Below are 114,307 nucleotides of genomic sequence, written 5' to 3'. Positions count from 1 at the left end.
TACACGCACCACAATGTGTTCGACCACAAGCCAGGCAAGGATGTCTACTGGTGCACCGCCGACGTCGGTTGGGTTACCGGCCACTCGTACATCGTCTACGGTCCGCTCTCGAACCGCGCGACGCAGGTCGTCTACGAGGGCACCCCGAATTCCCCTGACGAGCACCGGCATTGGAATGTCATCGAGAAGTACAAGGTCTCGATCTACTACACCTCCCCCACTCTCGTGCGTACATTCATGAAGTGGGGCAAAGAGATTCCCGAGGCACACGACCTGACGTCGATCCGGCTGCTCGGCTCCGTCGGTGAACCGATCAACCCGGAGGCGTGGCGTTGGTTCCGCGACGTCGTAGGCGGCGGTACCGCACCCATCGTCGACACCTGGTGGCAGACCGAAACAGGTGCGATCATGATTTCACCGCTTCCCGGCGTGACATCCACCAAGCCCGGCTCCGCGATGGCCCCGCTTCCGGGGATCTCCGCCAAGATCGTCGACGACGACGCAAAGCCACTGGGCAATGGCGGCAACGGATATCTGATCCTCGACGAGCCGTGGCCGGCGATGCTCCGCGGCATCTGGGGTGACATGGAGCGATACAAGGACACGTACTGGTCCCGCTATGCCGAAGAAGGCTGGTACTTCGCGGGCGACGGCGCCAAGTTCGACGAGGACGGCGCATTGTGGGTTCTCGGACGCGTCGACGATGTCATGAACGTCTCGGGCCACCGGATCTCCACCTCCGAGGTGGAATCAGCGCTCGTGAGCCATCACGGCGTCGCCGAGGCGGCAGTTGTCGGTGCTGCCGACGAGACCACCGGTCAGGGCATCGTCGCGTTCGTGATCCTGCGCGCAGGCATCGAGAACACCGGTGACGACCTGATCGCGGAGCTCAAAGCTCAGGTATCGAAGGAGATTTCGCCGATTGCTCGCCCCCGCGAGATCTCGATCGTTCCCGAACTCCCCAAGACTCGCTCCGGCAAGATCATGCGACGCTTGCTGCGCGATGTCGCCGAAGGCCGCGAACTGGGTGACGTCTCGACTCTCGTCGATCCGAAGGTCTTCGATTCGATCAAGAAGGGTCGCTAGCGACCGGTGAATGGGCATACTTCCTTCGAGGGATGTATGCCCATTCACGGCTAGTCCGTCAGTGACTGATCGCGGGTTTCCTTCATCAGGATCAACGCGATCAACGTCAGCACCGCGGCGACCGCAAGGTAGACCCCGACCCATCCGACGCCATAGCTGCTCACCAGCCAGGTCGCGATGAACGGCGCCACTGCCGCACCGAGGATCGACGCGGTGTTGTACGAGATTCCCGAGCCCGTGTAGCGCACGTTGGTCGGGAAGAGTTCGGGCAGCACGGCACTCATCGGACCGAAGGTCAGACCCATCAATCCGAGTCCGATGCACATGAACACGAGCATCCGACCGGCTGTCGCGCTTTCCGGTGCGGCGAACCAGTGGAACGACAGACCGAACGCAATGATCGCAATCGTGACGATGATGAGGGTCGGGCGCCGACCGTATTTGTCGGCGAGCAAACCTGCCACCGGAATCAGTGCCGCGAAGAAGAGCACTGCGATCAGCTGAAGTTCGAGGAAATCGGTGTACGCGATGGTGATCTTCGGGCCACCTGCGTCGGAGACTTTGCCGGTGCCGTAACTGACCACCCAGGTCGTCATGATGTAGAAGAGCGTGTAAGTGGCGAGCATGATGAACGTGCCGAGGATCAGCTGGCGCCAGCTCGTACGGAAGACCTGGGCGAGTGGAGTCTTCACCTTCTGCCCACGCGCGACGGCCAACTTGAACACCGGCGTCTCTTCCAGTTTGAGTCGCACGTACAGACCGATGATGACGATGACGGCGCTCAGCAGGAACGGCACACGCCATCCCCACGTGAGGAATGCGTGGTCCGTTGCGGAGTTTGCGGAGTCGTAGCCGGTGATGACGACCAACAGCAGAAAGATCCCGTTGGCGAAGAAGAAACCGATCGGCGCACCCAATTGCGGATACATCGCGGCCCAGGCTCGCTTGCCGGGCTTGGCTGTTTCGGTCGCGAGCAATGCTGCGCCGCTCCACTCGCCGCCGAGTCCCACACCCTGCGTGAACCGCATGATCGCGAGCAGTGCGGGCGCCCACAGGCCTGCCGCTGCATAGGTGGGCAGCAATCCGATCGCGAAGGTCGCCGCGCCCATCGTCAGCAGTGAACCCACGAGCGTCGCTTTACGCCCGATGCGATCGCCGAAATGGCCGAACAGAACCGATCCGACGGGGCGTGCGACGAAAGCGAGTCCGAACGTCGCGAACGATGCCAGCAGCGCGGTCGTCTCGTTGCCCGCGGGGAAGAACAGCTTGGGGAAGACCAATACTGCGGCAGTCGCGTAGATGTAGAAGTCGAAGAATTCGATCGACGTGCCGACCATGGATGCGACGACGATACGAGACCGTGGTACCTCCGGGGCAGCAGCGGTGCCGTCGCTTGGGACGGCCGAGGTAGTGCTCACGGTTAGGACTCCTGAAGAGGGGGGTATGTAGAACGCAAATTACCTGATGAAAACCTGAGAATTACAGTCGATGCCCGAATACACCGACGAAGCATTCACCGTTAATCTGAGAGCGCCATCACAGGGCGAGCTCCGACTGTGAGGCAGAGTGCGTCGGGTCGGCACTAGTGTTAACCGAAGAATGCAGTCGAGACGGCGTCGCAAGGCGACATCTCGGAATCAATCAGCACCAGCAAGTGGAGGGGTCGAGAAGTTGAGCGTGACCAATCGCGGTAATGGCAGTGCTTATCCGGACGGGGTGCCGAACACGATTTCGTCCATTCCACTGACGGAAGTAGACCACCGCGCACCAGGTACCGGCAGCATCGGGAACCTTGTCAAGGATGCGACGACGCAGGTGTCGACGCTGGTCCGCGCCGAGGTCGCACTGGCCAAGGCCGAGGTCACGGGCGAGATCAAGAAGGGCCTACAGGGCAGCCTCTTCTTCATCCTTGCTCTGGCAGTCGTCGTCTTCAGCGCATTTTTCTTCTTCTTCTTCTTGGCCGAGACACTCGATATCTGGTTGCCGCGGTGGGCCGCCTTCCTCATCGTGTTCGTTTTCATGCTGCTCGTGGCTGCCCTGCTCGGGTTCCTCGGCTACCGGCGCGTCAAGAAGCTCCGTAAGCCGGAGAAGACGATCGAATCGCTCAAGCAGGCCTCGACTGTCCTGCCGCACCAGCACGGGTCGACACCGGCAATTCCCGGGTACAAGCAATAGCGACGTCGGTAGCGGGGCAAGAAAGAATGACTCGGCCTGATCCGTCCACTGTTCGGTTCGCCGGTCCGTGGACACACCGCGACATTCATGCCAACGGCATCCGGTTCCACGTCGTCGAGACCGACGACGCGCCTGCCGATGCCCCGCTCGTAGTTCTACTGCACGGCTTCGCAGATTTCTGGTGGTCGTGGCGTCACCAATTGACCTCGCTGACCGAGGCAGGGTTCCGCGCTGTGGCTGTCGACCTCCGTGGATACGGAGACACCGACAAGCCACCGCGTGGATACGACGGGTGGACGCTGGCCGGCGATGTCGTCGGCTTGATCCGAGCGCTGGGATACGGCGAGGCGACTCTCGTCGGGCACGCCGATGGCGGTCTGGTGTGCTGGGCTACTGCCGCGCTGCATCCCCGAATGGTCCGGTCGATCGGGTTGGTCGGGTCCCCGCATCCCATCGCGTTGCGCCGGGCAGTCCTGCGCAACAAGGCCCAACGAGCTGCACTGCTCCCGCAGTTCTTGCGATACCAGGTGCCGCTGGTGCCCGAACGCACGCTGACCAAACACAACGGCGCCGCCGTCGAGCAACTCCTCCGAGCGCGGTCGGGAGCCGGCTGGCAGGACTCGGACGAGTTCGTCGAGGCAGCGACGCAGATGCGCTCGGCGATGTGTATTCCAGGAGCGGCACACAGCGCCTTGGAGTACCAACGATGGGCATTTCGAAGTCAATTTCGTTCCGACGGACGGAAGTTCATGCAAGCCATGGACACCCGGTTGCGTATTCCGGTATTCCAGATCAGAGGCGAACTCGATCCGTACGTGCTACCTCGATCGGTAGCCACCGAGACCCGCTGGGCTCCTGATCAGCGCTTACACACCGTGCTCGGGGCCGGTCATTACGCGCATCAGGAAGCTCCTGCCGAAGTCACCGCACAGTTGTTGGCCTTGTTGGCGCTCTAGGTTCGACGCGTACCCCGCATCCGACCTAGAGAATGCAGTTGCCTGTTCCGACTGCGACCGGGCTCTCGAGGCTCTGCTCGAGCTCGTCGGATACTTCGGGTGCGGTGAGCACGAATCCGGTGTCGGGATCGTCGACGGCAGCACCGAAGACCAGCCCGAGGACCTGTCCGTCTTCCGCGACGAGTGGACCACCCGAATTGCCCTGCCGCACGCTGCCTCGCACGGTGTAGACCTGGCGTTGAACCGTTCCGGTTCGGTAGATATCCGGGCCCTTCAAGTTCAAAGTTTCTCTGATGCGGGCGGCGCTTGCCGTGTACGGCCCGCCGCCCGGGTATCCCAGGACCAGTGCACTGTCTCCGGCGACGGCCGGGTCGGGCGCGAAGTTCAACACCGGAGCGCGAAGACCCGGTACCCGCAGGATCGCCACATCTTCCTGGGGATCGAAGAGCACGACGTCGGCGTCGAACACCGTGCCCACCGAGTCGACGGTGACGCCTTCGGTGCCGGCGACGACATGCGCGTTGGTCATCACAAGCTCGGGGGCTACGACGAATCCGGAGCCCTCCAACGCCTTCTGACAGCTCGGAGCCAGGCCGCTGACCTTGAGGACGCTGGCGCGCAACTGATCCACCAGGGGGTTCGCCTGCAGCGCCGGGTCCGGGTCGGCTACTTCCGCTACCGGGGTTTTGCCGAACGGTCCGATGACGTCGGGAAGACCCGAGGTGTCGAGCAGCGCCGAGAATTCCTTGGGTACTTCACGAAGCCACTGTGGGGCCACTTCGTCGACCTTGCCCAACACCTTGGAGCCACGAACCGCGCCGGCAACTTCGGGCTGCGAGGAGGACGTCAACGGGATAGCGAGCAACCATGCGGCAGCGAGAACGGCCATGGCTTGCAGGCCGGCGCCGACGACGCTGTCGACCGAGCGAGCGCCGCGCGAATGAATTCCACTGCGCAACGCACGGCCGAGCACCATTCCCGATACCTCACCGACGATCACCAACACCACGATCAGCGCGATTCCGACGAATACTCGCATGCGAGCGCCGTCGACGTGCAACAGAACATGCGGCGCGATCAGAATCCCCGCGACGGCACCGAGCACGACACCGAGAAATGCCAACGCCGACGCCACTGCACCTTGTCGCCATCCCGACATCGCTGCCAGCAGCGCCACCGCGAGGACGACGAGATCTACCCATCCGGACCCGCTCACTGATCGAGCCCCGCTCCTACAGCCGCCAAGCTGGCCTCCAGATCACGAATGTCGCCGGTGTCCCACTCCGTCTCCCAGCCGGACACTGCGAGCAGGCCCGCCAGAATACCGCCGGTGAATCCCCACACCAGCATTCCGTCGACGGCGAATGCCGGACCCTGATAGCCCGCCGGGTGGCGGACCTGGAAACGGTTGTCGGGATCGAGTAGTGCGCGGATCGGTACCCGAACCACTCGGGCGGACTCGCCGGTGTCGACAACGCGGACTTCGCTCGGCCTTCGCCAGTAAGCAAGCACTGGGACGACGTCGAATCGTGACGGCGGGACGTAGATGCCCGGCATCGTCGCGAGCGGTTGCACACCTGCAGGATCCAAACCGGTTTCTTCTTCGGCTTCACGCAGAGCTGTTGCGACCGGTGACATGTCGCCGGGGTCCGTGGCGCCACCGGGGAACGCGATCTGTCCGCTGTGCTGGCGCAGCGTCGACGCGCGCTGGGTCAGCAGCACATCCGCGTCGGCGGGGAGTCCGCCCCGCGAGGTGTGGTCCGGCTCGGGCGAGCCACCGAACAGTACGAGGACCGATGCCGGACGCGTCGACTCACCGGCCGCGGCAGTGCGCTGCAATACCGGGTTGATGCCTGTCGTGTCCAGCAATCCGCGTTCACCGCCGACCGCCTCGACGACACCGCGAAGCCACTCCGGGGCGCTCATCGCGCGAGTCCGAGATCGTTCTCGACTGCATCTGCTATCTCTTCGACACTTCGAAACGGTTGCGGCAGCACCTTGGCGACATTGCCATCCGCGTCGATCAGAATCGATACCGGGAGGACGGGGGGAGCGCCGACGGCTGCTGCTATGCGGCCGGCTTCGTCCTGGACACCGGGCAGCGATACGCCGTAGTCGGCGAGCTTGGCGAGGCCGTTGCCTTCGTTGCGGTCCTGGTGCACGGTCAGCACGGTCAGGCGGTCGGCCACACTGTCGGCGTACTGCTGAAGATAAGGGAGTTCCTCAGCGCACGGCCCACACCAGTACGCCCACAGATTGATCAAGGCGGGCTTACCTGCCAGTGCTTGGCCGACGTCGATGCTGCTGCCGTCCGAGACACACTCGAGCACGATCCCCGTCAACGGGCCTGCCGGTGCGGGTGATCCTGGATCGGGAGTCGGGCAGGGCTCCAACTGTGCCCGTTCGCGAAGCGAGGCGAGGCCTTCGATGGAATCGACGGAACCACCAGATGAGCCCGCGGTGGGCCCTTGGCCCGTAGCGAGGCCACCGATCGGCGGTTGCAAACCCGGGTTCGTATCGCGCGGCCACAGGGCATAGATCATCCCGACGACGACGATCAGTGCCAGCAGCGACCAGCGCAGTGCAGATTTGTTCACGGTGTGATTCCGGCGAGCGCGAGGAGATGTTCGGTCTCCGGACCCTTGACCAGAGCCGCGGCCTGCGTCTTGTCCACCGGACCGATTCCGTAGGACGGGCAGTCCTTGGCCAGAATGCACACCCCGCAGGCCGGCTTCCGGGCGTGGCAAACGCGGCGTCCATGAAAGATCACCCGGTGCGAGAGCAAAGTCCATTCCTTGCGCTCGATGAGTTCACCGACGGCGTGTTCGATCTTGACCGGGTCTTCCAAGTCAGTCCATTGCCAGCGTCGAACGAGTCGAGCGAAGTGGGTATCGACGGTGATGCCGGGGACGTCGAATGCGTTTCCGAGGACCACATTGGCCGTCTTACGACCGATGCCGGGAAGGGTCACCAGGTCCTTCAGATTGGCAGGCACTTCCCCGTCGAATCGCTCGAGCAGTGCGGCTCCGAGGCCGATCAGTGAGTTCGTCTTGTTGCGGTAGAAGCCGGTAGTGCGGATGTACTCCTCCAATTCCGTTCTGTCCGCTTCGGCGTAGTCGCGCGCAGTGCGATATCTCACGAATAAAGCAGGCGTGACGAGATTTACGCGCTTGTCGGTGCACTGGGCCGACAGGATCGTAGCCACGGCAAGTTCGAGGGGGGTCGTGAAGTCGAGTTCGCAGTACACATGCGGAAACGCCCTCCCCAGCTCCCGATTCATCCGGCGGGCGCGCCTGACGAGCCCAAGTCTTGTCTCTTCGCGTTTACGCACGTCGAAGGCCTTCGAGGCTGTCGAATCCACTCCACAACTGTACGGACAAGAATCGGCATCTAATTCGCCCTGTGTTCTTATCGAGACTTTTTCGGTGTTAACTTCCCCGTATGCATGGACTCGCCGTAGTGCTTTTTCCAGTACTCCTAATGCTCTTCTCGCTCGCTATGGAGCGCGTCGAAGGCAAGCTGAGCAAGCTGGCGGTTCGTGAGCACGACGTCGAGGAGTTTCTCGATCAGGCCAGTAGTTCCGAGGTGGCAACGCTCGCAAACGACGGCTTCCCCAACGCTCTCGCCAAACTCAACAACCGCAAGAGCCGCCCCCATGTGGTGAAGGATGCCGGCGCATTGGTGGACCAGCGCGCAAGCTGAGCGGTACGTAACGTCCGGCATGCCCGTTTCGAGATGAAGATCCGGTGAACTACCCCTGGTCCGTTCATTCTCTTCGAGGGTTCCGTGGCGCCGATCACTCGATATCGGACTCGGCGAAGTAGACTTCACCGAGATTCTTGTCATGTTCAATTATTGGTGTGGCGTTGCTGGCCTTCGGGTACGCAACCTGCGCCGTGTAAAAACGCCTTGTCGATCCGGAAACCTGTATCGACGACATCCCAAAAGGAGCGCAAGTGGACGACGTCCTGGCACGGGCCGGCATCTTCCAAGGAGTCGAACCCTCTGCGGTAGCAGCGCTGACCAAGCAGTTGCAGCCAGTCGATTTCCCCCGAGGACACGTGGTCTTCAACGAGGGCGAGCCTGGTGATCGGCTGTACATCATCGTTTCCGGCAAGATCAAGCTCGGCCGCCGCTCCCCGGACGGCCGCGAGAACCTGCTGACCATCATGGGTCCGTCGGACATGTTCGGTGAGCTCTCGATCTTCGACCCTGGCCCGCGTACGTCCACGGCGACGACGGTCACCGAAGTCCGTGCCGTCAGCATGGACCGCGACGCTCTGAAAGCGTGGATCGATCAGCGTCCGGAGATTGCCGAGCAGCTTCTTCGCGTGCTGGCCCGTCGACTCCGTCGCACCAACAACAACCTCGCGGACCTCATCTTCACCGATGTGCCCGGACGCGTCGCCAAAGCGCTACTTCAGCTCGCTCAGCGATTCGGAACCCAGGAAGCCGGGTCTCTTCGTGTCACCCATGACCTGACGCAGGAAGAGATCGCCCAGCTCGTCGGCGCCTCACGTGAGACCGTCAACAAGGCATTGGCCGATTTCGCGCACCGCGGATGGCTGCGCCTCGAAGGCAAGAGCGTGCTGATCTCGGACTCCGAGCGCCTCGCTCGCCGAGCACGCTAGAACCGCACAGCTCGCTGGAAAATCTGCTAGCTATCGCGTAGGTACGCCAGCTGTGTTTTGACGGACATGCGGGCGGCAGGCCACAGCTTCTTGTCCACGTCCGAGTAGACATGCTTGACCACCTGCATCGGCTTCGCATCGGCACCAAGTTCGTGCAGTGCTGCACGAACTTGGTCCAGCCGTTCGAGTCTGTGCTTTCGGTAGAACCTCACTGCCTCGGGGAAGTCGGCGATCTCGGCGCCGTGCCCAGGCAGGGCTACCTTGCCCTCACCCACTTCTTCGAGACGGTCGAGCGAGGCCAGGTAGTCGGCGAGGGTGCCGTCTTTCGGATCGAGCACCGTAGTTCCGCGTCCCAGAATGGTGTCACCGGTCAGGACCGCGTCATCGAGGACGAAGCACAACGAATCGGCTGTGTGCCCCGGTGTCGCCAGCACCGAGATGGACAGGCCGGCCGCGACGATCACCTCTCCGTCGGTCAACGGAGAGGTGTCGCCATGGACGTACTTGGACTCGAAGGCTCGGATCGGCGCGCCACTCTTCCGGTGAAACCTCTTCAGCCCTGCCGTGTGGTCCCGATGCCGGTGCGTGACAAGCGCGAGAACCACGTTGCCCGCCCCGGCAACCGCGTCGAGATGCTCGGAGTCCTTCGGACCGGGGTCGACGACGACGCAGTCCCGGCTGCCAGGCGCGCGGAGAATCCACGTATTGGTGCCATCGAGCGTCATCTTGCCCGGATTGTCGGCGAGCAACACAGCAGCTGTGTCGGTCACCTGTCGTAGCTTTCCGTAGGCGGGGTGAGCAAGGGTCATAGACGTACCTTAGGACGAAGAGATGAAGTGGCACGAGGATCTTTGCCTCGCGGCGTCTAGGCCTCGGGTGTGAGCTCGACGATGAGCTCGACCTCGACTGCTGCACCCAGAGGCAACTCGGCTACACCGACCGCAGAGCGCGCATGCACGCCTGCATCCCCGAAGATTTCACCGAGCAGGTTCGACGCCCCGTTCATTACCGGAGGTTGGCCGGTGAAGCCCGCCGCCGACGCAACGAAGCCGACAACTTTGACTACGCGCGCGATGCGATCGATCCCGACGAGCGAGTGGATCGCTGCCAGCGCGTTGAGTGCGCACGTCCGCGCTGCTGCTGTGGCGTCCTCCGGAGAGACCTCCGCACCGACCTTGCCGATGCAGGTCAGCTTGCCGTCTACCATCGGGAGCTGACCGGAGGTGTAGACGTACATTCCCGTCCGAACCGCCGGCACGTACGCGGCCAACGGCGGGACGACGGCGGGCAGTTCGATGCCCAGTTCGGCCAGTCTCGCGGACCAGTCGGCCATACCGATCAGGCCTTCGGGCGCTTGAAGTACGCCACGAGCGAGTCCCCGCCATTGGGACCCGACATGATGGTCACGAGCTCCCAGCCCTCGGAACCGTAGTTGTCCAGAATCTGCTTCGTGGCGTGAATCAGAACCGGTGCGGTGAAGTATTCCCAGATAATCTTTTCGCTCATACCGACGAGCCTAGTCGGCATCGAGGATGCGGTGGTGCCCCATCCGGCATAGGTGACGGACCACGTCACAGCCGGAGACGGTGGGCTCGGCCGTGTTCTCGGGAGCCAATGAGTGATTCCTCTATATGGTCGTGCTGTGGGAACTTCCAGTTTGTCAGCTTGGCCGGACAAGGCCGCGGCCGCTCGCTTGCACTTCGTGTCCGGCAAAGGCGGCACCGGTAAGTCGACGGTGGCCGCCGCTCTTGCACTGTCACTCGCAGCGGGCGGTCGACGCGTACTGCTGGTGGAGGTCGAGGGTAGGCAGGGCATCGCACAACTCTTCGACGTGCCCCCGCTACCGCCCGTCGAAACCCGCGTCGCTTCGGCTGAAGGAGGCGGTGAGGTCTTCGCCCTCGCCATCGACATCGAGACGGCATTTCTCGAATATCTCGACATGTTCTACAACCTCGGCTTCGCCGGCCGAGCGATGCGCAAGATCGGCGCCATAGAGTTCGCGACGACCATCGCACCCGGTCTACGTGACGTTCTCCTCACCGGCAAGGTGAAGGAGTGCGTAGTCAGAACGGACAGGGCCGGAAACCGCGCGTACGACGAGGTCGTCGTCGATTCACCGCCGACCGGGCGCATCGGCAATTTTCTCGACGTGACCAAAGCGATGGCAGATTTGGCCAAGGGCGGCCCGGTCCGATCGCAGAGCGAAGGCGTTGTCCGCCTGCTGCATTCGGCAGAGACCGTCGTCCATCTCGTGACACTGCTCGAGGCTCTTCCGGTGCAGGAAACTGCCGATGCCGTCCGGGAACTCGAGGCCGCAGATCTGAGACTGGGAACCGTCATCGTCAACCGAACGGAGCCGACCTTCCTTCCGCCGGAAGCACTCGCGGACGCAGCCGATGGCGTCATCGACGCCGAGCTGATCCAGCAGGGACTGAAGCGATCTGGAATAGCATTGTCCGACAGTGACTTTGCCGGGCTTCTCACGGAAACGATCGAACATGCTTCGACCCTTGCGGCGCAGGTGGAGAGCGGAAGCCAACTCGACGAGCTGGACACGGCACGAATGCATCTGCCGATGCTCGGCGGGGGAATCGACCTCGGCGGACTGTACGAACTAGCAGCCAAGCTCACAGAACAGGGTGTCAAATGAGCTCTCCCGCAACGGATGTCCTCGACGTCTCCAGAATCCTCCTCGAGAACTCCTCACGCATCGTGGTGGTGTGTGGCGCCGGCGGAGTCGGCAAGACGACCACGGCAGCAGCGATGGCCCTTCGCGCGGCCGAGCAGGGCAGGAAGGTCGTGGTGCTCACCATCGATCCAGCCAAACGACTCGCGCAGGCCCTCGGTGTCGGCGAACTCGACAACACTCCGCAGCCGGTAACACTCGCGGCGGGCGCCACGGGCGAACTGCACGCAATGATGCTGAATATGCGTCGAACATTCGACGAGATGGTCATCGAGCACTCGACGCCGGAAAAAGCGGAACAGGTGTTGGCCAACCCTTTCTACCAAACTGTCGCATCCTCGTTCTCCGGCACGCAGGAATACATGGCGATGGAGAAACTAGGGCAGCTCGCGGCCGATTCGACGTGGGATCTCATCGTCGTCGACACTCCGCCGTCGCGCAACGCTCTCGACTTCCTCGACGCCCCGCAGCGCCTCGGATCGTTCCTGGACGGTCGATTCATCCGCCTACTGATGGCGCCCGGTCGAGGATTGACGAGGATCGTCACCAGCGCGATGGGTTTGGCGTTGAGAGGAGTCTCGACGGTCATCGGGAGCCAGATGCTCAACGATGCGTCGGCGTTCGTTCAATCACTGGATTCGATGTTCGGCGGATTCAGGGAACGCGCGACACTCACCTACCAATTGCTGCGTGAGAGCGGGACAAGCTTCGTGGTCGTCGCTGTGGCCGAGCCCGACGCGTTGCGTGAGGCTGCGTTCTTCGTGGATCGCCTCAGCAGCGAGGGAATGCCGTTGGCGGGGCTGATCCTCAATCGAACCCATCCGACCCTGTCGGCGTTGCCCGCCGATCATGCCGCCACGGCCGCCGACCAGCTGGACGATGACGACGACGCCTCAGCTGTTCTGACCGCTGCAGTGCTGCGAATCCACGCGGCTCGCGCGGTGACCGCCACGCGCGAGCTCCGACTGCTCCGCCGCTTCACAGCGGCTCATCCCCGGGTCCCCATCGTCGGGGTCCCGTCCCTGCCCTTCGAAGTCTCGGACCTTCATGCCCTACGCGCTGTGGCCGACCAACTCACCGGAACCACGTAGCGCACAACACGACGAGAGAGCCGCCTCAGATGGCTGCTTGTGTCTGTCGTTGACTTTCGAAGAACTCGGACCACGAGTCGACCTCGGGATGCTGCTTGAGCAGCGCGCGTCGCTGACGCTCCGTCATCCCGCCCCACACCCCGAACTCGACGCGATTGTCCAGCGCATCTGCGCCGCACTGCATCAACACTGGGCAGTGCCTGCATATCGTTGCGGCCTTGCGCTGCGCTGCCCCCCTCACGAATAGCTGGTCCGGGTCCATGCCCGAGCACCTTGCCTGCGCCACCCACGCAATACGCGCTTCGGCTTCTTCCACATCGAGCCGCGTCGGCGCTGCTGTCATGTTCATGTGCGGATCCCCTTTGCAGTTCGAACATCCTCGCTGGACGTTCCACAAGCTCTTTCGACCTCGAACTTCACCTCGAAGCACATCGACCTAGGAGCTGCCCCACATTCATATACAAGTGTTATGTGAATCACACCGTGCTCACAATTTAGGTAAAATGCGCCACGAACGCAAGACGGGCGGGGGAACTTTCTGGTACGCCCGTCTCTACCTGCGGCTCAGCGAAAACCCGAAGAGCCGCGGCGCAGATCGAAGCCCGCGAACGGGCACAAGTCGAGCCCGCAGATCCGTGTCCACTGGGAGAGCCGGCGTCGTCCACGTACGCTGTGCCTGTGTCAGTTGGAAAAACCGTGGCGAAGCTCGCCGGATGTTCAGCCCTTGCGGGTGCGTTGTTGGCCGGCGTCATGTTTCCGCTGGCAGGCGGGTTCGGATACGCATCCAACCGTGCGGCCGATACCGTCGACAATGTTTCGGCCGAATTGGTCGAGGGGTCCGTCCCTGCGGTCTCGACGATGGTCGACAGTGCAGGCAACCCCATTGCGTGGTTGTACGAGCAGCGCAGATTCGAAGTGCCGAGCGAGAAGATCTCGAACGAGATGAAACTCGCTATCGTCTCGATCGAGGACAAACGGTTCGCCGAACACAAGGGCGTCGACTGGCAGGGAACGCTGCGCGCGTTTCTGACCAACACGAGCAGCGGTCAGGTCGAGCAGGGCGCGTCGACTCTGGATCAGCAGTACGTCAAGAACTATCACCTGCTCGTCGTGGCCAAGACCGACGCCGAGCGTCGGGCAGCTATCGAGACGACGCCCGCTCGCAAGATCCGCGAGATCCGGATGGCGCTCACCCTCGACAAAGAGCTGACGAAGGACGAGATCCTCACCCGCTATCTGAACCTCGTCCCGTTCGGTAACTCGTCGTTCGGGATTCAGGACGCCGCACAGACCTATTTCGGCATCGACGCCAGCGAGCTCGACGCCAGGCAGTCGGCCATGCTCGCGGGCATGGTGCAGTCGAGTTCGGCGCTCAATCCGTATACCAACGAGCAGGGCGTCCTCGATCGGCGCAACACCGTCCTGGACACGATGATCCAGAACATCCCAGAACGCGCCACGGAGTTCCAGGCCGCGAGGACCGAGCCGCTCGGTGTGCTCCCCGAACCGCAAATCCTCCCCCGCGGGTGCATTGCTGCCGGCGACCGCGGGTTCTTCTGCGACTACGCGCTGCAATATCTTGCCAATGCAGGTATCAGCCGAGAGCAGATCGACCAGGGTGGATATTTGATCAAGACCACCCTCGATCCCGTCGTGCAGAACTCGACCAAAGCCTCGCTGGTGGCCAATACCAGACCGACCCTCGACGGTGTCGCGACCGTCATGAATGTCATCGCACCCGGCCAGGATGCCCATCGCATCCTGGCAATGGGCAGCAGCCGAACGTACGGTCTCGATTCCGGCGCAGACGAAACGGTGCAGCCGCAGCCGTATTCGCTCGTCGGACACGGCGCAGGATCCATCTTCAAGGTGTTCACGACAGCCGCCGCCATGGAGCGCGGCCTCGGCACCAGCGCAACCCTGCAGGTTCCCAGACGCGCCGAGGTCCGAGGCATGGGCGACGGCGGCGCAAAGGGTTGCCCCGCAAACACGTATTGCGTCGAGAACGTCGGTGACTACCCTGCGTCACTCTCGGTTACCGATGCACTGGCGAAGTCTCCGAACACGGCGTTCGTCAAGTTGATCGAGTCCGTCGGAGTGACGCCGACGGTCGACATGGCGGTGCGCCTGGGCCTACGGTCCTACGCTGCACCGAGCACATCCGGCTTCGACGAGCGGAGTATGGCCGACTTCCAGAAAAACCAGAATCTCGGCTCCTTCACGCTCGGACCCACCTGGGTCAATCCACTCGAGTTGTCGAATGTGGCGGCAACCCTCGCGTCTTCGGGCAAGTGGTGCCCACCGACACCGATCGATTCGGTGTTCGACCGTAAGGGCAAGCAAGTACCTGTGACGCAGCAGGCATGTGAGCAGGTCGTCGAGCCCGGCTTGGCCAACACCCTGTCCAATGCGATGAGCAAGGACGACCAGCCCGGTGGCACATCCGCATCCGCTGCAGGATCGGTGGGTTGGACCTTGCCGATGTCCGGGAAGACGGGCACAACCGAGTCGCACATGTCCTCGGGCTTCATCGGTTACACCAACAATTACGCCGCCGCGGTATACACCTACGGAGACTCCCCGAGCCCCGGTGAAATCTGCTCGTTCCCGTTGCGCCCGTGTGGCGACGGAAACCTGTTCGGCGGCAACGAGCCGGCTCGTACCTGGTACGAGGCCGTCAACCCGGTCGCCAACAATTTCGGACCGGTCTCGCTGCCTGCCGTCGACCAGAAATACGTTCGTGGATCCGCCAACGGTCAGGTTCCCGACGTGACCGGCTCGACCCAGTCGTCCGCGACCGCGACCCTGCAGGCCGCAGGTTTTCAGGTAACCGTTGTAAGCACGTCCGACACTGCGGCACGAGGAACGGTCACCGGAATGTCTCCTTCGGGGTCGGCTGTACCGGGTGCGATGATCACGATCTACGTGAGCGACGGATCCGTTCGACAGGCGCCACCGGCTCCTGCCGTTCCGTCGCTTCCCAACATCGAGATACCCCCGATCCCGCCCATCGAGATTCCGGCCATACCCGGGATCACGGTCCCACGCTAGGTCGGAATCCATCGCACGAAGTACGCCCACGGCGTGGGTGTACTTCGTGCGGCTTCCCAGCGATCGAGATTACAAGCGGTCCTTGACCGCCTTGGAGATCCGAGTTCCGTCGGCCTTCCCCTTGGCGAGTTCGGTCGCGACTTTCATGACCTGACCCATCTGCCGAATCCCGGGACGCTCGCCCAATTGCTCGGCGACCTGAGCAAGAGCGGTGTCCGCAATATCGGCCAGTTCGGCGTCGGTCAATGGCGTCGGCAGGTATTCGTCGATGATCTGCGCCTCGGCATGTTCGGTCGCCGCTAACTCACCTCGGCCGTTCTGGGTGTAGATCTCTGCGGATTCACCGCGCTTCTTCGATTCCTTGGCAAGAATCTTGATTACCTGGTCGTCGGTGAGATCGTGGGCTTGTTTGCCGGATACTTCCTCGGTTTGAATCGCGGCAAGGAGCATGCGGATGGTCGCGGTTCGAAGTTTGTCTCTGGCCTTCATGGAGGTGGTCAGGTCGGTTCGCAGCTGGGACTTCAGTTCGGACATGTATCAGAACGCTACGCGGGCACTGCCGTGGCCCGCACGTCGATTGCACCACCTGACGTATCGTGGAAGACGTGTCCGTGAAAATCACTACATCGGCCCGACTCCTCGCAGCAGCAGAACGTACTCGCGCCGCTGCCTCGGAGGCCCCCATCAGAAGCGCAGCGATTGCGACAGCCGGCGCGGCGGCACTGGGTATCGGTTATGCGACTCTCGTCGAACGTAATGCCTTCACATTGCGGGAGACGTCGATGGCAGTGCTGGAACCTGGTTCGTCTTCGCTTCGGGTGCTGCACATCAGCGATCTGCACATGATGCCCGGCCAGCGTTCGAAGCAGAATTGGCTCCGCGAACTCGACAGCCTGGAACCGGATCTGGTGGTCAACACCGGGGACAACCTGTCGCATCAACGCTCGGTGCCTGCCGTCGTTCAAGCTCTCGGTCCCTTGTTGTCCCGGCCCGGGCTGTTCGTCTTCGGCAGCAACGACTACTTTGCGCCCAAGCCGAAGAATCCACTGCTGTACTTCAAGAAAGAGCACAAGAAGGTACTCGGTGAAGCATTGCCGTGGCGTGATCTGCGGGCAGCCTTCTCCGAACGCGGTTGGCACGACGTGACGCATGTGCGCAGAGAACTCGAAGTCGCGGGCGTACGCATCGCCTCGGCCGGGGTCGACGACCCTCATCTGAAGCGCGACAGGTACGACACCATCGCCGGCCAACCGAATCCCCTCGCTGACCTTCGGCTGGGAATCACGCACTCCCCCGAGCCACGCGTGCTGGATCGTTTCGCCGACGACGGGTACGACTTGGTCCTTGCCGGACACACGCACGGCGGGCAGATCTGCCTACCGTTCTACGGTGCCCTCGTCACCAACTGCGAGCTCGATCGGTCTCGGGTGAAGGGTCCGTCGAAATGGGGCGCACATACCCAGCTGCACGTCTCGGCGGGTGTCGGCACGTCTCCCTATGCCCCGGCCCGGTTCTGCTGCAGGCCCGAGGCGACACTGCTGACGCTGACCCCTGCCCCGCGTCAAGGACCTCGCGAAGGGTCGAACGAGGGCGTTTCGCGTTCAGAGGCAGTCGTAAGCTAGACTCTCCGAGGCGGTACACGGGGTGTGGCGCAGCTTGGTAGCGCGCTTCGTTCGGGACGAAGAGGTCGTGGGTTCGAATCCCGCCACCCCGACAAAGTATCGGCGAATCACAAAAGTCCTGGCCTTTCCACAAGGCCAGGACTTTTGCGTTCTCGACTCAGTTCGCAGCAGCGCGCAGCTTCTCCAACAGCGGACCTGCGGCCTCGGCGAGGAATCGTTCCTGGGTTTCGTCGCCTACCTGCACCAGTGCGATGTCGGTGAAACCCGCCTCCCAGTACGGTTTGACGGACTCGACGATCGCATCGAGGTCCGGTCCGCAAGGAATTGTTTCGGCCACATCTTCTTTGCGAACGAATTGCGTCGCTCCAGCGAACCCGGCCGTTGTCGGGAGGTCCGCATTGACCGCCCAGCCGCCGGCGAACCAGCGAAAGCGGTCGTGCGCGCGGTCGATTGCCGCATCCTTGTCCGGATCCCAGGAGATCGGAATCTGACCGATGGTGCGTGAGCGTCCCGAGTGCTTCTCGGTCCATTGCTTCACCAGGCCGCCATTGGGTTCGACGGCGATCAAATGGTCACCGTAGGGAGCGAATCTCTCGATGGACTTTTCTCCCGAAACGGCGATTCCGATCGGTATGCCGCCGTCGGGCATATCCCAGATCTTGGCGGAGTCGACTCGAAAGTGCTTACCCTCGTAGGTGATCAACTTGCCTGTGTGAAGTTGCGCGATGATCTCCAACGCTTCGACGAACATGTCCTGACGCTTGTCGATCGATGGCCATCCCTGACCGACGACGTGCTCGTTGAGATTCTCCCCGCTGCCGAGTCCGAGCGTGAATCTGCCGTCGGCGAGTATTTGCATGGTCGCGGCTTTCTGTGCGACGACGGCAGGGTGGTAGCGAATGATCGGACACGTCACGTAGGTCATGATCTCGACGCGCTGGGTCGCGTGCGCGACGGCGCCGAGTGTGGTCCAGACATAAGGCGCGTGGCCCATCGAGGACAGCCAGGGCGAGTAGTGGTCGCTGGCGACCTCGAAGTCGAAGCCGACTTTCTCGGCGCCGACCGCATACTTCACAAGTTCTTTGGGACCGCTCTGCTCGGTCATCAATGTGTAGCCGAAGTTGGTCATCGGTTTCTCCTAGATGGTTGCGCAGTCGTGACTCCGGAAGACTGACCCAGAATTTCTATATCGCCCAGCACTTTTCATCGCTCCCCTATCGTTTCGTGGTGGCATCGAGCGAGCGTGCGATGGTCAGTGCCGCGTTCACGAGCGCCAGATGACTCAATCCCTGCGGGAAGTTACCCAGGAAGGAGCCATCCGATGCGTCGATCATTTCGCTGTACTGGCCGACGTCGTTGGACATGGAAACCAGCTCGTCCATCAGGTCCATCGCTTCGTCGTCACGGCCGACGCGGGAGAGTGCGGACACTCTCCAGAAGGCGCAGGCAACGAACGTTGCTTCTTCTGCGTCGACCCCGGTGTAGCGGTAGAGCAGTGGTCCGGCGCCGAGTTCGGCACCGAGTGCATCGATGGTCGAGGACATGCGTTCTCCGCGATCGAAGTTCATCTCCGCCGCCAGCAGTACCGACGCATCGAGCCCTTCTGCGCCTGGATAAGCCATGTAGGACTGCCGCTCGTCCGACCAGCATTTCTCTTCGATGTACGCCCTGATTCGCTCTCGCTCGGCTCTCCACCTGTCGGGGATGCCGGGGATCTGGCCGTCCTCGGCGAGGTAGACAGCGCAGTCGAGTGCCTGCCAGCATCCGAGCTTCGAGCTCGTGAAATGCTGCTCGTCCTCGAGTTCCCAGATTCCCGCATCTCGCTGCTGCCAGGAATCGCACGTTTGGTCTGCGATCGTCGCGAGGAGTCGACCAGTGGAAGCATCGAGCACATTGCCTGCATCGACGTACAACCGAATAATCGAGAAGAGATCTCCGAAGATGCTCAGCTGCAGTTGATCTGCTGCCCGATTACCGTTCACGACGGGCCCGATGCCACGCCAACCCGGCACGTCGGGTTGTTCGGTTCCGCCAGGTAATTCACCACCGAGGGTGTAGAAGACATTGACCAGGGGACCGTTTGCCCGGATGACTTTCAGTAGCCACGCAACGGCGGCGTGTACTTCTTCGCGCAGCCCGAACCGAATCAAAGCTCTGAGTGTGTATGCGGTGTCACGAACCCACGCGTAGCGGTAGTCCCAGTTCTTACCTCCCGCAGGATTCTCCGGCAACGACGTGGTTGCTGCGGCAGCAATGGCACCGGAAGGGCTATGAATCAACAACTTCAGCGCGAGTGCACTCCGAGCCACGTGTGCCGCCCATGGGCCGTCGAACTGGAATTTTTCGGTCCACGCACGCCAGTTCGCGATGGTTCTGTCGACACCTTCGTCGACCTCCCGTGGGTCCGGGATGTGCAGTGGTTCGTTTTCGGTGCCGGCCAGTCCTACGAGGTGCCGCGATCCAGCACTCGTGGTGAAGACGCCGTGGATGTTCTGTTCTTCGACGGTCACGTCGTCGGCCTCGAGGGTTCGTACGGCCAGCGTCACTCCGTCGACACGAAGAACGGTCCCGTGGGAAGTGTCGTAGGCCCATGGCGATGCTTTGCCCATCATCGTTCCCGGCGCGACCCGCCACTCCATGTCGACCACACCTTCGACACCGTCTATTCGACGGGCCAGTTCCAGCCACGGCAATCGACCCGCCACTCCGGTGTTGAGTGAATCGGTTTCTCGCACCGACCCGGTTGCGGTTCGGTAGGTGGAGGTCGAAACGTTTGTGCCTTCGACGAATTCACGTTCGACTGTAAACGGCTCAGCCGGTGACAGTTCGAATCTTCCGCCATGCTCGGCATCGAGAAGTGCCGCAAACGTCGGCGGCGAATCGAGATTGGGAATGGGCAACCAATCGATCCGGCCGTCCATTGCGATCAGGGCTACCGTTCGCCCGTCGCCGATGGCGGCATAGTTCTCGATTGCGGTGTATCCGTGCTCACGACTCATGGTGCGGTCAGCCTTGCCTCGAAGAACGCCTTGGACCAGGCGTCGACGTGGATGTAGTTCGAGTCGACGAGTGTGCCGTCGATGTCGAACAGCACCGCAGTTGAACCTTGGCCACTCGAAGGTTCGCTCATGCCACCGTCGTACCCGACGCCTACGGCCACGAAACACGGAAGAGGGCCCCTCGGCATGCGAGGGGCCCTCTTTCGTAGCGTTGGGGCGTTTAGCCGACCTGTGCCTGCCACATCCAGTGGAGCTGCTCGAGTCGTGCGGTGATCGCGATCAGCAGATCCTGGGTGACCGGGTCGGCCGCCTCGGTGTCGGCGATGCGACCGCGCAGGCGATCGATCACAGCGGTGAGGTTATCCACCACTGCGGCGATGACCTGCTCGTCCTTGGTCCAGCCGTCACCGATTCCTTTGGTCCCCGCCGTCGCCGAAACCGTGGCAGAGCGGCCGTCCGGGCTGACCCCGATCGCGGTGGCGCGCTCGGCCGACGAATCGGTGAACTCGCGCGCTGCGGCCACGAGTTCGTCCAGAGCGAGGTGGACCGAACGGAAGTTCTTTCCGATGACGTTCCAGTGGGCCTGCTTGGCGATCAAGGACAAGTCGATCAGGTCCACGACGGTGCCCTGTAGCGCGTCGCCTGCGATCTTCTGCTGTCCGGCGTCGAGTGAACTGGTAATGGGGTTGCTCATGATGTGCCTCCTTTATGAGATTCGGCGGGAAAGAACGACCGTTGGGACGCTCGAACGTTCAGTCGGGTGACTAGACCTTTGCGGCCTCGTCGCCAGGAGCGGTCGGTGACTGGCTCGTCGTCGGCTCGGTGTCGGACTGACCTGCACGGACGCCTTCTTCGACCTTCTTGCCGAGTTCTGGGTCCACGTTCGACCAGTACTGGAAGACTCGAACCAGGACTTCCTCGGTCACGCCGTTGAGCGCATGTCCGACGATGTTTCCTACCAAGCGCTCCCGCGCCGCATCATCCATGACCTCGCGGTACAGCGTCCCTGGCTGAACGAAGTCACCGTCCTCGGGATGCTCGATATAACCGGTGCGCACGAACCGTGGCTCGAAGTCCCACGATCCGTCGTCGCCGTACGTATTCGTGTCTGCCTTCGGTCCGCCGTACGAGTTCGGTGCGTACACAGGTGTGTCGGCGGAATTGAACGAGTACCGCATCGACCCGTCCTTGGAGTACGAATTGACCGGAACCTTCGGTGCATTGACGGGCAGCTGCGCGTAGTTGGCGCCGATCCGGTAGCGGTGTGCATCGGCGTAGGAGAAGACCCGGCCGAGCAGCATCTTGTCCGGGCTGAACCCGATGCCGGGAACGATGTTCGACGGCTCGAAGGAGCTCTGCTCGATCTGAGCGTGGAAGTTCTCCGGGTTGCGATCGAGAGTCATCTTGCCGACCTCGATCAGCGGGTAATCCTTCTGCGACCAGATCTTGGTGAGGTCGAACGGGTTGAACTTGTAGTCTTCTGCCTCGTTGTACGGCATGATCTGCACCTTGAGCGTCCAGCTGGGGAAGTCACCCTTCTTGATGGAGCCGAACAGATCCTGACGGTGATGATCGGGCGAGGTTCCGGCAAGTTCGTCAGCCTTGGCCTGCGTCAAGAATTCGATGCCCTGGTCGGTCTTGAAGTGGAACTTCACCCAGTTGCGCTCACCGGCCTCGTTGATCAGCTGATAGGTGTGCGAACCGAATCCGTCCATGTGGCGGAAAGACTTCGGGATACCGCGGTCTCCCATGAGCCACGTAACCTGATGCGCGGTCTCGGGAGAGAGTGTCCAGAAATCCCACTGCATATTGTTGTCGCGCAATCCGGAGTCCGGCATGCGCTTCTGGCTCCGAATGAAGTCCTGGAACTTCATCGGGTCCCTCATGAAGAAGACCGGGGTGTTGTTGCCCACGAGGTCCCAGTTGCCTTCCTCGGTATAGAACTTGAGCGAGAATCCCCGCGGATCGCGCCAGGTGTCAGGGCTACCCTGCTCGCCCGCCACCGTGGAGAAGCGTGCCAACATTTCGGTCTTGGCGCCGGGCTGGAGAACCTTGGCCTTCGTGAATTTGCTTATGTCACCGGTGATTTCGAGTTCACCGAATGCACCTGCTCCCTTGGCGTGGACGACACGCTCCGGGACACGTTCGCGGTTGAACTGCGCCATCTTCTCGATGAGGTAATGGTCATGTAGCAGGATCGGACCCTGCGTGCCTGCAGTGAGCGAATGCTCGTCGCTGGCTACCGGAATTCCAGCGTTACTGGTGGTCGGCTTGGTCATATGCGCAGCCTCCTAAGTTGATGGGTGGTCGCCTGCCGAGGGGCTGACTCGGAAGGCTTGGTTCGACGCCGCCTGCGTTGGGATGGCGTTTCGAGCGGATGCAGCCGAAGGTTGCGTGTTCGAAACCACATGCGAATCGTGTGTCGATGCGCAGTCGGAGCAGAGCCCCCAGAACACGATTTCGGCTTCCTCGACGACGAATCCATGAGACTCCGACGGCTCGAGGCATGGCGGTCGACCGACGACGCAATCGACGTCGACCACTGTTGTGCATACGCGGCAGACCAGGTGATGGTGATTGTCGCCGGTTCTGCTTTCGTACAGCGCAGACGAACCTGCGGGTTCGATCCGCCGGAGAAGTCCGGCACCCACGCAGGCACGAAGAACGTCGTACACCGCCTGCGTGGACACCGAGCCGATGCGGGATCGCACCACTGCTGCTACCTCATCTGCATCCGAATGCGGTTGGGCTGCAACCGCATTCAGAACCGCCACTCGTGGCGCCGTGACTCGCAGACCCACCGAGCGCAATTGCGCGGTGGGTTCGAGAGTTGCGTCGTTCAGTGGCATGCATTCGAGTATGCCCCTTTTCTGGAATTAGTCAAGAAAAGGGAGGCTAACTACACCTGAACACCGCTGAGCAGGGACGACGGCCCGGTCTCCATACGGCCGGAGACGATCTGCAACCCAAAATGGGTGCCGGGGGAAACCCACTCGCCCAAACTCGGACCCGACGCATCGACCTGGACCCGCGCCAGCCGAGCCTTACCCGTCAACCGCGCAGTCGCCAGAAGCGAACCCTCCTCCGACGGCTGTGCGAACCCGAGCGCGCCCTTGATGGGGAAGCTCGGACCGATACCTTTCGCCGATGTGCGCACAGACCAACCGTCTCCCGACGACCCTTCACCTGACACCCCTGCACCCGATACCGAAGCGTCGGCAAGTACGTCGCCGCCGAAGTCCGCGAGAACTTTGGGTAGATGCCAATGGGTACGGCCACCGTGCACCGACGTCTCGGAGTCCACGGCGATGAACGGAACCGATATTCGTGGCATCGGACCCATTCCACGGCCCGGGCGCCGCAACACCGGACTGGCGAGAACCTCGCGGTACGGCCCGACCGGTGAGTTCAGGTAGTCGATGGCCATCACCACCGTGATCGGAATCGTCCGACTACTCAGTAGCGCACGCCCGGCGGGCCGAGCCCGATGCCACCAGATGGTGGCTTTCACTTCGGCGGGCCACGGCGGCGGCGGACTTTCCGGCCACTCGGTTCTCGCCGATTGGGATTCGGTCACGCTCCACATGTCGTACCTCCGAGAGCTTCGACCGAAACGACGGTCAACGGCAATCGCAGTGCGCCAGGAGCAGCGGCAGGTACAACCGGGTTTCTCGGTGACGTCGGGAGGACCTCGCGGTATCCGCTTCCCAGTTCTGGACGTCGGTCCGGCTCGCCTTTGTTCGGCCACAACGCCATAGCTCGTTCGGCCTGGGCAGTAATGGTGAGCGACGGGTTGACACCGAGGTTCGCGCTGACGGCCGACCCGTCCACGACGTGGAGACCAACGTGTCCGTAGACACGGTGATAGGCGTCGACGACGCCCGTGTCGGCCGAGTCTCCGATAGCGCATCCGCCGAGAAAGTGGGCAGTCATCGGGATGTTGACGATCTCGGCCATCGACCCGCCCGGGTCGCCGCCGATCTTGTCTGCAAGCAGCCTGATTGCCTCGTGCCCCTGCGGGATCCACTGCGGTGGCGGATCGCCGGCGCCGGGCCTGCTCGTGAGCCGTCTGCCGAAGAAACCCTTCGCCGATCCCAGCTCGAGCGAGTTGTCGTCGGTCTGCATCACCAGCGCGATCACCGTCCGCTCCGACCAGTGGCGGACCGAAAGGCTGCGGAACGCCGCTCCCGGATGGCGTAGCGCCACGCCGAGCGTTTTCAGAATACGAGGCGTTCTACCTCCGCCGTCGCTGAGCACGGTCTGCAACAGCCCGATCGCGTTGCTGCCCTTGCCATATCGAACAGGTTCGATATGCGTGTGGTCATCGGGATGGAACGAGGAGGTGATCGCGACGCCTTCGGTGTAGTCGACCTCGCGGCCACGTGCGGTCGCGGCAAGCACGGCCTCGGAATTGGTCCGCACCAGTGAGCCGATCCTGTTCGACAGATTCGGCAGTCCAGCAGTGTCCTTCATCGCCAACATCAGCTTTTGGGTCCCGTAGGTACCGGCTGCGAAGACCACTTGGTCGGCCGTCAGCACGGTGACGGTTCGGCGAAGCTTGCCACCGGTCCTGCGTGTGGAAACCTCGTATCCGCCGCCTGCCGCGGGCCGCACGGCCGTGACCGTCGTCAGCGGAAGTACCTGTGCACCAGCTTTTTCTGCTAGGTACAGGTAGTTCTTGACAAGAGTGTTCTTGGCCCCGACCCGGCAACCCGTCATGCACGATCCGCACTCGGTACATCCGGTGCGCGTTGGCCCGACGCCACCGAAGAACGGATCCTCCGACTCCTGCCCTGGCGCTCCGAAGAAGACACCGACCGGCGTGCTGGTGAAGGTGTCACCGACTCCCATGTCCTCGGCCACTTCCTTCATGACTTTGTCGGAGGGAGTGATGGTCGGGTTCGTCTCCACGCCCAACATCCGTTTGGCCTGGTCGTAGTACGGCGCGAGTTCCCGATGCCAGTCGGTGATGTGCCCCCATTGCGGATCCTCGAAGAATCGGCGCGGGGGTTGGTACAGAGTGTTGGCATAGTTGAGTGAGCCGCCGCCCACACCTGCGCCCGCCATCACGAGGACATCGGGAAGTAAATGGATTCTTTGCACGCCGTAGCAACCTATAGCGGGCGCCCACAAGTACTTTCGAAGCCGCCAACTGGTCTTCGGTAGTTCGTCGTCGGTGAAGCGTCGGCCGGATTCGAGTACTCCGACGCGGTATCCCTTCTCCACTGCGCGCAAGGCCGCCACGCTACCGCCGAACCCTGATCCGATGACGAGGACGTCGAAATCACTCATACCCGAACACCTTTCCGTGCTGCCGTACTCACATAGTCCGCAGTGTCGAAGGTCCGAGTCGAGTTTCGGAAGGTGAAGGTGTAGGTCGGCCACATCACCGGATTGCGGCCTTCCGCATCCAGATACCAACTCGAGCATCCACCCGAATTCCACACCGTTCCTGCCAACGAGTCGTGAATCCACGAATTATATTGCCGCTGAACTGCTTCGGTGACCTCGACGCTGGCGATCCCGCCCTCACGCATCTGTTCGAGTGCGGAGGCGAGGTAGTTCGCCTGCGACTCGAGCATGTACACGATCGAACTGTGACCGAGGTTCGTATTGGGCCCGTACATGAGGAACAGGTTGGGGAACCCATGCACCGTGGTGCCGCGGAATGCGTTGGGGCTGCCGTCCCAATGCTCGGCGAGGGTGCGCCCGTCGAGGCCTGTCAGAGCGTGCGATACCGGAGGCTCCGTCGGGGTGAACCCCGTGGCGAAGATGATCGTGTCCACCGGGTAATGATTTCCCGACGCGTCGAGCACGGAATCGGCGGTGATTTCGGTCAGGCCGCTGGTCACGAGGTCGACGTCGGGCCGATCGAGAGTGGAGAGCCAATCGTTGGAGAGAAGCATTCTCTTGCAGCCGATCGTGAAGTCCGGAGTCAGCGCAGCTCGGGTCAGAGGGTTCTTCACCTGCCTGCGCAGATGAGCCTTGGCCACCACCGACACCGCCGGTAGCACCCAGGGGTTGTGCGCCAGCGCGGTGACGTAGAGCTCGCGGTAACTGTATATCGTTCCACGTACTGCCTTTTGGACAGCCGGGAACTTCCGATACAGCATGCGTTCGGCTTTACCGAGGGTGCGGTCCAGCCTGGGAACTACCCACGCGGGCGTTCGCTGAAATACCGTCAGCCGTTCGACGCGGTCGACGATCTCGGGAACGAACTGGACAGCGGACGCGCCGGTACCGATGACCGCTACGCGGCGACCAGTCAGATCCTGCCCGTGATCCCACGTCGCCGAGTGGAATACCGTGCCAGTGAACTTCTCCAGACCGGGTACGTCAGGAAACTTCGGGGTCGATAATGCACCGGTGGCGGCAACGAGGACGTCGGCGTGCACGATGCCCTTGCTCGTCTCTACGATCCAGATGTTCTGCGCCGCATCCCATCGTGCCGCATCGAGCGAACAGTCGGTGATGATCCTGCGACCCAGACCCGACTTGTCGACGACGCCGCGCAGGTAGCGGTAGATCTCAGGTTGACGCGCGAAGGTGTGCGACCACTCGGGGCTCGGTGCGAAGGAAAAGGAGTACAGCGAGGTCGGGACGTCGCAGGCGCATCCCGGATAGGTATTGTCACGCCAAGTTCCGCCGATGTCGTGTGCTCGTTCGATGACGAGAACGTCGGCGTCGGGGTCGTCCTGCAGGATGCGGGAGACCGCGGCGATACCGGCGAACCCGGCTCCCACAACAAGTACGTGCACCGATTTCGGCAACGCAGATTTTTCAAGAGGAGTGGATTCCTCGGCGAGGACCGATTCGGCTTTCGTCATGACTGGATCACCTTTGCCTCCCATACCGGGAGAAGTCGGGCCCGCAACTGGGCGTCGGCGTCGGAAGTACGAAATATCGACGACACCGCCAGTCCGCGAGCGAGTTCTACGCTCAGTTCGATGGATTCGGGCGACATCGTCTTACCCATGATTGCGGTGGCCCCGCCGGCAATGGCGTCGGCGACCTTGCGTTCCAGCGGGACCATTGCCTCGTGCAATATCGGGTCGGTTCGCGCAGCCACCCACAGTTCGAGGGCGGCGTAGAACAGCGGTCCGGAGAACGCTTCGCTGAGAAGTTCGACGCCCCGGGTGCCATCGGTATTCGCCGCGAGAATTTCGGCCAGCCGCTTGTCCACCAGATGTTCGACGGCGGCGATGAACAGCGATTCTTTGGTCGGGAAGTGGTGCAATTGCGCTCCGCGGGACACGCCTGCGCGACGGGCTATCTCTTGTGTGCTGGTCTTTGCGAAACCCTTTTCGACCAGGCAGTCGATTGCCGCGTCGAGCAATTTCGTCTGTGTACCGGCAGTGCGTTGTGCCTGCGTGCGCCGCTCTTGCGGCTGAGTGCTCTGGGTCACATGAGCGACTGTAGCTTGAAATCAAGAAACAGTCCAGACTGATTTTAAGTGTGGTGAGATCGCAGCCACGCACCTGCTCGCCGAGGCGGGTGCCCACACTCACCGCTACGTCGGCATTTTTACGTGGCGCACAGAGAGCGCTTCGCGGACACTTCTCGTGAGTCTCGTCGAATCGTGGACAGAATGTGAACTGGCTCATATAGTCAGCCGGTAGTACCGAGCGATCGCTCGGTCGCTTAGGAGGAAGTATGACGCCATTCGTGGAAGGTTCTGGCGATATCCGGGTGCTCGTATTGCACGGGTGGGCGCTTGATAGTGCTGTGTGGGCCGCGGCCCGATTGGAGACGAATCTCGACCGGTTCACTTACGCTTTTGTCGACTTCCCTGGCTATGGCCCGAACCGTTCCGACGCTGACTCGCCTGCAGACGGCATCGATGGCATGGCGGCGGCGGCTCTAGCTGCGGCCGACGACCTTGGCTGGGACAAGTTCGCGATCCTTGGCCACTCGATGGGCGGCGCGACCGCCCTCCGAATCGCAACTGTGGCTTCGGATCGTGTGAGCTCAGTGGTCGCGCTCACTCCCGTCTCGCCTTTCGGCACCCCGTTCGACAAGGCAACGTATGAGGGATTCGCCTCTGCGTACTCCGATCCAGGCCCGACGTTGGGCGGACTGGCTCCGCACCTCAGTGACGCTCAGCTTCAAAACCTGGTGGCGCGTTCGCAAACGGTTCTGGACCGGGAAATGTGGGAGGCCTACTTGGCGAACTGGAGCAACGCGAGTTTTGGCAGCGAACTCCCCGGATACCACGGCCGAGTCATATTGGCCTATGGGGAAAGCGATCCATTCGTCAGCAAGGAGTACCTGCAAGAAACCGCCGACTCGCTCCCCAACGCTTCGATGGTCGCCATTGAGCACGCCGGCCACTACCCCATGGTCGAGGCGCCGGTCCAGACCGTGCGGCTCTGGGAAGACGCATTCACCGACAAGGAATGAGATCCATCATGACCAAGGTTCCGTATCGGGGCATGCCCCCCACCGTGTGGGCACCCGAAGCTCCCCAACTCATCCGCGATGCACGCATGGTGATCGTGGGCTATCAAGCCGACCGCGAAGCGCTACAGGAAATGCTTCCCCCGGGCCTGGTTCCGCACGAAAACAACACAGTTCAGATGAATATGTACGACATCGAAGCCGACCAGAGCAGCGGGTTTGGGGGGTTCTCCCTGACGTACCTGACGGTTGAAATCGACGGGCACGACAGTCTCGCAGCCGACGGCGCCATGGCGATTCCGGGCCGATACTTCGCGTATTACTGGAACAGCTCCCAGCGAGTCATCTCGTACGCGCGAGAATCCTCCGGCATCCCGGCAATGCTTGGCACACGAACCGCGGAACTGGAGGGAAGCAAGCTCACCTCCACCCTGAGCATCGACAACAGCGCAGCCATCACGGTGTCGGCAAGCGTCACCGACACGCCCGTCGGCAACCTTGGCGGGCATCTGAATTACTACAGTCACCGCCAGATCCCAGAACCGTCTGGCGGGTACGCAGCGCTGAGTCAACTTATCGAGCTTCCTCTCCCGTTCACCGTCAAACTCTTCGACGCGTCGGTCGACGACATCACGTTTACGATGCCCGACGGGCATCCCGCGGCGAAGCTCGCTCCGACCACCCCGTTGAACGTCACCTCACTCCTATACGGCGACGTGACATTCACATATTCAATGGGCCGAGTCATCCATGACTACCTAGAGGACCCTGATCCCGGAAATCTCTAGTAGAGCCTCTCGCTCCTGCTGACAGCAGACCACTTTTTTGCCCGCGTGCGTCGGCCCCAGCCCGATTGAATCCCCTCCTCACTCGAACCCAGAAGGACCTCGATGACTACGAAAACTATCGATATCCCCCACCTTGGCGGATCCACCATCGGCTACAAGTTCGGACGCGAATACGATGCGTCGCTGCCAACCATGGTCATGGCCAACTCGTTCACCACGTCCGTGGAGCTGTACCGCCCTCAATTCGCCAACGCAGAGCTCAATGCAGCTATGAACATGCTGGCCATCGAGCCCTATGGTCACGGTGCAACCCGCGCCAACTACCGTCAGTTCACCTACTGGGACAGCGCAGTCGCGAACCTGCAGGTCCTCGAGGCACTCGGCATCGAAAAATCATTCGCGCTCGGAACCTCCCAAGGAGGATGGATCGCCACGCGGATGGCGATGCTTACTCCTGATGTCATCCAGGGAATCGTTATCTTTGGCACCTCCATGGACTTCGAGAGCCAAGCGAGCATGGACAGAGGTTGCTGGAACGGGTCAGAATTCTGCAGCCCATCCATTGATGCACTATCGACGCCTGTCAGTGACGACTGGGTGGTAGGAGACGATTTCGTAAATGCCGTCCTTGGCGCCGGCTTGGGCGAAGCAGTCTCCGAGGAAGAACGCAATTTTTGGCTGCAAACCTACCGATCCAACTACACCGGGGACGAGGGCCGCCGCCGACTCCGGACGAGCACGGTCAATCTCCGCGATCGGGATGGCCTCGAGGCACGCCTCGACGAAGTGAAGTGCCCAGTGCTGTGGGTACAAGGCACTGCCGATCAGGTTTACTCCGTCGCCAACGCCGAGCATGGAATCTCACAGTTCACGCAATCTCCTTCAGCCGAACTCCAGATCGTCGACGGGGGACAACACTTCCTGACTGCATCACACCCCGATACCGCGAACACCGCCGTGGGTGCGTTCGTCGAACGGTGGACGTGAAGCCTGCATGCGGTCCCGCCGTCGACCTTCCAAAAGCAAAGCGATCCTTCCAAATCCGGAGTCGTAGCGCAGGTTGACTGGAGGTGTCGCTTGCCAGGGTGATGGGACCACCTGATTGCCAGAGGGTAGGGACCACCGTGGCGCGTTATTGAGGATGCTCGTTGTCGGTGGTGGCGCCAACTGTTCCGGGTCGGGTGCGTTGTCGGTAGGACGGGCCTTCGATGATCAGGGTGTGTGCGGTGGAGGTCAGTCGGTCAATCGCTGATTGCGCGAGGAGGGTGTCGGCGGTCATGGTCAGCCATTCGGACGGCTCGCGGTTCGAGGCCACGATAGTGGTCTTCTTCCGATGACGTTCGACGATCAGTTCGTAGAAGTCGCTGGTCTCGGTTGCATCGAGTGGCCGCAGAGCGAAGTCGTCGATGATCAGTACCTCGATGGCGGTCAGTCGTCGGATTTCGGCGTCGACGGTATTGTCGAGGCGGGCTGCGCGCAGCCGGGTGAACAGTTTGTCCGATCGCGCGAACAGGACAGTGTGCCTTCGCCGGATTGCCATGTGCCCCAATGCTGTTGCCAGATGCGTCTTACCGACACCAACCGGTCCGAGGATGATCGCGGACTGGTTCGCGTCGAGGAACCGCAGTGAGGTCAGATCCCCGAGCAGGGTCCGGTCGTACCGGAGATCGTCGTGGGTGTTCCACGCCTGGAACATCATCGCCGGATCCAAGCCGGCTTTCGTCGATCGTAATGTCGCAGAGCGCGAATCGCGGCGGTTGACTTCGTCGGCGAGGAGTACTTCGAGGAATCCGATGTGGCTGAGCTTGTGTTGTCGGGCCAGGGCTGCTCGGTCGGGCAGGGTCTCGGCGAGCGCACCGAGTTTGAGTGCTTTGAGTAGTCGGACGAGGTCTGTGCCGACCGGTTCGGTGGTGACTGTTGCAGTGCGGGTGGTGGTCATGAGTTGCCTTCCGAGGATACGGCAGCACCGTCGACGATCGACAGTGATGATGTTGTGGTGGAACGGAATTCGGATGGATCACGTGAGAAGCGGGTCGATGCCTGGCCGACGGCTTTCGGTAGCGCAGGTGCTGCTTTCTCGGTGGCTCGCTCCAACATGGACGCGATCTTGGTGACCGAGACGACGTCGAGATCCAACGAGAGCGAGCAGGCCTGTTCGACCCGCTCGGCTCCGTAACGACGCACCAGCATCTGGAGTCGGTAGACGCTGCGGATCCGAGTCCAGGGCAGGGCGTCGTCGAGGATTCGTTCGGCGTAGATCCCGATGCAGCGACCGTGCCCGGCGCAGGTTTTGATCAAGGAAGTGACATCGCGCAGGGCGTAGTCGGTCTTGTGTTCGGGCAGGTCTGAGCGGTCGGTGCTCCGCCCACCCGCGGGCTGTCGGGGGTGGATTTTCACCAGGGTGCCGCGGTGGTAGAACTTGACCAGCTCGGTGTCCGCGCGCACCGACAAGCTCGATCCGATCCATTGCTGCGGCAACGAATACAGAGATCGACCGACTTCGGCGTGGAAGTCGCGGTGGACTTTCACATCATTGAAGACCGGGATGTCGTAGACGGCCGGCACCGTCAACAACGCTGACAGTTCCGAGTCCTCGAATACTTCGCGTGGCCGTGCGCAGGTGGTGCCGTGGATGCGCATACCCGCTGTGGCGCTGCACCAACGGACGACTGCCCCTTGGGTTTCGGTGATCCTGCTGAATCATTCACCGGCCCAGAAGTTTCCGCGCACGTACTGCACTGCCCGTTCGACCCTCGGTTTATCTTTCGGTGACCGCACCCGGGCGGGATCGGTGATGAAACCGACATGAGCGCTGTAGTCGAGCCATCCATCGCTCAACCGCGGGCTGATCGGGTTCGCGGCGGTGACCACAGGTTTGAGGTTGTCGGGGATCAACACCGCGAAGACGCCGCCGAAGAACTTCCACGCGGCTTCGCATCCGGCGATCACCGCCACCAACGTCTGTGAATAGCTCAGCCACACGAACATGTGTCGGCTGTAGACCGCGGTGAAGATCAGAGCGTGCACCTTGCGGGCCCGCCCGTCGTCGGGGTCGGTCAGCATCCCCAGATATCCGAAGTCGATCTGACATTCGATCCCGGGATCTCCGTCGACAACTCGGACGGTGAGGTCTTTGCGGCCGAAAGCGCAACGCTCAGTGACGAACCGGTGCAACGTCCGATACGGCACCACGCACCCTTTACGGGTAAGGAGGACTTCGATTTTCGCGATCGTGAGAGGTTTCTGTTCACCATCACCGGCCACCCACTTGGTGATCTGGTCTTGGTGGGGAACGAGCTGTTCCCATGCCGCGCCGTGACCGTGCGGCCGGTCCGGTCTCACCACCTCGACGACCGTTCCGATCAACGTGTCGTCGATCGCGGAGGCGTCGTCCGTTCTCTCAAGCCCCGCACCTCGAGCCGCCTCGACATATCGGCGGACCGTTTTACGGTCCACACCGGCGTGCTCGGCGATCGTCCGCAGCCCCGGAGCGGGCAACCCCGCCGTCCCGAGCCACAGCCGTAACACTTCTCTGATTTCGTTCACACTGATCTCCCGAAAAGCCGTGCCGTCCGACCTCCGTGACCTCGCTGAGCTGTCACAAACGATCGAACGAGCAAACGACGAGACCACCGACACGGCGCGCCGGTGGTCCCATAACTGGCAATCCAGGTGGTCCCATCACCCTGGCAAAATCAGCTCACAGTGGTCCCATGCTCATGGCAGACGACATACGAAGTTGGAAGATATAGGCGAATGCAGTGCGGGTGTAAACGATTCCACGACCGTTGTCGCGGATCTTCTGGGCATCTGCTGCGGCCGGTGACTTGGGGATGAGGTACTCGCTGATGTCCTGTTCGTCGATGCGGTATTCGCTGTCTCGATGATGAACCGCTGCAATGGGGGTGAGGTCCGGGTCAAGAGCGGCGATACTGGCATCTCCGTGACTGGAGTTGGCAAGCAGGAGTCCGCCGGGCCGCAGATACTTGCGGCAGTGGTCCCATACGGGGCCGGCGTAGAGGGAGATGAGGAGATCGAAACTGTCGTCCTCCAATGGCAGAGCGCTGGTGTAATCGGCCGAGAGGAACGCGACCTCGTTGATACCGGCGGGCGTTGTCTTGTTGTTCAGGTCTCTCCGTATGAGGTCGGGTTCGGCGAAGAACTTTGCTGCGCGCCGGTCGGTGTCGAGGTAGGTCACCGAGGAAATCGCTGTGGAAGGCGATAGGTCGAGGTAGGACCCCGGGTAAAGCGCCCGTTCGATGGGCCATCTTTCACGGATTGTGGAGAACAAGTCGGACCTGTCGCCGATGGACTGTTGGTATGTCGTCCATGTCGGGATCGGACGTCGAGATCGCGTAGGCATCAGGCTCCAAAGCGAGGGGTCTATAGGTGATCCAGCTTCCGAGTTTATCGTTCTGGAGTCACTGGCTCGACCTTTCGTGAGTTCATTCCGCTTTCACGACTAGGCACATAGTCGGTAACGCAGCATCATCTCGTGATCCTCATGATCGAGCATGTGACAGTGCCACATGTAACCCTGCAGCTCGGTCGAGCTCGCCTGCCCACCGCCAGCCTCGTGACCTGCATGGCCGCCATCGAGCACAGGCGCAGGACCGGCAAAAGTTGCATCGGGATCGAATCCGAGCTCGTCGGCCGTGGGGAATCGCACCAGAATTCGCGTGACGGTCCCCGGATAGGTGTTGACGGTGTCCTTCGCGCCCGACTCCCATGCGGCCGGCGGAGACAGCGGCCCGGTCACATATCGCTCGACGTCGGGTGCCCACTTGACGCCGACGTCCGGACGCGGGCTGTCTCGCATGTACGCCGTCAGATCCACCGGCGCTCGGCCGAGCGTGCGAAAGTGCACCAGATGCAGGTGAATCGGGTGGGGTTCGAGGGTGGTGTTGACGATGTTCCACTGTTCGACGACGCCCTGCGTCGGCATCTCGATATCCGGGTCGCTGTAGCGAAGATTGTTGAGCGTCATCATCGGCGGTGCCAACGACAACCCTGCCGAAGGCTGATTGACGGTCACCGTCCGCTGAACCTGGGCCGTAGGAACCATCGGGAGCAATGGTGGCTGACCCTTGCCTCCGCGATACATCGTCATGACGTCACCGACATATCCTCGGCCCGATGCCACCCTGAACTGGCAGAACAACGGCATCGGCACCGCTCCCAACGATGCAGCCTGGGCGGGTGGCGGCTCGTCGTTGCGGAGCTCGACCAGTTCGCCGGGTGCCAGCGAGCCGAAATCGACCAACACATCGACCCGTTCGGCCGGCGCCAGTCGAATACTGTCGGTCTGCACCGGCGCATCGAGAAGCCCGCCGTCGTTCCCGATCACCCAGAACCGCATCCTGTTGCCGAAGAACAGATTCCACACACTGTAGGAGCCGGCATTGACGATGCGGAAGCGGTACAGCCCCCGTGCCACTTCCATCGTCGGCCAGATCTTCCCGTTGACGACGCCGACGTCTCCGGTCGCGCCACCTTCCCATTTTTCCTGGGGGACAGTGATATTGGATCTGATGCTCATACTGCCGTCAGGATTCATGATCTTTTCCTGCAGCACCAACGGCACTTCGAACTCACCGGACGGCAAACCCAGAGAGTTGTCGGCGAGGCCCGAATCGAATTGATCCCGAACCAGATTCACTCCAACCAGACCCGCATAGACATTGATGCGCGTCATCGACATCGCGTGATCGTGGTACCACAACCCGGCAGCTTCGTTGAGCCCCGGAAACCTATGAGTGAGAGATTCACCCGGACGGACGAGCATCTCGGAGTTGCCGTCACTGTCGGGTGGAGTGATACTCCCATGCAGATGCAGCGACGTCGGAGTCATGTGCCGGTCCTGCTCGCTCATCCCGTGCAGCGAAGTATCCACATCGGCCGCAAGCGGATTGCCTTCGGTGCGATTGGTGTAGTACAACGTCCACGGCTGACCCTGCACGGACTCGATGGTCGGGCCCAGATAATCCAGTTCGCCGTATCCGAAGGTCGGACCGGCCGGGAGATCAGCATGGAAAGAATGCATCGCACTCCGCGCATCGAGCGACACCTGCGAACCCCCGACAACCGGCAGCCTCGGCAACTCGTCACGAAACGGTGCAAGCGTGGGCGAATGGAACAGCAATGGGCTATGGCCGCCGAAGATATCGTCGGCAAAAGCCCGCCGAGCTACCGAACTCGACGGCAGCGCTGCACCCCCGGCAACGGCAGCAACCAGAGCGAGACTCCGAAGGACCGACCTGCGCGAAATACCGTCCACATCCACACCCTTCGCCCGTGCCGTGTCATGCCGCGGGCTACCCTCCCGCCCACCAGTGTGACCGCGCCCATACTATGTTCCTTCGTCGGCACCCGTCGATACCCCACACTCGGATCGTCCGGCACGTTCCTGCCGGTGGAGGGATTTCACAGAACATGGCATCGATTACGTTCGATCGCGCGAGCAGGCTTTTCCCGGGCTCGGATGCGCCTGCGGTGGACGCACTGGACCTCGAGATAGAGGACGGCGAGTTCCTCGTCCTCGTCGGCCCATCCGGTTGCGGCAAGTCCACCTCGCTCCGCATGCTTGCTGGTCTCGAAGAAGTGAACAGCGGACGGATCCTCATCGGAGGCAAGGACGTCACCAACGCCGAGCCGAAGGATCGTGACATCGCGATGGTGTTCCAGAACTACGCGCTCTATCCGCACATGAGCGTCGCCGAGAACATGGGCTTCGCGCTCAAGCTTGCGAAGGCGAGCAAGGAAGAGATCAACACGCGAGTGCTCGAGGCTGCGAGGCTGCTCGACCTGGAGGACTACCTCGACCGGAAGCCGAAGGCACTCTCCGGTGGTCAACGGCAGCGAGTTGCCATGGGGCGCGCCATCGTGCGTCAACCACAGGTATTTCTCATGGACGAACCCCTGTCCAACCTCGACGCGAAGTTGCGGGTACAGACACGTACCCAGATCGCACAACTGCAACGGCGGTTGGCCACCACCACGGTCTATGTGACGCACGATCAGGTGGAAGCGATGACGATGGGAGACCGCGTCGCAGTCTTGAAGGGTGGAGTGCTGCAGCAGTGCGCTTCACCGCGCGAGCTGTACCGGACCCCGGTCAACGTGTTCGTCGCGGGTTTCATGGGTTCGCCGTCGATGAATCTGTTCACGCTGCCGATTACCTACGGCGGGGTGCAGATCGGTGATCAAGTCATTCCGGTTCAGCGCGAGGCCCTTGCGGCGTCATCCGGGGCGGAGGTCGTGTTCGGGATCAGGCCCGAACACGTGCAGATCGCAGACTCGGGAGTGAAGCTCGAGATCGACATCGTCGAGGAACTCGGCTCGGAAGCGTTCGTGTTCGGTCGCGCTGATATCAATGGCCGGACGCAGACGATTGTCGCGCGCGCCGACTGGCGTGATCCACCACAGAAGGGCCAGGTCGTGCACGTCCGGTTCGACGAGGCTCATGCGCATCTGTTCGACGCATCTGGCGACGGCCACCGCCTGGGCTGAGCCCATTGCGATCCGCTTCCCGGTTGTGCTCGATCGCACAACCGGGAGGCAGATCGGGTAGATCTAGACCAGCAGCTCCGCAATCTGAATGGTGTTGAGCGCAGCACCCTTACGAAGATTATCGCTCGACACGAACAGCGCGAGTCCACGGCCTTCGGGAGCGCCCGGGTCCTGCCGGATACGCCCGACGAGGGAATCGTCCTTGCCTGCAGCCTGCAACGGCGTCGGCACATCCACCAACGTCACACCCGGTGCCGCTGAGAGAAGCTCACGAGCACGTTCCACCGAGAGCGGGTTCGCGAACTCTGCGTTGATCGACAGTGAGTGCCCAGTGAACACAGGGACGCGCACGCAGGTGCCACTGACCAGCAGGTCCGGGAGTCCGAGGATCTTCCGCGATTCGTTACGCAGCTTCTGGTCCTCGTCGGTCTCGCCTGATCCGTCGTCCACCAGCGCTCCGGCCAGCGGAAGAACATTGAACGCGATCGGCGCTACGTAGTTGTTCGGAGCCGGGAAGTCCACCGAAGATCCGTCGTGCACCAGCTTCTCGACGTCACCGATGACGGCGCGTGCCTGCGTGGCGAGTTCTTCGACGCCTGCAAGCCCACTGCCCGACACTGCCTGGTAGCTGCTGACGATGAGGCGTCGAAGGCCCGCTTCGTCGTGCAGAACCTTCAGGACGGGCATCGCGGCCATGGTGGTGCAGTTCGGGTTGGCGATGATGCCCTTCGGAGGGTTCTTCGCTTCCTCTGGGTTGACTTCGCTGACGACGAGCGGCACCTCGGGGTCCTTACGGAATGCCGAAGAGTTGTCGATGACGACTGCACCTGCTGCGGCGAACCGTGGTGCCTGCGCACGTGAGAGCGTGGCGCCGGCAGAGAACAGTGCGATGTCGATACCTGCGAGATCGGCCGTCGACGCGTCCTCCACGACGATCTCCTCCCCACGGAACGGCAGCTTCTTGCCCGCGGATCGCGCCGAGGCGAAGAACCGCACCGTGTCTGCGGGAAAGTTGCGTTCCTCCAACAAGGTTCGAATGACAGCACCGACCTGACCGGTCGCGCCCACTACTGCGACTGTTGTCATCTTTTCTACCGTCCTGTTCCGCCGTGCACGACAGCTTCTTCGTCGCTGCCAAGCTCGAAGGCAGCGTGTAGTACGCGTACAGCCTCGTCGAGTTGGGTGTCACTGACCAATACCGAGATACGGATCTCCGAGGTGCTGATCAAATCGATATTGATGCCGGCGTCGGCGAGCGCTTCACAGAACGTCGCAGTAACACCGGGGTGGGTCTTCATGCCTGCGCCGACGAGCGAGACCTTGCCGATGAGATCGTCGTAGAGCACCTGAGCGAAGCCGATCTCACCCTGCAGCTTGGTCAACATCTCCACTGCCCGCGGGCCGTCGGACTTCGGGCAGGTGAAGGTGATGTCGGTCTTGCCGGTGTCGATCTTGGATACGTTCTGCAACACCATGTCGATGTTGATCTCGGCATCGGCGACGGCGCGAAAGACCTTGGCTGCGTAGCCAGGTGCATCGGACAGACCGACGACGGTGACCTTCGCTTCACTGCGATCGTGTGCGACGCCGGTGAGAATGGCTTCTTCCACTGGAATGTCCTCCATAGATCCGGAGACGATTGTTCCGGGTTTCGTGGTGTACGACGACCGAACATGTACGGGAACGTTGTATCGACGGGCATATTCGACGCATCGCAGCATGAGCACCTTGGCGCCGCATGCCGCCATTTCGAGCATCTCTTCGAACGAGACTGCGCTCAGGTGGCGGGCGTTGGGAACGATGCGCGGATCGGCGGTGAAGATGCCGTCGACGTCGGTGTAGATCTCGCAGACGTCGGCATTCAGCGCTGCGGCGAGTGCGACGGCAGTGGTGTCGGAACCACCTCGGCCGAGTGTCGTGACGTCCTTGCTGTCCTGGCTGACGCCTTGGAATCCGGCGACGAGCACGATCGCACCTTCGTCGAGTGCGTCGCGGACACGACCTGGTGTCACGTCGATGATCTTGGCGTTGCCGTGCACGCTGGTAGTCACGACGCCCGCCTGCGATCCGGTGAAGGAACGAGCCTCGGCGCCGAGGGAGTGGATAGCCATCGCGACCAGTGCGTTGGAAATTCGCTCACCCGAGGTGAGCAGCATGTCCATTTCACGGGCGGGTGGGGCCGGGCACACCTGCTTGGCGAGGTCGAGCAGTTCGTCGGTTGTGTCGCCCATGGCGGAGACCACGACGACGACGTCGTTGCCGGCTTTCTTGGTCTCGACGATTCGTTCAGCGACGCGTCGGATACGTTCGGCGGATCCCACCGACGATCCACCGTACTTCTGGACGATGAGAGCCACGCGTGTGTACCTCCGGTGCATTTCAGTGTGTGTTTGTGGTGCATCTGGCCCCGCCACCTTACCGAGGTATGCCGTCGCCAGCAGCCTTGGGTGTTCCGGGGAGGGCCCGTCGGAGCCCTCCACCTGCGGCGACGTGGTGCGGGTGGGCTGGTCACCGGACAAGTCGTGACATTCGCGACAAATGGGGCACACACACCATTTCGACCAAGAAGACCGCACGGCGGCAAATTCCGCTTTTATCATTCGACGTATTCAGTACCGCTACCCACAAAAAGACACGCCACACCCACAAAAGGCCTAGAACATACCGGTTAGTACCGAATATCGCTTTTCATCGCACAAGAACACGTCGAGTGCAATATTATCGACGCGTCCAGCAAACCTCCGTGTGGCCTTTTCGTCGGGAGACGGTCGTATATGAATACGCTGCATTGCGCCGCACCGAGAGTGCGAAGCCGAAAACCACAGAGATCCGGCGCCACGATTCGGAGACAGCGCCTGCTGACCATGCTCGAACCGACGGGTGACCGCAGCCCCATCGCAGTGATCACGGCGCCCGCCGGTTCAGGCAAAACGACCCTGCTCGTCGATTGGGTCCATACGATCGACGCCGAAGACGACACCCTCCTAGCGTGGATCACCATCGACGAATCCGACAACGACGTGGCCGTGCTCAGAGCGTGCGTAGTCTCGGCACTCGCCCAGTGCGGATCGCCCCACCTCGCTTCTGCTGTCGGATCCCTTCCGTCCGTAACCGATCCGTCCTACTCGGAGTTCAGTGCACTGCGGGTCGAGGCCATCGAAAGCGTCGACGCACAGATCTGCCTGATATTCGACGACGCCCACCTCTTGCACAACCGTGAAGTCCTGGCACTTCTGGGAACATTTCTGCATTGGCCGCCGTGCAATCTCCGAATCATCCTCGCTGGACGATTCGAACCCCCACTCGCACTGCAGAAACCGCGACTCGACGGACTCGTCCACGATATCTCCGCAGCAGACTTGGCATTCACCACCGATGAAGCGTCGGAGATGTTCGAGCGATCCGGAATCGCCCTTGCCCGAGATGATCTGACAAAGCTCATGAAGCGAACCGAGGGGTGGGCAGCGGGCCTGAGGCTGGCTGCGATGACGCTGAGCGGTGGCGCAAATTCACCCGAACTCATCGACGGTTTCACCGGAACACAGCACACGGTCGCCGACTACCTCGTGAACGAGATCTTGGCCGGATTACCCGATGATGCTCGTACATTCCTGATCGAAACCTCCGTACCCGAATGGTTCACAACCGATCTCGCCGAGAAGTTGACCGGCGTCGGGAGTGCGCAGGCCACTATCGATCACCTGCTGGCGAAGAACTTTCTCATCGATCAGATCCCCGGATCCGAACCCACCTACCGATATCACCCGCTGATGCGTGCTTATCTTCGTGCCGAAATTTGTCGTCTCGGCGCCGGGCAGATCAGAAGCCTCGAGCGCGTCGCATCCTCGTGGTTCAACGACTATCGACAGCCACTGCAGGCTTTGCAGCACAGCGTGCACGCTGGTGATTCGAGATCGATTCTCGACATCCTCGGCACATCCGGTCTCGGACTCGTGCTTCGCGGCAATGCTTCGGAAATTCTGATCGCCATCGACGACAGCCCGTCTTCGGTACGTAAGCACGAGATCGTTCAGTTGATCAGCGCAGCAGCACTACTGGCCGCCGGGAGTGTCGCACCGGCAATCTCGACGCTGACGGCGCTACGGCGCAGGCCAGTCGACGAGCTTGCGCGCTTCGATCTCGAAATCCTGCGTCGAACTCTAGAGGTTCACGCGGCAGTGCAAGTCGGCAAGGACATCGAGGACACTTTGGGGCGCTTGCGAGAGGTGGAGCTCGGCGAATCCGGTTCGCCCGAACTCGATTCCTACGCGCTGCTGATCGCCGGACTCGCCGAGTTGCATCTCGGTCGAAACACCGAGGCGCAGCGTTGCCTCGAGGACGCAGTTGCGAACGGTCGAGCTGGAAATCTCCCGACGGTTGCCACGACCTGCCTGGTGACCTCGGCCGGGATCTGCTTTCTCACCGGAAGATTGACCGAGGCCATTGCCCGTGGCCAGCGCGCCGTCACTTACGCACGCCTGCACGCACTGACCAATACTCCGCTCTTCTCGGTCGCCGAATCGCTCGAACTTCTCGTTGCCCATATCCGGATGACTCCGACGCCCGTGGCACCGGAGGATGTGTGGTCGAGCATCGGTCGATCCGCTGATTCCGCCGTCGCGCAGTACGGCAAGCGCGCGGCTCTCGTGATGAACGGAACTGTCGAGGAGGTGTGCGCCGCTGGCCGTGAGTGGATCGAGTCGGTTCACCCGGTCATTCCTGCCTACGAGGCACTGCTGGCGCCGATGGTCCAGCGTCGATATCTGACGGCGGGCGAGACCCTCTGGGCCACCGAGCTGGTAACCGTCACGAGGCGACGGCTCGGCAAGGTCGGCGAGGTTGCCCTGTTGTCCGCCGAGATCCACCGCGTGCACGGACGCTTCGAGGCCGCAGACACCGAACTGTCGGCAATTCTCGGCGGTCAGCTTCGATGCGCCAGCTTCACGACCACCATCCGCGCCACGATCGCTGCCGCAAACGTCGCACTGGCACGACGCAATCCAGCACGCGCATTCGAGCTCGTGTGCCGCGCTCTTGCCGAGGCCGAACCCGAGGCGATACTGCTGCCGTTCGCCGAGGGTGGCGCCACCGTGCGGGATATTCTCACCCACAATCGCGGACGGTTCGGTCTTCTCGAACCATTTGCAGATCGTGCCCGCGAAGTCGTGCCGAGGCATCCTGCTGCGGCCGAGTCGAAGATGTCGGGGGCACTGACCCGCCGCGAACTGGAATTGCTCCGCGAGCTGCCGTCCTGGCGTACTGCCGAGCAAATCGCGTCCGACCACTTCGTGTCCGTCAACACCGTCAAGACGCATTTACGCGGCATCTACCGCAAGCTCGAGGTCAGATCGCGCCGCGACGCGATTGCCGCAGCGCACGAGCTCGGTCTGCTGTGATTCGCCGCTCGAAGACATGGCGCGGGTTCACCATCTGCGGGTGATGCCGCGACGGCCGGGGGCGCGGAACCTGGTAATAACGCCAGCAGCGGACCTCGAAGGAGCAGCACCATGGCTCAGCCCGCCGATACCAACACCCGCAGAGTTCGGTACGAATTCCTCGTCGAGGGTGAGCTGTCCGAACGTGCGCAGGCTGCCTTCCCGGATCTCGCCACCACCGAAGTCCCGATGCCGTTCACACGGCTGTTCGGCCCGGTGGACGACGAGACCGCCTTGCGCGGGATGCTTGCGCGTTTCGACGCGTTGGGACTGACCGTCGTCGAGTTGCGAAGACTTCCCGATTGAACTTTCCTTGCTGACCCCGGCACGAGGATTGCGCTCGCGGTAGTACACTCCTATTCATGCAGCGTGCGCTCCTCCTCGATCGCCGCGACGGGGTCTGAATCAGACTGGCTTCCCGTCGCGGGGTTTTTCGCGCCGGTCGATAACCATTTCAGCCAGTAACTTCGGAGATTGAGCCAATGTCACCAGCCGACGCATTCACCTCGAGAACGATTACCCCTCCTTCGCGGCCCGCTCCCAGCGACCAGCCGGCGTGGAACACCCAGAAGAATTCCTCGATGCCGACGTACCGGTATCTGCCGTTCGCCGAGGAGGTCGAGCCGATTACCCTCCCCGACCGCACGTGGCCGGACAAGGTGACGGACCGGACCCCGCAGTGGTGCGCGGTCGACCTGCGGGATGGCAATCAAGCGCTCATCGACCCGATGAGTCCGGCACGCAAGCGACGTATGTTCGACCTGCTGGTCCGTATGGGCTACAAGCAGATCGAGGTCGGATTCCCCTCGGCGAGCCAGACCGATTTCGACTTCGTTCGCGAGATCATCGAAGACGGTGCCATTCCCGACGATGTGACGATTCAAGTTCTGACGCAGTGCCGACCGGAGCTCATCGAGCGCACATTTCTCGCGTGCGAAGGTGCACAGAACGTCATCGTGCATTTCTACAATTCGACGTCGATTCTGCAACGTCGTGTGGTGTTTCGTGCGGAGCGCGACACGATCAAGAAGATCGCCACCGACGGTGCACGTAAATGCCTCGAGGAATCCAAGAAGTACCCGGACACCGACTGGCGATTCGAGTACTCCCCGGAGTCCTACACCGGTACCGAGCTCGCCTACGCCAAAGAGGTCTGTGACGCCGTAGTCGACGTCATCGATCCTTCACCAGCCAAGCCCATCATTCTGAATCTGCCTGCCACGGTGGAGATGGCCACGCCGAACGTGTACGCGGACTCGATCGAGTGGATGAGCCGAAATCTCGATCGCCGTGACAGCGTGATTCTGTCACTGCACCCGCACAACGATCGCGGGACCGGCGTGGCCGCTGCCGAGCTCGGCTACCAGGCAGGCGCGGACCGTATCGAAGGATGTCTCTTCGGCAACGGTGAGCGAACCGGCAACGTATGCCTGGTGACGCTGGGTCTGAACCTGTTCACCCGCGGCGTCGATCCGCAGATCGACTTCTCGAACATCGACGAGGTGCGTCGAACAGTCGAGTACTGCAACCAACTCCCCGTCCACGAGCGTCACCCGTACGGTGGAGACCTGGTGTACACGGCATTTTCAGGAAGCCACCAGGACGCCATCAACAAGGGCCTGGACGCGATGAAAGTGTCCGCTGACGAACAGGACTCGGATGTCGGCGAGATCACCTGGCAGGTCCCCTACCTGCCGATCGATCCGAAAGACGTAGGCCGCACCTACGAAGCCGTCATTCGCGTGAACTCGCAGTCCGGCAAGGGCGGCGTCGCCTACATCATGAAGTCCGATCACGGTCTCGCGCTGCCACGGCGGCTGCAGATCGAGTTCTCGCAGGCTGTTCAACGCATTACCGACGGCGAGGGCGGCGAGGTGTCCCCGAAGGAAATGTGGGATGTCTTCGCCGAGGAATACCTGAGTCCGGTGCGTCCGCTCGAGCGCATCAAGCAGCGCGTCATCGCGGCCGAGACGGACGGCGGGACCGACAACATCGTCGCGACGATTCTGCTCGACGGCGTCGAGCAGGACATCACCGGCTCCGGCAACGGGCCCCTTGCCGCATTCGTCGACGCGCTGTCGACGATCGATTACGACATCAGCGTCCTGGACTACTCCGAGCACGCGATGTCGGCTGGTGACGATGCCCAGGCGGCTGCCTACGTCGAGGCCTCGGTCACCGGTCCCTCCGGTACTGCTGTGACAGTGTGGGGTGCTGGTATCGCGACGTCGATTACAACTGCATCGTTGCGAGCGCTCGTTTCCGCGGTCAATCGCGCTCTGAAGTAACTCGCTAGAAGATCACTCGGGCCCTTCTCCGCCAACGCGGAGAGGGGCCCGTGTGGTTCCACCACCCCCGGGGATCAGGCGAGGAGCTTTGCTTTCGCTGCCGCGAACTCGTTCTCGTCGAGCACCCCTGCATCGCGCAGCGCGGCCAACTTCTGGATCTGGCCGACGAGGTCGTCCTCGGCTGGAGGTGCAGATGCGGGTGCAGCTATGGGTGGCGGTGGTGGCGGTGGTGCCTGTTGTTGCTCCTCGCGCGATTGTCTGCGGCGATTCATCGCGTTGGACGTCGCGTTCGCCGTCCCCGCGACGACAGCGGTGCGGGCTACCGTTCCGAGTAGTCCCGGTCTGCCGACGCGTCCTCGTCCGAATACCATGTATTTCTCCTATACCAGCGCTGCAGCGAGCGCGATCTCGACTGTTTCCCGTGGAATTTGAACGTGCAGTGCGACTTCGCCACCTGCCGCGCGCGATGCGTTAGCGAAGGTTCGGGCCCAGGTCTGCTCGTAGACGAGAACTGCGGCGGAAGTCCCCGGTTCGAGGGACTCACGCACGACGTCGAGATCCTCATCGCTGATCAATGCCTTGGCTTCGAGCGAGAGGATCTCGAGACCCACGTCTTCGAGCTTCTCGTCGACATCGACCTGACGGTAAGTTCCGTCCGGTCTTCGTCCGATGAACACCAGATCGAGAAGCGACACCGAGCCTTGGGCGATCGCGCTTTGTAGCGCCTCGACCACCTTGGGATTTGCCCGATCACCGGGAAATGTCATGACCAACAGGCCAACCGGCCCTATATCGAACACCGTCTCACTCATCGAAACGATATTTCCTTGCATTCATCGACGACGGCATCATCCGACACGGGTGAATTCACCTGTTTCGGATGATGATCTTGCTCGAAGGCAAGTGCGACACTGAGTCGCAAGACCCGCACCAATTTCTGTCGTCAGGAATTGCTCTTACTCGAAATGGAGTATCGAATCGTGGATTCGTTCTGGGATTTCCTCTGGCTGATCATCGTCAGCTTCGCATTCATCGCCTATCTCATGGTGCTGTTCTCGATCATCGGAGACTTGTTCAGGGATCACAAGAGCTCTGGATGGGTGAAGGCCATTTGGGTCTTCTTCCTGATCGTGGCACCGTTCATCACGGCGCTGATCTACCTGATCGCCAAGGGTGGCGATATGACCAAGCGTCAGGTGTCGGCCATGCAGCACGCGAGGGACGAACAAGAGCAGTACATCAAGCAGGTCGCTGGGCGCACCTCCGCCGAGGAGATTGCACACGCCAAGGCACTTCTCGACAGTGGAACCATCACCGATGAGGAATTCTCGCAGCTGAAGGCCAAGGCACTACAGTAGGCAGATTTCTTCGCATCTGAGCGGAAATGTATGGCACGTCATGCATTTCCGCTCACCTGCGAAGCCTCCGCACGAAAAGCCTCGATGACCGCGGCGACGGCCGGAAGCCTGTGTGCTCCCGGCCTCGTTGCGAGTTCGTAGATCCGCCCGGCCTTCACACCCTTCAACGGCAGTCGAACAAGCAGCGGATGCACCACCGCAAAACGTGGCATCAGCGCGACGCCGTGACCACGAGCTACGAGCTCCTCTGTCACCCGAAAATCATTGATGCGCTGCACGACTCGCGGTTGCACTCCGGTAGCCGCCGCGACCGACAGCAATACGTCGTCAACCGGGAAGCCACCGCGCACGCTTATCCAGCGCTCTTCCGCCAGCTGGCGCAGATCTACCGAATCCTGCCCTGCCAGTGCATGATCCGGCGGCAAAACCAGATCGATCGGTTCACGCATCAGCGGCACGACTTCGATGCGCATTGCCGCAGTCGCCGGGGCAACGTCATCACGATGAGTCAAGACGACGTCATAGTCCGCAAGAAGCGTCGGCACGGAAGATGCGGGGAGGTCCTCGTCGCTGGCGTCGACGCGGGTCCCGCTCTCGCTCAATCTGTCCAGCACACCAGGAAGCAGTAGCGCCGCGCCCGAAGGAAACAGCGCGACACGCACGCGTCCACGCGGGGAGTTGCCGTACGAGGCCATCTCTGCGGCGGCCCTGTCCAACGCTGACACGACCTCGTCAGCGCGCAGCACGAGCGCATGCCCGGCGTCGGTCAATCGCAGCCTTCGGCCGTCGGGTTCCAACAACGTCACGCCGGCTTCTTTGGCAAGCAACTTGAGCTGCTGGGACACCGCCGACGGCGTCAAGGACAGCGCCGAAGCCGCTGCCGCGACCGTCCCGCGGTCGGCCAGCTCCCGCAGGATCCGCAAGCGCTCGACATTCATGAAGCAAAGCTTAATCATTCATGTGGATTTATTAGATTGTGCTGATGTTTGCTAACGGTAACGATAGTGACCGTGAACAACCGCGATCGACTCCTCGGGCTCACCGTCGCGGTGCTCTGGGGACTCAACTTTCTTGCCATTCGGGTCGGCCTCGATCACTTCCCGCCGTTCTTCTTCGCCGGTCTTCGGTTTCTCGTGATCGCGATCCCGGTACTGCTGTTCGTTCGTCCGCCGAAGGTGCCGATCGCCTGGCTTCTGCTCTACGGGTTCGGCTTCGGATTTCTACAGTTCGCTTTTCTCTTCGCAGCGATGAATGCCGGGATGCCCACCGGGCTCGCATCACTCGTGCTGCAATCTTCGGCACCATTTACCATCGTCCTAGGTGCGCTGCTACTTCGTGAGCACGTCGGTCGCCGCCGAATAGTCGGTATCACCGTCGCCGTCGTGGGGATGGCCCTCATCGGTTGGGACCGAGCACAGGCCGCGTCGTTGCTGCCCGTCGTACTGACGTTGCTCGCCGGCCTCGGTTGGGCATTCGGCAACCTCGGCAACAGGCTTGCCAGGTCGACCGAACCGATGCGGCTGATGCTGTGGATGTGCGTGATCCCGCCGCTTCCGATGCTTGCACTCTCGGCTGCGGTAGAGGGACCATCCACGGGGTGGCGTGCCCTCGGTGACTCGTTCAGCTCGTCGGGTTGGCCGGCGCTCGCCGGTCTCACCTACATCGTGCTGCTGGGGACCATCGCCGGATCGGGCCTTTGGACGGTACTGATCAGCCGCCACCCCGCGGGTGTCATCGCACCGTTCTCCCTGCTCGTCCCCGTCGTCGGTATCGCCGGAGCGTGGATATTCCTCGACGAGGCCCCGAGCGCCTTGTCACTGGTCGGAGCAGCCGTCGTCATCGGTGGCTGCCTCGGCGGAATGACCGGAACTCGGGGAACGACCGGGGCTCGGGGAACGACCGGGGCTGTGAGCCCCGGGCGTGATCGACCTCGACTCAGGGAATCTGAACCATGTCTTCCTGACCCCAGATTGCGCGCATCGAAGTGATCTTGCCCTCGTCGTCGAACTCCATCACATCGATCGGCGAGATCTCGAGCATCTTGTCGCCGAACTTGGTTGTCAGCTTGAAGTGGAACGCAGCGGTGCTCGCCGCGATTCGAACCGTCAGTACCTCTCCGGTCTGCTCCATCGGTTCGACCACGGCATAGAACTCCCTGATCGATGCTTCGGTGGTCTTGACCTCGGTGCCGACCGGATCTTCCACCGTGGCGCCCTCGGCGTACAAAGCCAAGATGTCGTCGACAGTGCCGTGCGCGACGGCCTGAACGTATGCGTCGACCGTCTTGCGGATGACATCGGCAGTTGGAGCCATGAAAAGTAGTCCCTTCGTAGTTTTGGAACATGTTCTAGAAACCAAGATAGCGGTCCGGGGTGACTTCCGAGGAGAGTTCGTCGGCCAGTCTGTGCCAGACTCGGCGCATGGTTCGAGCGGGTGAGCGCAGAGCGGCGATAGGTGCACGCGGAAGGCTGGCACTACGAGCAGCCGACGCTGCAACGTGGGCGTCACGCAAGGCAGGCCGGGGCAAGGGATCGATGATCGGCGGCCTCGTCGCTCTCAAGATCGACCCGGACATACTGACCGGTCTCGGCTCCGGCCGTCGCACGGTCGTAGTGACGGGTACCAATGGAAAATCGACGACGACGCGAATGACGGCGGCAGCACTCGCTCCCCTCGGAGAAGTAGCCACCCAGGCCGACGGTGCCAACATGGATGCCGGAATCGTTGCGGCCCTGTTCGCCCACCTCGATGCTCCGATCGCTGCGCTGGAAGTGGACGAACTACACGTCCCCCACGTGTGCGACGCGGTATCCCCCGATGCTGTCGTACTACTGAACCTCAGCCGCGATCAGCTCGATCGCGTCGGCGAGATCAACATGATCGAGCGCAAGCTGCGCGCCGGTCTGGCACGGCACCCCGAGACCGTCGTCATCGCCAACTGTGACGACGTCCTCGTCACGTCAGCCGCGTTCGATGCCCCCAACGTCGTATGGGTGGCGGCAGGAGGCGGCTGGGCGGGAGACTCCGTCAGCTGCCCGAGGACCGGAGAACCGATCGTCTGGGACGGCGACCACTGGTACAGCACCGGCGGCGACGTCGGAAACGGCGTAGCCTTCGAGCGCCCGACACCCGACTGGTGGCTCGACGACGAAAATCTGTACGGGCCGAACAGTCTCAAGATTCCGATGACCCTGGCTCTGCCCGGTAGAGCCAACCGCGGTAACGCGGCTCAAGCCGTCGCCGCTGCCGTGACTCTCGGTGCGAGCGCGGTCGACGCCGTTGCCGCTGCGTCGGGAGTGGACGAGGTCGCCGGCCGCTACTCGACAGTCCAGTACGGACCTCATTCCGTGCGTCTGCTTCTCGCCAAGAATCCCGCGGGATGGCAGGAAGCCATGTCGATGATCGACCCCACCGTGGAGGGTCTGGTCATCGCCGTCAACGGTCAGGTTCCCGACGGGGAAGACCTCTCCTGGCTGTGGGACGTACGCTTCGAACATTTCGAGAACGTCGCCGTCGTCGCTTCCGGAGAACGCGCTACCGATCTGGGTGTGCGCCTGCTCTACGCCGGTTCCCCGCACACGACCGTGACAGATCCACTGAAGGCCATAGCATCCTGTCCGCCCGGACGCGTGGAAGTGCTGGCCAATTACACCGCGTTCCGCGACCTCGGCCGCGCGCTCGCACGCGAGGTGCACGATGTCTGAGTCCACCGTTCGGATCGGCCTCGTCCTGCCCGACGTCATGGGAACCTACGGCGACAACGGCAATGCGCTTATTCTCCGCCAGCGTCTTCGCATGCGCGGTATCGATGCCGAAGTAGTTCACATCACCCTGCAGGACCCTGTCCCCTCCTCGCTCGACGTCTACACCTTGGGCGGGGCCGAGGACTCGGCGCAACGATTGGCGACGCGTCACCTCGCCCGATATCCCGGACTGCAGAATGCGGCCGCGCGCGGCGTTCCCGTCCTCGCGATCTGCGCGGCTATTCAGGTCCTCGGGCACTGGTACGAAACGTCTTCCGGCGAGCGAGTCGACGGCGTGTCACTGTTCGACGTCACCACCAAGCCACAGGCGACGCGGTCGATCGGTGAGGTCGTCACCGAACCTTTGCTCTCCGGGCTCACTTCACATTTGACCGGCTTCGAAAACCACCGTGGTGGAACGACACTCGGCGCAGACGCGTCTGCGCTCGGGAAAGTTACGCACGGTGTCGGCAACGGCGTCGGCGATGGACGCGAAGGCGTCGTACAAGGTTCGGTGATCGGGACGTACATGCACGGACCGGTACTCGCGCGTAATCCCGAGTTGGCGGACCATCTCCTCGAACGTGCGCTCGGATCGCCGCTGGCGCCGCTCGATCTCCACGAGGTCACCCAACTGCGGAAGGAGCGGCTCAGCCGCTAGGGTGTCTCGCTCGTCCTTGCCGAGGCCTTCGGGAGCGAACGCGCTGATCAGGTCAGAGCACCCGACGTCCCGTCAACGCCCGACCCAGGGTGAGCTCGTCCGCGAACTCGAGATCCCCACCCATCGGTAGCCCCGAGGCCAAACGGGTGATCGACAGACCTGGGAAGTCACGCATCGTCCTGGCAAGATACGTCGATGTCGCTTCGCCCTCGGTGTTCGGATCCGTGGCGATGATCACCTCGGATACGTCGACGCCGTCGTCCTGGTTTCCTATTCGCACCAACAACTCTCGAATGCGAAGCTGGTCGGGGCCGATGCCGTTCAAGGGATCGAGGGCGCCCCCCAGCACATGGTAACGGCCTTTGAACTCCCGCGTTCTTTCCACTGCCTGCACATCTTTGGGCTCTTCGACAACGCAGATGATGCTGCGATCCCGTCTCGGGTCGGCACAGATTCGACACAGTTCCTTGTCGGAGACGGTGCCACACACCGTGCAGAACTGGACGCCGTCGCGGACGCGTTGGAGTGCTTTCAAGAGCCGGTCGATGTCGGGTGGTTCCACGCTCAGCAGATGAAACGCAATGCGCTGAGCACTTTTGGGTCCGACACCTGGAAGTTTTCCGAGTTCGTCGATCAGATCCTGAACAGGACCTTCGTACACGTGTCGGCCCTAGAAGCCGGGAAGGCCGAGCGAACCGCCGCCGAGGCCACCAGTGAGCGGACCGAGCTTGTCTGCCGCTACGGTCTGGGCGGATTTCGACGCGTCGGCGATCGCACCGATGATCAGATCCTGCAGTGTTTCGACGTCGTCCGGGTCGACGACCTTCGGGTCGATCGTCAGGCCGACGAGTTCGCCGGTGCCCTTCACCGTTGCCGTGACCAATCCTCCGCCCGCCTGCCCGTTCACCTCGATCTCCGCGATCTGGGCTTGTGCGGCCATCAGTTGCTGCTGCATTTGCTGCGCCTGCTGCATGATCGACGCGATGTCGGGCTGCTCACCGGGTTGCACTGTGGAGGTCCTCTCGGTTCGGTTACACATCCCAGCCTAGCCGCGCCCCACTAAGGTGGCGCGGCCCAGCATCCATACACGTGCGTGTCGCCATACGGCGTTCTATCGAACTTCGCGCTCCAGGTTTGCCAATGTCTGCGCCTGGATCTTCTTCAGTCCGAGCGGCGCGAAAGTTTTTTCGAAGAATCCGCCGATGCCGCCTGCACCTTTCCACTCGGTCGTCGTCGTTACCTCGGATCCCGTACCGGACGGGGCGATCGTCCAGGTCGTGACCATCGTGGAGTTGGCGTCCCGCTCGGTGATCTTCGATCCCGCGACCGTCACGGTGGCCAGGACGTTGCGCGAGCGCTTCGAGGTGGCCTGCAGTGTCCACTTGGCCACTGTGCCGTCACCTTGACCGCCCTCGACAACCACGTAGTCGAGATACTGCTCGGGAAGAATGCGCGGGCGCACCGTTTCGTAGTCGGAGAGCGCAGCCAATACCTTCTCGGCCCCCTGAGCGATGGTGATGGAGCTGCGTGCACTTACCTGAGCCATGTTCTGTCTCCTCCGATGAATCCATTCAGGACCGAAGCACCATTCTGCCCACCCTTGGCGCTGCGCCGGCCCAGCGGTATGCGGCGGTGTGACAGGGTTCACCAACTTTTATTTAGCCGTGCAAAAGACATGCAAGACGCATCCATTTGACCGATTAGTCCGTTTCAGACGCTGCTTTCGCGCAACGTTTACGTGAAATTTTGCGTACGAGGCCGCATTCTCGGTGGCCCTCGACCTGCAGTAGAGATAGCGTCAGTCCGTGGCTTCCGCGAACGTGCTGACGAGACGACGACCCGAACCTCGAGAGATCGGATTCGCCGCGTATCGCGCCGGAGTCTGCGCACTACTTGCAAGCTACCGAGCAATCCCCGAGGACGCGACGGTACGACTGGAGAAGAAGACCTCGAATCTCTTCCGAGCGCGAGCAGGCTCGACCGCCCCCGGACTCGACGTATCGGGGCTGACCAGTGTCATCACGGTGAACCCGATGGACCGGACAGCCGATGTGGCCGGAATGTGCACCTACGAGGATTTGGTCGACGCGACGCTGCCGTACGGCCTGGCTCCGCTCGTCGTCCCGCAGCTCAAGACCATCACACTCGGCGGTGCTGTCACCGGCCTCGGAATCGAGAGCACCTCTTTCCGCAACGGACTTCCACATGAATCCGTTCTCGAGATCGACGTCCTCACCGGAAACGGCGAGATCATCACCGCCACACCGGACGGCGAGAACGCCGAACTGTTCCGGGGTTTCCCCAACTCGTACGGCACCCTCGGATACTCGACCCGACTGAAGATTCAACTCGAACCGGTAAAGCCGTTCGTCGCTCTCCGTCACGTGCGCTTCCACGATCTCGACGTGATGCAGTCGACGATGGATACCATCGTTTCCGAGCGTGCGTACGAGGGCATCGAAGTCCACTACCTCGACGGCGTCGTGTTCTCCGCCGACGAAAGCTACCTGACGCTGGGTACCCAAACGGCCGAGCCCGGCCCGGTCAGCGAGTACCACGCCGGGCCCGACATCTTCTACCGCTCGATCCAGCACGACGGCCGCGAGCCGAAGACCGATCGAGTGACGATTCATGACTACCTGTGGCGTTGGGATACCGACTGGTTCTGGTGCTCACGTGCTTTCGGCACCCAGAACCCGAAAATACGACGTCTCTGGCCGAAGAAGTATCGACGCTCCAGCTTCTACTGGAAGCTCATCGGCCTCGACCGCAAATACGATATCGCCGATCGCCTCGAGGCCCGCAAGGGAAGACCACCGCGAGAGCGCGTCGTTCAGGACGTCGAGGTTCCCATCGAGAACACCGCCCCGTTTCTGCGCTGGTTCCTCGACGAAATCCCCATCGAGCCATTGTGGTTGTGCCCGTTGCGCCTTCGCGGTCCGGCACCTGACGGCGCCGAAGGTGCGCGACCATGGCCGTTGTATCCGCTCCAGCCCGAGAAGACCTACGTCAACATCGGCTTCTGGTCTTCGGTCCCCATCGTCCCCGGCCAACCGGAAGGCGCCACCAACCGTGCCATCGAACACAAGGTCACCGACTTCGATGGGCATAAATCGCTCTACTCGGATGCTTACTACTCCGAGGCAGAGTTTGCCGCGCTGTACGGCGGCGAGAAATTCGAAGAACTGAAGAAAAAGTACGATCCGAAGTCACGTCTGTTGGACATGTACTCGAAAGCGGTGCAAGGAAAATGACAACGTTGAAAGAATCCACCAGTAGCGACGCGAGCCGCACCCACAAGCTCACCATCTCGGAGATTCTCGAGCTGCTTTCCGACGGAAACATCCCCCTCCGTTTCAGCGCTTACGACGGCAGCGCCGCCGGACCCGAGGATGCCAGACTCGGACTCAAGCTCAAGAGTCCGCGCGGCACCACCTACTTGGCGACCGCTCCGGGTGACCTCGGTATGGCCCGCGCCTACGTATCCGGCGACCTCGAGGCGCAGGGCGTACATCCGGGAGACCCCTACGAGTTGTTGCGCGTGATGGGAGACGAGCTGCACTTCCGCAGGCCCTCCGCCCTCACACTCGCCACGATCACCCGCTCTCTGGGCTGGGACCTGTTGCGTCCCATCGCGCCGCCGCCACAGGAGGCGATTCCGCGGTGGCGTCGCATCGCGGAGGGCTTGCGGCACTCAAAGACTCGTGACGCCGAGTCGATCTCGCACCACTACGACGTGTCGAATACGTTCTACGAGTACGTACTCGGAGAATCGATGACCTACACCTGTGCCGCATACACCTCACCGGAGCAGTCCCTCGAGGATGCACAGGAGAACAAGTACCGGCTGGTGTTCGAGAAGCTCGGATTGAAGGAAGGCGACCGACTGCTCGATATCGGTTGCGGCTGGGGCTCGATGGTCCGCTATGCCGCACGACGTGGCGTCAAGGTCATCGGCGCGACTCTTTCACGCGAGCAAGCAGACTGGGCGCAGAAGGCCATCGCCGACGAAGGGCTCTCCGAACTCGCCGAGGTTCGCTTCTCCGACTACCGCGACATCGCCGAGACCGGTTTCGATGCGGTGTCTTCGATCGGCCTCACCGAGCACATCGGGGTGAGCAACTATCCAGCGTATTTCGGCTTCATCCAGTCGAAGTTGCGCGACGGTGGTCGAGTGCTCAATCACAGCATCACCCGCCCCGACAATCGAAGCCACGCCAAAGCCGGATCGTTCATCGACAGGTACGTCTTTCCGGATGGCGAGCTGACCGGCTCGGGGCGCATCATCAGCGAGATGCAGGATGTCGGCCTCGAGGTGCGGCACGAGGAGAGCCTCCGCGAGCACTATGCCCTAACGCTGGCCGCGTGGTGCCGCAATCTTGTCGACAACTGGGACGCGTGCGTCGCCGAAGCCGGTGAAGGAACCGCCCGCATCTGGGGCCTCTACATGGCCGGCTCCCGTCTTGGATTCGAACGCAATGTCGTTCAGCTGCACCAGGTCCTGGGCGTCAAGCTCGGGCCCAAGGGTGAAGCAGGGCTGCCACTGCGACCCTGGTGGGATGCCTAGGCAGCTTCCGTAGACAGGTGAGTGGAACCTCTAGACCCGAGGACTGTAGTGCTTCGGATCGTTCCGCTCACCGATCGGCGGAAGATTGCGTGCCGGGGTTTGGGGTAGTGCCGCGTCGACCGGAATACGTCCGGCCGCGCGGTCCAGGCCGGCTCGCCCTCGCGGGTGCATACGGTATCGCCGAGGTATCACGGCGAACGCCTTGTCGACCAGCTTTCCCACGACGGAGAAAATTCGTTCGTCACGCTCGGTCCAGTTGTAGCCCAGAAGATCTCGTATCGATTGGTCGTAGAGTCCGACGGTAAGCCACACGAAACCTCGCGCGACCGGTCGCCGGAGAACGCCCCAGATCGGCGCTGGAATCCACGACGCGTACGGCGGTGGCCCCAGCCCCGACAGATCCAGGACGTCGCGAGTGGCCTTGTTGTCTTCCAATACCTCGCGGCACATATACCTCCAGTACACCTGGAAGTCTTCCCATGTCTCGGGCACCGGGCGCATGCTCATCCCGTACAAGCGGTACCACTGAACATGCTCGGTGAACAGTTGGCGCTTCTGTTCTTCGTCGAGGCCACCCATGAAGTGGTCCGCCGTCAGAACGGTCCCCATGAAGAACGTTGCGTGTGCCCAGTAGAAGGTATCCGGGTCGAGCGCGTGATAGCGCCTGCCTTTGGCGTCGATACCTTTGATGTTGTCGTGATATCCGCGGATGGCCAGCGCAGTTCGTTCGGCCCGGTCGCCGTCGAAGACCACGCCGCCGATCGGATACAACGATCGGTACAAGCGCTGCCAGCGTTCGTCGAAGAAAGTCGAATGCTCCTCGACGCCCGCTCCGAGTCCGGGATGCATGTTCTGCATGGATCCGGCCCATACCCCCTGCAACATTCCGCGCCAATCGCCGAAGTACTTCCACGTCAACGATTCGGACCCCAGCGGAATCGGCCGATCCACCCCAGACTGACTACACATGTTGTCAGACTAGGATTCGACAACATCCGTGGTCAAGAGGGCAAGGAGACCGGTGAACATCGACGAACGCCGAAAACACCGATACGCGACGCTACTCGACGCCGGTGTTGCACTCCTCGGATCCCCGGGCGGACCCGCAATCAGCGTCCGTGCGGCCTGCCGGAGCGCCTCCCTGACCGAGCGATACTTCTACGAGAGCTTCACCGACCGCGACGAGTACGTCCGAGCCGTCTACGCACACGTCGGCGTTCAGGCCCATGGTGCCATCGAAACCGCCGTCGCGACCTCCACCGAGGAGGACAGGGCCGCCGCACCGGTTCGCGCCTTCGTCGAACTGGTCCTCGACAATCCCGCCGTAGGTCGAGTATTGCTGCTGGCACCACTGTCCGAGCCTGCCATCAGCCGAAGCGGAACTGCCCTCGTCCCTACCTTCGTCGACCTGGTTCGTGCGGAATTGACCGACCTCGACGCCGAAGATCAACACCTGGTCGCCATCGGTGTCGTGGGAGCGCTCACCTCGTTGTTCGTCGGATACCTCGACGGAACAGTCACCACGACACGGGAGAAGTTTCTCGCTCACTGCGTCCGCCTCGTCGCCGATGCCGGACGAACAGCCCGTCAGCACTCCGCTCGCGTGCCATGATCGGATGAGAGCAGATCACCAGAGCACCGCGTCGCACAACAAGGGAGCCGAAAGTGTCCGATCTCGAGCAGTCGTTTCAGCAGGCCCAGATCGACGTGAAGACGCTGACCTCCAAGCCCAGCAACGACGACCTTCTCAGCCTGTATTCGTTGTTCAAGCAAGGTTCGAAAGGCGATGCCGAGGGTAAGCGGCCCGGAAGACTCGACATGGTCAATCGCGCCAAATTCGACGCATGGGCGAAGCTCGAAGGAACGAGCCAGGATTCGGCGAAACAGTCTTACGTGGACCTGGTTGCCAGGATGCTCGGCAAGTAGCAGCTTCGCCCGACCCGAAAGGACCCAGCATGGAGCGTCACGAAACAGAGCTCGACATCGGCACACCGAAGACTCATGCTGCGGGCCTGACCGCCGTCGCAGTGTCGATGAAGCGCGCGCTCGGCCATATGGGCCCGGTTCGGACGGCGAAGACGCTTCTCGACCTCAATCAGGCCGAGGGCTTCGACTGCATGAGTTGCGCATGGCCGGATCCCGACCCCGGTCATCGGCACGTCGCCGAGTTCTGCGAAAACGGCGCCAAGGCGGTGGCCGAAGAAGCAACGACGACGCGTGCGACCCCTGAGTTCTTCGCCGCTCACACCATTGACGACCTGGACGGCCACACCGAACACTGGCTCGGGCAGCAGGGGCGAATCACCCATCCAATGGTGAAGTGGCCAGGCAGCCGGCATTACGAATCGATCGAGTGGGATGACGCGTTCCGGCTCATCGGCGAGGAACTTCGATCGCTCCCCGATCCCAATGAGGCAATTTTCTACACTTCGGGTCGAGCATCGAACGAATCGGCTTTCACTTACCAACTTTTCGCGCGGGCATTCGGTACCAACAATCTGCCCGACTGTTCCAACATGTGCCACGAGTCCACCTCGATCGCGTTGCAGGAGACCATCGGCATCGGTAAGGCCAGCGTGACGCTCGACGACGTATACGACGCCGAACTGATCATCCTCGCCGGCCAGAATCCGGGCACCAACCATCCCCGCATGCTGTCGGCGCTGGAGAAGGCGAAGCAGAACGGCGCGAAGATCCTTTCGATCAACCCACTGCGTGAAGCCGGTTTGGTGAACTTCAAGAACCCGCAGACCGTCCGCGGAATGGTCGGTAACGGTACGGACCTTTCCGACATGCATCTGCCGATCAAAATCAACGGAGATCTGGCGCTGTTCCAGGCGTTCGGATCGTTGCTCGTCGAATGGGATGCACTCGACCACGAATTCGTCGAGGCCCACACCGCGGGCTTCGATGCATGGCGCGAGAACGTGCGTGCTCTCGACTGGGACGTCGTCACCGAATCCACCGGATTGACAAGGGAAGTCATCACCGAGGCGGCACGTATGCTTCGTGATTCGAAGGCCACCGTCTTCTGCTGGGCCATGGGTTTGACCCAACACCGCAACGCCGTCGCCACCATCAAAGAACTCACCAATCTGGCTCTGGCACAGGGTAATATCGGCAAGGCTGGCGCCGGCCTGCTGCCCGTACGCGGACACTCCAATGTGCAGGGTGATCGCACCATGGGGATCTGGGAGCGAGTCCCGCAGCACTTCCTCGACTCCATCGAGGCAGAGTTCGGTTTCGATCCACCGCGCGAGAACGGTCTCGACACAGTCGACTCGATCCGCGCGATGCGTGACGGTAAAGCCCATTTCTTCCTCGGACTCGGCGGCAATTTCGTCCAGGCGACGCCGGACAGCGACGTCACCTTCGAGGCCATGCGCGGTATGCGCATGACCGTGCACATCTCGACGAAAATCAACCGTTCACACCTCGTCTGTGGCGAGACTGCGCTCATCCTCCCGACACTCGGCCGCACCGAGCAGGACGTGCAAGCCTCGGGCCCACAGTGGATTTCCGTCGAGGACTCCACCTGCTCGGTGCACTCTTCCCGCGGCCCGCTGAAGCCTGCCAGTGCGCACCTTCGATCCGAGGTGGCCATCCTCACCGGCATCGCCGAGGCCACCTTGGGCGACCGCCATGGCATCGACTGGAAGAGCATGCGCGAGGACTACCGAAACATCCGCACGCACATCTCTCGCGTCGTACCGGGGTGTGAAGGGTACGAGGTCAACGTTCGCAGGCCAGGCGGATTCGTTCTCCCACATCCACCGCGAGATTCGCGAACCTTCGAAACCGACTCCGGGCGAGGCGAATTCACTGCCTTGCCGATCGACGTTCTACAGGTCCCGGACGGCCACCTACTGCTCCAGACGCTACGAAGCCACGATCAGTTCAACACGACGATCTACGGCCTGAGCGATCGCTACCGAGGAATCGAAGGCGGCCGACGCGTCGTGTTCGTCCACCGCGAGGACATCGCCGCACTCGGCTGTCGGGACGGCGAGTACGTCGACCTCGTCACCAAATGGGACGACGACGACATCGAGCGGAGTGCGCCGCACTTCCGGATCGTCGAATACGACACCCCTCGCGGGTGCGCCGCGGCGTACTACCCGGAGACCAATCCGTTGGTTCCCCTGGACTCGACGGCGGTGGGAAGCAACTGTCCGACATCGAAATCGGTCGTCATCAAGCTCGTTCCTGCCGGGACTGCCGGCACCGAAGGCCACGGTCGCCAGGACGGCATGGGGTCCGACGAGGCGCACAAGTCCCATCCGCAACCGCATCATCTGAGCTAGGCGCCCGTCCTTACCTCGCCACGGTGTTCGGAGAGGCCCACAGGCCTACCCGTTCGAGATGTGCTGTCAACCGCTCGGCCCCGTCCACGAACTGGCGACACATCTGCTCACCGACCGCATCGAGGTCACCTCGCCTCAGTGCATCGATGAGGATCTCGTGGCTCAGGACGGACTCGGTGCCCCATGCCGGGTCGGACGCATAAAGTCTGGCCGGCGTGTAACGGATCGCGCCGAAGAGAAACCACGCGAGCTTCGAACCACCCGCGACTCGGTTGATGAAACGATGGAATTCGAATTCGCACGACTCGATTGCCTCGGGGTTCGCCTGCTCCACTGCCTCGCGTAGCCCAGCATTGAGGTGGGTCAGCTGTTCGATCTGAACCGCGGTGATCACTCGGGCCGCTCGACGTGCCAACTTGGTTGCGATCGTGCCCTGCAGCCAGAAGATGTCGTCGATGTCCTCCCTGGAAAGATCTCCGACGCGGTAGCCACGGTGCGGCACTTGCTCGACGAGGCCTTCTCCACGAAGGGAGACGAGCGCTTCCCGCACCGGAGTCGCGCTCACCCCGAGCTCCATCGCCGTCTCGTCGATTCGGACGAACTGTCCCGGCCGTAGGGCCCCGGACATGATCTGCCCTCGAATGTGTCCGGCAACTTCCTCCGACAGCTGTGGTCTGCGGCGGAGTTTGGATGCGACCATCAGAGTCCGTAGGTCTTGCCGATGATGTCGCGCTGCACACGAGTGCCCGCCTCGTGCCTACAGAAGGCCGCTACGGCCTGGGCGAACGACGATTGCTCCTGGGTGAAATCCGTACTCATCGCGGTGCTCCTGATCTCGATTCGTGAGGAACAGGCCCATCCGAATCACAAGGGGTTGTCGCTACCGATTGCGGCGCATAGTGTGAGCCAAACAACAGTAAATCACATCAAATATATGTGATGTGATGATGAGAGCGGGAGGATTTCGGCCGATGACGGACCAGGTCACGCAGATGAAAGTTCCAACGTTCGACAGTCTCGATCCGAGGACAGGCGATGTGTTGGCCAGCTATCCGATCGCCGACGACGCCGCAGTCCAGGCGGCCGTCGACCGCGCTCGGGCCGCTTCTCGATGGTGGGATACTCAGGGTTTCAGCGGACGTAAGAATTGGTTGCTCGAATTCAAGAACGCGATCGCCAAGGATGCGCAGAGCCTTGCCGCGGTCATCTCCGCCGAGAGCGGCAAGCCGGACGAGGATGCGATTCTCGAGGTCATGATGGCCGTCGAACACATCGATTGGGCTGCACGGAACGCCGAGAAGACGCTCGAGCAGCGCAAGGTGTCCTCGGGACTGATCAGCGCCAATCAGAAGGCCTATGTGGGCTACCGGCCGTTCGGTGTCGTCGGAGTCATCGGGCCGTGGAACTACCCGCTGTACACCCCGATGGGTTCCATCGCGTACTCACTCGCGGCCGGCAACGCGGTAGTGTTCAAACCCAGCGAGCTCACCCCGGGTGTCGGTGTGTGGCTGGCAAAGAAGTGGGAGTCCCTCGCACCGGCACAACTGGTATTTCAGACCGTCACCGGTGACGGATCGACCGGCGCAGCACTGTGTACTGCGGGAGTCGACAAGATCGCCTTCACCGGGTCCACGGCCACCGCCAAGAAGGTCATGGCCACGTGCGCACAGTCGCTGACCCCACTCGTCGCCGAATGCGGCGGCAAGGATGCAATGCTCGTCGACGTTGACGCCGATCTCGATGCAGCCGTGGAGTTTGCAGCATTCGGTGCGATGGGCAATGCAGGTCAGACGTGCGCGGGTGTCGAGCGGATCTATGTCGCAGCTCCGGTGTACGAGGACTTCGTCGACAAACTTGCTGCGGCAGTATCAGCGTTGAAGCCCGGCGGTACCGGATCCTCCTCGTACGGTCCGATGACCCTCGGTAAGCAGAGCGACATCGTCCGAGGCCAGATCGAAGATGCTCTGGCCAAAGGCGCGCGTGCTGTCGTCGGTGGCCTCGAATCGCTGCACGGCCCGTACATCGACCCTGTCATTCTCACCGACGTTCCCGAGAATTCTACTGCGATCACGGAGGAGACCTTCGGCCCTACGGTGGTCGTGAACAAGGTTCGTGATCTCGACGAGGGTATCGAACGCGCCAACGCATCGGTGTACGGACTCGGCGCCTCGGTCTTCACCAAGGACACCGAGGTCGGACGACGAGCAGCGGAAAGACTCGATTGCGGCGTCGTGACGGTCAATTCCGTCCTCGGGTTCGCCGGCATTCCTGCTTTGCCGTTCGGTGGTACCGGCGATTCCGGTTTCGGTCGCATCCATGGCGCCGACGGACTCCGCGAGTTCAGCACCGTCAAATCCCTTGCCGTACAGCAATTTGCGATACCACTGAAGCTACTCACGATGAACCGCAAGGCACGTGACATGAAGATCTCGAAACTGATGCTCAAACTGCGGCACGGGAGAGGCTGACATGGATGTCACTCCCAAGCGTGGCCGGTACGGGTGGTTGCGGCGAATAGAGGAACTCGATCCGAAAGTGGACAACCACGAGATCCATCTCATCACCGCAGGCTGCGAATTTCCATGGGACTACCAACGCGCTCTCGAATTTGCCCTGTTCCGGACATACTGTGTCCCGACCATCTCCGAACTGCTGGAGAAGACAGGCGAATTCGAGAATCGACCACAGAAGCGCTATGACGACACATCGCTCCTGATGGCGGAGATGCTCGAGCACGGCTACGACTCCGAGAGGGGACGCGAGTCACTGCGGACGATCAATCGAATGCACGGCAAGTACGACATCGACAACGACGATTTGCTCTATGTCCTGACCACATTCATCTACGAGCCGATCGATTGGATCGACCGATACGGCTGGCGTCGGCTGCACCCGAAGGAACGCCTGGCCACGTTCCACTTCTACCGCGAAGTCGGAATTCGTATGGGTATCAAGAACATTCCGGAGTCCTACACCGAATTCGCGCGATTCAAGCTCGACTACGAAGAGCGCACGTTCCGGTACACCGAGGACAACAACCGCGTCGGGAAGTACACCCTCGACTTGTTCTGCTCATGGTTTCCGACGGCACTGCATCCGGCGGTACGACAAGGTGTCTATGCGCTGATGGACGACAAGATGGCGCACGCGTTCGGCTTCCCGGCCGGCTCACCGACTCTGCGTCGCATCGCGGTAGCGAGTTTGCGCGCCAAAGCGCGCGGGGAACGATTCATGCCCAAGCGTAGGCATTCGAGAACCACCGACGATTCGAAGAACAAGACGTACCCCGGCTACCCGCGGGGCTACCGTCCGAGCCAGCTCGGCGCGCTCGCCGACCCACCGACGTGTCCGTACACACCCGAATGCAGTGTCGGTCCACGAGCGGAGCAACCCACGACACTCTGACCGGTGAAGATCGCCAGTAGCCGCCGAGTGCGGTTCGACCCCTGACAGCCGGCAGCGCGCGAAAGAGGAACCAGCAATGGACTCATCCGATCACAGCCAGGAGCCGCAACGTTCGGTTCGAAACAACTGGAACAACCAGATTCGTCGCCACGCCCTGATGAATCCGGACGGGCTCGCGCTGAGATTCCTCGGCGAATCCATTACCTGGCAAAAGCTTTCCGACCGGGTCGCGAGATTCGCCGGCGTCCTGAGTCGACGAGGTGTCGGCGCCGGGGATCGCGTCATGATCCTTATGCTCAACCGCCCCGAATACCTCGAATCGGTGCTGGCAATCAATGCGCTCGGCGCGCTGGCAGTACCCGTGAACTTCAGGATGACCGCCCCTGAGGTCGCGTTCCTGGCCGACAACAGCAGTGCGACGCTACTCGTCACCGACGAGCCACTCTCTCGACTTGCCGAAGCAGTTGTAGCACAATCGGATTCCGTGACAGCAACGATCACGGCCGGTGAGGAGTACGAGAGACTGCTCGTCGACGCCGATCACGCTGCACCCGTCGACGTCCCCGATGATGCACCGGCATTGATCATGTACACCTCCGGCACCACCGGCCGACCGAAAGGCGCTGTGCTGACCCACGCCAACATGCAGGCGCAAGCACTGACGTGCATTCGCGCACTGCAGATGCACGGAGTGGACGAAATCGGCTTCTGCGCGTCACCGATGTTTCACATCGCTGCCCTCGGCAGCTTGGCCCCGAGTCTGCTGCTAGGGGTCCCGACAGTCATCTACCCAGTCGGCGCATTCGATCCTGCAGCGCTGCTGGATGTCCTGGAATACGAGGAAGTCACCACACTGTTCCTCGTGCCCGTGCAGTGGCAAGCGATATGTGCCGAGCAATCGCGAGCGCCACGCGCGGTGAAGCTTCGCGTCATATCCTGGGGCGCTGCCCCGGCGTCGGACACCATCCTGAAGTCCATGTCGGCAACGTTCCCCGATGCACTCAACGTCGCGGTCTTCGGCCAGACCGAGATGTCACCCATCACCTGCGTTCTCGACGGAGCGGATGCACTGCGCAAGCTCGGTTCCGTCGGACGCGTCATCGCCACTGTTTCGGCCCGTGTGGTCGACGACGACATGCACGACGTCGCTCGCGGAGAGATCGGTGAGATCGTCTACCGGGGCCCTACTCTCATGCGCGAGTACTGGCAGAACCCCGACGCCACAGCCGACGCGTTCGGCGGTGGCTGGTTCCACTCCGGCGACCTGGTCCGTCAAGACGACGAAGGTTTCGTCTTCGTCGTCGACCGCAAGAAGGACATGATCATCTCCGGCGGTGAGAACATCTACTGCGCCGAGGTGGAAAACGTCCTATTCTCACATCCACGGATCCGCGAAGCTGCAGTCATCGGGCGAACCGACGAGGCCTGGGGAGAAGTACCCGTGGCCGTAGTTGCATCGACCGACGCGGTCGGGGCCCCGGATCTGACTCTGGAGGAACTCGTGGACTGGCTGGGCGAGCACCTCGCACGGTACAAACATCCGAAGGAGCTCGTGGTTGTCGACGCTCTCCCTCGCAACGCCAGCGGCAAGGTCGTCAAAGTCGCTCTCCGAAGCTCGTACTCACCCGCCGATGTGAACTGACCGGACGATGAGCCTGAGCGGCTTTACGCGCTACCGACACCGCTCGCTACTGGCGTCAGCTGGCCCGAAGTGACACAGTTGCCGAGATCCGGATCCACCCAACTGCTGGTCGGGGCGTACCCCGAAAGCGAAAGGACGTAGCCTGGCGGTGAAGGATCGGTGGCTCACTTCGAATGACACGTGTGTCGTTCGAAAAGATTGTCCGAGCCACCAGGCACGATGCAAGAGGGTCCCGACCATGTCATTGAGCGACGGGTCACCACTATCGAGGAGATAAGGCCATGGCTTTACCAGTATTGACTCCGGAACAGCGCACCGCGGCGTTGGCCAAGGCGGCCGAGGCACGTACCGCCAGGTCGAAGCTGCTGGCCGCCGTCAAGTCCGGCGAGCTGAGCGTTGCTGACGTTCTCGCAAAGGCCGAGGGCGACGAGATCGTCAAGAAGACCAAGGTCTCCGCACTGATCAAGGCACTTCCAGGTGTCGGTTCGGTGCGCGCCGCACAGCTGCTCGAGCAGCTGTCGATCGCAGACACCCGCCGTATCGGTGGACTCGGCGCCAACCAGCGTGAAGCACTGCTGGCCGCTGTCGCGTCCTGATCGAGGGGCTCTAGGCGGTACGGGTCATACCGACTGGGGTTAGCATTCCCCTATGAATGTCGAAGTGACCCTGCTGCCCGGGATCGGGGTGCGGAAGGACTTCGCCCTCGCATCTGGGCGTCGTATCGGAGTCATCACCCGCAAGGACGGCGTGAACGAGCTGATCGTTTCGCGCATGGATGATCCCGACGCGACACAGGCGTCCATCACACTGAGCAATGAGGAAGCGGCGGCGCTGGGCAATTTGCTCGGCACGCCGCAACTCATTGCTCAGCTCGGGGAAGAACACCGTGAACTTCCCGGCATCAACACACGGCAGCTCCGCATCAAAGAGGGCTCGCGATTCGACGGCCGAACTCTCGGCGACACCACGATGCGCACCAAGACAGGTGTATCCATCGTCGCGGTCATGCGCGCAGGTCAGGTCCAACCGTCACCCAATCCTGACTTCCTGATCGTCTCCGGCGATTTACTCGTTGCGGTCGGTACGGCAGAGGGACTGGATGCAGCCGCCAAGCTGCTCGGCAATGTGTGAGAACAACAATGCATAAGAACAAACAGGGCTGATTCCCTGTGGCCGAGAGCGCACTTGCGCTGACCGAACTCGGGGCAGTGTTCTTCGCACTCGGCCTCCTCGCCAGACTCGCCGGACGCATCGGCGTCTCACCGATTCCCTTCTATCTCCTCGGCGGCCTTTGCTTCGGCAACGGCGGCTTCATCACGCTCGACGGCATCGACGAGTTCAGCGAACTGGCCAGCGAGATCGGCGTAATTCTCCTGCTCTTACTGCTCGGGCTCGAGTACACCGCCACCGAGCTCGTCACCGGGCTTCGCAGGTCATGGATGGCGGGGGTCGTCGACATCGTCCTCAACTTCGCGCCGGGAGCCGTGGTCGCGCTCATGCTCGGCTGGGGTGGCGTGGGCGCCCTCGTTCTCGGCGGCGTCACATACATCTCGTCCTCGGGCATCATCGCCAAAGTTCTCACCGATCTGGGCCGTCTCGGTAACCGCGAAACACCCGTCGTCCTCTCCATTCTCGTGTTCGAGGACCTCGCAATGGCGATCTACCTTCCGATACTGACAACAGTCCTAGCCGGAGTCGGAATCTTGGGCGGCTTCGGGGCAGTTGGAATCTCACTGCTCGTCATCACCGTCGTGCTTGTGATCGCGCTCAGATACGGACGCTTCGTCTCTGCCGTCGTCGACAGCCCTGACCGCGAGGTGGTCCTACTCACGGTCCTCGGCTCCGCCTTGGTCGTAGCCGGCATAGCCTCCGAGTTACAGGTATCGGCAGCAGTCGGCGCCTTTTTGCTCGGCATCGCCATCTCCGGTTCGACCGCGGACAACGCGACCCGCATCCTCGAACCGCTACGCGACCTCTTCGCCGCCATGTTCTTCGTCGTGTTCGGCCTGAATACGGACCCCTCGACCATTCCGCCCGTCCTCGGCTGGGCCGTCGTCCTGGCCGTGGCGACCACGATCACCAAGGTCATGACGGGTGCCTGGGCCGCTGGTCGGCAAGGCATCGGTAGGCCTGGGCAGCTCCGCGCGGGTGCAGCTCTGGTCGCGCGCGGCGAGTTCTCGATAGTCATCGCGGGACTCGCTGTTGCGGCCGGCGCCGTCGACGGCGAACTGGCTGCTCTCGCGACCGCGTACGTGCTGTTGATGGCGGTACTCGGACCGGTCGCTGCACGCGTGGTCGAGCCCCTTACGAAAATGTTGATCCGGCCCCGGAGTTGAGTGCAGACCTACACACTGTGATTGGCTGATCGTCATGGCAGGTAGAGCGCGCACAACTACCGCAGCATCAGCTCTGCGTCGGCGGCCACAGCTGTCCGAGGACGTTGCGGGCCATGTGCGGCATCTCGTCATGTCCGGAGAAGTCAGCCCCGGCGACTACATCCGATTGGACGAGACGGCGGCCGAACTCGGTGTCAGCGTCACGCCGGTTCGAGAGGCTTTGCTGACGCTTCGAGGCGAGGGAATGGTCGAGCTCGTACCGCATCGCGGATACGTGGTCTCGGAACTGACTCCAGCCGACATCGTGGACATCTTTTGGCTGCAGGGCCGGATTGCCGTCGAGTTGGTTCGGCGCGCGGCACCGAAAATCGGCGAGTCGGAGATCGCCGAGCTGAGACAGTTCAATGCGTCTTTAGCCGCCGCCGTGGCAAACGGGAAGGCCGAGGAAGTCGAAATCAACGAGTTCGAGTTCCACCGAGTAATCAACAGACTGGCCGAGGCGAGCAAGTTGGCGTGGTTTCTCAACAACGCGACTCGCTACACCCCCACCCGACTCTATGCGTCGGACCCCGAATGGGGCCGCGCGGCCGTGCGCAACCACGAGCAGCTGATCGAGGCCCTGGACGCCGGCGACGTCGACGCGGCCTGCACTTTGATGCGCAAGCAATTCACCGACGGCGCCGAGCGTTTGATCGCGTACCGCGACATGTGAGTGGGGATACGTCGTGTAAGACGTGTCCCCACTCGCACGTTTGTCCTACTAGGAGCGGAGCGAGTCCGGCGCTGTGAACCGCTCGCCGTACTTGGCCGCGAGCTCGTCGGCGCGCGCAACGAAGCCCGCCTGACCACCCTTGTAGCCGACGATGTACTGGTGTACGCCGCCGGTCCAGGCTGGGTACCCGATGCCGAAGATGGACCCGATGTTGGCGTCGGCCGTGGAAGTCAGCACGCCTTCGTCGAAGCACTTCTGCGTCTCGAGTGCCTCGATGAAGAGCATGCGCTCGATGAGATCCTCGAACGGAGCTTCCGAGGTACCCGACTTGAACGCATCACGCAGTCCGGGCCACAGGCCGGTGCGCTTGCCGTCGGCGTACTCGTAGAAGCCTGCACCCTTGAGCTTGCTGGGACGCTCGAACTCGTCGACCATCTTGTTGATGACCGCACCAGCCGGATCCTCAGCAGGAGTGCCGCCTGCGGCGATCACCGAGTCCGCGGTTTCCTTGCGGATCTTCTGCATCAGCGTCAGCGTCAGCTCATCCGAGAGCTGCAGCGGCGCTGCAGGGTAGCCCGCTTGTAGACCTGCCTGCTCGATGGATGCCGGCTCGACGCCCTCGCCGAGCATCGCGATTGCCTCGTTGATGAAGGTGCCGATGACGCGCGAGGTGAAGAATCCACGGCTGTCGTTGACAACGATCGGGGTCTTCTTGATGAGCTGGACCAGGTCGAATGCCTTTGCCAGAGCAGCGTCCGACGTCTTCTCACCGCGAATGATCTCCACTAGCGGCATCTTGTCGACCGGGCTGAAGAAGTGGATCCCGATGAAGTCTTCCTGGCGCTTGATTCCCTTCGCCAGGCTCGTGATCGGCAGCGTCGAGGTGTTCGAGCCGAGCAACGACGTCGGATCGACGAGGTCCTCGATCTCCTGGAACACCTTCTGCTTGAGCTCCTCGGACTCGAAGACTGCCTCGATGACGAGATCGGCGCCTTCGACATCCTTGGCATCGGCGGTCGGGTGGATCCGAGCCAGCAGTGCGTCGGACTTCTCCTGGGTGGTCTTCCCACGCGAGAGTGCCTTGGCCTCGATGGCCTCGGAGTACGCCTTGCCCTTCTGCGCAGACTCGATGGCTATGTCCTTGAGCACGACGTCGATGCCGGCCTTTGCGCACACGTAGGCAATTCCGGCGCCCATCATGCCTGCACCGAGGACTGCGACCTTGGTGAACTTCGTCTTCTCGATACCGTCCGGACGCGACTTGCCTGCGTTGATCGCCTGAATGTCGAAGAAGAACGCCTGAATCATGTTCTTCGAGATCTGCCCGGTGACCAACTCGGTGAAGTACCGCGACTCGATGGTCGACGCGTTGTCGAAGTCGACCTGGGCCCCTTCGACTGCAGCGGCGAGGATTGCACGCGGCGCGGGCATCGGTGCACCCTTGAGCTGCTTGCGCAGGTTCGAGGGGAAGGCAGGCAGAACCGCGGCCATCGCTGGACTCGACGGTGTTCCACCTGGAATCTTGTAGCCCTTGACGTCCCAAGGAGCGACGCCGCCCTCTGGATTGGCCTTGATCCACGCCTTGGCTGCCGGTACGAGCGCGTCGATGCTGTCGACGAGTTCGTGGACGAGACCGATCTCGAGCGCCTTGTCGGGACGGAATCGGGTGCCCTGGGCGAGGACCGTCATGAAGCCGGTCTGGATGCCGAGGAGGCGGGTGATGCGTGTGACGCCACCGCCACCGGGAAGCAGTCCGAGGGAGACCTCGGGGAGGCCGAGCTGGACTCCGGATACGTTCGCCGCAATACGGTGATGCGTTGCGAGTGCGATTTCGAAACCACCGCCGAGTGCAGCACCGTTGATAGCTGCGACGACGGGGGTGCCGAGCTTCTCTATGCGGCGCAGCTGCGCTTTGAGGTTCTGGGCCTCGTCGAACACCTGCTGTGCGTCGTCGGGTCCGATCTTCATCATGTTCTTCAGGTCGCCACCGGCGAAGAAGGTCTTCTTCGCGGAGGTGATGACTACACCCGTGATCGAGTCTTTTTCGGCTTCGAGACGGTCGATGGTAGTGGCCATCGAGTCCTTGTACAGCTGGTTCATCGTGTTGGCGCCCTGGTTGGGGTCGTCCATCGTGAGCACGACGATGCCGTCGGAGTCCTGCTCCCACTTGATCATGTTGTCTTTGCTTGCTTCAGTGTTTGTCATGTCTCCGCCTCAGACTCGCTCGATGATGGTGGCAACGCCCATGCCGCCGCCGATGCACAGGGTGATGAGTGCGTAACGGCCGCCGCGGCGCTCGAGCTCGTCGAGCACAGTTCCGGTGATCATGGCTCCGGTGGCGCCCAGCGGGTGACCCATAGCGATAGCTCCGCCGTTGACGTTGAGCTTCTCGTTCGGGATGTTCAGGTCCTTCTGGAACCGCAGCACGACCGAGGCGAACGCCTCGTTCAACTCGAAGAGATCGATGTCGTCGACGGTCAGGCCTGCCGCCGCAAGAGCCTTCTTCGCTGCCGGTGTCGGTCCGGTGAGCATGATGGTGGTGTCGGCGCCGCTCGTCGCGGTTGCTACGACACGCGCTCGCGGAACGAGATTCAGGTCTTTGCCTGCCTGCTCGCTGCCGACAAGAACGAGGGCTGCACCGTCGACGATGCCGGAACTGTTACCACCGGTGTGCACGTGCTTGATCTTGTCGATCCAGTGGTACTTCTGCAGCGCGACGTCGTCGAATCCGCCCATGGCGCCAACTCCGGCGAACGCCGGGTTCAGCTTGCCGAGCGATTCGACGGTACTTCCCGGACGCATGTGCTCGTCCTGATCGAGGATGAGCAGACCATTCTGATCTGTGACGGGCACGACCGACTTGGCGAAGTATCCACCCGACCATGCTGCTGCCGCGCGCTCCTGCGACTGCACTGCGTATGCGTCGACGTCTTCGCGAGTGAAGCCCTCGATCGTCGCGATCAGGTCGGCGCCGATCCCCTGCGGGGCGAAGTAGGTGTCGTAGTTGGTTGCAGGATCCATCGCCCACGCGCCACCGTCGCTACCCATCGGAACACGAGACATCGATTCGACGCCGCCTGCGATCACGAGCTCATCCCAGCCCGAGCGCACCTTCTGTGCGGCGAGGTTGATTGCTTCGAGACCGGAAGCGCAGAACCGGTTGAGCTGGAGTCCGCCCACGGTGTCCGGCATCTTCGCGGCGAGAACGGCGGTGCGGGCAATGTCCATGCCCTGATCGCCTACCGGCGACACGACGCCCAGGATCAGGTCCGAGATGCGGTTCTCGTCCAGATCCGGGAATCGACGACGAAGTTCGTCGATCAGCCCGGTAACCAGCGAGAGCGGCTTCACGGAATGCAGCGAGCCGTTCTTCCCTTTACCGCGCGGGGTTCTGATGGCTTCGTAAATGAACGCCTCTGTAGTCACAGCGTGCAGTTCCTTCCACGTACTGATTTCGGTGGCAGCGCCGGTCAGGACGCTGCAGGACACGAGGAATACACCTCGGCTGTGTACAGACTAGAACGTGTTACCGCAGAAGCGACAGGACCTAAACGAGCATTGTCTGTGACCGAACGGGCAGTTTGGGTTTCGAAGGTGCTGGGTAGACCTACAATCGACATAGCGGGGGGATATTTGTGGAAGATCAGGAGTTGATGTCCATGGACACCCAGCAGCCCGTTGCTGTCGGCGCACATGTGAAGGTCCGTTACAGCTCCGATGCCGAGCTCTCGCGCGAGCAGTGGCCAAAAGAGTCCGGCGTAGTCAAGGAAGACTTCGGCGACCAACAAGCCTCGGTGACAGATCGTGGCTGGGCTCTCGCCCGTCGATATGCGGTCGCGCTCGACGACGGACGCCTCGTATTCGTGGATCCGGAAGATATCGAGCCGGCCTAGCTCCTTGTTGTCGAGTGCACAAGAGCGCACTCGGCGACAACTTCGCCTGAGCGGATTTCTCCGTTACGAGCAGCGCTACTCCTTCAGAGGAGTTCCGCCCAGCTGGGTTTGGATCAACTCCAGCGCCACGGTATCCGGGTCGCGCCTGATCGACGGATCCGCTGGCTCCGCGGCCGCCTTCATGAGCTCTTCCTCGTCCTCAGCGGTTTCCGGCGGTGGCGGACCTGTCGGCTCGGGGTCGTCAGGGTAGTCCGGCGCTTCAGGTGGCGGAATATCTTCGTACCCCGATCCATCCCCCGCCGACCCGAACGCATCTTCGGTCGTTCGCGCCGTCTTGTTGCTCTGGCTCGGTCGTGAGAATTTCGTCGACGGGGCTTTCGGAGCCTCGGGACCACCCTTTGATACCGTGGCCTCTTCGGTCGGTGCAGTCGCACCCACGACGCAGGTCACAGCCCAATCGACTCCGAACACATCACGCAATGCGTCGCGAATGACATCGGCGTTTCGCGGTTCCCCAAGCCTCTTGGCCAGCGGAGCCGAGTCGTGGCCGAGGGTGATCGAATCGATGTCGACGGCGCGCACCGACGCCCCGGACAACATGACCTCGACCGTACGGCTGCGCTCACGAACCTTGGTCCTGACCTCGGACCACACCGCACGTACCGCCGCCGCGTCGGGTTGATTCGACTCTGCGACGGGAGCCGGCGCGGGCTCAGGCTCAGTCACAACCGGCTCACTGACAACCGGCTCAACTACAGCTGAAGGCTCGGGCTTGGATTCAGTCTCGGGCTCTCGCTCCGGCTGAGATACAAGAGCCGGCTCGGGCACCGAAGGCGACTCGTGACTGGCGACGAGCGCAGGCTCCGCACTCGGTTCGGGCACAGCATTCGGCATTGGCTCCGCCACGTGGACCGGCTCGGGCTCAGGCTGCCGTTCCGGCTGTGGTTCCGGCTCGGGCTGTGGTTCCGGCTCGGGCTGTGGTTCCGGCTCGGGCTGTGGTTCCGGCTCCGGCGTCACGATGGGCGCCGGCACAGGCACGGTCACCGAAGGCGGGGACGTGGGCGTGGGCGTGGCAGGTGCCGCAGCGGGCGTAGGTGCAGGCACGGCTGGCGTAGGTGCCTCAGCCACGGGCCGTTGCGAGGGGCGGACGAACTTCGACGGAGTGTCCTCCACCGGGGCCGTTGGTGCCGACGCCTCGATCCGCCTAGGGGCCGCATTTTCGACGACCGCGGCCCGATCGACCGCGGCCCGATCGACCGCGGCCTGCTCACCGGCGGGAAGGGTCACGTCGAGACGCCGTTCCAGACGCTCGAGACGTTGCAGCACAGCAGATTCGGCGTCGGAAGCGGACGGCAGAAGCATGCGTGCACACATCACCTCGAGGAGAAGTCGCGGTGCCGTGGCGCCACGCATCTCCCCCAATCCGGAGTGCACGATTTCCGCGTACCGCGCCAAGGTTGCCGCGCCGATGCGCGTCGACTCGTCACGGAGTCGTTCGAGCACGTCGCCAGGCACATCGACCAGACCGCGTTCCCCGGCGTCGGGCACGGCACGCATCAGGATAAGGTCGCGCAGCCGTTCGAGGAGGTCAGCGGCGAACCTGCGGGGGTCGTGACCGGCGTCGACGACCTTGTCGATGGTGCCGAAAAGGGAGCCACCGTCGCCGGCTGCGAGAGCGTCGACTGCCTCGTCGATCAAAGCGACATCGGTGACTCCGAGCAAGGACAACGCCCGCGGGTACGTCACGCCCTCCGGACCAGCGCCCGCGAGAAGCTGATCCAACACGCTCAGCGAGTCACGCGGCGATCCACCTCCTGCCCGGATGACGAGCGGAAACACTGGATCCGCGACGATCGCGTTCTCCTGCGCACAGATCTTCTCGAGCAGTCCGCGCATGGTCGACGGGGGCAGCAACCGGAACGGGTAATGGTGCGTGCGTGACCGAATGGTCGGCAGCACCTTCTCCGGCTCGGTGGTGGCGAAAATGAAGACCAGGTGCTCCGGCGGCTCCTCGACCACCTTGAGCAGCGCGTTGAAGCCCGCCGTGGTCACCATGTGCGCCTCGTCGATGATGAAGATGACGTAGCGCGACTCGGCGGGTGCGTACACCGCTTTGTCCCGAAGATCACGAGCATCGTCGACGCCGCCGTGACTTGCTGCATCCATCTCTACGACGTCGAAGTTTCCGGGGCCACCCGGTGCGAGCGCGACACAGGAATTGCACACCCCACAAGGTGTGGAGGTAGGGCCCTCGGCGCAGTTCAACGACCGCGCGAGGATGCGTGCCGACGAAGTCTTGCCGCAGCCACGTGGGCCGGAGAAGAGGTAGGCGTGGTTGATTCGGTTGGAGTTGAGCGCCACACTCAAGGGCTCGGTGACGTGCTCCTGCCCGACAACCTCAGCGAACGTCGCAGGACGGTACTTCCGGTAGAGAGCCACGCCGAAAGGGTACCGGCGAGTGCCGACATCGGCGTCGATGGCCCAACCTCGAGTTCACAACCGCGGTGTCACGACCATCCGGATGTTCGAGATCTCGATACTCCGCCTGGTCTGCAACCGTTCCGACCAGGCATGCAACGTACCGGAATCGAGAAGGATGTCACCGATCGTGTCCTTGACGATGCCCACGCCCGCGGTAAGTACATCGACCGTCACCACGGTGCCGAGCGCGATGGCCCCAGCGAGGGCATCGGCATCTCGGGCCGGGAGGTGATGAACGGTCTTCACACGCGCAGCCAATCGGGCTACATCGACTTCGGCTGGAACACCTGTCACGAGGGCGCGCGCCAACTCCCCGACATCGGTGCGTTGCGGCAAGATGGGAACAATGCGCGGCTGTAGCGGTCGAGGTTCCATCCTGGCCACCTCTGTCGGTACGAAGTCGCCGGTGAGCACTGGGGCGTAGCCCGCGGATCGCAACGCCGCGAGCACCTTGTGCGTCGGTATCGACGGGACCAGGACTGAGTCATCGCACCTTTCGGCCTCGAACAGTGCGCGCGCATGAATCTCTGCAATGAGCGCGGCATCTCGAGACTCGATACGCCCGGACACCCCGTCGACGGTGATAGTCCCGTGCCTGCGCACGACGTCACGGATCAAGTATTCGAGTGACTGTGGCATTTCGGTCGATGCGGTTGCAGCCAAGCACTCGAGTAGTTCTTCGCCGGAGCTACCTCGATCGAGCCAGCCGCGGATCGATCGGTCGCTGAACCGCCAGGCCGACGCAGCACCGCGCGCTTCGCGGGTCGCTGCCCCCGTGAGAAGCAGCGAAACACGTTCGCTCACAGGTCCGGACACCACGGCAGTGAGATCGGGCAACAACCGCACTGCTGATTCTGCTCGGTGAACGAGCTCGTGCACCGCGGGTGCAAACACCGTCGCATCGACGGTAGTACCCAGCCTGCCGAGCAATCGTGACAGGTCTGTCGGAGCACCGTCGACGATGATCCCGAGTGCGGATGCCTCGCGCCATACGGCCGCGACATCACCGGCGTTTGCCTCGGCCGCGAACCGGGGCAGCTTCCACACCGTGTAGTCCACAGCCGAGTCGACGTCGAGAAAACCACCGTCCGGGATCGAGTCGATCATCCGTCGACGAAGCACCGCCGTCGACGGATTCGGAGCGATCGGACCGAGTATCCGAGCACGCTTGCCGTTCGCTTGCAAGGAATTCGTTGCGGCGCCCTCCGACCACCACCACGCTTCCACAAATTTGGTGTATTTCGTTGCCCGGTCCATCGATTGCCATTCGTCGTACTCGGTCGTGCATCGCAGTAGCGGGGCACGAGCTTCGACAAGACGCAGCTCGCCGGAGAGACCGAGAACCAGTTCGACGACGTCGACATCAGCACCGACGCCCTTGGCAAGCGTCCGAACCTCACGGCTCCCCACTCCCCCCGCCCTGACCGCTTTCACAGAGCCTGCATCGACTTCGACGAGCACTGCTTCGACGAGGTCGCAGAACCCGGCCACAGCAAGTTCCTGAGATTGCACATTCGCCGCGCCTCGCTCGACCAAGACTGGCTGCGACACTTCGAGGAGCGCGTGCAGACTCAGACGTTCTACGTCGTCGACGATGGAGGCGTAGCCCGCACCTACCGGCGAGCAGAGTCCGAGATCGATCAGCGATCCCACAGCTCGATCTACATCGGATGTCGTGCAATGGATCCCCTCCGCGACCGCTGCGCCGATGTCCGAACGCGACATCGATTCGCCTCCAGCGAGTATCACGAGCAATGAGAGGGCACCCACGTCGAGTTCACGCATGGCGGCATCCAACGATCGATCCCGCCGCAGGAGGTGACCGAGTGCGGCATACGTGCGTGGCGGCGGATCGAGTGCCACGTCGAGACGCTTGTGGAGAAGGGAGGCCAGCGAGGCCTCGTCGAGGCTCTGCAGCCAGTGCTCATACGTCACTTGTTCTTGGCTGCTGCCTTGGCTGCCTTCTTGAATTCACGGACCTCGAGGAGCGACTTCTCGTCGACGACATCGGCAATCGACCGCCGCGATCCCTCGTCGCCGTAAGCGCCCGCGGCCTTGCGCCACCCGTCGGGCGTCACTCCCATCTGCTTGCCCAGCAACGCGAGAAAGATGCGGGCCTTCTGATCTCCGTATCCAGGCAAAGCCTTCAGTCGCTTCAGTACTTCGGGTCCGTCAGGACTCTCGCGGCGCCAGATCTGATCCGGGTTGCCGTCGTAGTTCTCGACCAGGTATTCCGCGAGTCCTTGAATGCGTTTGGCCATCGAAGCCGGAAAGCGATGTACTGCAGGCGTGATGGCGCACACGGCCGCGAACTCCTCAGGGTCGGCCGTAGCGATGGTCTCGACGTCCAGATCGCCGAGACGGTCGACGAGCTTCTTGGGACCGGCGAATGCCGATTCCATCGGAACCTGCTGATCGAGAAGCATTCCGATCAGCAACGCGAAAGGGTCCTCGGCGAGCAGCGCATCGGCTTCGGGGTCGCCGACCAGGTGCAGAGTAGGAGACATGACTCCGATCCTCCCATGCGGCAGGAAATTCCGTTATCGGGTTCCAGCCGCGATGTCGTGGCCGCACAGTGTGGCTCGACTATGTCTCGTCGGACCGAAATTCACCTGTGACGAGAAAAATGACCCGCTTGGCAACCTCGACAGTGTGATCGGAGAACCGTTCATAGAATCGGCCGAGCAACGTGATGTCGACTGCAGCAGGAATGCCGTGCGGCCAGCCCGGCGCCGACGTCAGCGTGAACAAGCTCCGGTGGAGTTCGTCCATCGCTTCATCCTTGGTCTGCAGCTCGGCGGCCAATTCCGCGTCGCGGGAGAGCAGAACCTTGCGAGTCGAATCCGCCTGTTCGACGGCGACGCGTCCCATCTCGGCGAACACTCTCTCCACCTCGACCGGTAGTACGTGCGCCGGGTGCCTGCGCCGTGCGAGCTCGGCGACGTGGATAGCCAACCCACCCATCCGTTGGAGATCGGCGACTATGTGAAGTCCACTGACCATGATCCGCAGGTCCAGTGCGACGGGCGACTGCAGCGCGAGGACACCGAAAGCTTGGTGCTCCCAGTCGGCTGCGGCTCGGTCGATTGCTTCCCTGCCGGAGATGGTGTGTTCGGCGACCGCGAGATCAGCGGTGAGCAGGGCTCGGGTAGCCGACTCCATCGCTGCCTCAGCGAGTCCGCACATCGATGCCAGATCGGCCGCAAGGGTCCCCAACGTGACGTTGTACTGCTCACGCATAGGTCACCTATCTCCGTTGGGCTTACTCGATTGACTTCGATCGATCATGATCATCCGCCGCCGTCCCTCGCTGTGTACGTACTTCACTCTGTTACCCGAGTGTTGATCCTCCTACACTTAGGAAACCTATGGCACTTCGGTGAACATATGGAATCGTGCACACGTGACGGTACTCAAATCCATCCTGTTGTTCGGCGTCGCCGCAGTGTTGGAGATCGGCGGGGCATGGCTGGTGTGGCAGGGGGTCAAAGAGCACCGCGGTTGGATCTGGGTCGGCGCAGGTGTCGTTGCGCTCGGTGCTTACGGCTTTGTCGCGACGCTGCAGCCGGACGCCAATTTCGGCCGCATCCTCGCCGCGTACGGCGGTGTCTTCGTCGCGGGATCTCTCGCCTGGGGAATGATTGCCGACGGTTTCGAGCCGGACAGGTGGGACGTGACGGGAGCAGTACTCTGCCTTCTCGGCGTCGCCGTGATCATGTACGGCCCGCGCTGACAGTGCACGGACCGTACGAGATCACCTCAGCAATTCGACGGCGCCGGAACTCCGTAGAATCGATCCTTCATCCAGCTCTGCGCTTCGCCGAGTCCGAGTAGATCCGGAATCAGGTGTCCTGCACCAGATCCTGGAACAATGGCCGGAACCTGCGCACTACTGAGCTGAACGGTAGCGCCCTGACTGCACCAGTCAGCGGCAAGCTGCACAGCCTGGCCGTGCGGGACGATGTCATCGGAAGTGCCGGACTGGATGAGCACGGGTGCGTCCGGTGTCCGCTCGCCGATCTTGTTGGCCGCCAATATCTCTTGGGCCCTGGGTAGCCTGTCGAGAACAACCGACATCGGTTCGCCAGTGTTGGTGTACTCCTGCGTGCGATGCAACCCGACCGTCAGAATCGTGTCGCCGACACACTGATCCGCGACCTGTTTCAGCATCGCCTGGCCTGCGCCGTTGATGTTCTCGTCGAGGATCTGACGCAGATCGGGGTCGGATTCGAGCAAACCGTTGAGCGTGTACCCGATAACGCCGGTGAGGATGGTGCCGTCCACCTGTTCGAGTGTCGACTTCAGATCAGCAGGCGGAGCCCCTGCGTACGTTCCGACGATGTTCAGTTCGGGCGCGTACTCGGATGCGAGCTCTGCACCGGACGCCGCCGCGCCACCACCCTGCGAGTAGCCGTACAGCCCGACCGGTCCTTCGGTGGAAATCTTTGTGCCGGAAAGACTCTGCGCCGCCCGAGCAGCATCGAGAACAGCATGTCCTTCGGCAGCGCGGTTGACGTAAGTGTGCGCACCCGGGGTGCCGAGCCCCTCGTAGTCGGTGATGACGACGCCATACCCCTGAGACAGCAACGCGTACGCGGCGAGCACTTCGTACTCCACCATGGCGTCGAACGGCGGCGTGTAGGTGATGAGGTTGTTCAACATCTTCGATGGCGCACACTGGTCGCCCTGCCCCTGCGTACCAGGCGCGAGACTCACGAGTGGTCGCGGGCCCGGGCCGGTCCAGTCTGCTGCCGGATCGATGTAGGTGCCCGTCACTGCGATCGGATCACCGTTGGAGTCATTGCTGCGGTACATGATTCGAGTTGCCTCGCCGGGGAGTGTCCCACCGATGGTGGGCACCGAGATCGCCAAACTCGAGGGCTCGGAGCGAATGACGTCTCCGGCGTCGCCGTCGGGCAGCGGGCTCGGAGGTAGGTAGAAGTCGGACTCCACCGTCGATCCGGTCGATGAACCCGATGGCGGCTGAGCCGACGCCAAGGGCGTCATCGCTGTTGCTGCCAGCAGAACGGCTCCGACGGCCGGTCCGACTACCCGTGACGCTCGCATGCATTACCCCCATAGGTCCACTGTCGCCGCCGTTATTACTAGGCAGTAGCAACACTCGTGACGGACCATACGTGATGTACAGCACAGGCGAAAGACTGATGGTTCAACCCACCGCGCACCGGCGTGAACCTTGTGAACAATCACAAAAACCAGATCAGCGGCGACGGCGATGCATTGCAGCTTTGGCCGAGTCGAGCTCGATTCCGGTGAGTGCACGCCCCGGCAGAGCGGTCGCCGCACCGGGTTCGGATCGGAGCCCGTCGAGAACCACGGTGAAATAGCGTCGCCAATTGCCGGCGTCCACCGCGGAGGTGAATTCGGCGCCTGTGGAGACCATGCTGATCAGCGGAATGATGTCGTTGACCTCGACGTCGCCGCGGAGCTGACCCGACGCCTTCGCTCGGAGTACGATCTTCTCGACGAAGGGCTCGAGCCGTTCGCGCACCTGCGCGATCCCCGCGCAGCCCTCGTCCGTGCCGAGTACGACCTCACCGAGACCCCGGTCTGCGGACATCCCCTCGCACAATCTATCGAGGAACACCACGAGGCCTTGCCACGGGTCGGCGGTGGTCAACGCCTCCTCAGCGAACACGGTCATCTCCTCGAGCCGCTGTTCGAAGACACCATCGATGAGCTCTTCTTTGCACGAGAAGCGCCGATAGACGGTTCCGACGCCGACCTTCGCATGATCGGCGACGTCGTCGAGAGTGATGTCGATTCCGCGCAATGCGAACAGCTCGCGAGCTGCCTCGACGATGCGTTTGCGGTTTCGTTCCGCGTCGGCCCGAAGCGGCTTCTTTGCCGCTGTGTCAGCTCTCACACTCATCTGAATGTCCGTTTCACCCGATAAGCGGAGGATTGACCTCCGCTTAGCTGCTACCTTTGGTCGATAACCGGAGAGTACACCTCCGCATAGTCGACAGAAGGACGAATATGACCGCATTGTCTTCGGATAGCGTCGAGACATCGACGTCACCGGCCTCGGAAGAAACTGCTGACGCAAAATCACATCGCGTTCGCTGGCTGGTTCTCGCCACCCTTGGCCTGGCTCAGCTCATGGTCGTGCTGGACGCGACCATCGTGAACATCGCGTTGCCGGCGGCCCAGCTCGATCTCGGCTTCGACAACAGCAACCGTTCCTGGATCATCACCGCCTACGCGCTGGCCTTCGGCAGTCTCCTGCTCCTCGGCGGCCGACTCAGCGATCTGTTCGGTCGTCGCAACACCTTCCTCGTCGGGCTCGTCGGCTTCGCCCTCATGTCCGCGGTCGGGGGCGCATCGGTGAACTTCGGAATGCTCGTCGCAGCTCGCGCAGGCCAGGGCGTATTCGGTGCACTTCTCGCACCGGCGGCACTGTCGCTGCTGGCAACCACGTTCACGGATCCGAAGGAGCGAGCGAAAGCATTCGGCATCTTCGGTGCAATCGCCGGTGGCGGTGGCGCGTTGGGCCTGTTGCTCGGCGGCATACTGACCGAGTGGGCGACCTGGCGTTGGAGCCTCTACGTCAACCTGATCTTCGCCGGGGTGGCGTTCATCGCCGGATTCATCCTGCTGGCCAAGCATGCGGTCACCACCAGGCCCAAGCTCGATATTCCGGGAACAGTCACCGTCTCGGCCGCGCTGTTCGCCATCGTATACGGTTTCGCACACGCAGAATCCGACGGCTGGGGCAACACGGTCACCCTTGCGTTCCTCATCATCGGTACAGCATTGCTCGGAGTGTTCGTCGTCCTCCAGCGACGCGTCGTGCATCCTCTGCTGCCACTGCGCATCATCCTCGACCGGACACGCGCCGGGTCATTCCTCGCTGTCTTCGTCACCGGCGCAGGCATGTTCGCGGTGTTCCTCTTCCTCACCTATTACATGCAGAGCACACTCGGCTACACACCGATCACCACCGGATTCGCATTCATGCCGATGATCGGCGCGTTGATAGTGACCGCAACTGTCTCGACGGGAGTGATCCTGCCGCGATTCGGCCCCCGGGTACTGATTCCGACAGGCCTGCTGATCGCCGGGGTCGGAATGAGTCTCCTGACTCAGGTTTCACTGGACAGCACCTACCCGATGCACATCCTGCCCGGCTTGATCATCATGGGCCTCGGACTCGGCGCCTCCATGGCTCCGGCCTTTCAGAGTGCAATCTCCGGGGTGAACCTCGACGACTCGGGCGTCGCCTCCGCCACGGTCAACACTATGCAGCAGATCGGCGGCTCGATCGGTACGGCGCTGCTCAGTACCGTCGCAGCGAGCGCCGCAGCCACGTACGTCACAGACAACGTGGCGACGGCATCGAGTGCGGCGTTGCTGCAGGCCAACGCCGAACTCGCCAGCTACACAACGACGTTCTGGTGGGCAAGTGGGATCTTCGTGCTGGGCGCGGTCGTCACGGGGTTCCTGTTGCGACCGGGCCTACTCGCCGAAGCGCCAGAAGGCGCGGTAGTTATCGGTCACTGAGCGACTACGCCAGAGCTGAATGGAATACGCCCTCTCGGGCGTATTCCATTCACCTGTCGAGAAGCCTTTCGGTCGCGGCGAGCAAAACGCACGTCGCGACCCCGTCCATCGACTTCTGCAGATCATCCAAGGATGGGAAGCTAGGAGCGAGCCGGATGTTTCGGTCCTCGGGATCGTCTCCGTACGGGAATGCCGAACCCGCTCCCGTCAACGCGATGCCGGCGTTCTTCGCCAAGGCGATCGAGCGAGCTGCGGTGCCCTCGAGCACGTCGAGGGAGATGAAGTAGCCACCCTTCGGCTCCGTCCACGACGCGATCTTCGACGCCCCGAGCCGGTCTTCGAGGATCTGACCGACGAGCGCAAACTTCGGTGCAAGGAGGTCCCGATGCTTGGCCATATGGGCGCGGACACCGTCGGCGTCGCCGAAGAACCGCAAGTGCCGAAGCTGATTCAGCTTGTCCGGACCGATGCTCTTCTTACCCAAATGCTTCTGGTACCACGCGAGATTCTCGTCCGAGCTGCCGAAGAAGCTGACGCCCGCACCCGCGAACGTGATCTTCGACGTCGACGCCAGTACGAACGGGCGATTCGGGTATCCGGCTTCGGCCGCCCACCCGAGGATGTCGTGGGACGGGGCGAACTCTTCCACCAGCGGATGCACTGCGTAAGCGTTGTCCCAGAACAGACGGAAGTCCGGGGCGGCAGTCGGCATGGATGCCAACGCTCGCACTACTTCCTCGGAGTACACGGCCCCTGTGGGGTTCGAGTAATTCGGAACCGCCCACATACCCTTGATCTGCGGGTCCGACGAGACGAGCCGGGTGATCTCGTTGATGTCGGGCCCGTCGGGAAGCATCGGGACTGCGATCATGTCGATGCCGAAGCTCTCGGCGATTGCGAAGTGCCGGTCGTATCCGGGCGCCGGGCACAAGAAGCGAATATTGGGCTCGGCCGACCAAGGTCGCGGCGAATCGGGAAGACCGTGCAGCAGTGACCACACAACCAGGTCGTGCATGATTTCGAGGCTTGCATTGTTGCCGGCCAGTAGATTCTTCACCGGAATACCGAGGATCTCACCGAAGATTGCTCGTAGCTCGGGAAGACCTGCGAGGCCTCCGTAATTGCGGCAGTCGGTTCCGTTGCCGTCGCGGTAGTCCTCGCCAGGAAGCGTCAGCAGACCGGCAGCAAGATCGAGCTGTTCGGGCGACGGCTTCCCTCTGGTCAGGTCGAGTGCGAGATTCTCGTTCTCGAGCTGCTGGTACTTGGCAGACTGGCGCTCGTTCTCGGAGACGAGCTCCTCATGGCTCATCAACCCCATTTGGGTTTGCGCTGGCATGTGGAGCTTCCCTCTCGGTGTCGGGGCTCGAAATCTCGTCCCTTGAAAGTAAAGGGGACCCCGCGCACCCGGCAGAGCCCGTTGACCCTTGCTGCCTTCCGGCCCTGGGGGAGTTCACAGGATGCGCGCCGCGCGGGATCCATTGAAGAGTCTAACCACAGTGGCGGACGTGCCGGTTCGGTGGCCCTCACCGGAGGCCGTTTGGGATCTGGAGGGGGTTATCCGGTACGCTTCCACACGGAGGATTCGCCTAGTGGCCTATGGCGCTCGCCTGGAACGCGGGTTGGGTTAACGCCCTCAGGGGTTCAAATCCCCTATCCTCCGCAGAGAAGCCCCTGCAACCGTTCGGTTGCAGGGGCTTTCTTCATATCGGTGCAGGTCCGCGGAGTCCGTTTCCTACGCAATCCGATTTCGATCTCCGACGAGGGCGAATGTTGGGAGAATCGGCCACATGACCACGCCGGAATCGACCGCCGACCGCTATCGCCGCCTCGCAGGCGTACTTACTCGCCGCATCGAGGCAGTGCCGCCCGACAAGTGGGACATCGCCTCCACCTGTGCGGGATGGAGCATCCGCGACGTCGTGAAACACCTCATCGAGACCGAGAAGGGCGCACTCGAACCCGTCGGCCTCTCCATCCCCGACGGCCCATCTGTCGACGACAATCCAGCCGCCGCCTGGGCCCACACCCGCGACAGCATGCAGGGCATTCTCGACGACCCCGCCCGCGCGAACCTCGAGTACGACGGACATTTCGGGAAAACCGATCTAGCGTCGTCGATCGGGTCGTTCTACAGCCTTGACTTGATCGTTCACGCGTGGGACATCGCGCACCCGGCGGGCGTCGACGCAACCATCGCCGACCAGGACCTCGACTTCGTCGAAGCCTTCATCGAGCAGATAGGCGACAACATTCGGATGGAGGGAGTGTGTGGTCCGGCCGTCGAGGTGCCGGAGTCGGCCGATCGACAGAGAAAGGTGCTCGCCCAGTTGGGTCGCGAGGCCTGAAAGCGCCTCACCCATCGCTTGAATGAACCCTTCATACGATCAGATAGCTAGAAGGGTCCATTCAAGCCGGCGGTGGTGGTGAACACCAGGCGGCGGTGGTGGTGCACACCAACCGGCGGGGCGAACACAAGCCGGCGGGGGCGAGGGCACACTACTTCGCCGACCACCCACCATCCATGGCGTAGGACGCCCCGGTGACCATGCCCGCGTCCGCGGACGTCAGCCATCCGACCAACGAGGCAACTTCCGACGGTTCGACGAGCCGTTTGATCGCGCTCTCGGCCAGCATGACCTGTTGGAGCACCTCTTCTTCCGGAATACCATGCGCGGCAGCCTGATCGGTGACTTGTTTCTCGACCAGCGGGGTTCGGACGTAGCCCGGATTGACGCAGTTGCTTGTCACTCCATGCGGGCCACCTTCGAGCGCGGTGACTTTCGAGAGTCCTTCGAGGCCGTGTTTGGCCGTGACGTAGGCAACTTTGAATGCAGAGGCACGTAGGCCGTGCACAGAGGAAATGTTCACGATTCGGCCGAATCCACGAGAGTACATGTGCGGCAACGCGGCTCGGACGAGAAGGAAGGGCGCTTCGACCATCAGCGTCTGGATCCGACGAAATGCCGTTGGATCGAAATCGACTATCGCCGAGACGGTCTGTATGCCGGCGTTGTTGATCAGAATGTCGGTGTCGAGAGTGAGGTTCTCCAGAGCCGCGACGTCCGATAGGTCCACCGCCCACGACTCCCCGTGCAGTTCCGATGCCACCTCCTTCGCCGCGACTTCGTCGACGTCGGCGATGGTGACTCTCGCGCCCCGATCCGCGAGCATCCGGGCACACGCTGCACCGATGCCGCCTGCCCCACCGGTGACGAGTGCGGACCTCCCGGTCAGGTCCGTCACTTCAGTCCTGCCTTGGCCAGTTCTGCCTCGGTTGCAAGGTTTTTGGCGTCTGCGATATCGATGGACTCCAGCGCAAGACCCTTTGTCTCACGGGCAGCGATGACCGCAACCAGCGTGATGGTGCACGCACCGGCCAGGTACCACGCAATCGGGACCGAGGATCCGTACCTGTTCAGCAAGAACACTGCGATGATCGGCGCCAGTGAGCCGGCGACGATCGAGGTGACCTGATAACCCAGGGAGACGCCGGAGTAACGCATACGCGTCGGGAACATTTCGGCCATGATTGCCGGCTGGGTGGCGTACATGAAGGCGTGGAAGACCAGGCCGATGATGATGGCGAGCATGATGACGGCGTTGTGCCCGCTGTTGAACATCGGGAATGCGAAGAAGCCCCACGTGCCGGCGGTCAGTGCACCGAACAGGTAGACCGGCCGTCGACCGATTCGGTCGGCTAGACGTCCTACCAGCGGAATGACGGCGAAGTGGACGGCATGAGCTGCGAGCATCCACCACAGGATCGTCTGGGTGTCGGTGCCGACCTCGACTTTGAGGTAGGTGATGGTGAACGTGACGACGAGGTAGTACATGACGTTTTCGCCGAACCGAAGACCCATCGCAGTGAGAACGCCACGCGGGTAACGCTTTACGACCTCGAAGACGCCGTACGACGCGGCCTTGATGACCTCGGCCTGCTTCTGTGCCTCTAGGAAGATCGGGGCATCGGTGACCTTGGTGCGGATGTAGTAGCCCACGAACACGATGACGGCGGAGAGCCAGAACGCGACACGCCAGCCCCAGCTGAGGAAGGCTGCGTCGGACAGCGTTGTGGTCAGGACGAGAAGCACGACGGTGGCGAGAAGGTTTCCGGCGGGTACCCCGGCCTGTGGCCAGCTGGCCCAGAATCCGCGACTCTTGTTCGGACTGTGTTCTGCCACAAGCAGAACTGCGCCACCCCATTCGCCACCGACTGCGAAGCCCTGGATGAATCGAAGCAGCACGAGAAGCGCGGGGGCCCAGTAGCCGATCTGGTTGAAGGTCGGGAGGCAACCCATGAGGAACGTCGCACCGCCGACGAGCACCAGACTGAACTGCAGTAACTTCTTTCGGCCGTACTTGTCCCCGTAGTGACCGAAGACGATACCGCCAAGTGGGCGAGCCACGAATCCGACGGCGTAGGTGACGAATGCAGCGAGGATGGCATCGAGTTCGCTGGTGCCGGCTGCGAAGAAGATCTTCGAGAACACCAGCGTCGCTGCAGTGCCGTAGAGGAAAAACTCGTACCACTCGACGATCGTGCCTGCCATCGACGCGGCAACGACCTTCTTGAGCCCGGTCGGGGCTGCGTCCGGGTCTGGACCGCCGGGTTGTGTCCGATCGTCAACGCTCATGTTCATCTCCTTGTGTGATCGAAAGCCGTCGTACCCAAAAGTGTGACGGGGTACACAGTGGATCGCTGCTACTGAGTATTGATGCAGATCGGTATGCAGACAATGGCCAAGACTGCAGGCCCAGTCTGCAAAAATGCAGATATGGCACGCGATCTGCCCGGCCCCAGCGCGGACGACCTCTTAGTGCTGCTCGCTGTGGAGCGCAGCGGGAGGTTCAGCTCCGCAGCCAACGAACTGGGCGTCAACCACACCACCATCTCGAGGAGAATCGCGACACTCGAAGCCGGCCTCGGCGGCCGCGTTCTCATCCGGGCAGGCGGAGGGTGGGAACTCACCGAGCTGGGACGCGGTGCTCTCCGCGCGGCCGAGGGTGTCGAAGCGGCGATGAGATCACTCGAAAGCGGGGATGAATCTGGACAGATCGAAGGCGTCGTCCGACTCTCGGCGACCGACGGATTCAGCGCATACATAGCAGCTCCAGCAGCTGCTCGCGTGCAGCGCCAGCACCCGAAAGTGGCAGTAGAAATCGTCGCGGTCACTCGTCGCGCGTCCCAGCAGCGGTCCGGTTTGGATATCGAGATCGTCGTCGGTGAACCGCAGTTGCATCGCGCGCAGGCCATCAGGCTCGGGGATTACCGTCTCGGCCTCTACGCGTCGAGGGATTACCTTGTGGATCACGGAACACCGGGTACCGTCGACGACCTCGCCGACCATCCGCTGGTGTATTTCATCGACTCGATGCTCCAGGTCGACGACCTCGATCTCGCGCCCAACTTCACCCCGACCATGCGTGAATCGGTTTCCTCGACCAACGTTTTCGTGCATGTCGAAGCCACCCGGGCATCGGCGGGCATCGGCCTGCTGCCGTGCTTCATGGCAGATCGGCACGGGGACCTCGTCAGGATTCTGGACGACACCGTCGCCACACGACTGTCCTACTGGCTCGTCACCCGGCAGGAATCGCTACGGCGGCCCGAGGTATCTGCAGTAGTCGACGAGATCCGCGCGGTGGTAATCGAGCAGCGAGCGGAGTTATTGGGGGAGAATTGACCGTCTGTGCGGAGGTACGAAGTGCGCCCCTGCGTATACCGTCGTGCACACGTAAATTCCGACTGGCAAGGAGCGTCCCTCGATGTCCGATATCGACTTCTATTTCGATCCGGTGTGCCCTTTCGCATGGATGACCAGCAAATGGGTTCGTAAGGTGCAGGCGCAGCGTGATTACACGGTCGACTGGCGATTCATCTCCCTGCGCCTGCTCAATTCTCACATCGACTACGCGTCCCACTTTCCACCTGAGTACGAGGCCGGCCACACCGCAGGTCTACGACTGCTCAGGGCCGCCGCAGACATTCGTCGCGAGCACGGGCCCGCTGCGATCGGGCCACTGTATGCCGCCCTCGGTACGCAAATTTTCGATACCGATGTGGTGCCCGACGACGCTTCGAGCCACGGTTATCGCGGCACCGCGGCATTCCTGGCACCGATCCTCGAACAACTGGGCTTGCCGACTCGGCACACCGGCGCACTGGATGATTCCTCGTTGGACGAGGAAATTCGTGCCGAGACCGACCATGCGCTCTCGCTGACCGGCAAGGACGTCGGCACACCGATCATTGCTTTCGAGCCTCCGGACGGAGTTGCATTCTTCGGCCCGGTGATCAGCAGACTGCCCAGCGATGAAGAGGCAGTCCCTCTGTGGGACAACGTGATCGGACTCGCACGCTTCCCAGGGTTTGCCGAAATGAAGCGCAGCATGCGTGAGCTTCCACAACTGAAGGCTCTGGGTGTAGCGGAGGACGAAGTCGGTACGCAGCAAGACTGGCACGCCGGTAGCCGACGTCAGAAGAAATGACTACCGGCGGGGTCACACCGAGGGGACCGACCCCACGCGAACCTGGATGTGACCACCGCGTACCGATGCCGGCTGCACCGTGTCGAGTCGAGTGGGCATTGCAGCCCAGGGGTGAGCGTCGATGTCGGATCCACCGAGTCGGCATGCCAGGCGCGCAAGCGGTGTCCATAATTCTGCGCGTCCGACAGGTTTCTGCATATCTACCACTGCCACGACTCCCCCTGCCCGGGTAGCGCCGATCATCGCATCGAGCGCGATCTGCCATTGCGCCATCAGCGACAACGCGTAGGTACTGATAGCCGCGTCGAAGGGAACGTGATCTCCCAGGTCCACCGAGTCGAGTTCGGTGGCGTCCGCTGAGATGAGGGTGACGTTCTCCCACCCAGCAGAGGTAGCGCGTCGCCTGGCCTGCTCGAGCATCTGCGGGCTCGAATCGACTCCGGTGATCGAACCTGTCGGCCCGATCTGCCGCTGCAGCAAAGCGAAGTTGAGGCCGGTTCCGCAGCCGATGTCGAGGACATGACTGCCCTTCGACAAAGCCATCAGATCGATCGCTGCCGTACGACCAGCGCGATAGATCGGCCACTCGAAAGAAATGACGTCGTACATGCGCGCCGAAATCGTGTACGGCGTCGGCTTCTTCATCGGTCTGTCCATTTCGTCGAGGCCTTCAGGGCACACTCTGTCGCTATGGGAACACCGCAGGACACTCGAAGGGTTCCATAGCTGTGCCCGAAATCGAATCCGACGCCATCAACGACGCTCAGGCACGCAATTTTCGTCTTTACGTCGAACCGGAGATCGAGGTGCTCTTGCGCGTTGCCGCCACCTTGACTGGGCCCTCGCAAGCCGAGGACCTCGTGCAGGAGACGCTCATACGTGCGTGGCGCAGCGTCGATAGCTTCGACGGGCGCCACCCTCGAGCGTGGTTGCTGACCATTCTGCGCAACACCAACATGAACATGCATCGACGGCAGCGGCCGGACACATTCGCCGAGCTCGGCGACTACTTGTCCACCCGGCCCGCGTTCGGCGTCGAGGAACTCGGAACCGAGGAGAGAGTCATGACATCCATCTTGTCCGACGACCTCGAGCGGGCTGTCGGGTCGCTGGATCCGAAATTCCGGACGGTTCTGTTACTGATCGACGTCGATCAACTCACCTACGCCGAGGCCGCCAACGTTCTGGACGTCCCGGTCGGAACGGTGATGTCTCGATTGAGCCGCGCCCGTGATCGGGTTCGACGCAGGCTACGTCCCACATTCGCCGCTGCCACCGGAAAGGGAAAGCCATGATGAAGACCGCGCGGATGATGCTCACCTGCCATTGGTCGGCTCGACGATTGCAGCGTTATCTCGACGCCGACCCGTCGGGCCGGCTCGATCCCACCGAGGTGCGCAGGATCGAGGCACACCTTGCCGTGTGCGCCAGATGCCGGGCCGCCGAGGGCGAGTTCCGTCAGATCGATACGGCGTTGTCCAGGTGGACGGTACGGACGGTGCCCGACGAGAAGAGCGTCGAGCATGCTCGAAAATTCGTGGATCGACTTACCCGAGGTGACATGACATGAGTTCGATACCGACCGAAGCCGATGTCGTCGTGGTGGGTGGCGGTACAGCAGGCATCGTTGCAGCCAAGACTGCTGCTGGATTCGGCGTGCGCGTCGTACTGATCGAGCGGGAGCGGCCCGGCGGTGACTGCCTGTGGACCGGGTGTGTGCCGTCCAAGGCACTACTGGCGGCGGCGTCGACCGCCGCCACGATCCGGGACGCGCGCAGCTTCGGGATCGACGCAGGCGAGCCGCGCGTGGACTTTCCCCGTGTCATGGCGCGCGTTCAGCACGCCATCGCCGAGATCGCCCCGATCGATTCTCCGGAAGCGCTCACCGAAGCGGGGGTGACCGTCGTCGCCGGTGATGCCGTGTTCACCGGACCAGGCACCGTGGCCGTCGGATCGGGGTCCTTGCGTTTCGGCCAAGCCATCATCACCACCGGTGCCAGTCCATCCGTACCGCCGATTTCAGGGTTGGACACGACGGACTACCTCACCAGCGAGACACTATGGTCCCTGACGTCGCTGCCGGAACGATTACTCGTCATCGGGGCCGGCACCGTCGGTTGCGAAATGGCTCAGGCCTTTGCCCGACTCGGTTCGACTGTCACCCTCGTCGGTCGGGCCGAGACCATTCTTCCGAGGGAGGACGCCTCGGCATCGGCAGTACTGTCCGCAGCGCTCACCGACGAGGGAGTGCGCATTCTGACCTCTACGACGGTCACCCGAATCGACGACGGGGAGGCCATCACCGATACCGGCCTCGCGTGTACGTTCGACGAAGTCCTCGTCGCCACGGGCCGTACTCCTCGAACCACGGGGTTGGGCTTGGACGCCGCCGGGGTGTCACTGCAAAAGCTCGGTTACGTCGTGGTCGACGATCATCTCCGCACCACCAATCCCCGCATCTGGGCTGCCGGAGATCTGACCGGTCACCCACAGTTCACCCACGTGGCTGGGATGCACGGCAGCCTCGCGGCGAGCAATGCCGTACTCGGTGTACTCCGAAAGATCGACAAGACCGGCACTCCACGCGTCACCTTCACCGATCCCGAAATCGCCTCTGCTGGAATCGATGTGCGCACAGCGAAGCGTATTCCCGGGTTGCGATTGCAGACACTCGAACACGACGACGTCGATCGCGCGGTCACCGAGGGCAAAACCACCGGCTTCACGACGCTGGTACTCGACGGCAAGCGCCGCATCGTCGGTGCCAGCGTGGTGGGGCCACGGGCGGGCGAAACCATCGGCGAACTGATTCTCGCCGTCAAGCAGGGCCTGCGCACTCGCGATCTCGCCGGTGCCACCCACCCCTATCCGACGTACAACGACGGGCCGTGGAACGCTGCGGTCGGCGACGTCCGTTCGCAGTTGAGCACTCCCGTCGTATCTCGCGCGCTGAACACCCTCGCGAAAGCCCGAGGTAGGTGGATCGTCAGGAGAGAGCGCGGTAACCGGCAATGATGCGTTGACCCGAACTGACTGCTACCACCGCCGCCCATACCGTTGCGATCTGCCACGATACTGCGGGAAACAACAGCCAGAGACTGTGCACGGCAATCGTTTCTGCTCCTTCGGCCAACCCGCCCAGAAATGACAGCGAGCGGCCGTCGTCGAGTGTTCTGCCCGTTCTTTCAGCGATGGAGGAGAACGCAAGAAATGCTGTGCCGTTGATGTAGTAGGCCAGCAACACCAGTAGAAATGGCCACCACGGGGCGTCGTAACCTGCCGACGCGCCGACCGCGACGCCCACGACCGTTGCCCCGTAGACGGTGAAATCCGCTGTGATGTCGAAGAACCCGCCCGCACCGGAGGTTGGTCCGCCACCGCGGAGTCGTCTACGGGCCAGTGGTCCATCGAGTCCGTCGGCCAGGCGCGATAGGATCCACAGCGCCAACGCGAGCAGCCAGAACTGCAGCCCCGCGGCTACTGCGCTGCCCAGACCCAGCAGCAGACCGACCGCGGTGATTCGGTCCGGGGTGACCTGGCTGATGTCGAGGATTCGTGCACACCGATCCAACGGCCCCTCGAGCTTGCGACGCAGATAGCTGTCGATCATGGGGCCGCGATGTCGTCGAGATGTGAGCCGTTCGATTCCGGGTCGCTCTTCAGGCCGAGACGTTTGGCAGCCAACGACGACCCGACGCCGATCACGAGGACGGCAACCAGGGCAGCGGCGAACGGCCAGGACAGCGGAGAGGTGCCGTACGCCCCGAGTGCGGTGAAGCCGACAGTGGCCGGAATGATGCCTGCCGCCGTGCCCAGTAGGTATTCGCGCTGTCCCACGGCGCTGATGCCCGCCGCGTAGTTGACCACAGAAAATGGGAACAGTGGGATCAAGCGGACGATGAACACCGACATCAAACCGCGTCGACCGAGCATGTCGTCCAGCCTGCGGAGCTTGCCCCACTCCGTGCGCTCGACCGATCCACGGCCGAGCGCACGCGCCGCCCAATAACCTAAATAGGCACCCCCGGTGGCAGCCACGACCACCACCGTCGCACCCACCGCCAGCCCGAAGAGCAATCCGGAAGCAATCGTGAGTGCGCTGGCGGGGAACGGCGTCGCCGACAGGACGACGTACAGAACGACGAACGCAACGATTCCCCACACACCCGCGTCCGAGACCAACGTTCGTATCGACTCCGGGTCCGGAAGGTCCACATTCACGGCCACGATGACGACCACCGCGATCGAGACGGCAGCAGCTGCCAGCTTGATCACGGTAGTGCGGCGACGTGCCTGCCGGGGGTCCTGCTTCACAATGGGTACCTCTCGTGCTCGACACACAAAAACAGTTCTTCTACGACGGGAAGTCCTCGACTACCCCAGTGTGTTCCCCTATCACCGGATTCGACCGATTACCGTAGATCAGGCAGCGTCGACTTTGTCTGCATCCTCGGACCAGGAGGCCCACGTTGTTTTCTCGATCTCATACCCGTCGACCGAGAAAGTACGCGTTCGAGGCCCTGATGGTTGCCGCGAGCGCGGGGTTGATCCTGTCCTCGTGCGCAGCCCCGTCATCCGACGCTCCGATCGCCGAGGAACTGTCGTGGAGCGAGATCGAACAGCAAGCGCAGGGGAAAACAGTCTCACTGTGGATGTACGGCGGTGACGAACAGGGCAATACGTACGTCGACAACGTCCTCACCCCCGCCGCCGCAGCCGCTGGTGTCACGCTGCGTCGTGTGCCCGTCGAGTCCACCACCGACGCCGTCAACCGGATTCTCTCCGAGCGGCAAGCAGGTGTCACCGACGGCGAGGTCGACCTGGTGTGGGTCAACGGCGCAAATTTCGGGACCGGGCAGCAGGCAGGCGCGTGGCTCTGCGGTTGGACGCAGAATCTGCCGAACATGGAGTACACGGACCCCGAAGATCCGCTGCTGAGCAGTGATTTCGGCACTCCCGTGGACAATTGCGAAGCACCCTGGCACAAGGCGCAGTTCACGCTCGTCTACAACTCGGCGGCAGTAGCTGACCCGCCCCGCACGTTGGACGAAGTATTCGAATGGGCGGAGGCCAACCCCGGCCGCTTCACCTATCCTGCGCCGCCGGATTTCACCGGTTCGGTATTCGTCCGCGAGGCACTGGTGAACGAGTCCGGTGGCGTCGAGAAGGTCCCTACCCAGTTCGATCAAGACACCTACGATTTTCTCGCGCCGGCCGTGTTCGATCGGCTGAACACCCTTGCACCGTCGCTCTGGCGCGAGGGCACCACGTATCCGCAGTCATCCAGCGAACTCGACGACTTGTATGCCGGCGGGCAGGTGGACATGACCATGACCTATGGGCCCGCGACGCTGCCACAACTTGTTGCCGACGGCACCTATCCCCCCGAGACGCGCATCCTGACCCTCGATGAGGGCACCGTCGGCAATGCGAGCTTCCTGGCGATCCCGTCGACGTCGGGGCAGTCCGCGGCAGCGCAGGTCGTGGCGAACATCGCGTTGTCGCCGGAGCAGCAGCTCGCCAAGTCCGAACCAGATGTATGGGGCCAGTTCACTGTGCTCGATGCCTCGCGTCTGACACCGGAAGTCAGGGCGCAGTTCGAGGCGCTCCCGTCATCCCCGGTCCTACCGCCGTACGAGGAGCTCTCGGCCAACGCGCATCCCGAACTGGCCGCGGAGTGGGTCACGCCACTGGACGAGGGGTGGCGGCGATCCGTTCTCGCGGGGCGATGAGCGAACGAAAGGTACGCAGCACCCTCGGGGTGCTTCCCGCGGTGATTCTGGTTGTGCTGGTTGTCGGCGGTGGCCTCGGGGCGGCCCTGCTGCAGAGTCTCGGACTGATGCCGCTGGTAGGACAGCCCGTCCTGTCACTCGATGCCTACTCTGCACTCGGAGGAGATCTCTGGCGTTCCATCGTGCTCACCCTCACCGTGGCGACGGTCTCGACTCTCCTGGCTGTCGTCATCGGTCTCGCAGCGGCACTGACGGTGCTGTCCGGCCGTCGAACGGCGTTGGTCGCCGCGGCGCTGACGTTGGCCGTACCCCATCTGATCGGTGCGGCCGCCATGGGTTTGCTGCTCGCCGACTCGGGACTACTCCCGCGCATCTTCGGGCTCACCGATGGCGGATGGCCGGAGCTGGTGGGTGGGCGCTGGTGGATTGCCGTCGCACTCGAATACGCCTGGAAGGAATCGGCATTCGTCGCCATCGTCGTGGCCGGCACCTTGGCAACTCGGGTGGCAGGATTCGACGAGACTGCTGCGACGCTCGGGGCGGGAAGATGGGCTCGTTTTCGTCTGGTCACCCTGCCGTTGGTGCGTCCCGCGTTGACGGCGTCGGCGGCGATTACCTTCACGTATATCGTCGGATCCTACGAAGTAGCACGAATCCTCGGTCGCCCCTATCCGGAGCCGTTGTCCGTCATGGCAATTCGATTGTTCACCTCCATCGACCTCGCTGCCCGTCCCCAAGCTGCGGCCGCAGCGATGGTCGCCGCCGCACTGGCGATTGTCGTGGCCACGGTGGCGCTCAACTATCTCCGTAGATCGGCGGTCTGGAAATGACGGCGGTGCGGCCTGCGGGACGGGCACTTCTGGTTGTCTGGTTCGCACTACCCCTCATCCCGGTAGCTGTGTGGGCGGTGAGCAATCAGTGGTCTTTTCCCGCTGTGCTGCCGCAGGAATGGGGAGTGGACGGAGTGCGCAGCGCCGTCGCGTCCGGCGGGATAGAAGCCTTCGTGAGGTCTACGGGTCTCGCCCTGACTGTCGCCGCGGTCGCAACGCCGTTGGGAGCATTCGCGGCCCGGGCCCTCGTGCGGGGGAATGTGCACTTCCCTGGCATTGTCGCGGCAATACTGTTCGCTCCACTGGCACTACCGCCCTTCGCGGTGGCGCTGGGATTGAATGTGTTGATCCTGCGCGCGCGAATTCCGAGCACCCTGGCAGTGGTCGTGCTGCTCACCGTGGCAGCGATCCCTTACACCACATACTTGATGCGGGTGGCGTTCGGTGCCTACGACCCTGGGTACGAAGAGGAAGCGCGATTGTTGGGTGCCTCGAAGTCGATGGTCCTGCGACAGATAAGGATTCCGTTGTTGGCACCAGCCTTGTCCGGCGCCGCTCTGCTGGCCTTTCTCGTGGGGTGGAGCGATTATGTGATCACGTTGCTGGTCGGCGGCGGCAGGCTGGTGACGGTGCCGATATTGGTGGCCTCGTTCGCTGCGGGCACCGGAAACGACGCCGTCGTGGCGGCCCTGTCGATCGCAGCCGTGCTGCCCCCTCTGGTGCTCGTCATTCTGCTTTCTCGACTCGGAAGGCGGGCTGCCCGATGAGTGTCGAGCTATCGGTTCACGGACTCACCAAAGTTCATCCAGGCCAAAAGAATCCAGCGCTGACATCATTGAATCTGACGGTTCGTCCAGGTTCGTGCACAGTAATACTCGGCCCGTCCGGCTCTGGGAAGAGCACCGCACTGCGGTTGATCGCCGGACTCGATAAGCCATCGGCGGGAACCGTCTGCATCGATGGTGCCGACATCACCGAGATCCCGGCCGAGGAACGTGGCGTCGGGATGGTGTTTCAACGCCCGATGCTCTTTCCGCATATGTCCGTCGTCGACAACATCGGTTTCGCCTACCGTGCCGCAGGCCAGACCCGACGCCATGCCCGCGAGCACGCACGTCGATATCTCGATCTGGTTCATCTCGGCGACATCGGTGATCGATCGGTATCCGATATCTCTGGCGGTCAAGCACAACGAGTGGCGTTGGCCAGATCCCTCGCCGGTTCACCGCGGGTGCTGCTTCTCGACGAGCCTTTCAGCGCGCTCGATCCCCTCCTGCGGACGGAGATGCACGACCTCGTTCGGGAGATTCGCACCGAACTCGACCAAACGCTCGTACTCGTCACTCACGATCAACAAGAAGCTGCGGCACTGGCCGATTCGGTAGCCGTACTCATCGACGGCGAACTGCAGCACCATTCCGATGTCACATCCGCCTACACCCGACCCAGCACGCTGGCAGTCAACCGGCTCATGGGCGGGATCAACGAGATCGACGGGCACCTGGAAAGTGGAGTTCACCATTCCGCGATCGGGGATTTCGAGGTCGATGTCGCCTTCGGTGAAGGTCGGGCCGTTTTGTTGCTCCGCCACGAAATGATCCGTGTGGTCGACACTTCCGAGGTTCAGGGTGTGGTGTCGGCCCTACGGCCGATCGGATTCCGCAGCATCGCCGATGTGAGAATCGGCGGGGTCACCGTCAAGGTAGAAATACCCGCGGGAGCGACGACGCGGGTGGGCGAGGAAATTTCATTGGAGATTCCGCCCGAGGCGAGGGCTGTGGTCTTCCGCTGATCATCAGCCACAGCATCCGGGCGGACGTGCCACCGTCAAAGGAAGGAGGCGGCGCAGTTCCTGGTTCTCCCCCGGATCGAGCACCGAATGTTGTACACACGCCGGCACCAGTTCACCGGTCTCGGGATGCGCCATCGAATAGGTGCACGCTGCCAGCCGCTCCTGCGTTTCGAGCATCACGGGATCGGTGGCTGCCACACCAGACTGCATCAACGTCCATGCAGGAGCCACATTCTCGGCATCCATGAAGCGATGCACGACGAACGTCATCGGGCGCACTTCTTTGCGGAGCAATGCCACAAAAAGCGTTCGAGGGCCGCCGCATCGACGCAGTACGCTCGCAGCCCACTTCACCGCCACGACAACACCATACGGATAACCCACCAGCACCCGTAGCAATTTCAGAACCAAGGTAAGCGGACCGGAGCCGCCGAAGTTCACACCGCCCAGATGGGTGAAGAATTCTTCGCGGGCACGCTCCTCGACCTTCGACGTCACCTCGAGAAACGGATACCACCGACGACCGACCATGAATCCCAAAGCTGTTCGGTTACAACGCGGATCACCGAACTGGATCGCCGAGAACGAAATCGGTTGTCCCATGCCGAGTTCGATCTGCTCCCAGACCGTATCGATGTCGATCTCGCGGTAGTCGCCGTGCCATCGTCGCTCGTCGCCGACGAATGCCGCGGGCTGGAAAGAAACCATCGAGTAACCGCCCATGTCCACCACGTCGCCGACGACATCCGCGACCTCGTCGATGTTGTCGGGGGTGACGGTCATGTTGTGTGCGAGGTACGACGCAATGCCGTGTTCGCGTTTCAAGCGGGTGAACATCTCCGCGAACCGATGACGATAGGGTGTGAGCTCGGCTTCCGTTCGCGGGCACGGGATTCCGCTTCGTCCACGCATCAACTTGTCGAAGTGCGCCGCAAAGGAGACTCGGCCGAATCTGGCGTTGCCGTCGGCATCCAGGACGACGGCCTGCAGATACTCGTAGTCGAAGTCCCCATGTGTGAACGACATCGGCTCGCGTCCGTAGTCTCGCATGATCTGCAGCGCTGCAGCATGGTCGTCGGGAGCCAGCAAGCTGACCTCCCCGCCGATCAACTGTGCGTGTGCCCGCGGGCCTCGGCGCGATGCCAGGAATTTCAGTTGCGCTCTTATCTCACGGAGGGTGTGCTCGCCGTCGACACGGACTTTGTTCGCATCGGCGCTGTGATAGCACGGGCTACAGGTGAGATTGCACTTCGGAAACACTCCGTGAGTGCCCTCACATCCGACGGCATGCCGACCGAGCGTCTGTGCCGGTGTTCGTGCCGCCGAGGGTAGAGCCGCCCACCTCGCGTCCAACGCAGATCGGGTTCTCGGATCGACCGGCCTGTAGCGAAGCTCGATCCGACGCGCGTAAGCCCGGGCCTTCTTCCACACTGTCGGGCTCGTTGTCTTCACAGTCAGGTAACCCGATGTGGACTGTTCATCCTTCCAGTGTGCGCGAACATGAGACGGTCACGGCGACATCCCGAGGCGACCTAGGTTGCCGAGTCAATGAACCTTCGGCATGGTGGAGGTATGACCGACAACGCAAAGATCACTGTCGAACGCACCATCGAGGCTCCCGTCGACGCAGTCTTCGATGTCCTGTCCAATCCCGAGCGACACCAATCGCTCGACGGCTCCGGTTTCATCCGCGGCGTGGACCATGCCGATCGGATCCAGAAGGTCGGCGAGGTGTTCACGATGAACATGGCGGGCGATCACATGGGCGGCGACTACCAAACCGACAATCATGTTTCGGGATACGCGAAAGACAAGTTGCTGGCCTGGAAGACCGCGCCGGCAGGCACGGAGCCTCCCGGATGGGAGTGGTTGTGGGAACTGGAGTCGCAGGGGCCGAACGAGACTTTGGTGCGCCACACCTACGACTGGTCGAAAGTGACCGACAAGAAGCTGCTCGAGCAGGTCAAGTTCCCGCTCGTCACCAAGGAGCAGCTCGCGGACACCCTGGGTCGACTGGCAGCCGAGGCTACTTCCTGACCGACCCCTTCACTCTTACCGGGCTTCGTCGATCGATGCACCGAAACTAGAGTGGTCTCATGAGCACGGGTGCAGGACGTTTCGCTCCCAGTCCGTCGGGAGATCTGCACCTGGGAAATCTGCGCACTGCACTTCTGGCCTGGTTGTTCGCCCGATCGACCGGTCGGAAGTTTCTGATGCGAATGGAAGATCTCGATCGCGTCCGCCCCGGCGCCGAGGAGCGCCAACTCGCCGATCTGCACGCGATAGGCCTCGACTGGGACGGCGCGATCTTCCGCCAGTCTCAACGCACCGCGTTGTACGAGGGTGCGATCACGTCGCTGCAGGAGTCGGGGCGGACCTACGAGTGCTTCTGCACCCGTAAGGAGATTCTCGAGGCGGCATCGGCGCCGCACGCGCCGGACGGGGCGTACCCGGGGACGTGCCGAAACCTCACCTCGACCGAGAAAGCGTCGATGTCGCGCTCTCCTGCGCTGAGATTGCGGTCCGAGGTGACCGACTTCTCTGTCGACGACGCGTTACTAGGCCGATTTCACGGGCTCGTCGATGATTTTGTGCTCCGCCGAGCGGACGGTGTTGCGGCATACAACCTTGCTGTCGTCGTCGACGATGGCGAGCAAGGCATCGACCAGGTTGTTCGTGGTGACGACTTGTTGGCGTCCTCGCCGCGCCAGGCCTACCTTGCTTCTCTGCTCCAATTACCCACTCTCACTTATGTGCATGTGCCGCTCGCACTCAATGCTCAGGGGCGCAGGCTCGCCAAACGCGATGGTGCGGTCACCCTGGAGGATCAAGCTGCGCTCGGCCTCGGCCCACACGATGTGCTGGCAGTTCTGGCGCAGTCACTGGAGTTGGCGGGCCCGAACGAACCTGTCACGACGACAGAACTGCTGGCTCGTTGGAATCCGAACTCGCTGCCGCGCACGCCCTGGATATTCGAGACATAAGGGATATCGACTCGGCAGTGATTCGGACCCGGGGATTGAGCGTGTTTGGATAGGGCACGTGACAGTTCCGCAGACCCCAGACGAACCCGATACCGTAGCGCAGTTCGCGCACGTGAGCCGTGGTTACTATCCGACAATCGTGGCCCTGTTCGTGGCGACACTGATCATCTCGAATGTGTCGGCCAGCAAGGGCGTCGCATTCTTCGGTGACAGCGAAGTCTTCCTCGGCCCGCTCCAGATCCTCCCGATCAATACGGACGGGGCGTTCTTCCTCTTCCCATTGGCGTACATCCTCGGCGACGTGCTCAGCGAGGTGTACGGGTTCAAGGCGACGAGGCGCGCAATCTATCTCGGCTTCGGGTCGATTACTTTGGCCGCCCTCTGCTTCTGGGTCACCATCGAACTGCCGGCCGCGAGCTTCTACGAGAATCAGCAGTCACTGGAAACCGTCGTCGGGGTCGTTCCTCGACTGGTCATTGCTGGTCTGGCCGGCTACTTCGTTGGCCAGATGCTCAATTCATTGGTGCTGGTGGCCATCAAGGAATGCACCAAGGAGAAGCATCTGTGGGCGCGGCTCATCGGTTCGACCGTTGTCGGTGAATTCTTCGACACCCTCATCTTCTGCTCCATCGCGGCCGGAGTCATCGGAATCAGCACGTGGGCGGATTTCATCAACTACGTCATAGTCGGATTCCTGTGGAAGACGCTCATGGAGGTCTTGCTTCTACCTGTCACCTACCGGGTGATCGGGTACATCAAGAAGCGCGAGCCCAGCTACCAGGTCGTGTAAGCGGCCCGCAGATCTGCCCACGAAAAGGGGCCCGACCATTGCTTGGTCGGGCCCTTCTTTCACCCACAACCAAGCCGTTAACCACTGAGCCATTGACAAATGGCGCGGTCCATACGATTCTTTTCGTATGACCTCGTCCTACAACGCTCGTGCCGTCGTAACCGGCGCGGGGAGCGGCATCGGCCGCGCCTTCGCCATCGAACTGGCTGCCCGCGGCGGAGAAGTGATCTGCGCCGACATCTCGCTCACTCGGGCACAAGAAACTGCCGCGATGATCGACGGTTACGCCGTGGCCTGCGACGTCGCCATCCGCGAACAAGTCGAAGAATTAGCACTCTTCGCCGAGCTGACCTTCGGAAGCGCACCCACCCTGGTCGTCAACAACGCCGGCGTCGGAATCGGCGGAAAGCCCGTCGGCGACATCGGTTTCGAGGACTGGAACTGGGCCCTCGGAATCAACCTGTGGGGTGTCGTCCACGGCTGCGAAGTTTTCCTGCCCGCAATCGAAGCCGCGGGCGAAGGCGGTTTCATCAACGTCGCCTCGGCCGCCGGATTTGCCGCTGCCCCGTTCATGGCGCCCTACAACGTCGGCAAGGCCGCGGTCATTTCACTGTCGGAAACGATGGCCGCCGAACTATCCGGCACCGGCGTGAAGGTCACCGTTCTGTGCCCGACGTTCGTCAAGACCAATGTCGCCCTCGACGGCCGGATCACCGGCGCGGCATCGACATTGGCCGAGAACCTCATGCGCTCTACCGGTTTCACGCCCCGAAAGATCGCCGTCGACACCCTGAACAAATACGACCGCGGACGCCTGTACGTCGTTCCCCAACTCGACGCCAAGATCATCTGGCGCCTCAAACGAATCGCTCCAGCTCTCTATACCCGCGCCCTCGGGTTGCTCGGACGGCTGGCACCACAGGAAACCACCGAGAAGGCAGGAGTTTGACATGGCATTCGATTTCGAGGACATGCTCGTCAAGATCAAGGACAAGCAGTGGGCCTTGGCCGACATCGACTGGGATGCGCCGGGAGCGGAGACGATCGGTCCCGAACTCTGGACCAAGCTCAAGCCTTTCATGTCCGATCTGATGTGGATCGAAAATGTCGGAGCCCGCGGGTTCGCCGCGATGGCGACGAAAGCCCCCACCGAGACCCTGAAAGAGATCTACACCTACTTCCACGCGGAGGAACAGAAGCACGCGAATGCCGAACTCGCGCTGATGAGGCGCTGGGGGATGCTCGACGGTGACGAGATTCCCCAGCCCAACATCAACGTCAAGCTTGTCATCGACTGGCTCGACAAGTATTCGGACCAGACCTCGCTCGCCGTTCTGGGTACGGTGATCCCGATGCTCGAAGTTGCTCTCGACGGTGCACTGGTGAAATTCATCGTCGACGAGATCGACGACCCGGTCTGCCAGGAGGTGTTCAAACGCATCAACTCCGACGAATCACGGCACCTCGCAGTCGATTTCCAGGTGATCGAACTTCTCGGCCATGCCAAGATGCGCAAAATCCTCGTCGAGACTGTCGGGGCGTGGATGAAACCGTCACTGATCATCGGCACCCTCCGGTATATCCCGCTGCTCAACAAGATGCGAGACAACATCGTGGACATGGGTGTCGACGAGCAACGGCTGTACACCGCTATGGGCCGATTCAAAAAAGTCGGGGAAAGAAGCGAATTCCCCAGGCGGCTACCGATGTACCGGTTCATCAGCTGGCATTCTGGGGTGGTAATCGACCGAGCCCACCCGTACCACAAGCTCGCCGACGGCCTTGTCCGCCTCACTTCGAAATACCCCAAGCGGTTGCTACGCCCCCAGCCAACCTGGTCCAAAGAACTCACCTACGAGCCTGTCGCGTGAACGAGACGTTGAATGTTGCCATCATCGGCGGTGGCTTCGCAGGGATCGGCACTGCAATCCGGTTGAAGCAGAAGGGTGTCGAAGACTTCGCACTTCTCGAGCGAGGCGCTTCGGCCGGCGGCACATGGCGCGACAACACCTACCCGGGTGCCGCGTGCGATATCCCGTCGCGGCTGTACTCGTACAGTTTCGCTCCCAATCCCGACTGGTCGCACACATACTCGGGAAGCGCGGAGATCCTCGGGTACATCGAGCACATGGTCGAAGAGTTCGACCTGCGGCCACACTTTCGATTCGGCCACAACGTCAACGACGTGCGCTGGAATGACGCAACGTCGCTGTGGGACATCACCTTCGACGCCCAACCGCCAATGCATGCTCGCACCGTCGTCATGGCGTCGGGACCTTTGGCCAATGTGAGCTTTCCGGCAATCAGAGGTCTCGACACCTTCACCGGCCACAAGATCCACAGTGCCCGCTGGGACCACGATTACGACTTCACCGACAAAAAGGTCGCCGTCATCGGCACCGGCGCGTCCGGTGTTCAGATCGTCCCCGAGTTGGTCAAAGTTGCCAAGTCGGTCAAAGTCTTTCAGCGCACGCCAGGGTGGGCATTGCCCCGAGTCAACTTCGAGACGAGGCAGACCACCAAGGACCTCTACCGACGTTTTCCCACAGCGCAGACAGCAGCACGGAAGGCCTGGTTCTGGGGCCGCGAGTCCGTCGCTCTGGGTGTGGTGTGGAATTCTCCCCTGACTCGCGTCGTGGAAGCCGTCGGGAAAGTGCACTTGCGACGCCAGGTCGCAGACCCTTGGCTACGTCGTCAACTCACCCCGGATTTCAGAGCGGGTTGTAAGCGGTTGCTGATGACGAGTGAGTTCTACCCAGCTTTGCAGAAGGACAATTGCACGCTCGTCACCTGGCCGATCGCCACACTGGCGCCTGACGGCATCAGGACGGTAGAAGGTATCGAGCACCAAGCCGACGTCATCGTGTTCGCGACGGGTTTCGACGTGTGCAAGACGGGCACCCCCGTTCCGATCCGAGGCAGGGGCGGGCGAGTGTTGTCCGACGAGTGGAGCGGTGGGGCAAAGGCATACAAGTCCGTTTCGGTAGCTGGATACCCGAACATGTACTTCACGTTCGGCCCCAACTCCGGCCCTGGGCACAGCTCGGCGTTGGTCTACATGGAAGCCCAGATCGACTACCTCGTCGACGCGATTTCGCACGCGTTAGCCCGTGATCTCGTCCTCGATGTCCGAGAGGACCGTCAACGCGACTACAACGACGATCTGCAGAAGCGGTTGCAGCACACGACATGGAATTCCGGTTGCTCCAGTTGGTATCTCACCGAGGACGGCTTCAACGCAACGATGTTCCCCGGGTTCGCGACGCAGTACGTCGGACAATTGAGGGCAGTCGACTACGACGATTACGCCGTGAGCGAGTACCGGCCTCTCTCGCGGTCATCTAGGTGAACTTCTAAGTGAACTTCTAAGTGAACACAGCATCACGTAGTCGAATTATTGCCTCGACTCCACATGGGCAATACGAGGAACGATGCGAAGAAGAAGCACAACGCGCCGACGAAGGTGCCGGTGTTGGCGAGGGTCGAGTCGACCGTGGCACCGTCCGGGGTGACGAAGGCAGCCACCGCGGAGACGCCGAATGCGAGACACCCGATCAAGTTGATCTGCCCGGACCACCAGTCGGCCGCCCTCGGGTCCCAGAACTTTCGGGCGTGGGTATACGCGATGATCACCAGTACCCCGCTGATGAGGAAAGCGACCGAGCCTCCCGCATCCGGACTCCAGACGAGGCGTTTCTCTTGGGTGACCGATCGTGACTGCAGCGCAGCGGTGGTGCTGACGTTGAACAACAAAGTACCGACGAATTGCGTTGCGGCGGCCAACCACTCGGCGCGGACCATGACACCGGACCCGTAAGAGACCGTTGTCTTGACCGCGCCGCTTCTGACCAGCTGAATGAATGCAGCCGCCGTGAAGAACCATGCGCCGACGAAGTAACAGATATTGGCCGCCGAAGCACCGGCCCAGGTACCGAATCCTGGGGCAGAACCCAAGGCGAACAGTGAAGAGCCGATCATGAAGCTCACACACTGCTTGTACAAAGTGGGCGTCAGGAGCGCAGCGTGCCAACGCGGTGTTTCCGCAGCAATACTCATGCAACCACCTCCGGTCTATTCAGTGATGGAAGTGGGATCCTTCGCCCACCCGAGGCATCGGCGCAGTGAGGCTGTCGAGGAAGGTGACTTCGCCCTCGAGATCCCTCAGCAGGGCCTCTGCGAGGTCGAAGCTCAATCCGGTACGAACGACAATGCGCTGAACGGTCATATCTTCCAGATCATCGGCCATCGGATAGGCCGGCACGAGCCAGCCTTTCATCCGAAGCCGATCGGATAGGTCGTACAGGTTCCAGGTGTCGGTGTACCCCTCTTTAAGACGCCATGCGAAAACCGGAATCGTGTCACCCTTACTGACCAGTTCGAAGGGTCCGATCTCAGCAATCTTCGACGAAAGATGTTGCGCTACATCGAGTGAACTTTGCTGCACTTGACGGAACCCCTCGAAGCCCAAACGCAGGAACATGTAGTACTGCAGCAGTACCTGTGCTCCCGGCCGTGAGAAGTTGAGTGCCAGGGTCGGCATATCTCCCCCTAGGTAGCTGCAGTGGAAGACCATACTCGCAGGCAGTGCTTCTTCGTCTCGCCAGACGATCCAGCCGACGCCGGGGTACACCAGACCGAACTTGTGTCCCGAGGTGTTGATCGACGCCACCCGTGCGACACGGAAGTCCCATTCCAGATCGGGTTGGCAGAACGGGGCAATCATGGCTCCCGATGCGCCGTCTACGTGGATCCGAACATCGAGCCCGGTATCGGCCTGGATCGCGTCGAGCTTCTCCGCGATCGCGGCAACCGGCTCGTACATGCCGGTGTAGGTCTGTCCCATGATCGCGACCACGCCGATCGTGTTCTCGTCCACATACTTCTCCAGCTCGTACCCGTCGAGAACCATGTGGTCCTTACTGATCGGAACCCACCGCGGCTCGACCTCGAAATAGTTGCAGAACTTCTCCCAGCACACCTGAACTGCGGTGGACAATACGATGTTCGGCGTCTCGGTCGACTTCCCCTCCGCTTTGCGACGACCTTGCCAGCGCCGCTTGAGTGCGAGTCCACCGAGCATGCACGCCTCCGAAGAACCGATGGTCGAGGTACCGATAGCGTTGTCGATGTCGGGACTGTGCCACAGGTTGCCCAATATCTTCCAGCAGCGCTCCTCGATTGCGGCTGTTTGTGGGTACTCGTCCTTGTCGATCATGTTCTTGTCGACGGTTTCGCTGTAGAGCTTCTTGGCCTCGTCGTCCATCCACGTGCTGACGAAGGTCGCAAGGTTGAGCCGCGCGTTACCGTCGAGCATCGCCTCGTCGTGCACGATCTGATAAGCGGTCTCCGGCAGACTCATGTCGTCTGGGATCCTGAATTTTGGTAGCTCGGTGGCTTCACCCGGCCTGACGAACACCGTGTTCATAGAGAGCACGTCACCGAGGTTGGTGGTCTGTCGAGCATTGGTGTGATGTTTGGTCATGACTTCTACTTTCGCTCGTGTTGGCCAGGTTCGGGGGTTACTTCGTGTGTTCAGACAGCCGGATGAGTCGTTAGACCTCGATCGGCGGGTACAGGCGATCCATGGTGTATTGCCGGTTACGTTTCGCCGACCACGATGAGATGGCCAGGCTCGCGAAGGTAATCCCCGTCAGCACCGCAGTGGCTACCCAGAGTCTGGAGTCGATTCCACCGACGGTGAGCTCCCGTAAACCATTGACGGTGTACGTCATCGGGTCCGCATAGTGGATGTATTGAAACGGCAGTGCGGTGGTCTGCACTGGGTAGATGCCACCGGAAGACACCAGTTGCAGCATCAAAAATGCCAGGGTCACTACGCGACCAACCGCGGTACCGAAGGCTGCGTTGAACATCTGAATGAGTGCCATGAATGTTGCGACTACCAGTAGCAGGAAGAAGAATGTCGCGATCGGATGGACGGCCCTGAGTCCGACCCCGAACGTCACCACTCCATAGAGAATAGCTGCCTGTACAAAGCCGATCACGAACGCAGGAGCGTATGAGGCCAGTACAACTCGGAGCGGTGACAACCCTTGAATGATCGGTCGCGATTGCAAGGGCGTCAACAACATCCAAGTAATGATGCCGCCGACGAACAGCGCGAGAGACATGAAGAACGGCGAGAACCCAGTTCCGAAAGTCGGGGCCTCATTTGTGTACTGCTCTTTCAACTGCACCGGTTGGGCGAGCGTTCCGGCGAGCTGCTGCTTCTCTTGGTCGCTCCATGACGGCAGCGCGCTGACACCTTCGTTGAGCCCGGCGGCCAATTCGTCGGCGCCGGCAGATAACTTTACCGTGCCACTTGTCAGCTCGTTGGCACCATCACTGAGCTGCACCAGCCCACTACTCAATGTGTCTGCACCCGTACTCAACTCATTTGCTGCCGAACGTGCTGCCTGGATATCGTTTTGCAGACCGCCGGTCTCGAACAGATTCATGGCAATCCGCACTGGGCTCTGTGGATTCCCGAGTTGCTCGGCGAGGATCTGCGTATCTGCACGGACCTGCGTCAGCTGATTGTTCGCATCCGGCCCCAGCCCTTCGGTGGACAGGTACTGCTGCGCCGGCACGAGTGCAGCGCCGAGAGACTGCATGAGCGGATCGGCGCTGGCCTGTAACTGAGCCACCACGGAACTGACCGCAGAGCTGGCCTGAGACTGACTGTTGGCCGCTGCAACCAGCTGATCTGCAACGGCACCCGAGGTCGAACCGAGCCGGTCGGCAGTGCTTGTTATTTCCGCCGCGCTCAAGCCAGCGTTCCCAGAGCTGTTGAGTGCCGTCAATATTGGATCGGTGGCGCTGATAAGCGCGCTGTCCAATTCGTCGAGCCCCCCGGCCAGCTGAGCCGATCCATCTTTGGCAGTCACCAAATTGGTCGAAAGTTCGGTTGCACCGGTATTGGCAGTCTTCAATCCACCACTGAGTTCATTGGCACCATCCGCGGCCTGCTTGACCTTCCCACCCAACGAGCCCGCATCTTTGAGGACGATGCCGAACGTCTGCGCACCGACCTGAGCGCCGACCTGATTGACGACCTGCTGTGCCGCGTCTTGACCGATCACTGTCGCCAGATAGTTGTTCGCGTCGTTGTAAGTAAAGACCAAGTCGGCGGACGATGGAGCACTACTGGTGGGGGAGGCGATGGCCTCACTGAAATTCTCGGGCAAGGTGATGGAGAAGTAGTACTTTCCTGACGCAACCCCCTCTTTGGCCTCCTCGGCCGAGACTTCGTTCAGGTCGAGCTGTTTGGACTCGATCAGCCCTTGCACTACCTGATCGCCGGCTTTGAGAGGTTGGCCTTCGACAACGGCACCTCGATCATCGTTGACCAAAGCCACCGGCATCTTGTCGGCTGCACCGAACGGGTTCCAGAATGCCCACAGATACATCGCCCCGTAGAGCAGTGGCATCAGCATGATGACGACCAGCGCGAGGCGTGGCATGCGCCCTCGGTAGTACCGTTTGAAGTCGCTCCCAGGCGAAATGGCGGCAAACATGTCTCAGGTCCGATCTTCCTGGTCGAAGCCACCCGACTGCACGTCGGTGAGGTTGTCCACGGCGACTACGTCGCGAACCCCGTGTTCCGGGCTCACTGGGTTGATGTCGGCGGTAATCACAGTCTGAGTCCGCCCCAGAGACACCAATCTGTCGAGCAGAATTCGACTGTTGTCTATCCGCGCCAGCCTGTCGACTCCACCGATCACAAGCAACGGAGGCTGATGGAGGTTTGCCACCGCTATTCGAAACAGCGCGGCAGTCAGTTCCGGCAACTCCTCGACGTACGCGTCCATCGAGGGCAACGGAAGTTCACCGAACAGTGGCCGGCAGATCTGTTCCAGATCACCCTCGTTGGATTGGCGGACCCACTTGTACCACGGTGCCCGCCAGCGGATCTGCTCGGTGACGACGTCGCGCACACTGATCGTCTGCTCTATCTCGTCGATCTCGTCGATGAAACCGATAGCGGCCTGATCGAACAAGAATGTGACGGCATCGGCCCGGCCGAACGAAGTCAATTTTCCGGTTGTCGGCTTCATTCGACCGGCGAGGGTGAGCAACAGCGCCGTTCGGCCACGACCGCCTGGTCCTGACAGGACGGTTACTCCTCCCTCGAACACGCGAAGACTGACCGGACCGTAGATATGCCCCCAGGAGGCGTCGACACCGATCTCTTCGGCTTCGATGACCGCACTGTCGTACAAGCCGGTGTCGGAGTCGACTCCGTTGGCATCGGCGGTGTTGGTATCGGCGGTGTCATAAATGCCGGTTTCGTAGTCGGCAGCCCCTTGCGGCTGTTGCCACGGGTCGATTGTGGTCATCTCGGGTCACCCGGTGCGGACAGAGCAGGCATTTCTTTGCCCTTCGTTCGAGCTGATGTTTCCTCGCACCGTCCACGTCCGAGGACGGAGTAGCGCACATGCTGCGTAACAGGCGATTTCGAAAACTACAACGTGTTTTTGCAGATCTCGCCATTCTTGATGATCATTTTCACGTTCTTCTCAGGATCGGCAATGACGGAGAGATCATCGACCGGGTTGCCGTCGATCAACAGCACATCAGCCCAAGCTCCTTCGGCGATGACGCCCAGCTTTGCTGCACTGTAAGAGTTGCGCGCGCCCGCCATCTCGAACAATCCCGCGTTGCCGGAGGTCAACATTTTGAGGGCTTCGACGTTGCTGTAATGGTCACCGAGCCTGGCGGCCATCGTGCTCTGCAGTGGTGCCGATTGGGGCTCCAGCAGCAAGTCCGTACCGAATGCCACCTTGACTCCATACTTCTTGGCCCACCCGTAAACATCGTCAGTGCCTCGGCAGATCTGGCGATTCTTCTCCGAACGGTCAGGATCGGGGTAGTGGTGATCGGCCTCGGCGAACGGCTGCATCGACAACCACAGTTCCTTTTCCCCGATCAACGCAATCGTGTCCTCGTCCGCGAGGTGACCGTGCTCGATCGATCTCACGCCCGCGTCGATGGCGCGTCGAATGCCGGGCACTGTGTAGACGTGCGTGGCGACGTAGGTGCCATAGTCTTCAGCGGCCTGGACGGCCGCACGAATCTCCTCGGGCGTGAACTGGAGAGTATAAAGAGGGTCGTACATCGACGCCGCACCTCCACCGACGGTGAGCTTGATTTGCGACGCCCCCTTTCGGAGCTGCTCGCGTACTGCCGCAAGCACCCGGTCGACGCCGTCGGCCACTCGCGTGAAACCGATTGAATCCGTCCGGCTTTCACTGCCGCCGAATGGAAGTGGAGTCTCGTAGACGAAGGCAAAGTCAGCGTGCCCCGAAGTTTGCGAAATCATCGCTTGACTTGGGAAGATGCGTGGCCCGACAAAATCACCGCGGTCGATCACTGTTTTCACGGGAGCTGTATCACCGCCCATATCTCGCACAGTGGTGAACCCACGCAACAACATTCGTTTGGCCTCGGAAATGGTATTTGCAAACAACAGCCCCGTCGGTCCAGTCACGAAATCGAGGTAGCCGTTTGCGTTGCCCATCAAGTGCACGTGGGCATCGCTCATTCCCGGCATCAGAAAGCGGCCCCCTCCGTCGATGACGGTGGTCTCCCGGCCGGTTTCATCCCCAATGGGTGATGTCGAAACGGCCGTAATATGTGCCCCTTCGATAAGGACGTCCGCATTTTCCGTCAGCTTGTCGGCAATGCCGTCGAAGACGCGAACATTTCTGATGATGGTCCGCTTCTCTGCGGCACTGGAGGTCGGCATGTCGAGGAATATAACTCAGATAACAGTCATATCCGGGCTTATCGGTTAAACAAACCGATAAGCTAGATTATGCATTCCATACGTACCGAGCGCTGGTCACAGCCCCCCCATACGAGCTGCAGTAATTGATTGTCACAATTCATGATCTTTTCGCGACGTTCGAATCACCACCAGATCCTCGACTATCGTGGTCGCCGCAACCAATATTCTTTACTTTGCAACAATTCGACCGACTTCGGAACGACAAAGGACAGCCGTCAATTCCGACATAAAGCGAAGGCCGACTGGCGAACCACGCCATCCTTCCCCTCGATCCGTATGATTACCGATACTCGCCTACTGTGAGGCAAGCACCAACGCGATCGATCAGGGAGCCAAGAGATGCCCGCCTCCACAGAAGAAGCTCCGAACGTCGAGCACGCGCCCCTCGATGAAAACAACCAACCACCGAACAAGGTTCGCTTCGGACGGGCTCGACACTGGCTGGCCAGGTTCAGTCCAATCGGTTTGATATTCGCCCTGGCGTTCTACTGCTGGTCCATGTCCCCGTCACTGCTACCACGCCCCTGGAGCCTCCAGGCTGTTGCCAGCGGCGTGAGTGCGGCGATCGGCTACGGTTTAGGAGTCCTGGTTCTTTGGCTCCTCCACAAATGTGGGCTGACCCGACAGTGGACACCGCGATGGCAGCGGGCCGGTTGGATCACGATCGGAATCGTGGCTCTGGTCGTGATTCCCTCCTTTCTCGTACTCGGATCGTGGTGGCAGGACATCTCCCGCGAACTGGTTGGTATCGAGCCTGGCAGCAACTGGGACTACTTTGGAGTATTTGCCGTCGGCGCAGTGGTCTTCCTGCTCTGCATACTCATCGGACGCGGTCTTCGGCAGCTCGTGCACCTACTCGACCGATTCGTCGATCGATTCCTACCCGCACCCATTGCGCTGGGCGTCAGTGCGCTCGTCGTAACTGTGATCGTGGTGCTCATGATCGAAGGCATTCTCTCGACGGGAATTTCGCGTATCGCCAATGGTTCTGCCGCCGTAGCAGACAAGGGCACAGCCGACGGAGTGGTTCAGCCTACTTCGCCAGAACGCTCAGGGTCTCCGGAGTCGCTCGAGAGCTGGGATTCGCTCGGGCGTGAAGGCCGGACGTTCGTGGCAGACGGACCGGACGCGGCACAAATCGCCGAAATTACAGGAGCTGCTGCGCTCGAGCCGATCCGGGTGTACGCCGGTCGAGTTTCGGTAGACGCCGATGGTCTCGACGAGAGCCGAAACGTCGTCGACTCACTTGCCGACAATGTTGTCGCCGAGCTCGACCGGACCGGCGCGTTCGATCGAGAGTATCTTGCAGTGGCCACCACCACCGGGCGTGGTTGGGTGAATCAGAATGTGGCTGCATCACTCGAATACCTGTCCGGCGGCAATTCTGCGATTGCGGCGATGCAGTACTCGTTCCTGCCGAGTCCCTTGGCATTCCTTGCGGATCGGAAGACACCCAAGCTTGCCGGGCGCGCGTTGTTCGAAGCGGTGTACGCCCGGTGGAGCAAGCAACCCCCTGAGCAGCGGCCCAAGCTATTGGTGTTCGGGGAGTCCTTGGGTTCGTATGGCGCGCAGGATGCATTCTCCGGCGCCCAAGACATCATTGCCCGAACTGACGGCGCCCTATTCGTCGGCACCCCCAATTTCACCGAGCAGTGGCGGCAGATCACCGATTCCCGAGATCCCGGTAGTCGTGAAATCCTGCCCGTTGTTTACGGTGGCGAAAATGTACGCTTTGCCTCGACTCCCGCCGACCTTGATGCACCGGGGCTCGGCGAGTGGGATTCGCCGCGCATCGTGTACTGGCAGCATGCAAGCGATCCCATCGTGTGGTGGTCACCGAGCCTGCTCCTCAACAAACCCGACTGGCTCGACGAGCCACGCGGCGAAGACATCGACAAGGGTATGACCTGGGTGCCGTTTGTCTCGTTCTGGCAGGTCACCCTGGACATGGTGTTCGCTGCCGAGGTTCCGTACGGCCACGGCCACGCCTACGGCCCAGAAGCGGTCTACTTCTGGAACCAGATCCTCGGCATCGATAACCAGGAACTGTCGGACCGTATTTTTACGGAGCTCGATAACTGAGCAGCGTAGATATTCTTTCTGACACGCAACTCGAAGTCACGGCGTCACTATCGCAAAGTTCGGATCGGGCGCGTCGAGGTAACTTGCCAATTCCGCCAGCAGGCTCGGATCGCCGTCGACGCGTACCTTTCCGTCCGAGATCATTGCACTGAGGTCCATCCCGCCGAGCAATATACCGATCAGGTCAGGCCGGGTCAGGTGGAAAACGGTGTCTCCTCGAGGTGCATCGTGATCAAGGTCGAAGTGAACCAAAAGGCCGTTACGCAACGCCGTTCGGTGGACCAGCTCTTCGTCCGTGATGTCCCAGTCCAGCACGATGTCGGCCGACCACGCCCGTGGCCCGTCGACACGCAGTGCGATGGCGTCGAAAATCTGCCCGACAGTGAGCGCGCCGAGTATGTCGGGGGCAGCAGCGACGATCGGTGTGCCGACGTTGCCAAGCCTCAACTCGTATGCACCCATCAGGTAGAAATTGCGCCAAGTGCCGTTCTCACAGCCGAATCCGAGCTGTTCGAAGGTATCGGCCTGAAGAGTACGGGCGTCGGAATTGTCCGGCTCCGCGAACAGTACATAGTTCAAAACCTGCGCAGTCCAGCGAAAGTCGCCACTATCGAACGTCTCTCGCGCCTTCCGGAGCACTTCCGCGGAACCACCCATGAAGTCGACGTGCCGTACTGCGGAGTCGACGGGAGTGTGCTCCCACAGCAAAGCTGGATTGCCCTCGAACCATCCCATGTACCGCTGGTAGATGGCTTTGACATTGTGGCTGACCGATCCGTAGTAACCCCTGGTGTGCCAGGCGCGAGCTATGGCTGGAGGCAACTCGATTTCTTCAGCGATCTCGGTACCCGTCAACCCCTGATTGATCCGCCGCACCGTCTGGTCGTGAAGATATCCGTACAGATCGCGTTGGAGTGCCAGAAATTCGGTCAGCCGCTCCGTCCCCCAGGTGGGCCAATGATGTGAAGCGAACAGCACATCCGATGTGGATGCATACCGGTTGATCGACTCGGTGAGATATACGGACCACACATGCGGATCGCGTACGAGAGCGCCACGCAGAGTCAATAGATTGTGCAGGGTATGGGTTGCATTCTCGGCCATACACAAGGCGCGCAGATCCGGGAAGTAGAAGTTCATCTCCGCCGGAGCCTCGGTTCCCGGTGTGAGCTGGAATTCGATCCGCACACCGTCGACTGTCTCCATATGACCTGACCGGTCGATGGAGACAGTCGGCGAAATCAGCGTCGGTGTACCTGTCGACGTCGTCAAACCAAGACCTGCCCCCACCGCCCCCAGAGGATTGCGCGGTAGCGCAGCTCCATACATATAGGCTGCACGGCGAGCCATTGCTGTTCCCGCATAGACGTTCTCTTCCACAGCGTGTTCGACGAATCCGGCAGGCGCCACTACCGGGCACCGGCCGGCCTCGACGTCCTCCACGGTGGTGACACCCTTGATACCGCCGAAATGGTCGATGTGACTGTGACTGATGATGACACCGGTGACAGGACGTTCGCCGCGATGGGCCCGGTAGAGAGCGAGTCCTGCCGCTGCTGTCTCCGCCGAGATCAGCGGATCGATGACGATGACCCCGCGGTCACCCTCGATCAACGTCAGATTCGAAACATCCAGACCTCGGATTTGGTACACCCGATCGCACACTTCGAACAAACCCTGTTTGGCGCACAGCTGCGATTGACGCCACAAGCTGGGATGCACTGTCGGTGGACACGCGTCTTCGAGGAACGCGAAAGAATCGCAGTCCCAGACAACAGACCCGGCAGCATCGGTGATGGCGCCGGGCTGTAGCGCAGCGACAAACCCCCGATCTGCATCCGCGAAGTCCTGCTCGTCGGAGAAGGGCAGGGTGCGCAATGCGTCTTCGTGCACGGCTCGCACCGTTGGTGTAGCGCCGGTGTCAGTGGACATAGCTTCCTTTCGGTCCGACCGTCTCCTGCTTCCGTAGGACCTCGACCGTGGTGATGGCATACCTGTGCGGTCGCGACCGAAGAGTGAAACAGGACCTCGTTCGACAGTACTAACTTCGAACGATCTCCACCTCACACCATTCGGGTGACCTGAGATCGATACCACCGAGAACTACTCGTCACAGGCATCGACTTCCGCAGAAGTCAGCCGCGCTACGGTGTACAAAGCAGCCAGGTAAGCGAAAGGATCTTCGGTGGAATATCGGATCGACGATCTTGCGCATGCCGCGGGCACGACCTCCCGTAACGTCCGGGCATACCGTGAGCGGGGACTTCTTCAGCCGCCGGAGAAACGCGGGCGCGTCGGGATCTACGACGACTCACATCTCGCACGATTGCGGCTCATCGATCTCCTTCTTCAACGTGGATTCACCACCAGCCATATCAGCGACTTCATCACCGGCTGGGAGAACGGCAAGGATCTCGCCGAAGTACTCGGCTTGCAGAATGCAGTAACCGAGCAATGGTCGAAGGACGACACCGTCGA

At 61.9% G+C, this 114,307-nt stretch carries 108 protein-coding genes, 2 tRNA genes, 1 other RNA gene and 1 pseudogene (2 of these 112 only partly in view); 55 read left to right on the top strand and 57 right to left on the bottom strand.

What is annotated here, in order from left to right:
• On the top strand, window positions 1-1,086 hold the 3' portion of the coding sequence (acs, locus tag O1W68_RS07610) for an acetate--CoA ligase (protein ID WP_269302352.1). It extends 888 nt beyond the left edge of the window; the window shows 1,086 of its 1,974 coding nt (coding positions 889-1,974); its start codon lies beyond the left edge, outside the window; its stop codon occupies window positions 1,084-1,086.
• A 50-nt stretch (window positions 1,087-1,136) separates the two neighbouring features.
• Here the strand turns inward: acs and O1W68_RS07605 are convergent, their stop codons facing one another.
• The gene (locus O1W68_RS07605; protein WP_269302350.1) at window positions 1,137-2,504 is read right to left on the bottom strand and encodes an MFS transporter; all 1,368 of its coding nucleotides are present in this window, start codon (window positions 2,502-2,504) and stop codon (window positions 1,137-1,139) included.
• Between the two features lie 253 nt (window positions 2,505-2,757).
• On the opposite strand from O1W68_RS07605, the gene O1W68_RS07600 reads away from it, so the two are divergent.
• Window positions 2,758-3,261, top strand: a complete 504-nt coding sequence (locus O1W68_RS07600; RefSeq protein WP_269302348.1) for a phage holin family protein — start codon at window positions 2,758-2,760, stop codon at window positions 3,259-3,261.
• Window positions 3,262-3,287: 26 nt separating this feature from the next.
• Window positions 3,288-4,217 (top strand): alpha/beta fold hydrolase, encoded by a 930-nt coding sequence (locus tag O1W68_RS07595; protein ID WP_269302347.1) that lies wholly within the window; start codon window positions 3,288-3,290, stop codon window positions 4,215-4,217.
• 25 nt (window positions 4,218-4,242) lie between these two features.
• Here the strand turns inward: O1W68_RS07595 and O1W68_RS07590 are convergent, their stop codons facing one another.
• The 4 genes from O1W68_RS07590 to nth are packed head-to-tail and all read right to left on the bottom strand — an operon-like array spanning window position 4,243 to window position 7,497.
• Window positions 4,243-5,433: a MarP family serine protease gene (locus O1W68_RS07590; RefSeq protein WP_269302345.1), complete on the bottom strand. Its 1,191-nt coding sequence runs from the start codon at window positions 5,431-5,433 to the stop codon at window positions 4,243-4,245.
• On the bottom strand, window positions 5,430-6,143 hold the full coding sequence (locus O1W68_RS07585) for an NUDIX hydrolase (RefSeq protein ID WP_269302343.1): 714 nt from the start codon (window positions 6,141-6,143) through the stop codon (window positions 5,430-5,432). Before O1W68_RS07585 ends, O1W68_RS07590 begins: the two co-directional genes overlap by 4 nt.
• Window positions 6,140-6,814, bottom strand: a complete 675-nt coding sequence (locus tag O1W68_RS07580) for a TlpA family protein disulfide reductase (protein ID WP_269302341.1) — start codon at window positions 6,812-6,814, stop codon at window positions 6,140-6,142. Before O1W68_RS07580 ends, O1W68_RS07585 begins: the two co-directional genes overlap by 4 nt.
• Window positions 6,811-7,497: an endonuclease III gene (gene nth, locus O1W68_RS07575; protein ID WP_256895513.1), complete on the bottom strand. Its 687-nt coding sequence runs from the start codon at window positions 7,495-7,497 to the stop codon at window positions 6,811-6,813. The genes O1W68_RS07580 and nth overlap by 4 nt, the downstream gene beginning before the upstream one ends.
• A gap of 161 nt (window positions 7,498-7,658) precedes the next feature.
• On the opposite strand from nth, the gene O1W68_RS07570 reads away from it, so the two are divergent.
• Window positions 7,659-7,919: a hypothetical protein gene (locus O1W68_RS07570; RefSeq protein WP_269302340.1), complete on the top strand. Its 261-nt coding sequence runs from the start codon at window positions 7,659-7,661 to the stop codon at window positions 7,917-7,919.
• 254 nt (window positions 7,920-8,173) lie between these two features.
• Window positions 8,174-8,848 (top strand): Crp/Fnr family transcriptional regulator, encoded by a 675-nt coding sequence (locus tag O1W68_RS07565; RefSeq protein WP_019662947.1) that lies wholly within the window; start codon window positions 8,174-8,176, stop codon window positions 8,846-8,848.
• Window positions 8,849-8,874: 26 nt separating this feature from the next.
• Here O1W68_RS07565 and O1W68_RS07560 read toward each other — a convergent pair whose 3' ends face one another.
• Genes O1W68_RS07560 through O1W68_RS07550 form a run of 3 tightly spaced genes read right to left on the bottom strand, consistent with a single transcriptional unit; the run spans window position 8,875 to window position 10,354 of the window.
• Window positions 8,875-9,657 carry an MBL fold metallo-hydrolase gene (locus O1W68_RS07560; RefSeq protein ID WP_269302337.1) on the bottom strand — a complete coding sequence of 261 codons (783 nt, stop codon included), beginning with the start codon at window positions 9,655-9,657 and terminating at the stop codon, window positions 8,875-8,877.
• A 56-nt stretch (window positions 9,658-9,713) separates the two neighbouring features.
• Window positions 9,714-10,181 (bottom strand): RidA family protein, encoded by a 468-nt coding sequence (locus O1W68_RS07555; RefSeq protein ID WP_269302335.1) that lies wholly within the window; start codon window positions 10,179-10,181, stop codon window positions 9,714-9,716.
• 5 nt (window positions 10,182-10,186) lie between these two features.
• Window positions 10,187-10,354 carry a DUF4177 domain-containing protein gene (locus O1W68_RS07550; protein ID WP_088944003.1) on the bottom strand — a complete coding sequence of 56 codons (168 nt, stop codon included), beginning with the start codon at window positions 10,352-10,354 and terminating at the stop codon, window positions 10,187-10,189.
• 136 nt (window positions 10,355-10,490) lie between these two features.
• Between O1W68_RS07550 and O1W68_RS07545 the strand changes: the two genes are divergently transcribed.
• The gene (locus O1W68_RS07545; RefSeq protein ID WP_269302330.1) at window positions 10,491-11,498 is read left to right on the top strand and encodes an ArsA family ATPase; all 1,008 of its coding nucleotides are present in this window, start codon (window positions 10,491-10,493) and stop codon (window positions 11,496-11,498) included.
• Entirely contained in the window at window positions 11,495-12,625 is a 1,131-nt protein-coding gene (locus tag O1W68_RS07540) for an ArsA family ATPase (protein WP_269302328.1), read from the top strand. Before O1W68_RS07545 ends, O1W68_RS07540 begins: the two co-directional genes overlap by 4 nt.
• A gap of 25 nt (window positions 12,626-12,650) precedes the next feature.
• On the opposite strand, the gene O1W68_RS07535 is transcribed toward O1W68_RS07540, so the two are convergent.
• The gene (locus O1W68_RS07535) at window positions 12,651-12,968 is read right to left on the bottom strand and encodes a WhiB family transcriptional regulator (protein WP_247596322.1); all 318 of its coding nucleotides are present in this window, start codon (window positions 12,966-12,968) and stop codon (window positions 12,651-12,653) included.
• A gap of 353 nt (window positions 12,969-13,321) precedes the next feature.
• Here O1W68_RS07535 and O1W68_RS07530 point away from each other — a divergent pair, with 353 nt between their 5' ends.
• Entirely contained in the window at window positions 13,322-15,676 is a 2,355-nt protein-coding gene (locus O1W68_RS07530; RefSeq protein WP_269302874.1) for a penicillin-binding protein, read from the top strand.
• 69 nt (window positions 15,677-15,745) lie between these two features.
• Here O1W68_RS07530 and O1W68_RS07525 read toward each other — a convergent pair whose 3' ends face one another.
• Window positions 15,746-16,210, bottom strand: a complete 465-nt coding sequence (locus O1W68_RS07525; RefSeq protein WP_084345641.1) for a GatB/YqeY domain-containing protein — start codon at window positions 16,208-16,210, stop codon at window positions 15,746-15,748.
• A 149-nt stretch (window positions 16,211-16,359) separates the two neighbouring features.
• Here O1W68_RS07525 and O1W68_RS07520 point away from each other — a divergent pair, with 149 nt between their 5' ends.
• Complete coding sequence (locus O1W68_RS07520) at window positions 16,360-17,298, top strand: metallophosphoesterase (protein ID WP_269302872.1); 939 nt, start codon at window positions 16,360-16,362, stop codon at window positions 17,296-17,298.
• 18 nt (window positions 17,299-17,316) lie between these two features.
• Window positions 17,317-17,390 (top strand) — tRNA-Pro (locus O1W68_RS07515).
• A gap of 65 nt (window positions 17,391-17,455) precedes the next feature.
• Here O1W68_RS07515 and O1W68_RS07510 read toward each other — a convergent pair.
• From O1W68_RS07510 to O1W68_RS07465, 10 genes are all read right to left on the bottom strand, one after another.
• Window positions 17,456-18,427, bottom strand: a complete 972-nt coding sequence (locus tag O1W68_RS07510; RefSeq protein ID WP_269302325.1) for an LLM class F420-dependent oxidoreductase — start codon at window positions 18,425-18,427, stop codon at window positions 17,456-17,458.
• 85 nt (window positions 18,428-18,512) lie between these two features.
• A complete protein-coding gene (locus O1W68_RS07505; RefSeq protein ID WP_269302323.1) occupies window positions 18,513-20,297 on the bottom strand; it encodes a glycoside hydrolase family 15 protein in 1,785 nt (594 codons plus the stop codon).
• Window positions 20,294-20,428, bottom strand: coding sequence for a hypothetical protein (locus O1W68_RS07500; RefSeq protein WP_269302902.1), 135 nt, complete (start codon window positions 20,426-20,428; stop codon window positions 20,294-20,296). The genes O1W68_RS07505 and O1W68_RS07500 overlap by 4 nt, the downstream gene beginning before the upstream one ends.
• Window positions 20,429-20,517: 89 nt before the next feature.
• Window positions 20,518-20,991: a Dps family protein gene (locus O1W68_RS07495; protein WP_269302321.1), complete on the bottom strand. Its 474-nt coding sequence runs from the start codon at window positions 20,989-20,991 to the stop codon at window positions 20,518-20,520.
• A 70-nt stretch (window positions 20,992-21,061) separates the two neighbouring features.
• A complete protein-coding gene (locus O1W68_RS07490; protein ID WP_269302319.1) occupies window positions 21,062-22,576 on the bottom strand; it encodes a catalase in 1,515 nt (504 codons plus the stop codon).
• A 12-nt stretch (window positions 22,577-22,588) separates the two neighbouring features.
• The gene (locus O1W68_RS07485) at window positions 22,589-23,146 is read right to left on the bottom strand and encodes a Fur family transcriptional regulator (protein ID WP_442972296.1); all 558 of its coding nucleotides are present in this window, start codon (window positions 23,144-23,146) and stop codon (window positions 22,589-22,591) included.
• A 50-nt stretch (window positions 23,147-23,196) separates the two neighbouring features.
• The gene (locus O1W68_RS07480; protein WP_269302317.1) at window positions 23,197-23,883 is read right to left on the bottom strand and encodes a hypothetical protein; all 687 of its coding nucleotides are present in this window, start codon (window positions 23,881-23,883) and stop codon (window positions 23,197-23,199) included.
• Window positions 23,871-25,589 (bottom strand): GMC oxidoreductase, encoded by a 1,719-nt coding sequence (locus tag O1W68_RS07475; RefSeq protein WP_269302315.1) that lies wholly within the window; start codon window positions 25,587-25,589, stop codon window positions 23,871-23,873. Before O1W68_RS07475 ends, O1W68_RS07480 begins: the two co-directional genes overlap by 13 nt.
• The gene (locus O1W68_RS07470) at window positions 25,586-27,124 is read right to left on the bottom strand and encodes a flavin-containing monooxygenase (RefSeq protein WP_269302313.1); all 1,539 of its coding nucleotides are present in this window, start codon (window positions 27,122-27,124) and stop codon (window positions 25,586-25,588) included. Before O1W68_RS07470 ends, O1W68_RS07475 begins: the two co-directional genes overlap by 4 nt.
• Window positions 27,121-27,702 carry a TetR/AcrR family transcriptional regulator gene (locus O1W68_RS07465; protein ID WP_269302311.1) on the bottom strand — a complete coding sequence of 194 codons (582 nt, stop codon included), beginning with the start codon at window positions 27,700-27,702 and terminating at the stop codon, window positions 27,121-27,123. The genes O1W68_RS07470 and O1W68_RS07465 overlap by 4 nt, the downstream gene beginning before the upstream one ends.
• Window positions 27,703-27,950: 248 nt before the next feature.
• Between O1W68_RS07465 and O1W68_RS07460 the strand changes: the two genes are divergently transcribed.
• The 3 genes from O1W68_RS07460 (at window position 27,951) to O1W68_RS07450 (ending at window position 30,469) form a co-directional block, all read left to right on the top strand.
• Window positions 27,951-28,697, top strand: a complete 747-nt coding sequence (locus tag O1W68_RS07460; protein WP_269302309.1) for an alpha/beta fold hydrolase — start codon at window positions 27,951-27,953, stop codon at window positions 28,695-28,697.
• Window positions 28,698-28,705: 8 nt separating this feature from the next.
• Entirely contained in the window at window positions 28,706-29,482 is a 777-nt protein-coding gene (locus tag O1W68_RS07455; protein WP_269302307.1) for an acetoacetate decarboxylase family protein, read from the top strand.
• A gap of 102 nt (window positions 29,483-29,584) precedes the next feature.
• Window positions 29,585-30,469: an alpha/beta fold hydrolase gene (locus tag O1W68_RS07450; RefSeq protein WP_269302305.1), complete on the top strand. Its 885-nt coding sequence runs from the start codon at window positions 29,585-29,587 to the stop codon at window positions 30,467-30,469.
• Window positions 30,470-30,614: 145 nt separating this feature from the next.
• Here the strand turns inward: O1W68_RS07450 and istB are convergent, their stop codons facing one another.
• From istB to O1W68_RS07430, 4 genes and pseudogenes are all read right to left on the bottom strand, one after another.
• Window positions 30,615-31,421 carry an IS21-like element helper ATPase IstB gene (istB, locus tag O1W68_RS07445; protein WP_269302303.1) on the bottom strand — a complete coding sequence of 269 codons (807 nt, stop codon included), beginning with the start codon at window positions 31,419-31,421 and terminating at the stop codon, window positions 30,615-30,617.
• Window positions 31,418-33,028 (bottom strand): annotated as a pseudogene (gene istA / locus O1W68_RS07440) (IS21 family transposase). The gene istB and the pseudogene istA overlap by 4 nt, the downstream one beginning before the upstream one ends.
• A 154-nt stretch (window positions 33,029-33,182) precedes the next feature.
• Window positions 33,183-33,845: a hypothetical protein gene (locus O1W68_RS07435; RefSeq protein ID WP_269302301.1), complete on the bottom strand. Its 663-nt coding sequence runs from the start codon at window positions 33,843-33,845 to the stop codon at window positions 33,183-33,185.
• Window positions 33,846-33,944: 99 nt separating this feature from the next.
• Window positions 33,945-35,759, bottom strand: coding sequence for a multicopper oxidase family protein (locus tag O1W68_RS07430; protein ID WP_269302298.1), 1,815 nt, complete (start codon window positions 35,757-35,759; stop codon window positions 33,945-33,947).
• A 155-nt stretch (window positions 35,760-35,914) separates the two neighbouring features.
• On the opposite strand from O1W68_RS07430, the gene O1W68_RS07425 reads away from it, so the two are divergent.
• Complete coding sequence (locus O1W68_RS07425) at window positions 35,915-36,991, top strand: ABC transporter ATP-binding protein (protein ID WP_269302297.1); 1,077 nt, start codon at window positions 35,915-35,917, stop codon at window positions 36,989-36,991.
• A gap of 63 nt (window positions 36,992-37,054) precedes the next feature.
• Here the strand turns inward: O1W68_RS07425 and O1W68_RS07420 are convergent, their stop codons facing one another.
• On the bottom strand, window positions 37,055-38,077 hold the full coding sequence (locus tag O1W68_RS07420; protein ID WP_269302295.1) for an aspartate-semialdehyde dehydrogenase: 1,023 nt from the start codon (window positions 38,075-38,077) through the stop codon (window positions 37,055-37,057).
• A 5-nt stretch (window positions 38,078-38,082) separates the two neighbouring features.
• Window positions 38,083-39,348, bottom strand: a complete 1,266-nt coding sequence (locus O1W68_RS07415; protein ID WP_269302294.1) for an aspartate kinase — start codon at window positions 39,346-39,348, stop codon at window positions 38,083-38,085.
• Window positions 39,349-39,855: 507 nt separating this feature from the next.
• On the opposite strand from O1W68_RS07415, the gene O1W68_RS07410 reads away from it, so the two are divergent.
• The 3 genes from O1W68_RS07410 to leuA all read left to right on the top strand — a co-directional run bounded on the left by O1W68_RS07410 (window position 39,856) and on the right by leuA (window position 44,714).
• Entirely contained in the window at window positions 39,856-42,387 is a 2,532-nt protein-coding gene (locus O1W68_RS07410) for a LuxR C-terminal-related transcriptional regulator (protein ID WP_269302293.1), read from the top strand.
• 111 nt (window positions 42,388-42,498) lie between these two features.
• Window positions 42,499-42,732, top strand: coding sequence for a hypothetical protein (locus O1W68_RS07405; protein WP_269302292.1), 234 nt, complete (start codon window positions 42,499-42,501; stop codon window positions 42,730-42,732).
• A 176-nt stretch (window positions 42,733-42,908) separates the two neighbouring features.
• On the top strand, window positions 42,909-44,714 hold the full coding sequence (gene leuA / locus O1W68_RS07400) for a 2-isopropylmalate synthase (RefSeq protein WP_269302290.1): 1,806 nt from the start codon (window positions 42,909-42,911) through the stop codon (window positions 44,712-44,714).
• Between the two features lie 74 nt (window positions 44,715-44,788).
• Here leuA and O1W68_RS07395 read toward each other — a convergent pair whose 3' ends face one another.
• Both O1W68_RS07395 and O1W68_RS07390 read right to left on the bottom strand, forming a co-directional pair.
• The gene (locus O1W68_RS07395; RefSeq protein ID WP_269302288.1) at window positions 44,789-45,085 is read right to left on the bottom strand and encodes an SHOCT domain-containing protein; all 297 of its coding nucleotides are present in this window, start codon (window positions 45,083-45,085) and stop codon (window positions 44,789-44,791) included.
• A gap of 9 nt (window positions 45,086-45,094) precedes the next feature.
• Window positions 45,095-45,526, bottom strand: a complete 432-nt coding sequence (locus O1W68_RS07390) for a DUF6325 family protein (RefSeq protein WP_269302287.1) — start codon at window positions 45,524-45,526, stop codon at window positions 45,095-45,097.
• 153 nt (window positions 45,527-45,679) lie between these two features.
• Between O1W68_RS07390 and O1W68_RS07385 the strand changes: the two genes are divergently transcribed.
• Complete coding sequence (locus O1W68_RS07385) at window positions 45,680-46,072, top strand: SHOCT domain-containing protein (protein WP_442972295.1); 393 nt, start codon at window positions 45,680-45,682, stop codon at window positions 46,070-46,072.
• A 38-nt stretch (window positions 46,073-46,110) separates the two neighbouring features.
• Here the strand turns inward: O1W68_RS07385 and O1W68_RS07380 are convergent, their stop codons facing one another.
• Window positions 46,111-47,010, bottom strand: a complete 900-nt coding sequence (locus O1W68_RS07380; RefSeq protein WP_269302284.1) for a LysR family transcriptional regulator — start codon at window positions 47,008-47,010, stop codon at window positions 46,111-46,113.
• Between the two features lie 72 nt (window positions 47,011-47,082).
• Here O1W68_RS07380 and O1W68_RS07375 point away from each other — a divergent pair, with 72 nt between their 5' ends.
• Entirely contained in the window at window positions 47,083-48,060 is a 978-nt protein-coding gene (locus tag O1W68_RS07375) for an EamA family transporter (protein WP_269302868.1), read from the top strand.
• On the opposite strand, the gene O1W68_RS07370 is transcribed toward O1W68_RS07375, so the two are convergent.
• Window positions 48,008-48,385, bottom strand: a complete 378-nt coding sequence (locus tag O1W68_RS07370) for a nuclear transport factor 2 family protein (RefSeq protein WP_269302282.1) — start codon at window positions 48,383-48,385, stop codon at window positions 48,008-48,010. The genes O1W68_RS07375 and O1W68_RS07370 overlap by 53 nt on opposite strands.
• Before the next feature lie 107 nt (window positions 48,386-48,492).
• Here O1W68_RS07370 and O1W68_RS07365 point away from each other — a divergent pair, with 107 nt between their 5' ends.
• Both O1W68_RS07365 and O1W68_RS07360 read left to right on the top strand, forming a co-directional pair.
• Window positions 48,493-49,776: a Mur ligase family protein gene (locus tag O1W68_RS07365; RefSeq protein ID WP_269302280.1), complete on the top strand. Its 1,284-nt coding sequence runs from the start codon at window positions 48,493-48,495 to the stop codon at window positions 49,774-49,776.
• Window positions 49,769-50,476 carry a type 1 glutamine amidotransferase gene (locus O1W68_RS07360; protein WP_269302278.1) on the top strand — a complete coding sequence of 236 codons (708 nt, stop codon included), beginning with the start codon at window positions 49,769-49,771 and terminating at the stop codon, window positions 50,474-50,476. The genes O1W68_RS07365 and O1W68_RS07360 overlap by 8 nt, the downstream gene beginning before the upstream one ends.
• 52 nt (window positions 50,477-50,528) lie before the next feature.
• Here the strand turns inward: O1W68_RS07360 and recR are convergent, their stop codons facing one another.
• The 3 genes from recR to O1W68_RS07345 all read right to left on the bottom strand — a co-directional run bounded on the left by recR (window position 50,529) and on the right by O1W68_RS07345 (window position 52,022).
• On the bottom strand, window positions 50,529-51,137 hold the full coding sequence (gene recR / locus O1W68_RS07355; RefSeq protein WP_084345673.1) for a recombination mediator RecR: 609 nt from the start codon (window positions 51,135-51,137) through the stop codon (window positions 50,529-50,531).
• Window positions 51,138-51,146: 9 nt separating this feature from the next.
• Entirely contained in the window at window positions 51,147-51,485 is a 339-nt protein-coding gene (locus O1W68_RS07350; RefSeq protein WP_088942966.1) for a YbaB/EbfC family nucleoid-associated protein, read from the bottom strand.
• A 102-nt stretch (window positions 51,486-51,587) separates the two neighbouring features.
• Window positions 51,588-52,022 carry an SRPBCC family protein gene (locus O1W68_RS07345; RefSeq protein WP_269302274.1) on the bottom strand — a complete coding sequence of 145 codons (435 nt, stop codon included), beginning with the start codon at window positions 52,020-52,022 and terminating at the stop codon, window positions 51,588-51,590.
• 307 nt (window positions 52,023-52,329) lie between these two features.
• Here O1W68_RS07345 and O1W68_RS07340 point away from each other — a divergent pair, with 307 nt between their 5' ends.
• Both O1W68_RS07340 and O1W68_RS07335 read left to right on the top strand, forming a co-directional pair.
• The gene (locus tag O1W68_RS07340; RefSeq protein WP_269302867.1) at window positions 52,330-53,730 is read left to right on the top strand and encodes an FAD-binding oxidoreductase; all 1,401 of its coding nucleotides are present in this window, start codon (window positions 52,330-52,332) and stop codon (window positions 53,728-53,730) included.
• The gene (locus O1W68_RS07335; RefSeq protein ID WP_269302272.1) at window positions 53,727-55,043 is read left to right on the top strand and encodes a class I SAM-dependent methyltransferase; all 1,317 of its coding nucleotides are present in this window, start codon (window positions 53,727-53,729) and stop codon (window positions 55,041-55,043) included. The genes O1W68_RS07340 and O1W68_RS07335 overlap by 4 nt, the downstream gene beginning before the upstream one ends.
• Before the next feature lie 30 nt (window positions 55,044-55,073).
• Here O1W68_RS07335 and O1W68_RS07330 read toward each other — a convergent pair whose 3' ends face one another.
• Window positions 55,074-56,012 (bottom strand): oxygenase MpaB family protein, encoded by a 939-nt coding sequence (locus O1W68_RS07330; protein WP_269302271.1) that lies wholly within the window; start codon window positions 56,010-56,012, stop codon window positions 55,074-55,076.
• 52 nt (window positions 56,013-56,064) lie between these two features.
• On the opposite strand from O1W68_RS07330, the gene O1W68_RS07325 reads away from it, so the two are divergent.
• From O1W68_RS07325 to O1W68_RS07315, 3 genes are read left to right on the top strand one after another with little or no spacing between them, the layout of a single operon-like run.
• Window positions 56,065-56,655, top strand: coding sequence for a TetR/AcrR family transcriptional regulator (locus O1W68_RS07325; RefSeq protein ID WP_269302269.1), 591 nt, complete (start codon window positions 56,065-56,067; stop codon window positions 56,653-56,655).
• A 53-nt stretch (window positions 56,656-56,708) separates the two neighbouring features.
• Window positions 56,709-56,969, top strand: coding sequence for an acyl-CoA-binding protein (locus O1W68_RS07320; RefSeq protein WP_269302268.1), 261 nt, complete (start codon window positions 56,709-56,711; stop codon window positions 56,967-56,969).
• Window positions 56,970-56,998: 29 nt separating this feature from the next.
• The gene (locus O1W68_RS07315) at window positions 56,999-59,347 is read left to right on the top strand and encodes an FdhF/YdeP family oxidoreductase (RefSeq protein WP_269302266.1); all 2,349 of its coding nucleotides are present in this window, start codon (window positions 56,999-57,001) and stop codon (window positions 59,345-59,347) included.
• Window positions 59,348-59,357: 10 nt separating this feature from the next.
• Here the strand turns inward: O1W68_RS07315 and O1W68_RS07310 are convergent, their stop codons facing one another.
• Window positions 59,358-60,047, bottom strand: coding sequence for a GntR family transcriptional regulator (locus O1W68_RS07310; RefSeq protein ID WP_269302265.1), 690 nt, complete (start codon window positions 60,045-60,047; stop codon window positions 59,358-59,360).
• 271 nt (window positions 60,048-60,318) lie between these two features.
• Here O1W68_RS07310 and O1W68_RS07305 point away from each other — a divergent pair, with 271 nt between their 5' ends.
• The 7 genes from O1W68_RS07305 (at window position 60,319) to O1W68_RS07275 (ending at window position 67,442) form a co-directional block, all read left to right on the top strand.
• A complete protein-coding gene (locus O1W68_RS07305) occupies window positions 60,319-61,815 on the top strand; it encodes an aldehyde dehydrogenase family protein (RefSeq protein WP_269302263.1) in 1,497 nt (498 codons plus the stop codon).
• A 1-nt stretch (window position 61,816) separates the two neighbouring features.
• The gene (locus O1W68_RS07300) at window positions 61,817-62,752 is read left to right on the top strand and encodes an oxygenase MpaB family protein (RefSeq protein ID WP_269302261.1); all 936 of its coding nucleotides are present in this window, start codon (window positions 61,817-61,819) and stop codon (window positions 62,750-62,752) included.
• A 76-nt stretch (window positions 62,753-62,828) separates the two neighbouring features.
• A complete protein-coding gene (fadD5, locus tag O1W68_RS07295) occupies window positions 62,829-64,394 on the top strand; it encodes a fatty-acid--CoA ligase FadD5 (RefSeq protein WP_269302259.1) in 1,566 nt (521 codons plus the stop codon).
• Window positions 64,395-64,675: 281 nt separating this feature from the next.
• A complete protein-coding gene (gene mihF, locus O1W68_RS07290) occupies window positions 64,676-64,990 on the top strand; it encodes an integration host factor, actinobacterial type (protein ID WP_084345684.1) in 315 nt (104 codons plus the stop codon).
• Between the two features lie 52 nt (window positions 64,991-65,042).
• Window positions 65,043-65,525: a cation:proton antiporter regulatory subunit gene (locus O1W68_RS07285; RefSeq protein ID WP_269302256.1), complete on the top strand. Its 483-nt coding sequence runs from the start codon at window positions 65,043-65,045 to the stop codon at window positions 65,523-65,525.
• A gap of 38 nt (window positions 65,526-65,563) precedes the next feature.
• Window positions 65,564-66,730, top strand: coding sequence for a cation:proton antiporter (locus tag O1W68_RS07280; protein ID WP_269302254.1), 1,167 nt, complete (start codon window positions 65,564-65,566; stop codon window positions 66,728-66,730).
• A 34-nt stretch (window positions 66,731-66,764) separates the two neighbouring features.
• Window positions 66,765-67,442, top strand: coding sequence for a GntR family transcriptional regulator (locus tag O1W68_RS07275; RefSeq protein WP_269302252.1), 678 nt, complete (start codon window positions 66,765-66,767; stop codon window positions 67,440-67,442).
• 48 nt (window positions 67,443-67,490) lie between these two features.
• Here the strand turns inward: O1W68_RS07275 and O1W68_RS07270 are convergent, their stop codons facing one another.
• The gene (locus tag O1W68_RS07270) at window positions 67,491-69,647 is read right to left on the bottom strand and encodes a 3-hydroxyacyl-CoA dehydrogenase NAD-binding domain-containing protein (RefSeq protein WP_269302250.1); all 2,157 of its coding nucleotides are present in this window, start codon (window positions 69,645-69,647) and stop codon (window positions 67,491-67,493) included.
• Window positions 69,648-69,656: 9 nt separating this feature from the next.
• Complete coding sequence (locus O1W68_RS07265; protein ID WP_269302866.1) at window positions 69,657-70,868, bottom strand: acetyl-CoA C-acetyltransferase; 1,212 nt, start codon at window positions 70,866-70,868, stop codon at window positions 69,657-69,659.
• Window positions 70,869-71,101: 233 nt separating this feature from the next.
• On the opposite strand from O1W68_RS07265, the gene O1W68_RS07260 reads away from it, so the two are divergent.
• Entirely contained in the window at window positions 71,102-71,335 is a 234-nt protein-coding gene (locus O1W68_RS07260; RefSeq protein WP_269302249.1) for a hypothetical protein, read from the top strand.
• A gap of 75 nt (window positions 71,336-71,410) precedes the next feature.
• Here O1W68_RS07260 and O1W68_RS07255 read toward each other — a convergent pair whose 3' ends face one another.
• The 4 genes from O1W68_RS07255 to phoU form a co-directional block, all read right to left on the bottom strand.
• On the bottom strand, window positions 71,411-73,774 hold the full coding sequence (locus tag O1W68_RS07255; protein WP_269302247.1) for a DNA polymerase III subunit gamma and tau: 2,364 nt from the start codon (window positions 73,772-73,774) through the stop codon (window positions 71,411-71,413).
• Window positions 73,775-73,828: 54 nt separating this feature from the next.
• A complete protein-coding gene (locus O1W68_RS07250; RefSeq protein WP_269302245.1) occupies window positions 73,829-75,751 on the bottom strand; it encodes a helicase-associated domain-containing protein in 1,923 nt (640 codons plus the stop codon).
• Window positions 75,748-76,323, bottom strand: a complete 576-nt coding sequence (locus O1W68_RS07245; RefSeq protein WP_269302243.1) for an HhH-GPD-type base excision DNA repair protein — start codon at window positions 76,321-76,323, stop codon at window positions 75,748-75,750. Before O1W68_RS07245 ends, O1W68_RS07250 begins: the two co-directional genes overlap by 4 nt.
• A gap of 79 nt (window positions 76,324-76,402) precedes the next feature.
• Entirely contained in the window at window positions 76,403-77,056 is a 654-nt protein-coding gene (gene phoU, locus O1W68_RS07240; RefSeq protein ID WP_269302241.1) for a phosphate signaling complex protein PhoU, read from the bottom strand.
• Window positions 77,057-77,219: 163 nt separating this feature from the next.
• On the opposite strand from phoU, the gene O1W68_RS07235 reads away from it, so the two are divergent.
• Window positions 77,220-77,549 (top strand): YnfA family protein, encoded by a 330-nt coding sequence (locus tag O1W68_RS07235; protein WP_269302240.1) that lies wholly within the window; start codon window positions 77,220-77,222, stop codon window positions 77,547-77,549.
• A gap of 26 nt (window positions 77,550-77,575) precedes the next feature.
• Here the strand turns inward: O1W68_RS07235 and O1W68_RS07230 are convergent, their stop codons facing one another.
• Window positions 77,576-78,883, bottom strand: coding sequence for a lipase family protein (locus O1W68_RS07230; protein WP_269302239.1), 1,308 nt, complete (start codon window positions 78,881-78,883; stop codon window positions 77,576-77,578).
• A gap of 154 nt (window positions 78,884-79,037) precedes the next feature.
• Entirely contained in the window at window positions 79,038-79,709 is a 672-nt protein-coding gene (locus O1W68_RS07225) for a TetR/AcrR family transcriptional regulator (protein ID WP_269302237.1), read from the bottom strand.
• A gap of 107 nt (window positions 79,710-79,816) precedes the next feature.
• Between O1W68_RS07225 and O1W68_RS07220 the strand changes: the two genes are divergently transcribed.
• A complete protein-coding gene (locus tag O1W68_RS07220; protein WP_269302235.1) occupies window positions 79,817-81,340 on the top strand; it encodes an MFS transporter in 1,524 nt (507 codons plus the stop codon).
• Window positions 81,341-81,389: 49 nt separating this feature from the next.
• Here O1W68_RS07220 and O1W68_RS07215 read toward each other — a convergent pair whose 3' ends face one another.
• Entirely contained in the window at window positions 81,390-82,676 is a 1,287-nt protein-coding gene (locus O1W68_RS07215) for an aminotransferase class I/II-fold pyridoxal phosphate-dependent enzyme (protein ID WP_269302234.1), read from the bottom strand.
• A gap of 49 nt (window positions 82,677-82,725) precedes the next feature.
• Window positions 82,726-82,820: signal recognition particle sRNA small type (gene ffs / locus O1W68_RS07210), an RNA gene on the bottom strand.
• 95 nt (window positions 82,821-82,915) lie between these two features.
• Here ffs and O1W68_RS07205 point away from each other — a divergent pair.
• Both O1W68_RS07205 and O1W68_RS07200 read left to right on the top strand, forming a co-directional pair.
• Window positions 82,916-83,000, top strand: a tRNA-Ser gene (locus tag O1W68_RS07205).
• A 127-nt stretch (window positions 83,001-83,127) separates the two neighbouring features.
• Entirely contained in the window at window positions 83,128-83,685 is a 558-nt protein-coding gene (locus O1W68_RS07200) for a TIGR03086 family metal-binding protein (protein WP_269302233.1), read from the top strand.
• A 151-nt stretch (window positions 83,686-83,836) separates the two neighbouring features.
• On the opposite strand, the gene O1W68_RS07195 is transcribed toward O1W68_RS07200, so the two are convergent.
• Entirely contained in the window at window positions 83,837-84,583 is a 747-nt protein-coding gene (locus O1W68_RS07195) for a 3-hydroxybutyrate dehydrogenase (RefSeq protein WP_269302232.1), read from the bottom strand.
• Entirely contained in the window at window positions 84,580-85,974 is a 1,395-nt protein-coding gene (locus O1W68_RS07190; protein WP_269302231.1) for an MFS transporter, read from the bottom strand. Before O1W68_RS07190 ends, O1W68_RS07195 begins: the two co-directional genes overlap by 4 nt.
• 141 nt (window positions 85,975-86,115) lie before the next feature.
• Here O1W68_RS07190 and O1W68_RS07185 point away from each other — a divergent pair, with 141 nt between their 5' ends.
• The gene (locus O1W68_RS07185; protein ID WP_442972294.1) at window positions 86,116-87,024 is read left to right on the top strand and encodes a LysR family transcriptional regulator; all 909 of its coding nucleotides are present in this window, start codon (window positions 86,116-86,118) and stop codon (window positions 87,022-87,024) included.
• An 82-nt stretch (window positions 87,025-87,106) separates the two neighbouring features.
• Window positions 87,107-87,829 carry a mycothiol-dependent nitroreductase Rv2466c family protein gene (locus tag O1W68_RS07180; protein WP_269302229.1) on the top strand — a complete coding sequence of 241 codons (723 nt, stop codon included), beginning with the start codon at window positions 87,107-87,109 and terminating at the stop codon, window positions 87,827-87,829.
• Window positions 87,830-87,841: 12 nt separating this feature from the next.
• Here the strand turns inward: O1W68_RS07180 and O1W68_RS07175 are convergent, their stop codons facing one another.
• Complete coding sequence (locus O1W68_RS07175) at window positions 87,842-88,474, bottom strand: class I SAM-dependent methyltransferase (RefSeq protein ID WP_269302227.1); 633 nt, start codon at window positions 88,472-88,474, stop codon at window positions 87,842-87,844.
• A gap of 83 nt (window positions 88,475-88,557) precedes the next feature.
• On the opposite strand from O1W68_RS07175, the gene O1W68_RS07170 reads away from it, so the two are divergent.
• The 3 genes from O1W68_RS07170 to O1W68_RS07160 are packed head-to-tail and all read left to right on the top strand — an operon-like array spanning window position 88,558 to window position 90,844.
• Complete coding sequence (locus O1W68_RS07170) at window positions 88,558-89,124, top strand: RNA polymerase sigma factor (RefSeq protein ID WP_269302226.1); 567 nt, start codon at window positions 88,558-88,560, stop codon at window positions 89,122-89,124.
• On the top strand, window positions 89,121-89,399 hold the full coding sequence (locus tag O1W68_RS07165) for a zf-HC2 domain-containing protein (protein ID WP_136170760.1): 279 nt from the start codon (window positions 89,121-89,123) through the stop codon (window positions 89,397-89,399). The genes O1W68_RS07170 and O1W68_RS07165 overlap by 4 nt, the downstream gene beginning before the upstream one ends.
• Window positions 89,396-90,844 (top strand): dihydrolipoyl dehydrogenase family protein, encoded by a 1,449-nt coding sequence (locus O1W68_RS07160; RefSeq protein ID WP_269302223.1) that lies wholly within the window; start codon window positions 89,396-89,398, stop codon window positions 90,842-90,844. The genes O1W68_RS07165 and O1W68_RS07160 overlap by 4 nt, the downstream gene beginning before the upstream one ends.
• On the opposite strand, the gene O1W68_RS07155 is transcribed toward O1W68_RS07160, so the two are convergent.
• Both O1W68_RS07155 and O1W68_RS07150 read right to left on the bottom strand, forming a co-directional pair.
• Window positions 90,816-91,439 (bottom strand): CDP-alcohol phosphatidyltransferase family protein, encoded by a 624-nt coding sequence (locus O1W68_RS07155; RefSeq protein ID WP_269302221.1) that lies wholly within the window; start codon window positions 91,437-91,439, stop codon window positions 90,816-90,818. The genes O1W68_RS07160 and O1W68_RS07155 overlap by 29 nt on opposite strands.
• Window positions 91,436-92,143 carry a TVP38/TMEM64 family protein gene (locus O1W68_RS07150; protein ID WP_269302219.1) on the bottom strand — a complete coding sequence of 236 codons (708 nt, stop codon included), beginning with the start codon at window positions 92,141-92,143 and terminating at the stop codon, window positions 91,436-91,438. Before O1W68_RS07150 ends, O1W68_RS07155 begins: the two co-directional genes overlap by 4 nt.
• A gap of 209 nt (window positions 92,144-92,352) precedes the next feature.
• Between O1W68_RS07150 and O1W68_RS07145 the strand changes: the two genes are divergently transcribed.
• The 4 genes from O1W68_RS07145 to O1W68_RS07130 are packed head-to-tail and all read left to right on the top strand — an operon-like array spanning window position 92,353 to window position 96,183.
• Complete coding sequence (locus O1W68_RS07145; RefSeq protein ID WP_269302218.1) at window positions 92,353-93,561, top strand: ABC transporter substrate-binding protein; 1,209 nt, start codon at window positions 92,353-92,355, stop codon at window positions 93,559-93,561.
• Window positions 93,558-94,391, top strand: coding sequence for an ABC transporter permease (locus tag O1W68_RS07140; RefSeq protein ID WP_269302217.1), 834 nt, complete (start codon window positions 93,558-93,560; stop codon window positions 94,389-94,391). Before O1W68_RS07145 ends, O1W68_RS07140 begins: the two co-directional genes overlap by 4 nt.
• A complete protein-coding gene (locus tag O1W68_RS07135; RefSeq protein ID WP_269302216.1) occupies window positions 94,388-95,158 on the top strand; it encodes an ABC transporter permease in 771 nt (256 codons plus the stop codon). The genes O1W68_RS07140 and O1W68_RS07135 overlap by 4 nt, the downstream gene beginning before the upstream one ends.
• Window positions 95,155-96,183 carry an ABC transporter ATP-binding protein gene (locus O1W68_RS07130; RefSeq protein WP_269302215.1) on the top strand — a complete coding sequence of 343 codons (1,029 nt, stop codon included), beginning with the start codon at window positions 95,155-95,157 and terminating at the stop codon, window positions 96,181-96,183. The genes O1W68_RS07135 and O1W68_RS07130 overlap by 4 nt, the downstream gene beginning before the upstream one ends.
• 3 nt (window positions 96,184-96,186) lie before the next feature.
• Here O1W68_RS07130 and O1W68_RS07125 read toward each other — a convergent pair whose 3' ends face one another.
• Window positions 96,187-97,635, bottom strand: coding sequence for a radical SAM domain-containing protein (locus O1W68_RS07125; protein WP_269302214.1), 1,449 nt, complete (start codon window positions 97,633-97,635; stop codon window positions 96,187-96,189).
• Between the two features lie 120 nt (window positions 97,636-97,755).
• Here O1W68_RS07125 and O1W68_RS07120 point away from each other — a divergent pair, with 120 nt between their 5' ends.
• From O1W68_RS07120 to O1W68_RS07095, 6 genes are all read left to right on the top strand, one after another.
• Window positions 97,756-98,220: an SRPBCC family protein gene (locus tag O1W68_RS07120; RefSeq protein ID WP_269302213.1), complete on the top strand. Its 465-nt coding sequence runs from the start codon at window positions 97,756-97,758 to the stop codon at window positions 98,218-98,220.
• A 59-nt stretch (window positions 98,221-98,279) separates the two neighbouring features.
• Window positions 98,280-99,167, top strand: a complete 888-nt coding sequence (gluQRS, locus tag O1W68_RS07115; RefSeq protein WP_269302212.1) for a tRNA glutamyl-Q(34) synthetase GluQRS — start codon at window positions 98,280-98,282, stop codon at window positions 99,165-99,167.
• Between the two features lie 58 nt (window positions 99,168-99,225).
• On the top strand, window positions 99,226-99,957 hold the full coding sequence (locus tag O1W68_RS07110; protein ID WP_269302209.1) for a queuosine precursor transporter: 732 nt from the start codon (window positions 99,226-99,228) through the stop codon (window positions 99,955-99,957).
• 127 nt (window positions 99,958-100,084) lie between these two features.
• The gene (locus tag O1W68_RS07105; RefSeq protein ID WP_269302207.1) at window positions 100,085-100,906 is read left to right on the top strand and encodes an SDR family NAD(P)-dependent oxidoreductase; all 822 of its coding nucleotides are present in this window, start codon (window positions 100,085-100,087) and stop codon (window positions 100,904-100,906) included.
• Window position 100,907: 1 nt separating this feature from the next.
• The gene (locus O1W68_RS07100) at window positions 100,908-101,828 is read left to right on the top strand and encodes a ferritin-like domain-containing protein (RefSeq protein ID WP_269302205.1); all 921 of its coding nucleotides are present in this window, start codon (window positions 100,908-100,910) and stop codon (window positions 101,826-101,828) included.
• Window positions 101,825-103,306, top strand: coding sequence for a flavin-containing monooxygenase (locus O1W68_RS07095; protein WP_269302203.1), 1,482 nt, complete (start codon window positions 101,825-101,827; stop codon window positions 103,304-103,306). The genes O1W68_RS07100 and O1W68_RS07095 overlap by 4 nt, the downstream gene beginning before the upstream one ends.
• A 32-nt stretch (window positions 103,307-103,338) precedes the next feature.
• Here O1W68_RS07095 and O1W68_RS07090 read toward each other — a convergent pair whose 3' ends face one another.
• From O1W68_RS07090 to O1W68_RS07070, 5 genes are all read right to left on the bottom strand, one after another.
• Window positions 103,339-104,013, bottom strand: a complete 675-nt coding sequence (locus O1W68_RS07090) for a hypothetical protein (RefSeq protein ID WP_269302201.1) — start codon at window positions 104,011-104,013, stop codon at window positions 103,339-103,341.
• Window positions 104,014-104,032: 19 nt separating this feature from the next.
• A complete protein-coding gene (locus O1W68_RS07085; RefSeq protein ID WP_269302199.1) occupies window positions 104,033-105,439 on the bottom strand; it encodes a glutamate decarboxylase in 1,407 nt (468 codons plus the stop codon).
• Between the two features lie 70 nt (window positions 105,440-105,509).
• Window positions 105,510-107,474 (bottom strand): YhgE/Pip domain-containing protein, encoded by a 1,965-nt coding sequence (locus O1W68_RS07080; protein WP_269302197.1) that lies wholly within the window; start codon window positions 107,472-107,474, stop codon window positions 105,510-105,512.
• A gap of 3 nt (window positions 107,475-107,477) precedes the next feature.
• Window positions 107,478-108,296 carry an ATP-binding cassette domain-containing protein gene (locus O1W68_RS07075; protein ID WP_269302195.1) on the bottom strand — a complete coding sequence of 273 codons (819 nt, stop codon included), beginning with the start codon at window positions 108,294-108,296 and terminating at the stop codon, window positions 107,478-107,480.
• A gap of 125 nt (window positions 108,297-108,421) precedes the next feature.
• The gene (locus tag O1W68_RS07070; protein WP_269302193.1) at window positions 108,422-109,705 is read right to left on the bottom strand and encodes a metal-dependent hydrolase family protein; all 1,284 of its coding nucleotides are present in this window, start codon (window positions 109,703-109,705) and stop codon (window positions 108,422-108,424) included.
• Window positions 109,706-110,086: 381 nt separating this feature from the next.
• On the opposite strand from O1W68_RS07070, the gene O1W68_RS07065 reads away from it, so the two are divergent.
• Window positions 110,087-111,829, top strand: a complete 1,743-nt coding sequence (locus tag O1W68_RS07065) for an alpha/beta hydrolase (protein WP_269302191.1) — start codon at window positions 110,087-110,089, stop codon at window positions 111,827-111,829.
• A gap of 36 nt (window positions 111,830-111,865) precedes the next feature.
• On the opposite strand, the gene O1W68_RS07060 is transcribed toward O1W68_RS07065, so the two are convergent.
• The gene (locus O1W68_RS07060; RefSeq protein ID WP_269302189.1) at window positions 111,866-113,761 is read right to left on the bottom strand and encodes an alkyl/aryl-sulfatase; all 1,896 of its coding nucleotides are present in this window, start codon (window positions 113,759-113,761) and stop codon (window positions 111,866-111,868) included.
• Between the two features lie 253 nt (window positions 113,762-114,014).
• On the opposite strand from O1W68_RS07060, the gene O1W68_RS07055 reads away from it, so the two are divergent.
• Window positions 114,015-114,307 carry the beginning of a MerR family transcriptional regulator gene (locus O1W68_RS07055; RefSeq protein ID WP_269302187.1) on the top strand. 451 nt of this gene lie beyond the right edge of the window, so the window shows 293 of its 744 coding nt (coding positions 1-293); it begins with the start codon at window positions 114,015-114,017; the stop codon falls past the right edge of the window.

This window comes from Rhodococcus sp. H36-A4, from assembly GCF_027158005.1.
Classification (GTDB): Bacteria; Actinomycetota; Actinomycetes; order Mycobacteriales; family Mycobacteriaceae; genus Rhodococcoides.
The sequence above is the reverse complement of the archived record's forward strand: the minus strand, read 5'-3'. Positions and strand labels throughout refer to the sequence as shown.

What these genes read in the sequence shown, in the direction of transcription:
- O1W68_RS07155 (WP_269302221.1), bottom strand. Translation starts at nt 91,439, where the DNA reads ATGATCGACAGCTATCTGCGTCGCAAGCTCGAGGGGCCGTTGGATCGG.
- O1W68_RS07535 (WP_247596322.1), bottom strand. Translation starts at nt 12,968, where the DNA reads ATGACAGCAGCGCCGACGCGGCTCGATGTGGAAGAAGCCGAAGCGCGT.
- O1W68_RS07550 (WP_088944003.1), bottom strand. Translation starts at nt 10,354, where the DNA reads ATGAGCGAAAAGATTATCTGGGAATACTTCACCGCACCGGTTCTGATT.
- istB (WP_269302303.1), bottom strand. Translation starts at nt 31,421, where the DNA reads ATGACCACCACCCGCACTGCAACAGTCACCACCGAACCGGTCGGCACA.
- O1W68_RS07230 (WP_269302239.1), bottom strand. Translation starts at nt 78,883, where the DNA reads ATGCGAGCGTCACGGGTAGTCGGACCGGCCGTCGGAGCCGTTCTGCTG.
- O1W68_RS07190 (WP_269302231.1), bottom strand. Translation starts at nt 85,974, where the DNA reads ATGAGCGTTGACGATCGGACACAACCCGGCGGTCCAGACCCGGACGCA.
- O1W68_RS07185 (WP_442972294.1), top strand. Translation starts at nt 86,116, where the DNA reads ATGGCACGCGATCTGCCCGGCCCCAGCGCGGACGACCTCTTAGTGCTG.
- O1W68_RS07140 (WP_269302217.1), top strand. Translation starts at nt 93,558, where the DNA reads ATGAGCGAACGAAAGGTACGCAGCACCCTCGGGGTGCTTCCCGCGGTG.
- O1W68_RS07495 (WP_269302321.1), bottom strand. Translation starts at nt 20,991, where the DNA reads ATGAGCAACCCCATTACCAGTTCACTCGACGCCGGACAGCAGAAGATC.
- O1W68_RS07405 (WP_269302292.1), top strand. Translation starts at nt 42,499, where the DNA reads ATGGCTCAGCCCGCCGATACCAACACCCGCAGAGTTCGGTACGAATTC.
- O1W68_RS07385 (WP_442972295.1), top strand. Translation starts at nt 45,680, where the DNA reads ATGGAGTATCGAATCGTGGATTCGTTCTGGGATTTCCTCTGGCTGATC.
- fadD5 (WP_269302259.1), top strand. Translation starts at nt 62,829, where the DNA reads ATGGACTCATCCGATCACAGCCAGGAGCCGCAACGTTCGGTTCGAAAC.
- O1W68_RS07105 (WP_269302207.1), top strand. Translation starts at nt 100,085, where the DNA reads ATGACCTCGTCCTACAACGCTCGTGCCGTCGTAACCGGCGCGGGGAGC.
- O1W68_RS07315 (WP_269302266.1), top strand. Translation starts at nt 56,999, where the DNA reads ATGGAGCGTCACGAAACAGAGCTCGACATCGGCACACCGAAGACTCAT.
- O1W68_RS07160 (WP_269302223.1), top strand. Translation starts at nt 89,396, where the DNA reads ATGAGTTCGATACCGACCGAAGCCGATGTCGTCGTGGTGGGTGGCGGT.
- O1W68_RS07435 (WP_269302301.1), bottom strand. Translation starts at nt 33,845, where the DNA reads ATGCCTACGCGATCTCGACGTCCGATCCCGACATGGACGACATACCAA.
- O1W68_RS07525 (WP_084345641.1), bottom strand. Translation starts at nt 16,210, where the DNA reads ATGTCCGAACTGAAGTCCCAGCTGCGAACCGACCTGACCACCTCCATG.
- O1W68_RS07370 (WP_269302282.1), bottom strand. Translation starts at nt 48,385, where the DNA reads ATGGCTCCAACTGCCGATGTCATCCGCAAGACGGTCGACGCATACGTT.
- gluQRS (WP_269302212.1), top strand. Translation starts at nt 98,280, where the DNA reads ATGAGCACGGGTGCAGGACGTTTCGCTCCCAGTCCGTCGGGAGATCTG.
- O1W68_RS07485 (WP_442972296.1), bottom strand. Translation starts at nt 23,146, where the DNA reads ATGCCACTGAACGACGCAACTCTCGAACCCACCGCGCAATTGCGCTCG.
- O1W68_RS07365 (WP_269302280.1), top strand. Translation starts at nt 48,493, where the DNA reads ATGGTTCGAGCGGGTGAGCGCAGAGCGGCGATAGGTGCACGCGGAAGG.
- O1W68_RS07490 (WP_269302319.1), bottom strand. Translation starts at nt 22,576, where the DNA reads ATGACCAAGCCGACCACCAGTAACGCTGGAATTCCGGTAGCCAGCGAC.
- O1W68_RS07395 (WP_269302288.1), bottom strand. Translation starts at nt 45,085, where the DNA reads ATGGTATTCGGACGAGGACGCGTCGGCAGACCGGGACTACTCGGAACG.
- O1W68_RS07555 (WP_269302335.1), bottom strand. Translation starts at nt 10,181, where the DNA reads ATGGCCGACTGGTCCGCGAGACTGGCCGAACTGGGCATCGAACTGCCC.
- O1W68_RS07200 (WP_269302233.1), top strand. Translation starts at nt 83,128, where the DNA reads ATGACCACGCCGGAATCGACCGCCGACCGCTATCGCCGCCTCGCAGGC.
- nth (WP_256895513.1), bottom strand. Translation starts at nt 7,497, where the DNA reads ATGAATCGGGAGCTGGGGAGGGCGTTTCCGCATGTGTACTGCGAACTC.
- O1W68_RS07460 (WP_269302309.1), top strand. Translation starts at nt 27,951, where the DNA reads ATGACGCCATTCGTGGAAGGTTCTGGCGATATCCGGGTGCTCGTATTG.
- O1W68_RS07330 (WP_269302271.1), bottom strand. Translation starts at nt 56,012, where the DNA reads ATGTGTAGTCAGTCTGGGGTGGATCGGCCGATTCCGCTGGGGTCCGAA.
- O1W68_RS07135 (WP_269302216.1), top strand. Translation starts at nt 94,388, where the DNA reads ATGACGGCGGTGCGGCCTGCGGGACGGGCACTTCTGGTTGTCTGGTTC.
- O1W68_RS07300 (WP_269302261.1), top strand. Translation starts at nt 61,817, where the DNA reads ATGGATGTCACTCCCAAGCGTGGCCGGTACGGGTGGTTGCGGCGAATA.
- O1W68_RS07270 (WP_269302250.1), bottom strand. Translation starts at nt 69,647, where the DNA reads ATGACAAACACTGAAGCAAGCAAAGACAACATGATCAAGTGGGAGCAG.
- O1W68_RS07175 (WP_269302227.1), bottom strand. Translation starts at nt 88,474, where the DNA reads ATGAAGAAGCCGACGCCGTACACGATTTCGGCGCGCATGTACGACGTC.
- O1W68_RS07470 (WP_269302313.1), bottom strand. Translation starts at nt 27,124, where the DNA reads ATGACGAAAGCCGAATCGGTCCTCGCCGAGGAATCCACTCCTCTTGAA.
- O1W68_RS07360 (WP_269302278.1), top strand. Translation starts at nt 49,769, where the DNA reads ATGTCTGAGTCCACCGTTCGGATCGGCCTCGTCCTGCCCGACGTCATG.
- O1W68_RS07070 (WP_269302193.1), bottom strand. Translation starts at nt 109,705, where the DNA reads ATGCCGACCTCCAGTGCCGCAGAGAAGCGGACCATCATCAGAAATGTT.
- O1W68_RS07305 (WP_269302263.1), top strand. Translation starts at nt 60,319, where the DNA reads ATGACGGACCAGGTCACGCAGATGAAAGTTCCAACGTTCGACAGTCTC.
- O1W68_RS07345 (WP_269302274.1), bottom strand. Translation starts at nt 52,022, where the DNA reads ATGGCTCAGGTAAGTGCACGCAGCTCCATCACCATCGCTCAGGGGGCC.
- O1W68_RS07065 (WP_269302191.1), top strand. Translation starts at nt 110,087, where the DNA reads ATGCCCGCCTCCACAGAAGAAGCTCCGAACGTCGAGCACGCGCCCCTC.
- O1W68_RS07275 (WP_269302252.1), top strand. Translation starts at nt 66,765, where the DNA reads ATGGCAGGTAGAGCGCGCACAACTACCGCAGCATCAGCTCTGCGTCGG.
- O1W68_RS07165 (WP_136170760.1), top strand. Translation starts at nt 89,121, where the DNA reads ATGATGAAGACCGCGCGGATGATGCTCACCTGCCATTGGTCGGCTCGA.
- O1W68_RS07560 (WP_269302337.1), bottom strand. Translation starts at nt 9,657, where the DNA reads ATGACCCTTGCTCACCCCGCCTACGGAAAGCTACGACAGGTGACCGAC.
- O1W68_RS07215 (WP_269302234.1), bottom strand. Translation starts at nt 82,676, where the DNA reads ATGCCAGCGCAAACCCAAATGGGGTTGATGAGCCATGAGGAGCTCGTC.
- O1W68_RS07455 (WP_269302307.1), top strand. Translation starts at nt 28,706, where the DNA reads ATGACCAAGGTTCCGTATCGGGGCATGCCCCCCACCGTGTGGGCACCC.
- O1W68_RS07500 (WP_269302902.1), bottom strand. Translation starts at nt 20,428, where the DNA reads ATGAGCGAACCTTCGAGTGGCCAAGGTTCAACTGCGGTGCTGTTCGAC.
- O1W68_RS07420 (WP_269302295.1), bottom strand. Translation starts at nt 38,077, where the DNA reads ATGACAACAGTCGCAGTAGTGGGCGCGACCGGTCAGGTCGGTGCTGTC.
- O1W68_RS07410 (WP_269302293.1), top strand. Translation starts at nt 39,856, where the DNA reads ATGCTCGAACCGACGGGTGACCGCAGCCCCATCGCAGTGATCACGGCG.
- O1W68_RS07475 (WP_269302315.1), bottom strand. Translation starts at nt 25,589, where the DNA reads ATGAGTGATTTCGACGTCCTCGTCATCGGATCAGGGTTCGGCGGTAGC.
- O1W68_RS07570 (WP_269302340.1), top strand. Translation starts at nt 7,659, where the DNA reads ATGCATGGACTCGCCGTAGTGCTTTTTCCAGTACTCCTAATGCTCTTC.
- O1W68_RS07510 (WP_269302325.1), bottom strand. Translation starts at nt 18,427, where the DNA reads ATGACCAACTTCGGCTACACATTGATGACCGAGCAGAGCGGTCCCAAA.
- mihF (WP_084345684.1), top strand. Translation starts at nt 64,676, where the DNA reads ATGGCTTTACCAGTATTGACTCCGGAACAGCGCACCGCGGCGTTGGCC.
- O1W68_RS07310 (WP_269302265.1), bottom strand. Translation starts at nt 60,047, where the DNA reads ATGGTCGCATCCAAACTCCGCCGCAGACCACAGCTGTCGGAGGAAGTT.
- O1W68_RS07595 (WP_269302347.1), top strand. Translation starts at nt 3,288, where the DNA reads ATGACTCGGCCTGATCCGTCCACTGTTCGGTTCGCCGGTCCGTGGACA.
- O1W68_RS07090 (WP_269302201.1), bottom strand. Translation starts at nt 104,013, where the DNA reads ATGAGTATTGCTGCGGAAACACCGCGTTGGCACGCTGCGCTCCTGACG.
- O1W68_RS07390 (WP_269302287.1), bottom strand. Translation starts at nt 45,526, where the DNA reads ATGAGTGAGACGGTGTTCGATATAGGGCCGGTTGGCCTGTTGGTCATG.
- O1W68_RS07245 (WP_269302243.1), bottom strand. Translation starts at nt 76,323, where the DNA reads ATGTCTCCTACTCTGCACCTGGTCGGCGACCCCGAAGCCGATGCGCTG.
- O1W68_RS07260 (WP_269302249.1), top strand. Translation starts at nt 71,102, where the DNA reads ATGGACACCCAGCAGCCCGTTGCTGTCGGCGCACATGTGAAGGTCCGT.
- O1W68_RS07100 (WP_269302205.1), top strand. Translation starts at nt 100,908, where the DNA reads ATGGCATTCGATTTCGAGGACATGCTCGTCAAGATCAAGGACAAGCAG.
- O1W68_RS07120 (WP_269302213.1), top strand. Translation starts at nt 97,756, where the DNA reads ATGACCGACAACGCAAAGATCACTGTCGAACGCACCATCGAGGCTCCC.
- O1W68_RS07585 (WP_269302343.1), bottom strand. Translation starts at nt 6,143, where the DNA reads ATGAGCGCCCCGGAGTGGCTTCGCGGTGTCGTCGAGGCGGTCGGCGGT.
- O1W68_RS07080 (WP_269302197.1), bottom strand. Translation starts at nt 107,474, where the DNA reads ATGTTTGCCGCCATTTCGCCTGGGAGCGACTTCAAACGGTACTACCGA.
- O1W68_RS07450 (WP_269302305.1), top strand. Translation starts at nt 29,585, where the DNA reads ATGACTACGAAAACTATCGATATCCCCCACCTTGGCGGATCCACCATC.
- O1W68_RS07075 (WP_269302195.1), bottom strand. Translation starts at nt 108,296, where the DNA reads ATGACCACAATCGACCCGTGGCAACAGCCGCAAGGGGCTGCCGACTAC.
- O1W68_RS07380 (WP_269302284.1), bottom strand. Translation starts at nt 47,010, where the DNA reads ATGAATGTCGAGCGCTTGCGGATCCTGCGGGAGCTGGCCGACCGCGGG.
- O1W68_RS07505 (WP_269302323.1), bottom strand. Translation starts at nt 20,297, where the DNA reads ATGAGTCGTGAGCACGGATACACCGCAATCGAGAACTATGCCGCCATC.
- O1W68_RS07225 (WP_269302237.1), bottom strand. Translation starts at nt 79,709, where the DNA reads ATGAGTGTGAGAGCTGACACAGCGGCAAAGAAGCCGCTTCGGGCCGAC.
- O1W68_RS07540 (WP_269302328.1), top strand. Translation starts at nt 11,495, where the DNA reads ATGAGCTCTCCCGCAACGGATGTCCTCGACGTCTCCAGAATCCTCCTC.
- O1W68_RS07060 (WP_269302189.1), bottom strand. Translation starts at nt 113,761, where the DNA reads ATGTCCACTGACACCGGCGCTACACCAACGGTGCGAGCCGTGCACGAA.
- O1W68_RS07130 (WP_269302215.1), top strand. Translation starts at nt 95,155, where the DNA reads ATGAGTGTCGAGCTATCGGTTCACGGACTCACCAAAGTTCATCCAGGC.
- O1W68_RS07480 (WP_269302317.1), bottom strand. Translation starts at nt 23,883, where the DNA reads ATGTGGAGCGTGACCGAATCCCAATCGGCGAGAACCGAGTGGCCGGAA.
- leuA (WP_269302290.1), top strand. Translation starts at nt 42,909, where the DNA reads ATGTCACCAGCCGACGCATTCACCTCGAGAACGATTACCCCTCCTTCG.
- O1W68_RS07085 (WP_269302199.1), bottom strand. Translation starts at nt 105,439, where the DNA reads ATGACCAAACATCACACCAATGCTCGACAGACCACCAACCTCGGTGAC.
- O1W68_RS07145 (WP_269302218.1), top strand. Translation starts at nt 92,353, where the DNA reads ATGGTTGCCGCGAGCGCGGGGTTGATCCTGTCCTCGTGCGCAGCCCCG.
- phoU (WP_269302241.1), bottom strand. Translation starts at nt 77,056, where the DNA reads ATGCGTGAGCAGTACAACGTCACGTTGGGGACCCTTGCGGCCGATCTG.
- O1W68_RS07180 (WP_269302229.1), top strand. Translation starts at nt 87,107, where the DNA reads ATGTCCGATATCGACTTCTATTTCGATCCGGTGTGCCCTTTCGCATGG.
- O1W68_RS07220 (WP_269302235.1), top strand. Translation starts at nt 79,817, where the DNA reads ATGACCGCATTGTCTTCGGATAGCGTCGAGACATCGACGTCACCGGCC.
- O1W68_RS07285 (WP_269302256.1), top strand. Translation starts at nt 65,043, where the DNA reads ATGAATGTCGAAGTGACCCTGCTGCCCGGGATCGGGGTGCGGAAGGAC.
- O1W68_RS07425 (WP_269302297.1), top strand. Translation starts at nt 35,915, where the DNA reads ATGGCATCGATTACGTTCGATCGCGCGAGCAGGCTTTTCCCGGGCTCG.
- O1W68_RS07335 (WP_269302272.1), top strand. Translation starts at nt 53,727, where the DNA reads ATGACAACGTTGAAAGAATCCACCAGTAGCGACGCGAGCCGCACCCAC.